A 112,206-nucleotide genomic window follows, 5' to 3' on the forward strand; every position below is an offset into this window, starting at 1 on the left:
CAGTCCGGCAGACAGACGGTGGGTGCTAAGGTCCATCGTCGAGAGGGAAACAGCCCAGACCGCCAGCTAAGGTCCCCAAATCACGGCTAAGTGGGAAAGGATGTGGGAAGGCCATGACAACCAGGAGGTTGGCTTAGAAGCAGCCATCCTTTAAAGAAAGCGTAATAGCTCACTGGTCTAGTTAAGCCGGCCTGCGCCGAAAATGTATCGGGGCTCAAGCCGTGTACCGAAGCTGCGGATGTGATCTTTGATCACGTGGTAGCGGAGCGTTCCGTAAGCCTGCGAAGGGTGTCCGTGAGGCCGCCTGGAGGTATCGGAAGTGAGAATGCTGACATGAGTAGCGACAAACAGTGTGAGAAACACTGTCGCCGAAAGTCCAAGGGTTCCTGCGCAAGGTTAATCCACGCAGGGTGAGCCGGCCCCTAAGGCGAGGCCGAAAGGCGTAGTCGATGGGAACCACGTTAATAATCGTGGGCCTGGCGGAGGTGACGGATGGGAAAGCGTGTATGTCCTTATCGGATTGGACATGCTGTGGACCCGTTCCAGGAAATAGCCCCGCCGTATAGACCGTACCCCAAACCGACACAGGTGGACTGGTAGAGTATACCCAGGCGCTTGAGAGAATGGTGTTGAAGGAACTCGGCAAATTGCCCTCGTAACTTCGGAAGAAGAGGGCCCCGTTGTGGCGCAAGCCATGGCGGGGGGCACAGACCAGGGGGTAGCGACTGTTTACTAAAAACACAGGGCTCTGCGAAGCCACACAAGGCGACGTATAGGGTCTGACGCCTGCCCGGTGCCGGAAGGTTAAGAGGAGAGGTGCAAGCCTTGAATTGAAGCCCCGGTAAACGGCGGCCGTAACTATAACGGTCCTAAGGTAGCGAAATTCCTTGTCGGGTAAGTTCCGACCTGCACGAATGGCGTAACGACTTCCCCGCTGTCTCCAACACCAACTCAGCGAAATTGAACTCTCCGTGAAGATGCGGAGTTCCCGCGGTCAGACGGAAAGACCCCGTGCACCTTTACTACAGCTTTGCAGTGGTGCTAGGGACTTCATGTGTAGGATAGGTGGGAGGCTTGGAAGCCTGGGCGCCAGCCCGGGTGGAGCCAACCTTGAAATACCACCCTTGAAGTCTCTGGCATCTAACCGTGGCCCGTGATCCGGGTCCGGGACCCTGCATGGCGGGTAGTTTGACTGGGGCGGTCGCCTCCCAAAGTGTAACGGAGGCGCGCGATGGTGGGCTCAGAGCGGTCGGAAATCGCTCGTCGAGTGCAATGGCATAAGCCCGCCTGACTGCAAGACTGACAAGTCGAGCAGAGACGAAAGTCGGCCATAGTGATCCGGTGGCTCCACGTGGACGGGCCATCGCTCAACGGATAAAAGGTACGCCGGGGATAACAGGCTGATGACTCCCAAGAGTCCATATCGACGGAGTCGTTTGGCACCTCGATGTCGGCTCATCACATCCTGGGGCTGGAGCAGGTCCCAAGGGTTCGGCTGTTCGCCGATTAAAGTGGTACGTGAGCTGGGTTTAGAACGTCGTGAGACAGTTCGGTCCCTATCTGCCGTGGGTGTCGGAGTTTTGCGAGGATCTGTCCCTAGTACGAGAGGACCGGGATGGACATACCTCTGGTGCACCGGTTGTCACGCCAGTGGCATGGCCGGGTAGCTAAGTATGGACGGGATAACCGCTGAAAGCATCTAAGCGGGAAACCCACCTCTAAACCAGAGCTCCCTTGAGAGCCGTGACAGACCATCACGTCGATAGGAGGCATGTGGACGGGCAGCAATGTCTGAAGCTAAGCCTTACTAATCGCTCGATCGGCTTGATCTCGACCCCACAAACCGCGCCATGCGCAGCAGCAAGCCTGCTTGTTGGGCCCTGCTTGACGCAACACCGCCAGTTCGATACATTCTCACCCTCACTTGCACTGAACAGCGCTACGCTTCGGATTAGCGTCGGTCTTGAGCCTTGGTGACCTGGTGGTCATGGCGAGGTGTCAAACACCCGATCCCATCCCGAACTCGGCCGTGAAAAGCCTCCGCGCCAATGGTACTGCGTCTTAAGACGTGGGAGAGTAGGTCGCCGCCAGGTCACTCAGGCTCAAGAGACGCCAAACCGAAGCAAACACGCTGGCATCGTCACGAACATCAGAAACGCCCCGGCTCTCACCAGCCGGGGCGTTTTGCCGTTTGGGCCGTCTTCTTCAGATCTCCCGCTTGGTCATCTGGTCGGCGATGTACTCCGCCTGCCTGATCGCCAGCGCGACGATGGTGAGGGTCGGGTTCTCCGATGCTCCGGTGGTGAACTGGCTGCCGTCTGAAACGAACAGGTTCTTGATGTCGTGCGCCTGTCCCCATTTGTTGACGACGCCGTCGCGGGCGTTGGCACTCATGCGGTTGGTGCCGAGATTGTGGGTGGACGGGTAGGGCGGCGTGTTGATGGTCCGGACCGCTCCCACCGCGTCATAAACCGCCGAGCCGCGCCCATAAGCATGGGTGCGCATGGCGATGTCGTTGGGGTGGTCGTCGAAATGCACGTTGGGAATGGGCAGGCCGAACTTGTCCTTCTCGGTCGCGTGCAGGCTGACGCGGTTGGTCTCGCGCGGCATGTCCTCCCCCACCAGCCACATGCCGGCGATATGATCGTAGGCATCCAACACCGAGCTGAAATCGCGGCCCCAGGCACCCGGATCAAGAAAGGCGGCCATGAAGGGCACGCCGAGCGACAGGGTTTCCATTTCGTAGCCGCCGACGAATCCGCGCCGCGGGTCGAAGCGCGATTCGTCCTTGATGATACCGGCCATTGTGGTGCCGCGATACATGTGCACCGGCCGGTCGAACACCGCATAGACCGAACCGGTCATGTGGCGCATGTAGTTGCGCCCGACCTGACCGGAGGAGTTCGCCAGCCCGTCCGGGAACATCGTCGAGGCCGAATTCAGCAGCAGGCGCGGACTTTCGATCGAGTTGCCGGCCACCGCGACGATGCGGGCCTTCTGCCGCTGGATGGCGCCGGTGCCATCGGCATAGAGCACGGCATTGACCCGGCCCCTGGCGTCATGCTCGACCTTCAAGACCTGGGCGTTCGGCCGGACCTCCAGGTTGCCGGTGGCCTCGCCCTTGGGGATCTCGGTGTAAAGGGTGGACCATTTCGCACCCGATTTGCAGCCCTGGAAGCAGAAGCCGATCTGCTGGCAGGGTCCGCGGCCATCGCGCGGCTTGCTGTTGATCGACATGTTGCCGGTGTGGAAGTCGGTGTAGCCCAGCTTTTTGGCGCCAGCCGCCAGAACCTTGTAATTGTTGTTGCCGGGCAGCCGCGGGATGCCGTTGGTGCCGGTCGTGCCCATCTTGAACTCGGCCTTGGCGTAGTAGGGCTCCATCTCCGCCAGCGTCACCGGCCAATCGAGCAGGTTGGCCCCCTCCACCTCGCCATAGGTCGTGCGTGCCTTGAACTCATGCTCCTGGAAGCGGAGCGAGGCGCCGGCCCAATGGACGGTGGAGCCGCCGACCGCCTTGACGATCCAGGCCGGCAGGTTGGGAAAGTCCTTCGCCACCCGCCAGGCCCCCGACGTGGTGCGCTTGTCGAGCCAGGAGATCTGCGAAAAGCTTTTCCATTCGTCGTTCACGAAATCCTGGATTTCGTGGCGCCCGCCGGCTTCCAGGCAGACGACCTTGATCCCCTTCTGGGCCAACTCGTTCGACAGCGTGCCGCCGCCGGCACCCGATCCGATCACCACCACGACGCTGTCGTCATCCATCGCGAATTTCGCAGCCATGTCTCGATCCTCCCCGTTACGGGCTTTTGTGGGTATTCATTGAGGCAGGTCGGCAGGAGCGTCAGGCGTCCTTGATCCAATCGAGATCGTCGAACCCGCGGTGGATGTAACCGCCATATTCGGCCGACGCCCCTTCGTAGCCGAGCTTCGCCCACACCTCCGGCTGGTTGTAGAGGGCGACCACCATGTCGCCGCGGACCTTGCGGAAGAACGGGGTGGTTTCGATGGACTTCAGCACAGTGACGCGGTCCGCCTCCGCCGGGATGGCGGCGTAGGGGGCGTTGCGCAGCTTGCGCGCGGCGGTATCGAGTGCCACAGCGCCCTCATTGAGCTGGCCGGCCAACGTCGCGTCCTTGGCGGCTTCCTGGTCCATCGAGGCAAGCGCCTTCTCGTAATAGGCGTCGCCCAGCCGGTCGTGCGGATAGAGGTCGCGCACCATCACCAGAAGCGTTTTGGCAGCGTCCGGCTTGATGGCCGTCAGCGCGTCGGCCCAGGCCGGCGTTGCCGCGATCGACACGACACCGCTGGAGACCGCGCCCGCCGCCGCCACCGAAGCGGCCGAGGTTTTGAGGAAATTCCGCCGGTTGAACCGTGTCCGTTTGTCGAGAACGCGCATGATCGACGTCTCCTTCCCAAGTGGTTTGTTCTTGTCGTCAAAACTCAGCGATAGCGGCCGTGGCGTTGCAGGACCTCGGTCTTGTAGCCGTCCGGATCGGTGACGAAGAAAAAGCGGGCCAGCAGCGCGCCGCCGGGGGCGAACTCCTTCACCGGCGTTACCGGGAAGCCCAAGGCCGACAGCCGGGCGTGCTCCCGCTCCAGATCGTCCACCGCGACCGCCATGTGGCCGTAGCCGTCGCCATGGGTGTAGGGGGTGGTGCGGTCGTGGTTGACGGTCAGCTCCAGTTCGAAATCGTTCTCCGCATTGCGCAGGTAGATCAGCGTGAAGCCGTCGAAGGCCAGCCGCTCGGCCGGCTCAAGCCCGAAGGCCTTCGCGTAGAAGTCCAGAGACCGCTGTTCGTCAAGAACGCGCACCATCATGTGGATGATCTTGGCCATGATGCTTCCTGCGATGTCGTTGTGGGGCCGGGTCAGCGGGTGGCGCTGGTTTCCAGGAAATTGACGATGCTCTTGCGGACGCTGCCGTCGTCCTGCCGGTAGTTCATGTAGCTGCCGGGGAGGAACGCGTTCGAATTCTCCAGCCAGCGCTCCAGATGGCCGGCGTCCCAGGCGAAGCCGGCGCCGCGCAACGCGTCGGAGTATTCGAAGCCAGCCGCCGAGCCGGCTTTGCGGCCGATGACGCCAAACAGCGGCGGTCCGGCGCGCGGGCCATCGTCCTTCTTCACCGTATGGCAGGCTCCGCATTGCTGCCGGAACAGCGCCTCTCCTTCCGCCGCCGCGGATTTCCGCGTAAAGGGCGAGAACGGTATGGACAGCAGGAGCAACAGCATCACCCAGCGGTGCGGCGACAGTTTCGCGTGCATCGCATGCCTCATCTTTCAAAATCCCTCCCGATGCGTGGGGTGGCGCCTGCGCTTTTCTTTGCCGGATCAGCCGGGCAGGTGGCCGGGGCGGCGGCGTTGACTGGGAAAAGCAAGCGTCATGCCATCTGATGATCGGCTGTCGGAGGCCAGGTGCTGGGGCGTTTTCCAAGAAGTTCGGCGGTATCGAGTGTCCCGACTGTTTCGTTTTGAGACACATGCCCGCGACAGATCGTCTCATGATGGGACAGTGGGCACCGCAAACATTCTTTAAAATTGGTTTGGCGTCGCCGCTTGGCGGCTTGGCACGGCGGTTGCTTAACAGCGTCGACGATGCAGCCGCCCCGGTTCGGCGGCCGCAAACGGCCTGAAACCAGATGATTTCCGATATCGCGCTGCCGGCTTCCCGCGGGCAGGCCGGCACGCCTCTGATCGCCATCGGCGAACGGCACGATCCTTCAGGCCCGATCCTTAAGCCCGACCATCGGAACACCATCATCAAAATCATGGGGAGAGACGACATGCCGGATGGATTGACGCTGAACAAGATCACCAGCCAGAAAGGCATCGGCATCACCGAGGCGGCGCGCCGCGTCGCCGATCTCGGCTGGACGCCGTCCTACGTCAAGGAGGCGATGGCATTCCCGACCGACTACAAGATTTCCAAGGCGCCGCGCGACCCGATGAAGCAGGTCCTACGCTCCTACTTCCCGATGCAGGAGGAGAAGGACAACCGCGTCTACGGCGCGCTGGACGCGGCGCTGCGCGGCGACATGTTCCGCAACGTCGAACCGCGCTGGATCGAGTGGATGAAGCTGTTCCTGGCGATCATCCCCTTCCCCGAGATCTCGGCGGCGCGGTCGATGGCGACGCTGGGCCAGCTGGCGCCGGGCGACGATCTGCGCACCGGCTTCACCATGCAGATGATCGACGAGTTCCGGCACTCGACGATCCAGATGAACCTCAAGAAATGGTACATGGAGAACTACATCGACCCGGCCGGCTTCGACATCACCGAGAAGGCGTTCGGCAAATGCTACGCCACCACCATCGGCCGGCAGTTCGGTGAGGCCTTCCTGACCGGCGACGCCATCACCGCGTCGAACATCTATCTGCAGGTCGTGGCGGAGACCGCCTTCACCAACACGCTGTTCGTCGCCATGCCGTCGGAAGCGGCGCGCAACGGCGACTATGCCCTGCCAACGGTTTTCCTGTCGGTGCAGAGCGACGAATCCCGCCACATCGGCAACGGCCATTCCATGCTGATGTCGGTGCTGAAGGAGCCGGACAACCATCTGCTGCTGGAACGCGACATCCGCTATTCCTTCTGGCAGAACCACATGATCGTCGACGCCGCCATCGGCACGATCATCGAATACGGCACCAAGAATCGCGACAAGAACAAGGAATCCTACGCCGAGCTGTGGCACCGCTGGATCTTCGAGGATTACTACCGCACCTACATGCTGCCGCTGGAGAAGTACGGCATCAAGATCCACCATGACGACGTTCACGAAGCCTTCGACAGCATCGTCAAGAAGAACTACGTCCACAAGATCGCCCAGTTCTTCTCGGCCGGCTGGTGGGCCAATTTCTGGCGCATCGAGGCGATGACCGAGCGCGACTTCGAGTGGTTCGAGAGCAAGTATCCGGGCTGGTATGACGAGTTCGGCGTCTGGTGGGAGAATTACGCCAAGCTCAGCAAGCCCGGCAGCGTGCCGATCACCTTCGCCGACACCGGCTACGTCTATCCGCACCGCTGCTGGTCGAGCCTGGTGCCCTGCGTGATCCGCGAGGACTTCCAGGTCGACGAGGTGGATGGCGAGCTTTACACCTACGCCTCCGAGGTCGACCGCTGGACCCACAAGGAGGCTTTCGCCGCCGAATACCAGGGTCGCCCGACCCCGGCTATGGGCCGCTTCTCCGGCCGGCGCCAGTGGGAGGAGGTCTATGACGGCTGGGACCTCGCCGATGCCATCCAGGACATGGGCTTCGTCCGCCCCGACGGGAAGACGTTGGTCGCCCAGCCGCATCTGTCTTTCGAGGAGAAGGACATGTGGACGCTGGACCATGTGCGCGGCCACACCATCCGCAGCCCGCTGCTGGCGCTCCGCGAGATGACGCCGCAACAGCGGCAGGCGCATGTCGAGGAATACCGCAAGGGCTTCAAGATCCGCCGGGTCTGATTCCAGGGCTGTCGCATTTGGCAGGCGCATGCGGTTAAAGCCCCTCTCCCCTTGCGGGAGAGGGGATGGGGTGAGGGGTTGCAAACTCAGGATTTTCGACGGCCTACGGCCGCTCCACCCCCATCCCAACCCGCGGGTCGGCAAAACGCCGTTGGCGTTTGGCCGATCCCGCCCCGCAAGGGGAGAAGGGCATCCGAACCGCAACGTCATTACTCCGACATCAAATGCGATGACCCATGGGTCTGATCCCCTGCCTCACCAATCGGGACCGTTGCCTTTCCCATGAAAGGCGAACGCGCTCCCTTGCGGAGATCGACAGACCATGACCGCACAAGCGCTGCACAACAGTCCGGCCGTCCACACGGTGCGGCTGGAGCCGGTCGGCATCGAAATGGAGGTCGCGGAAGGGGAAACCATCCTCGACGCGGCCTTCCGCCAGGGCGTCTCGCTGATGCATGGCTGCAAGGAGGGGCAATGCTCCGCCTGCAAGTGCCTGCTGATCGACGGCGACGTGGAGATGCTGAAATACTCCACCTTCGCGCTCTCCGATCCGGAGCGCGACAGCAACCACATCCTTCTCTGCCGCTCGCTGGCCTACAGCGACGTGGCGGTGGAACTGCTGAACTATGACGAGGATCTGCTGTCCCGCTCCATCCCGGTGAAGGATTTCGCCGCCCGGCTGGCGGCGGTGGAGCCGCTGACCCACGACATCGTCGCAATTGCGCTGGAGATGGACCAGCCGATGAAGTTCTGGGCCGGCCAATATGCCGACATCACGCTGCCCGGTATCGGTCTCACCCGGTCCTTCTCGATGGGCAACCCGCCGGCCGATGGCAACCGGCTGGAGTTCATCATCAAGAAATATCCGGACGGCGCCTTTTCCCGCCAACTGGACGGCGGCCTGTCGGTCGGCGACCGGGTGACCGTCCGCGGTCCCTACGGCACCTGTTTCCGCCGCGAGGGGAGGGAAGGGCCGATGATCCTGGTCGGCGGCGGTTCGGGCATGGCGCCGCTGCTGTCGATCCTGCGCGATCAGGCCGCCAGCGGCGAGACACGGCCGGTGCGCTTCTTCTACGGCGCCCGCAGCCGCCGGGACCTGTTCCACCTCGACCTGTTCGAGGAATTCGCCCGCAGCCTGCCGGATTTCGCCTTCATCCCCGCCCTGTCCCATGCCGAAGAGGGCGACGGCTGGACCGGCGAGACCGGCTTCATCCACGAGGTGCTGCGCCGGCACCTGTCTGACATGGCGGAGGTGGAGGAGGCCGACGTCTTCTCCTGCGGGCCGCCGCCGATGATCGACGCGGTGCTGCCGGTCCTGCAGATGGCCGGCATCGATTCCGCACGCGTCTATTTCGACAAATTCACCCCCGCCACCCGCTGAGCCGGGATTTTGCAAATACGGGAGGAAAGACGATGACCATGCAGGAAACCGAAACCACAGCCACCTCTGCCGCCGCCGGAGCCAAGGTATTTCCGGGATCGGACAGCCGCCGCTACAATTACTTTGAGCCGAAGGGCCGCAAGGCGACCCATTACGAGGACGTGACGGTCGACGTCCAGCCCGATCCGGAGCGCTACCTGCTCCAGAACTGGATCATCTCCTTCGGCGACGGCACGCCCACATATTCCAAGGACTGGACCGCGCTGAAATGCACGGACTGGCACGGCTTCCGCGCGCCCGACCAGGAATGGGAACGCACCCATTACCAGCGCCAGTCCACCATCGTCGGCATGATCCAGAACGTGGTGGACAACGCGCGGCGCGCCGGTGCGCCCCAGCGTTTCGACAAGGCCTGGGTCGCCGTGCTCCAGAACCATGTCGGTGCCTTCAAGCATGCTGAATATGGGCTGGGCACCGCGCTGATGCGGGCGCAACGCTATGGCTACACCCAGATGGTCAACAACGCCATCCTGACCAACGCCTCCTACAAGCTGCGCTTCGCCCAGGATCTGACGCTCTATCTGGCGGAAGTGGGCAGCGACATCGGCGGGTTCGACCTCGACGCCGGCAAGGCGCACTGGCTGGAAGACCCGATCTGGCAGCCCTGCCGCGAGGCGGTGGAGCATATCCGCGCCGCGACCGATTTCCTGGAGCAGTACTTCGCCGTCAACCTCGTCTTCGAACCGCTGGTGGGCGAGCTGTTCCGCAGCGGCTTCGTCATGCAGGTGGCGGCGGCGCAGAACGACTTCTCCACCCCGTCGGTCATCTCGGCGGCGGAAGCCGATTATGAGCGGAACCTCGCCAATGCGGTGGAGCTGTTCGCCCTGCTGCTGCGCGACCCGGCGCATGGCGAGGACAACCGCACCATGCTGCAGAGCTGGTTCTCCCACCACGGCGGTCTGGCGGTGAAGGCGGCGCTGCAGTTGCAGCCGCTGTGGTCGCTGCCGCGGGTCAAGGCGGCGAGCTTCACGGACGCCTTCGAGCGGGTGCGCAATCGCGTCGCCGCCATCGGGCGCGAAATCGGCATCGACGCCGACTTGCCGGCCCTGCCGCCGGTCGAGGTCGGGCAGCCGGCTGCCGCGGCTGCCGTCACCGACGCTGCGGCCGAGTGATCCTTCCCGCATCTCCGCCACAAGAGGACGAAGACCATGAGCGTCACCACCGTGCAGCAGCTTTTCAAGCCGCTGAAGGACATCACCCAGGACGGCACCATCTCGCACCAGTGCGGCGTGACGATGAACGACAGCGTGGAGGCGCGCTGCATCGCCGAGGTGATGGAGAGCAAGCCCGGCATCACCGTCACCTACCTGCCGGCGATGATCCGCATCGACGGCGAGGGCAAGATCGAGTTCAAGATGAGCGAGATCGGCGAGGCTCTCGGCCGCGAGATGACCCCGCACATCTTCGAGATCTCCACCTCCACCCACTATGGCCGCATGGTCATGATCGACGAGGACACCGTCGTCCTCTTCGGCAACATGGATGACGCGCTCGCTTACGAGTGATGCGTGAGATCTCCCTCTCCCCCGCTCACGCGCAAACTTTGTTTGCGCTGACGCGACAGGCGGACCTTTGGTCCGCCGAAAGCGGGGAGAGGGTCGGGGTGAGGGGGATGCATCGCGTGGCTATTTCGAAAATCCTCGCCGCGCATCCCCCTCACCCTAACCCTCTCCCCGGGGGGGAGAGGGAATCCTTTTCAAATCCACAAAATCAAGAATGGGAGGGAACGAGACCATGCCGAAGATGATGCTGCACCGTGCCGAGGCGCGGGCCGCGCTTGCCCGTGGGGTCGGCAAGCTGGCGCTGGCGGTGCGCGGCACGCTGGGGCCGAAGGGGACGAATGCGATCATCGACCGCCCCATCGGCACGCCGATGATCTCCCGCGACGGCGTCAGCATCGCCGCCGAGATCGAGTTGCCCTGCCGCTTCGAGAATATGGGCGCCCAGGTGGTGCGCGAGGTGTCGAAGCAGACCAATGACGTGGCCGGCGACGGCACCACCACCGCCACCGTGCTGGCCGACGCGCTGATCCAGGATGGCGTTGCCGTACTGGCGGACGGCCATGGTTCGGTGGAGTTGGTGGAAGGGATGGAGCGTGCCTGCGGCTTCGTCGTCGATCGGCTGCGCGGCATGGCCCGGCCGCTGGCGGGCGGTGCGCAGCTGGAGCAGGTGGCGACGGTCGCGGCGACCGATCCGGCGCTCGGCCGGCTGGTGGCGGACGCCCTGCGCCGGGTGGGAACGGAGGGCGTGATCGACATCGAATACGGCCAGCCGGGCGCACCGACCGCGTTGCATGTGCTGGAGGGCATGGTGCTGGACCGCGGATTCCTGTCGCACCACATGGCGACCGAGCCGACCGGCCAGGCTGCGGTGCTGGAACGACCCCGCATCCTGATGACGGACCACAAGATCACCGATCCGGAGCCGCTCCTGCGCCTGATCGACCGCATCGCCGACAAGCGCCCGCTGCTGGTCGTCGCCGATAGTGTGGCGCCGGAGGTGGTGGCGGCGCTGATGGCGCTGCGCCGGGATGGCCGCGCCACGGTGGTGGCGATCAACCCGCCGGAATTCGGCCATTGGCGTCAGGCGATGATGGAGGACATCGCGATCCTGACCGGCGGGCGCGTGATCGCCCGTGACCTCGGCGGGCGCCTCGACAGCGTGACGGCGGACGATCTGGGGGGTGCCGACCGCATCGAGGTGTCCGCCGGCCGCACCACCCTGCTGCGCGGCCATGGCGATCCGGACGCGCTGGCCGCCCGCCGCGCGCTGGTGCAGCGCCAGTGGGAGGAGGCGCCGCCCAACATCGAGCGGGACAAGCTGTCCCAGCGATTGGCGAAGCTGACGCACGGCACCGCCCTGATCGAGGTCGGCGGCGCCACGCCGGTGGAACAGAAGCGCACGGCCCAGCTTCTGGAGGATTCGCTTGCCGCCGCCCGTGCCGCGCTGGCCGACGGGGTGCTGCCCGGGGGCGGCACCGCGCTGGCCCGCATCGCCCCGCTGCTCGACCGGCTGGCCGCGGATGTCGGGGAGGGCGAGCGCGCCGGGATAAGGCTGGTGCAGCGGGCGATGCTGCAGCCCCTGGTCTGCATCGCGGAGAATGGCGGACTGGACGGGGCCGGCATCGCCGCGCGCCTCGCAGAGCTTCCCGACGGCACCGGGTTCGATGCGCGCACCGGCCGGTTCGGCGACCTGTTCGCCGCCGGCATCATCGACCCGGCCAAGGTCACCACGCTGGCCCTGGTGAACGCGGTGTCGGTCGCCAAGCTGGTCCTGACCACCCACACCCTGGTCGCCGACATCCCCGACGACGTCGATCCCACCGCAGGCCCTGCCCGCGGCGGCGGGATGGAGCGCTACGGGCGCGCCTGAACCGGGTCCGGCGGCAGGAAACCTCCACCTTCGGGGAAAGGGGCTGGGAAAAAAGCCATAGAGTATTCCGCTACTACCGCTCCCGCTTCGGTTCGGCTTATGGTTTCTTATACCAACAATACAGAATGCGGAGGATCGGGGCGGTCCTCCGCATCCGGACCGAAGGACAATCGGCGCACGGACAATAAACAGCAAAGGACGCCGGGAAGCAGGGAGGGGACAGTGTTGGCCAATGAAGAGGTCGCCATCGGCCGTTCGGCCGTTGCGTCATCCGGTCCGGCGTTCCATGCGCTGGCCCATGGCGAATTGACTGGCGAACGGGCGACGATGAAGGCGTGGGAGGACTTCGTTTCCGGATCGCGGCAGGAAAATCTGCCGGTCCGCGACGTGGTCATCCGGTCCTGGGCGCGGTGCCAGAGCTTTCTGGTCGATGCGCGGGCGGACGCGGCGCCGGTGGTCGGCGCCGACCATGTCGAGGCTCTGAGACGGGAGAATCGCGAACTCCTGCAGGCCGCAGCCACCACCCTGGCGGAGGCGGCGGATCTTCTCGCCGGGACACGGACGGTGATGCTGATCACCGATGCCAACGGCGTGGTGCTGGAGGCGGCGGGCGACCGGGCGACGCTGAACGCGGCACGCGACATCAGCCTGGGCTGCGGCGGCCATTGGAGCGAGAGCTGCGCCGGGACCAACGGCATCGGCACGGCACTGGCGTCCAAGACGCCGGTGCTGGTCCAGGCGGCCGAGCATTACTGCGCCGGCATCAAGGGGTGGAGTTGCGCCGGCGCGCCGATCCACGATCCGCTGGACGGGTCGGTCGTCGGGCTGCTCGACATTTCCGGACTGAAGCAGGGGTTCAGCGCCCAGGCACTGGCGCTGGCGGTGGTCGCCGCCCGGCAGGTGGAATGGAACCTCGCCCGCCAGACCGAGGCGGAGCATGTCCGCCTGCTGGAAGCCTGCCTGGAGGACAGCCAGAAATATGCCGGCGAGGGGCTGATCGCACTGGATGCGCGTGGCCGCCTGCTCTACGCCAGCCGCAAGGCGGCGCATCTGCTGAAGGCCAGCCTCGGGTCGGACCTGCCTCAGCTCAGCCGCGGTACGAGGCTGCCCATCGTCGGGATCGCCGATATGGCGTCGGGCAAGCCGGCGGAGAGCCATCAATCGGGTGGCCATCTGCCCGTGCCGGCCGACTGGGTCCGGCCACTGATGCTGGACGGCGAGCGGCGCGGCACTTTGCTGGTCATCCCCCGCGCAGCCTCCTGCCGCCTGCCCGCCGGCCGCCGCACGGCGTCCGACGAGACCGACCATGCACGGTCGCGCTTCGGCGACATCGTCGGGGCCAGCGACAGCCTGCGCGCGGTGATCGGCCAGGGGGAGCGGCTGGCGCCGCTGCCGGTTCCCATCCTGATCGAGGGGGAGACCGGCGTCGGCAAGGAGCTGTTCGCGCGGGCCATCCACGGCCACAGTGCCGTGGCCGGCGGACCGTTCATTCCCTTCAATTGCGGTGCCGTGTCGCGCGAGATGCTGGGCAGCGAGCTGTTCGGCTATGTGCGCGGTGCCTTCACCGGGGCGGCGGCGGAGGGGCGGACCGGCCGTTTCGAACTGGCCGACGGCGGCACGCTGTGCCTGGACGAGGTCGGCGAACTGCCGCTCGACCTGCAGCCCTATCTGCTGCGGGTGCTGGAGGAAGGGGTGTTGTACCGCATCGGCGACAGCACGCCGCGCCGGGTGTCGGTCCGGCTGCTCGCCATGACCAACCGCAACCTGCGCCATGAGGTGGCCGCCGGCCGGTTCCGCCGGGACCTGTATCACCGCCTCGCCGTCACCGCCCTGCGGGTGCCGCCCTTGCGGGAACGGCAGGGAGACGTGCCGCGCCTGATCGCCCATTTCAACGACCTGCTGGCCGATCGGCACGGGCGGGATCCGGTCCGTTTCACGGCGGCGGCGCTGGAGCGGCTGCACCGCTATGACTGGCCGGGTAATGTGCGGGAACTGAGGAATCTGGTGGAACGCGCGGTCCTGCTGTCCACCGGCGGAATGGTCGACGTGAGCGATCTCCCCGAAGAACTCCGGGACGGCTGCGGCGGCGTGGCCGCGGAGGGTTGGCCCCTGCCGGGTCCGCCGATGCCGATGCCTGTGTCTCCCGACCCGTCGGCCATGTCCCTGACGGTGACGGAGCAGCGGACCATCGAGGACGTGATCGCCGCCACCGGCGGAAACCTGTCGGACGCCGCCGCGGTGCTGGGCATCTCCCGCAGCACCCTGTACCGCAAGCTGAGCCAGCACGGCATCCGGCGCGATGGCATCGGCAAAGGGATGGGCGCCGCCCGTGCCTGATCCCGTTTGCCGCAGGACAGCATAACCGCTCCAGGGAGGGCCGGTGCATGTGCCAGATCTTCGTCAACACCGACCCCATCCTGTACGAGGCGCGGTCCCGCTCGGTCCGCATCCATGGCATGGTGACCAGCATCCGGCTGGAGAACCTGTTCTGGAATGTCCTCGCCGACATCGCGGCGGAGCAGGGGACCACCACGAACCGCCTGATCGTCACCCTGTATGACGAGGTCGTGGAGGTCCACGGCGCGGTCCAGAATCTCGCCTCCTTCCTGCGTGTCAGCTGCGTGCGCTATCTGACCATGGCTCCCGGCACTGTTTCCGAGGCCGGCGGGCAGGCGAGGGGCGTGGTTCCCGTATCGGAGGGCGGTGCGTCCGTTCTTGCCTTCCAGCGGGATCGCCGGCTGTCGGACGATGCGTGACGGTGCGGTCGGGAAGACACGTCAGCTGCTTGGCGCAAGCGCCCGATGGCCGGCTTGGATGCTGTCGATGATCGCCTGCCCACGCTCCAGCAGGTAGCTGCGCAGCTGCGCGTGCACCGGCAGCAGCGGCAGGCTGCGGCGGTGGGCGATGTACCAGGATCGCATCAGCGGCAGCCCCTCCACCTTCAACTCCCGCAGCATGCCCAGCGCCAGTTCCAGGTCCACGGTGTGGCGCGACAGCAGGGCGACGCCGATGCCGGCCATGACAGCCTGCTTGATCGTCTCGTTGCTGCTGGAGGTCATGACGATGCGCGGCGAGAAGCCCTGTCCGTGAAAATAGGCGTCGGTCAGCGCCCGCGTGCCGGCCCCTTCCTCCCGCGCGATGAAGCCGCTGTCGGCCAGATCGGACAGGCGCAGGGATGGGGCGTCGGCCAGCGGATGGGTCGGCGCGCAGATGATGATGCTGGGATGGCGGGCGAAGGGCTCCGCCAGCAGTTCATCCTCGTCCAGCGGGCGGCCCATGATGGCGAGGTCGACTTCGCCCTTGGCGACCATCGCATTCACCTCCCGCCGGTTGCCGTCCTGGAGATGGATCGACACTCCCGGCCGCTCCGCCTGGAAACGGGAGACCATGTGCGGGGCGATGTATTTGGCGGTGCTGACCAGCCCGATGGTGACGTTGCCGCCGGTCACCCCCTTCAGCGCCTGCATCCGCCGGTCGGCGTTCTCCAGCGCCTGGAGGATCAGTGTCGCATGGTCCAGCAGGTCGCGCCCGGCCTCCGTCAGCACGACGCCGCGGCCGACCCGCTCGAACAGCGGAAAGCCGCAATGCCCCTCCACCTGCTTGATCTGGAACGAGACCGCTCCCGGCGTCAGGCCGAACTGCTCCGCCACCCGGGCGAAGGACAGGCTGCGGGCGGCGGCGGTGAAGATCTGCAGCTGGCGCAGCGTGGCGTGCTGGATGGTCATCGGCCGGCCCATTCACGAGGAATCCCTAGCCATACTGTGCTGTATATTTGAATTTTCCTCAATAGTACGTGGGGCTAACGTTTTCAGCGGAACGAACCGAACGCCACCGGCGAGGTGAAGACGATGAACTACGTATCGACGACGCTCCCTAAGGATCAGAAGGCCGCCGAGGGGGTGGTCAGCGACCCGAAGGCCCGCTACCGGCCGGGCGTGCTGAAATACCGGCAGATGGGCTATTGGGAGCCCGACTACGAACCGAAGGACACCGACGTGCTCGCCGTCTTCCGCATCACGCCGCAGGATGGCGTCGACCCGGAGGAAGCGGCGGCGGCGGTCGCCGGCGAAAGTTCCACCGCCACCTGGACCGTGGTGTGGACCGACCGCCTGACCGACTGCGAGCGCTATCGCGCCAAGGCCTTCCGCGTCGATCCGGTGCCCGGCACGCCCGGCCAGTATTTCGCCTACATCGCCTATGAACTCGACCTGTTCGAGGAAGGGTCGATCGCGAACCTCACCGCGTCGATCATCGGCAACGTCTTCGGCTTCAAGCCTTTGAAGGGGCTGCGGCTGGAGGACATGCGGATCCCCGTCGCCTATCTGAAGACCTTCCAGGGGCCGGCAACCGGCATCGTGGTGGAGCGCGAGCGGCTGAACAATTTCGGCCGGCCGCTGCTGGGCGCCACGATGAAGCCGAAGCTGGGCCTGTCGGGCCGCAACTACGGCCGCGTGGTGTACGAGGCGCTGAAGGGCGGGCTCGACTTCACCAAGGATGACGAGAACATCAACTCGCAGCCCTTCATGCATTGGCGCGACCGCTTCCTCTACTGCATGGAGGGGGTGAACCGCGCCGTCGCCGAGACCGGGGAGGTCAAGGGCACCTACCTGAACGTCACCGGCGCCACCATGGAGGACATGTACGAGCGCGCCGAGTTCGCCAAGGAATTGGGCAGCGTCATCATCATGATCGACCTGGTGATCGGCTACACCGCCATCCAGTCGATGGCGAAATGGGCGCGGCGCAACGACATGATCCTTCACCTGCACCGCGCCGGCCATTCCACCTACACCCGGCAGAAGAGCCACGGCGTGTCCTTCCGCGTGATCGCCAAGTGGATGCGCATGGCCGGCGTCGACCACATCCATGCCGGCACCGTGGTCGGCAAGCTGGAAGGCGATCCCAACGTGATCCGCGGCATCTACGACACCTGTCGCGAGACCCATGTCCCGCAGAACCTGCAGCACGGCATCTTCTTCGACCAGCCCTGGGCCGGTCTGAAGCGGGTGATGCCGGTGGCGTCCGGCGGCATCCATGCCGGGCAGATGCACCAGCTGCTCACATATCTGGGCGAGGACGTGATCCTGCAGTTCGGCGGCGGCACCATCGGCCACCCGGACGGCATCCAGGCCGGCGCCACCGCCAACCGCGTCGCGCTGGAAGTGATGGTCAAGGCCCGCAACGAGGGCCGCGACATCTGGAACGAGGGGCCGGAAATCCTGCGCGACGCCGCCCGCTGGTGCGCCCCGCTGCGCGCCGCGCTCGACACCTGGAAGGACGTCACCTTCGACTACGCCTCCACCGACAGCGTCGATTACGTCCCCACCCCCACCGCGGCGATGTGAGAAAGAGAGTTTTCCATGCGATTGACACAGGGCCAATTCTCCTTCCTGCCGGACCTGACGGACGAGGAGATCACCAAACAGGTGCAATACGCTCTCGACCAGGGCTGGGCGGTGGCGGTGGAGTTCACCGACGATCCGCACCCGCGCAACAGCTATTGGACGATGTGGGGCAACCCCATGTTCGACCTGCGCGACGCCAAGGGCGTGATGATGGAGATCGACGCCTGCCGCACCGCCCATCCCGACCAGTACGTCAAGGTCCTCGCCTTCGACAGCTCCCACGGGTTCGAGACGGTGCGCATGTCCTACCTGATCAACCGCCCGGCGGTGGAGCCCGGCTTCGAGCTGCTGCGCTCCGAAGGGCCGGGGCGGCGCATCGGCTACACCGTGCGCAGCTATGCCACCGGCCGTCCGCCGGGCGAGCGCTATGGCGGGGAGAGCCGTCATGGAACGTGAACGGGGGGAGCGTGAGATCGGGCCGGGCCATCTCCTCGCCCCCTCCATTCTGTCCGCCGATTTCGCGCGGCTGGGCGAGGAGGTGGAGCGGGTGGTGGAGGCCGGATGCGAGGTCGTCCACGTCGACGTGATGGACAACCATTACGTTCCGAACCTGACCATCGGCCCGCTGGTCTGCGCCGCCATCCGTCCGCGCACCCGCGCCGTCATCGACGTCCATCTGATGGTGCGGCCGGTCGATGCGCTGGTGCCGCTGTTCGCCAGGGCCGGCGCCGACATCATCAGCTTCCATCCTGAGGCGTCGGATCATCCCGATCGCACCCTTGCGCTGATCCGCGAGCAGGGCTGCCGCGCCGGTCTGGCGCTGAACCCGGCCACGCCTCTGGCCCATCTCGACCATGTGATGGACCGGCTGGACCTGATCCTCGTCATGTCGGTCAATCCCGGCTTCGGCGGCCAGTCCTTCATCCCCTCCGCCTTCGAGAAGATCGCCGAGGTCCGCCGCCGCATCGACCGCCACCGCGAGCGCACCGGCCGCGACATCCGGCTGGAGGTGGATGGCGGCATCAAGCCCGACAACATCCGCGCCGTCGCCGATGCCGGGGCAGACATCTTCGTCGCCGGCTCGGCCATCTTCGGCGCTGCGGACGCCGACGGCGGCTACCGCGGCGTGGTCGGGCGGATGCGCGCTGCCCTGATGAGGGAACCGGAATGGAGGGCGGCATGAGCGGGGTGGCCGACCTTCTCGAACCCGAAACCTATGACCGCCCGGCCGATGCGCCGTCCGTCGATCTCGATGCGCTCTACCGCGAATCCGGCATCGGCGAGATGCTGGCGGGGATGGACCGCGAACTGGTCGGGCTGATGCCGGTGAAGACCCGCATCCGCGAGATCGCCGCCCTGCTGCTGGTGGAACGGGCACGGCGCAGCATCGGCCTCCGGGCGGAGCCGCCGTCGCTGCACATGTGCTTCACCGGCAATCCCGGCACCGGCAAGACCACCGTGGCGCGGCGCATGGCCGGGCTTCTCCACGGGCTGGGCTACATCCGGCGCGACCATGTGGTCAGCGTCACCCGCGACGATCTGGTCGGCCAGTATATCGGCCACACCGCGCCGAAGACGAAGGAGGTCCTGAAGCGCGCCATGGGCGGCGTGCTGTTCATCGACGAGGCTTATTACCTCTACCGGCCGGAGAACGAGCGCGATTACGGGCAGGAAGCCATCGAGATCCTGCTGCAGGTGATGGAGGACAATCGCGACGATCTGGTCGTAATCCTCGCCGGCTATCGCGACCGCATGGAGGTCTTCTTCCGCTCCAATCCCGGCATGGCGTCGCGCATCGCCCATCATGTCGATTTTCCCGACTACGAGGCCGGCGAACTGCTGGAGATCGCGCGGCTGATGACGGAGGGCATGCAGTACCGCATGGCTCCGGAAGCCGAGCGGGCGATGGGCGACTACATCCTCCGCCGCATGGCCCAGCCGCGCTTCGCCAATGCCCGCTCGATCCGCAATGCGCTGGACCGTGCCCGCCTGCGTCAGGCCAACCGCCTGTTCGAGGCACGCGGCAGCGCCATCGCCGCCGCCGACCTGCTGACCATCGCCGAGGAGGACATCCGCCAAAGCCGCGTCTTCGCACAATAGGCCGGCAACAAGCCGGCCGGACAAAACACGAGAGAGGGGGAACCGATGCCGCACCGTCACACGACCTTCAGCAAATTCATCATCGAGGACCAGCGCCGCCGCGGCGGGGCCGACACCGACCTGACCGCGCTGCTCAACGACGTGCAGACCGCGTGCAAGTTCATCGCCAGCGCCGCCGCCCGCGGGTCGCTGACGCCGTCCGCCGGCCAGCCCGCCACCGCCCATTTTGCCGCACCGGCTCCCGAACCCAGCGTCAATGTCCATGGCGAGACGCAGAAGCCGCTGGACCTGATCGCCAACGAGATCATGCTGCGCACCTGCGAATATGGCGGCAAGCTCTGCGGCATGGCGTCGGAGGAGATGGAGGAGCCCTACCGCATCCCCCGCGAATACCCGCGCGGCCGCTATCTGCTGGCCTTCGATCCGCTGGACGGCTCGTCGAATGTGGACGTCAACCTGACGGTCGGCACCATCTTCTCCATCCTCAAGGCGCCCGACGGGGTGGACGAGCCGGAGGTGGAGCATTTCCTGCAGCCCGGCACCCAGCAGGTGGCGGCGGGCTTCGCGCTCTACGGCCCGGCCGACATGATCATCGCCACCTTCGGCGAGGGCGTGCACGGATTCACGCTCGACCGCGAGATCGGCGCCTACACCCTGACCCATCCCGACATGCGCATCCCCGACCATGTCTGCGAATTCGCCATCAACAGTTCCAACGCCCGCTTCTGGGAGCCGCCGGTGCGCCAGTATGTCGAGGAATGCATCAAGGGCAGCTCCGGCCCACGCGAGGCGGATTTCAACATGCGCTGGATCGCCTCGCTGGTGGCGGAGGTCTACCGCATCCTGATCCGCGGCGGCGTCTTCCTCTATCCGCGCGACGCCCGCCCCACCCACAAGCCGGGCCGGTTGCGCCTTCTCTACGAGGCGAACCCCATCGCCATGCTGGTGGAGCAGGCGGGCGGGGCGGCCAGCACCGGGCGGCAGCGCATCCTCGACATCAAGCCGATGGCCCTGCATCAGCGCGTGCCGGTGATCCTGGGATCGAAGGCGGAGGTTGAACGGCTGGTCGCCTATCACGCCGCCTACGACCGGGGGGAGGAACTGGCCTTCCACGCCCCGCTGTTCGGCAGCCGGTCGCTGTTCCTGCCGTCCGAAACCGCGGCACTCGGCTGAAGGAGGAGGATGCCATGTCGGCCCGTCATCCGATCATCGTCGTCACCGGCTCCTCCGGCGCCGGGACCACCACCGTCACCCGCACCTTCCAGCAGATCTTCCGGCGCGAGGCCATCGCCGCCGCCATCGTCGAGGGCGACAGCTTCCACCGCTACGACCGCCGGGAGATGCGCGCCAAGGTCGCCGAGGCGCAGGAGGAACCCCATTCGACCTTCAGCCATTTCGGTCCCGACGCCAACCTGTTCGACGAGTTGGACGACCTGTTCCGCAGCTATGGCGAGACCGGCGGCGGCCGGACACGCAAATACCTGCATGACGAGAAGGAGGCCGAACCCTACGGCCAAGACCCCGGCACCTTCACGCCGTGGGAACAGATCGAGCCCGGAACCGACCTGCTGTTCTACGAAGGCCTGCACGGCTGCGTGCGCACCGACCGCGTCGATCTCGCGCGCCATGCCGACCTGAAGATCGGCGTGGTTCCCATCGTGAACCTCGAATGGATCCAGAAGATCCACCGCGACCGCAACTTGCGCGGCTATTCGGAGGAGGCCATCGTCGACACCATTCTGCGGCGCATGCCCGATTACGTGAAATACATCTGCCCGCAGTTCAGCAGCACCGACGTGAATTTCCAGCGCGTGCCGACGGTGGACACCAGCAACCCCTTCATCGCCCGCGACATTCCGACCTCGGACGAGAGCATGCTGGTCATCCGCTTCACCCGGCCGAAGGGGATCGACTTCCCCTATCTGCTGTCGATGCTGAAGGACAGCTTCATGACCCGGCCCAACACCATCGTCTGTCCGGGAGACAAGATGGCGCTGGCGATGCAGCTGATCTTCACGCCGATGATCTGGCAGCTGGTCGACCGCAAGAAGAAGGCGTTCTGAGGGGGGCTTGAAAAGGACGGCGCAGACGGAATGTGCGGCCGTTTTGCAGCTTGGAAGCCCTTCTCCCCTTCGCGGGGCGGGATCGGCCAAACGCCAACGGCGTTTTGCCGACCCGCGGGTTGGGATGAGGGGGCGGCCGAAGGCCGGATGCGAACCACAAACTTCCACCCCCTCACCCCAACCCCTCTCCCACGAGGGGAGAGGGGCTTTGATGCGGCCTGAAAGTCCAACACCAGGGGAGGACACCAACCATGAACGCGTCGATGACCGCGGCCGTCGAGGTCCGCGAACAGGAGCGGCTTGTCTTGCCGCCTGCCGATCTCTCCAGCCGCGCTCCGGGGCGCCGCCTGCTGGCGAATGCGCTCCGCATTCTCGCCATCGATGCGGTGGAGGCGGCGAATTCCGGCCATCCCGGCATGCCGATGGGAATGGCCGACATCGCCGAGGCGCTGTGGCGGCGCCATCTGCGCCACAATCCCGCCGACCCGCGCTGGCCCGACCGTGACCGCTTCGTGCTGTCGAACGGGCACGGCTCGATGCTGCTTTACGCGCTGCTGCACCTGACCGGCTACGACCTGCCGATGGAGGAGCTGCGGCGCTTCCGGCAACTCGGCTCGCGCACGCCGGGGCATCCCGAATATGGAGTGACGCCGGGGGTGGAGACGACCACCGGGCCGCTGGGGCAGGGCCTCGCCAACGCCGTCGGAATGGCGCTGGCCGAACGTCTACTTGGGGCGGAGTTCAACCGGCCGGGGCACCGGATCGTCGACCATCGGACCTTCTGCTTCGTCGGCGACGGCTGCCTGATGGAAGGGATCAGCCATGAAGTCTGCTCGCTGGCCGGCACGCTGGGGCTGGAAAAGCTGGTGGTCTTCTATGACGACAACGGCATTTCCATCGACGGCCCCGTCACCGGCTGGTTCGCCGACGACACGGCGGGGCGGTTCGAGGCCTATGGCTGGCGGGTGATCCGCGAGGTCGACGGTCACGATGCCTACGCGCTGGACACCGCCATCGACGAGGCACTGGCTCCCTGCGGCAAGCCGACGCTGGTCTGCTGCCGGACGGTGATCGGCCATGGCACTCCCAACCGGGCCGGATCGGCCGAGGCACATGGCGCGCCGCTGGGATCGGCCGAAGTCGCCGCGACCAGGGCCGCGCTCGGGTGGACCTCCCCGCCCTTCGAGCTGCCGGAGGAGGTGCGCGCCGGCTGGGACGCCCGGCGGCGCGGTGCGGCGGCACAGGCCGACTGGCAGGCCCGCTACGATGCCTATGCCGATGCCCACCCGCAACTCGCAACCGAGTTCCTGCGGCGCATGCGCGGCGATCTGCCGGAGACTTTCGCCGAGGCCGCCGACGCCTGGATCGCCGCCGTCGCGGAGCGGGCGGAGCCGATGGCGTCGCGCAAGGCGTCCCAGCAAGCCATCCAGGCGCTGGCCGACTTGTTGCCGGAACTTCTGGGCGGATCGGCGGATCTCACCGGCTCCAATCTGACCGATTGGCGGGGGAGCGGCGGGCGCCACCTGCATTACGGGGTGCGGGAGTTCGCCATGGCCGCGGTGATGAACGGCATCGCGCTGCATGGCGGCTTCCTGCCTTTCGGCGGCACCTTCCTGGCTTTCTCCGACTACTCCCGCAACGGCCTGCGCCTGTCGGCGCTGATGGGGCTGCGCGTTGTCCATGTCTTCACCCATGACGGCATCGGCCTGGGCGAGGACGGCCCCACCCATCAGCCGGTCGAGCATGCCGCCAGCCTGCGCCTGATGCCGAACCTCGACGTCTGGCGCCCCTGCGACGCCCTGGAAACCGCCGTCGCGTGGCGTGCGGCGGTGGAGCGGGCGGACGGGCCGAGCGCCCTGCTGCTGTCCCGCCAGACCTTGCCGGCCCAAGGATCGGGGCCGGTCCAAGGAACGGGTCAGACCGGTGCGGAGCGCGCCCGTGATGCCGCCCGCGGCGGCTATGTGCTGGCCGACGACGAGCGCCCTGACGTGGTGCTGATCGCCACCGGGTCCGAGGTCGCCATCGCCATGGAGGCACGGCGGCTGCTCGCCGGCCGGGGCATCGCCGCCCGCGTCGTCTCGATGCCCTGCTGCGAGGTCTTCGACCGCCAGGACCCGGCATGGCGCCGTGCCGTGCTGCCGGCCGGCGTTCCCCGGCTGGCGGTGGAAGCCGGGGCGACCGGGCTTTGGCGCGCCCATGTCGGGCTGGACGGCGACGTGGTCGGCCTGGACCGCTACGGCGAATCCGCCCCTGCAGCCGACCTCTACCGCCATTTCGGCATCACTGCGGAGGCGGTGGCGGAACGCGCCCGACGCCTCTGCTCCCCCCAGATTTGAACCGGAGACCTCCCGCGATGGCCCTGATCTCCCTCCGACAGCTCCTCGACCATGCGGCCGACCATGGCTATGGCGTGCCGGCCTTCAACATCAACAACATGGAACAGATCCAGGCGATCATGCAGGCGGCGGACGACTGCGCCAGCCCGGTGATTCTCCAGGCTTCGGCCGGGGCGCGCAAATATGCCGGCGAGCCGTTTCTGCGCCACATGGTGCAGGCGGCGGTGGAGATGTGGCCGCACATTCCCGTCTGCCTGCATCAGGATCATGGCGCCAGCCCGGCCGTCTGCCAGCAGGCGATCCGCTCCGGCTTCACCAGCGTGATGATGGACGGTTCGCTGCTGGACGACATGAAGACGCCGGCCGGCTACGACTACAACATCCGCGTCACCCGGCAGGTGGTCGAGCAGGCGCACGCCGTCGGCGTCTCGGTGGAGGGCGAACTGGGCTGCCTCGGCTCGCTGGAGACCGGGCGGGCGGGGGAGGAGGACGGCTCCGGCGCCGCCGGCACGCTGTCGCGCGACCAGCTGCTGACCGATCCGGAGCAGGCGGCGGATTTCGTGGCGCGGACGGGTGTGGATGCGCTCGCCATCGCCATCGGCACCAGCCATGGCGCCTACAAGTTCAGTCGCCGACCGGATGGCGAGGTGCTGGCCATCGACCGCATCCGCGCCATCCATGACCGCATCCCCGATACCCATCTGGTGATGCACGGATCGTCCAGCGTGCCGCAGGAGTGGCTGGAGATCATCCGCGCCCATGGCGGCAGCATCCGCGAGACCTATGGCGTCCCGGTGGAGGAAATCCGCGAGGGCATCCGCAACGGCGTTCGCAAGGTCAACATCGACACCGACATCCGCCTCGCCATGAGCGGCAGCCTGCGCCGCGCGATGATGACGCGGGCGGAGGAGTTCGACCCGCGCAAGTTCCTGGCCGAGGCGACCAGGGCCGCCCGGGCGCTCTGCCGCGAGCGGTTCGAGGCCTTCGGGGCGGCCGGGCAGGCGGACCGGATCGCCCCGCTTCCGCTGGAGCGCATGGCCGCCCGCGCCGCGGCACTGGAGTTCGCGGCGATGGAGCGGCGGTCGCCCGCGGTGATGGCGTCGGGCTGACGGGGGAGACGGTGAACAGGCCGGCACCGGTCGTCTTCGACCTGGATGGGACGCTGATCGACAGCGCGCCGCATCTCGGCCACGCCCTCAACCGCCTGCTCGGTGAATGGGGCCGGCGGCCGGTCGGCGACGCCATGCTGCGCTCCCTGATCGGCGACGGCCCCCGGCTGCTGGTGGAGCGTGGATTTGCCGCCGCCGGCCGGTCCCTTCCGGCGGAGGAGGTGGAGTCCGCCCTGGCCCGCTTCCTCGACCTCTATGCGGCCCTCCCCGCCGACCCCGCCAGCATCTATCCCGGCGTGCCGCGGACGCTGGCGCGGCTGGCGGCCCGCGGCCATCCCATCGGCCTGTGCACCAACAAGCCCCAGGCGATCGCCCGTGACCTGCTGGGCGAGCTGGGGCTCCTGCCGTTCTTCGGCTCCATCATCGGCGGCGACAGCCTGCCCCAGCGCAAACCGGCGCCGGAACCTCTGCTGGCCGTGCTGGATGGGCTGAACGGCCCGCCCGCCGGTGCGGTCATGGTGGGCGACGGCCCCAACGACGTGGCCGCCGCCCGTGCCGCGGGCGTCGCCTGCATCCTCGTGTCCTATGGCTATGCGCGCGGCAACCCGGCCGACCTTGCGGCCGACCGGCTGATCCACCATTTCACCGACCTTCCGGACGCGTTGGAGGCCGTTCGCCGGGATCCCCCTCACCCCATCCGACATTCCCATCCAGCGGAAACCGATAATGATTTAGGATGCTGACTTTCAGCAAAGGATGCGTTACCGTGGCATCTGGTATACGAGACACCAGGAACTCGGATCGCGACACCCAGAAGCGCGGACCATCCAGCAGAGGCCAGAAACGCCGTGACCGCATTCCCTCCGATCATCAGCGCAAAGCCGCCGGGCGGCGTTCCTGCCCGCAGCATCCATCCCGGCTCCGGCCGCCGCAAGACGCGCGACCAGCAGAAGGGCCGCCAAGTCGATCCCGTCAGCCTCGAGGAGGTTCGGGCGCTTCTCGGCGACCGCTCCCGTCAGGCGGACCTGCTGATCGAGCATCTCCACCTGTTTCAGGACCATTACGGCTGCCTGCATGCCCGCCACCTCGCCGCTCTGGCGAAGGAGATGAAGCTGGCGCTGGTCGAGGTGTTCGAGGTCGCGTCCTTCTACGCCCATTTCGACATCGTGATGGACGGCGAACCGGCGCCGCCGAAGCTCACCATCCGCGTCTGCGATTCGCTGAGCTGCGCGCTCGCCGGGGCGGAACAGCTGCATGAGGCTCTGAAGGCGGGCGTCGACGAGCGCGAGGTCCGCATCCTGCGCGCTCCCTGCATGGGCGGCTGCAACAACGCGCCCGTCGTGGCGATCGGCCATGCCCCGCACGAGAACGCGACCGTCGAGAGCGTGCTCGACGCCGTGGCCCACGGCCATGTCCATCCGGACATCCCCGACTATCTCGGCTTCGACGAGTATATCCGCGGCGGCGGCTACAAGATGCTGGCCGAATGCCTGGATGGTGCGCGCGACGTCGATCAGGTGCTGAAGATGCTGGAGGATTCCAGCATCCGCGGCCTGGGCGGCGCCGGCTTCCCCACCGGCCTGAAATGGCGCTATGTCCGGGCGGAGCCGGGGCCGCGCATGATGGCGATCAACGGCGACGAGGGCGAACCCGGCACCTTCAAGGACCGCTTCCATCTGGAGCGCGACCCGCACCGCTTCCTGGAGGGGATGCTGATCGGCGCCTGGACGGCCGAGGCGACGGACGTCTACATCTATCTGCGCGACGAATACCCGCAATGCCGGGAAATCCTGCTGCGCGAGATCCCGAAGGTCGAGGCCGCCGGCTTGGCCCGCCACACCCGCATCCACCTGCGGCGCGGCGCCGGCGCCTACATTTGCGGCGAAGAGTCGGCGATGCTGGAAAGCATCGAGGGCAAGCGCGGCCTGCCCCGGCACAAGCCGCCCTTCCCGTCGGTGGTCGGCCTGTTCGGCCGCCCGACCCTGATCAACAACATCGAGACGGTGTTCTGGGTCCGCGAGATCCTGGAGAAGGGCGGTTCCTGGTTCGCCAGCCACGGCATGAACGGGCGCAAGGGGCTGCGCACCTTCTCGGTCTCCGGCCGGGTGAAGGAGCCGGGGGTCAAGCTGGCCCCGGCCGGCATCACCCTGCAGGAACTGGTCGACCAGTATTGCGGCGGCATGGCCGACGGCCACACGCTGAAGGGCTATCTGCCGGGCGGGCCGTCGGGCGGCATCCTGCCGGCGTCGATGGCCGACATCCCGCTCGATTTCGGCACGCTGGAGCCGCACGGCTCCTTCATCGGCTCGGCCGCCGTCGTCGTGCTGTCCGACAAGGACAACATGCGGGACGTGGCGCTCAACCTGCTGAAGTTCTTCGAGGACGAGAGCTGCGGCCAATGCACGCCCTGCCGGGTCGGCACCGAGAAGGCCGTGCGCCTGATCAGCGAGCCTGAATGGGACGAGGAACTGCTGACCGCGCTCGCCACCGTGATGGGCGATGCGTCGATCTGCGGCCTGGGCCAGGCGGCGATGAACCCGATCAAGCTCGTGATGAAGCATTTCCGCGAAGACTTCGTGTCGCGCCAGGGCAATGCCCAAGGCGCAGCCGGATCGCAGGGGTAAGGAGACCGACATGTCCCACGGCATCACTTTCACCCTGGACGGCACCGAGGTCGAGGCGCGCAACGGCGAGACGATCTGGCAGGTCGCCACGCGGCTCGGCACCGAGATCCCGCATCTCTGCCACCGGCCGGAGCCGGGCTACCGGCCCGACGGCAACTGCCGCGCCTGTATGGTGGAGATCGAGGGGGAGCGCGTGCTCGCCGCCTCCTGCATCCGCAAGCCCAAGCCGGGCATGACCGTGCGCACCGCGTCGGAGCGGGCCAAGGCATCGCGCAAGCTGGTCTTCGAACTGCTGCTGGCCGACCAGCCGGAGCGGGAGACCGCGCACGACCCCAACTCCACTTTCTGGAAATGGACCGACAAGGTCGAGATCGCCGGCAGCCGCTTCCCCACCGTGGACCGGCCGAACAAGACCGACGACATGTCGCACCCGGCGATGGCGGTCCAGCTCGACGCCTGCATCCATTGCAACCTGTGCGTCCGCGCCTGCCGCGAGGTCCAGGTCAACGACGTCATCGGCATGGCGGCGCGCGGGCATCTGGAAAAGATCGTCTTCGATTTCGACGACCCGATGGGCCAGTCCACCTGCGTCGCCTGCGGCGAGTGCGTGCAGGCCTGCCCGACCGGTGCGCTGATGCCGGCGGCCCTGGTGGACGAGAAGGGCGTCTACACCAACGCGCCCGACCGCGAAGTGGACTCCGTCTGCCCCTATTGCGGCGTCGGCTGCCAGCTGACCTACAAGATCAAGGACAACAAGATCGTCGCCGTCGACGGCAAGGACGGCCCGTCGAACCAGAACCGGCTCTGCGTGAAGGGCCGTTTCGGCTTCGATTACGCCCATCACGGCGACCGCCTGACCGTGCCGCTGATCCGCCGGCAAGGCGTTTCCAAGCACGACGTCGACATCGATCCGATGAACCCCTTCACCCATTTCCGCGAAGCGACCTGGGACGAGGCGCTTGCGGTTGCGGCGGGCGGTCTGAAGAAGATCCGCGACGAGCGCGGCGGCAACGCGCTGGCCGGCTTCGGGTCGGCCAAGGGCTCCAACGAAGAGGCGTATCTGTTCCAGAAGCTGGTCCGCACCGGCTTCGGCACCAACAACGTCGATCACTGCACCCGGCTCTGCCACGCCTCCTCGGTGGCGGCGCTGATCGAGGGCGTCGGGTCGGGGGCGGTGTCGGCGCCCTTCATGGCGGCGGAGGATGCCGAGGTCATCGTCATCATCGGCGCCAACCCGACGGAGAACCATCCCGTCGCCGCGACCTTCTTCAAGAACGCGGCGGAGCGCGGGGCGAAGCTGATCGTCATGGACCCGCGCGGGCTCGCCATGGCGCGCCACGCCACGCACATGCTGCAGTTCACGCCGGGCCGCGACGTGTCGATGCTGAACGCCATCCTCCACACCATCATCGCGGAGGGGCTGTACGACCGGCAATATGTCCAGGCCAACACCGAGGATTTCGAGGCGCTGGCCGAGACGGTCAAGGATTACCCGCCGGAGGAGATGGAGAAGGTCTGCGGCATCCCCGCCGCCACCCTGCGCACGGTGGCGCGTCTGTTCGCCCGGTCCAAGGCGTCGATCATCTTCTGGGGCATGGGCGTGTCGCAGCACATCCACGGCACCGACAACAGCCGCTGCCTGATCGCGCTGTCGCTGGTCACCGGCCAGATCGGCCGTCCCGGCACCGGCCTGCACCCGCTGCGCGGCCAGAACAACGTCCAGGGCGCGTCCGACGCCGGCCTGATCCCGATGTTCTACCCCGACTACAAGTCGGTCGAGGATCCGGAGGTCCAGTCTTTCTACGAGAATTACTGGGGCACCAAGCTGGACGGCAAGCGCGGCCTGACGGTGGTCGAGATCATGGACGCCATCCATGACAACCGGATCAAGGGCCTCTACATCGAGGGCGAGAACCCGGCGATGTCCGATCCCGACGTGACCCACGCCCGCGAGGCGCTGGCCATGCTCGACCATCTGGTGGTGCAGGACATCTTCCTGACCGAGACGGCGAAATACGCCGACGTGGTGTTGCCTGCCTCTGCCTGGCCGGAAAAGGACGGCACCGTCATCAACACCAACCGGCAGGTCCAGATGGGCCGCGCCGCGGTGCCGATGCCGGGCGAGGCGCGCCAGGATTTGTGGATCATCCAGGACATGGCGCGCGGGCTCGGCCTGAACTGGAACTACACCCATGTGTCGGAGGTGTTCGCGGAGATGGTCGGCGCCATGCCGTCGCTCGCCAACATCACCTGGGAACGGGTGGAGCGCGAAGGCTCCGTCACCTATCCGGTCGACGGCCCGGACGAGCCCGGCCACGACATCGTCTTCGGCAACGGCTTCCCGACGAAGACGGGCCGCGGTCGCTTCGTGCCGGCGCGGCCGATCAACCCGGCGGAGACGCCGGATATCGACTATCCGCTGGTGCTCACCACCGGCCGCCAGCTCGAGCACTGGCACACCGGGTCGATGACCCGCCGCTCGAACGTGCTGGACGCGGTGGAGCCGGAGGCGGTCGCCTATGTCTCTCCGCACGACCTGACCCGTGCGGGCATGCGCACCGGCGACTACATGCTGGTGTCGAGCCGCCGCGGCACCATCCGGCTGAAGGCCCGCATCGACGACCGCATGCCGGTCGGGCTGGTCTTCATCCCCTTCGCCTACGCGGAAGCGGCGGCGAATGTGCTGACCAACCCGCAGCTCGATCCCTTCGGCAAGATCCCGGAGTTCAAATACTGCGCGATCAAGATCGAGAAGGCGGAGATGGCCGAGGCTGCGGAGTAGCGCCGGGCAAAACCCCGCGCAAACCGGCAATGGCGGCGGCGACCCGCGCCGCCGCCTGCGGGTCGATGCCCGCGGTGCGCTCTCCGCCGCAGAGCGCGCCGCGGAAGCCGAGGTAATCGGGCAACAGGGTCGAGAGGACCGGGATGTCTGCAACGCGCAGCGACCCGGCCAGCCCGGTCAGCAGGCCGTGCGCCCGTGTGCAGCACACGAAGCTGGACAGCTGCGCATCGTGCCAGTGATGGCGCAGCCCGTGGCGCTTGCCGGCGGTATCCAGCATCGCCCCGCGGAAGCCGGCGGATGCCAGCCGGTCGATGGGCAGGCAGCCGGGATCCGGCGGCCAGAGATCGGCGAAGAGCACGGCGACCAGTTGCACCCCCTCCGCCGCGAGCGGAGCCAGCGCGTCGATGCAGCGGTCGGGCGCTCCATCCGGCGCAAAGCCGATCTTGACGAAATCCACGCCGGTGCCGGCGACCCGGCGTGCTGCCGGTTCCACCGCCTCGGGCCGCATCGGATGGTCGCCGATGGTGGCGCTCAGGCGCGGGCGTTCGGGCAATGCTGCCAGTTCGCGCACCGTCGCGGCGATGTCGTCCACTGCCCATGCACCCAGCGCCCCGGCGGCGGGGTCCTTCAGGTCCAGGATGTCGGGGCCTGCCGGCAGGATCAGGGGGATTTCCTCTGTGTTGGCGACGCTGGCCAGCCACCCGGTCATGAGCCTTCCTCCGCGCGGTGGGCTGCGATGCGGTCCATCAGCCAGCCCCAGGCCTCCAACTCATGCGGGCCGGCGGTCTTGCCGATGGCGATGGACAGGTACTCGACTTCCCGTTCGATCTTGTCGGCGGGCAGCATGTGCAGCCGGCTGACCAGGATAGCCGCCTCGATCACCGCCGCCTGCGCCCGGTTGAGGCCGCGGAAAGGGGCATGGGTCTCGGCGTGGATGCTGCGGCAGTGGAAGCGAGGGCGAACCGGGTCGTCCTCCACCTCGGCCACCACGATCTCCTCATGCGACAGGCAATCGGCAAGGCGCGGGGCGTCGATCCGCTCCGCAGCAACGGTCGGCCAGTCGCGCCGCCGCCCGCTGATGCAGCCGGCGAAGACCCGCACGTCGTCGGTGTGGTTGACGACGGCGCAACGACGGGCCAACAGGTTGTCCAGCGTCCGCGACGGCCGGAACGGGGCCAGGATGAAGCGCTCACCGTCGCCATCGGCCTCCACCGTCACCCCCATCGGCGCCACATGGGGCCGTCCGTCCGCGCCGGTGGTGGTGATGATGGTCTCGCGGATCAGGGGCATGGATCAGCTGCTTCGCTTGGTCGGGCCGGCGGCGTGGAAGCCGGTGGGGTCGTCCTTCGGCTCGTCCGTCGCCACGCCCCAGCGCAATTCGCTGTCCTGGGCATAGCGCTTGCCGAGTTGCCACGCGATCTGCGCCCGCGCCAGTTCCACCCCCAGATAAAAGGCATGGCCGGTGTCGGTTCCCAGATCGAGCTTTGGAAACAGGTCGAACGGATCGGTGGCGCGGTGATGGCCGTCGCGGTTGTAGAGATGGATGCCCTCCGCGCTGACCTCCACCCGGTAATTGGGGTCGCGGATCTGCGCCGCGGTCTCGGCGATCTGTTCGACGCCGCGGACGAAGGGCCGGCGGTCGCGCAGGCAGAGCAGGCCGGTGCCGAAACCGCGCGGCATGCTGTGCGCCGTGCGGGCGGCGAAGAACTGGCGCCGTGCGGCGTCGAACTCGCGGATGGCGCGGCGGCAATGCGGGCTGACCTGCACCGCCAGGACGTTGCCGATCCGCAGCTCCGACACCACCCCCATCAGCACCGCGGTGATGCCGGAGGTGTCGGCGTCGGTCAGCTCGGTCACGTTGCCGATGCCCATCAGGATTTCGGCGTCCGGCCAGCGCTCCCGCACGGTGCGGTACCGCAGCAGGGAGTCGGTGAAGCCATGGTGGATCGGCTCCAGGATCGGATCGACCAGGAAGCGCCGTCCGCGGCGGGTCATGGCGTCGACTGCGCGGCCCAGGCTATCGAGATCCGGCGGGGTGGTCGGGATCAGCACCGGCACCGCATCGCCCTCGTCGACAAGGTGGACCGTCTCCTCCGTCAGGCTGAGCAGATAGTCGGCACCGGCCCTGGTGGCGCGGCGCAGTTCGTCGGCGTTCAGGGAATCGACGCTGACGGCGAAGCCGGCGTTGCGCAGCGCGCCGATCGCCTCCTCCAGATGCGGGAAGGGGGTGTCGGGCAGGCAGCCGAGGTCGATGACGTCGGCGCCGTCGGCGCGAAGCTCCGCCGCCTTGGCGAGGATGGCGGCGGTGTCGCGCGACGGCGCGTCCACGATCTCGGCGAAGATGCGGGTGTCGTACCGGCTGAGGTCGAGCGGGCGGGCCTGCCGCTGGAAGTATTGGGGCAGATCCTCCAACTCGTCGGGGCCACGCTCGACTTTCGTGCCGAAGCGGCCGGCCAAGGCGTCGAGATCGCCGCGAAACCGGCCCGGCAGCAGGATCAGGTCGGCACCGCGCGCGGAGTCCAGCCGTCGCAGCACGATCTCGGTGGTGGCGAGTGCCGCGACCTTGACGCCGAGATTGACGATGGTCGTCTCGAAGGGCAGGGGGGCGAGCGAGTCCAGAACCTGACGCAAGCGATTCTCAGCCAGGGAGCCGGTCAGGAATAGGATGTGCCGGGCCATGCCGCCTCCCGTTCCCTCTCCACCCACAGCCGGGTGCCTGCCGCCGGTCCGCCGTGCAGTTCCGCGAGGAACAGCGGCAGGTCGTCCCGGCCGACGCAGCGGACCTCCGCCGCCAGCCGCTCCATGCGGCCGGGCAGGACCGGGTCGATCACGCCGGCCCGTGCCAGCGCCCGCGCATTCGCCGTCCCAGGCGGCACCGGTGCCGATTTCACCAGTACCATCCGCTCCGCTTCCAGCCGCTCGGCGAGCCATGCCGCCAGCGTGTCGGAGGTGACGTCCCAACTCTCCTCCACATCGGCCTCGTCTGCCAGCATCGTCGGCAGCCATACCGCCGTTCCCTGCGCGTCCGCCAAATCGGCCATGGTCCGCGCCGGCTGCAGCCGCGGTTCGAGGTCTAGCAGCGCCAGCCCATATTGCTCCATGCCCAGGATCGCCATCCGGTGCGCCGCGGATGCGCCATAGCCCAGCACCGGCTGCGCATCGCGGACCGCATCGGCGAAGGGACCGCCGCCGGGAACGATGACGATGCGCCGCGTCCGCTCCGCCGCCAGCGCGGCGAGCCAGGGGCGCAGGGCAGGGCCGCTCCACAGGCTGCCGCCCAGCTTGACGACCCAAGTGGCAGGCCAAGTCCCGCTCATCGAGGCTGCTCCCGCGCGCCGGTCAGCACCACGCCGACGCCGGCCGCCTGCGGGACGATCTCCAGCTTCTCCACCTGGACCCGGGCGAAGACCGCCTCCGGCGGCGACAGGCAAAGGGCAAGCAGCTTTTCGGCGAGAACCTCCAGCAGCTGGATGTGCGGGCTGCGGGTGAAGGCTTCGACGCCCTGGATCAGGTACTCGTAAGAGAGGACGGCGTCGAGATCGTCGACGAAGGGGCGGTTCGGCACCTCGACCGTGACGGTCAGGCTGACGCGCACGCGCTGGGTGCGGGTCTTCTCATGGTCCCAGACGCCGATGCGGAACTCCCCGACATAGTCGCTCAGCACGAGGTCGTAGCGGCGCATGACGGCGCTGGCGGGCGGCGGCCGCAGGACGTTCATGATGGTGAGGTAGCCGCTCTGTGAATCATCCGGCATCTTCTGGGTCCTCCCCGCCGCCTGTCCTTCTCGGAGCCGCCCAACTCACCGTTTGGCCGGTGCATGTTCCGCCAGCCGGTGTTCGACCAGCCAGGCGACGCCGCGCGACCAGGCGGCGGCATTGTCGCCGCGGATGTCGCCGCGCGCCGTCGTCACCGCGCGGCCGGTGCCGACATCCTCCACCACCACGGCGATCCACAGGATCAGGCTGCTGATCTTGCGGACCACGCCGAACACGACCAGATCGGCGCCGGCGGCACGCGCGATGTCGGTCTCGCAGCCGTTGCAGGTCCGGATCTGCGTCCCCGGCGGCACCAGCCCTGCCGTGGCGGCGTCGTCGATCACCTCATAACCCTTGGCGTCCAGCGCCCGGCGCAGTTCCGCGCTGACCCGTTTCAGACGCTCCGCATGCTCGGCCGACTGGGGTTCGCCGCTGCTGTCCTCAAGCTCCAGATCGAGCACCAGCGTCCGCGCCGAGGCGGTTCCGGCGCCCGTGAAACCCAGTGCCAGGCCGAGGACGAGCCCTGTGATCATAGCGGCTCCGATCCTCCTCCCCGCATGATCCATCGGGCTTCCCCTTTTGCGCAGCGGTTCCGATTGCACCGGATCGTTGGTATTGCCATCATTCTCGGCATGCATCGATTTTCTTCCATCTCGGCTGTGGCTGTGGCCGCGGCACTGATCGCAGGCCTGCCCGCCCTTGCGGCAGCCCAACCGGCTTCTTCCGATCCGAAGAATCCCGACTGGCCCTGCCCGCAGGTTCTGGTGCCGGCCCTGTCGCCGGCTTCGGTGTGGGACGGCCCGTCCATCGACGGGCTGGGGGACGAGTGGCAGCGCGATGCGGCCATCGCCACCCTGGTCAGGCGTGCGGCCGACGGCAGCATCGATCCCGCCAGCCTCGAACCGGAAGCCAGCGCGCTGGCCGGTCCGGTGCAGAAGGGGGCGGAGCAGGAGCATGACCGCAAGCTCGCGCTGGTCTTCGCCGGCACCTTCCAGACGCTTGACCGCCAGCGCACCGCCGCCATCGCGTCCATAGAGCGCTATGCCCAGCATCAGCGGGCCATGCGCGAGCGCATCGCCGCCGCCCTGCGCGACCTCGACGCCGCGTCGGCGGATGCGGCCCGCGCGCAGGAGATCAAGGCTGCCATCGCCTGGGACCGCCGCATCCTCGACGACCGCCGCCGGGCGCAGAACGCGGTTTGCGAGCAGCCGGCCCGCATCGAACAGCGGCTCGGCCAGATCGCGCGCATGCTGTCGGCGCTTCTGTCCTGAGGCCGGCACTCAGTTCGCCATCTTGGGTTCGGGCCGTTTCTCCAGCCCCGGTTCAGGCTCGACCGTGACGAGCTCGCGGCCTGCGGCCGTCCAGCCATCGGTGCCGGCCGGGTACCATTTGACCGCCTGATACCCGAGCGCCACCGCCCGTTTGGCGGCATTCCAGCTCATCCAGCAATCCGGCTGGCAGAACACCACCAGCGGACGCTTGCGGTCGCCCGCGGTCAGCGCCTCCAGGCTGGTGCGGAAATAGGCCTCCTGATCGGCGGAAGGGGCGCCGTAGCCGACATTCGGCAGCCAGTGGGCTCCCGGCAGGCTGCGATGCGGCGGCGGGACCCAACGGCTTCCCGCCGCCAGCCCTTCGGGCTTCGGGGGCGTCGGCAGGACATCGACCAGGACGGCGCCGGCCTTGGCCAGTCGCTCGACCTCCTCCGGCCCCACCGTCTCGGCACCGCGCAGGGAGGGCGGCGTCGGAGACCGGTAGTCGGCCATGCGATAGCCGTCCGGTTCGGACACTTCCGCCTTGGCGGACGTCGCCCGGATCGACCCGTCGCCATTGGCGAGCGGGACATGGTACTCGGCAAGGATGCGGTCGATGTCGCCCTGGCGGCGGACGATGAAGTCGTTCAGCCAGTGGCGCCAGTCCGGCTCGTCCGGGCGGATGCCCATTGAGATCATGTATTGGAAGGGTGAAGCGCCCGGTTCGTCCTTCAGCGGCACGACCGTCAGCGGCACGGATTGCCGGGCGGCGAAGAAGCCGGCGATGGGACCCCAGACGATGGCGGCGTCGGTGCGGGCCGCCGCGACATCCTCCACCGCCTGCTGGGCCGGGTGGTGGGCGCGCGTGTCGGTGTCGAGCTGGTAGGGCTCCAGGTTGGTCAGCCCGTGGCGCAGCATCACCGCGGACGGCGGCGTGCGGGCGACGACGCCGATGCGCGCGCCCTGCAGCGACGGATCGGCCAGCGTCTTGGCCGTAATCCCGGAATCCTTGCGGTAGACCAGCGCGTAGGTGGACCGGTAATAGGGGTTGGTGTTCTGCATCAGCTCTTCGCCGACTGCCGTCCCCATCACCAGATCACATTGCCGGGTGCGCAACGTATTGCGGACGAAGCCGATGGTCTGCGGCCACCAGGTGAAGACCAGCGGCACCTTCAGCTCGTCGGCGATCAGTTTGGCGATGCGGTTCTCGAACCCCTCCTGCCGGTCGTTGGAGAAGGGCAGCAGGTTGCCATCGGCGCAGACGCGCAGCACCTCCGTCGGAATGCCTTCGGCAGCAAAGGCCGAGCGGACGGGGAGGGCCGCCGCACAGAGCACGGCGGCCAGCATCAAGGAAAGGGCGGGCCGGCGGATCATGCGGGACTCACGATGCCGACTTGATCCGTTCGGGCCGGCCGCGGCCGACCTTGTCGTCGGAGCGGGCCTTCAGATACCGGTAGATGTCGGCGAGATTCGACATCACGTTCGGATCGGTGCCGAAGGTGGGCATCACCCGGTCGCCGGTGGCCCCCATGTTGGTGCGGCCGTTGGTGACCACGTCGGTGAACTGCCAGTAGTCCATTCGCTTCAGCGAGTCGGTCAAGGCCGGGGCGAAGGACGATCCAAGCCCGTCCGGCCCGTGGCACACATGGCAGGACGAGGCATAGCGCCGATAGCCGTTGTAGGTGCCCTGGTCCACCTTGCCGTCCCGCACGGCGTAGAGCGGTACCCCTTCGTCGTTCACCAGTTCCTCGGGCTCGGCGATCTTCGCTTCCTGCGGTGCGCTTCCGCTCGATGGTGTCTGAGCCGTTTGGTTTTGCGTCGGCTGGTTTTGCGTCGGCTTTTGTGCGGCATCCTGCTGGCCGAACGCGCTGCCGAGGGTCACCGTCGCGGTGAACCCAACAGCGGCGCACAGCCCGATCAGGTATTTGGGCATCTCACTGTCTCTCCCCACTGCCTTTGTTCGTGTCTTGCCATCAGCTTGGAAAAAAGGGCTTGGCGCCGGCCCCTTTCCGGGACGGCGCCAAGCTTTGCCGCTTATTGGTTGTCCGGGAGGGCGAAGACGGTCAGCGTGCCGCCAAGCTGGGTGTATTCCCCCAGCGACTTGTGCGCGCCGACGGCGCCAAGGCCTTCCTGTTCGCCGGTCAGCCCGGCGGCCAGCCCGATGCCGGCCCAGCCGCCGACACCCGACAGCACGGCGATGTACTGCTTGCCCTTGTGCGTGTAGGTGTTGACGTTGCCGATGATGCCGGACGACGTCTTGAAGTTGTAGAGCTCCTTGCCGTCACGCAGGTCGAAGGCCTTCAGATAGCCTTCCAGCGTGCCGTAGAAGCCGATGCCGCCCTTGGTCGTCAGGGCGCCGCTCCACACCGCGAAGCGTTCCGGCTTCGACCAGACGACTTTGCCGGCTGCCGGATCCCAGGCGATGAAGTTGCCCATGCCGCCGTGGGAGTTCGGAGCCGGATACATGCTGAGCGTCGCGCCGACATAGGGCTGGCCGGCCGAATACTCCACCTTGAACGGCTCGTAATCCATGCAGATGTGGTTCGTCGGCACATAGAGCAGGCCGCTGTCCGGCGAGTAGGAGGCCGGCTGCTGGTCCTTCGATCCCAGCGCCGCCGGGCAGACGCCGGTGGTGTTGGTGTCCTCGCCCTGGGCGAAGGTGCTGTACTTGTCGACGACCTTGGGCCGGCCGGTCGTCATGTCGATCTCGGTCGCCCAGTTGACGGTCGGATCGAACTTCTTCGCCACGAGAAGCTCGCCGGTGTTGCGGTCGAGCGTGTAGCCGAAGCCGTTGCGGTCCATGTTGACCAGGACCTTGCGCTGCTGGCCGCCGATGTTGATGTCGGCCAGGATGTTCTCGTTCACGCCGTCAAAGTCCCACTCGTCGAACGGCGTCTTCTGGAACACCCACTTCGCCTGTCCGGTGTCGGCATCGCGGGCGAAGATGGTCATCGACCATTTGTTGTCGCTCTTGGCCCGGTCCTTGTTGACGGCCCGCTGCGCCGGATTCCAGGTGCCGGGGTTGCCGGTGCCGTAATAGATCAGGTTCAGGTCGGGATCGTAGGTGTACCAGCCCCAGGTGGTGCCGCCGCCGATCTTCCACTGGTCGGCCGGCCATGTCTTGATGCCGAGGTCGGGCTCGCCGATCGGCTTGCCCATCATCAGCGTCTTCTGCGGGTCGATCATCACGTCCTTGTCGGGACCGGTCGAATAGGCCCGCCACACCATCTTGCCCGAGTTGATGTCGTAGGCCGTCAGATGGCCGCGGACGCCGAACTCGCCGCCGCTGATGCCGACATAGACCTTGTCCTTGACGACCAGAGGTGAGGCGGTCAGCGTCTCGCCCTTGCTGGCGTCGCCGTTCTTGGCCGACCACAGCATCTTGCCGGTCTGCGCATCAAGCGCCACCAGCGTGTTGTCGGCCTGACCCAGGAAGACCTTGTTGCCGGCCACCGCGACGCCGCGGGTGACGGTGTCGCAGCACATCACGGGGATGACGGCGGAGTCCTGCTTGGGCTCGTACTTCCACTTGATGCGGCCGTTGTCGTTCAGGTCCAGCGCATAGACGATGTTGGGGAAGGGCGTCGATATGTACATCGTGTCGCCGACCACCACGGGGCCGCCCTCGTGGCCGCGCAGCACGCCGGTGGAGAACTGCCAGACCGGCCTGAGGTTCTTCACGTTCTCACGGGTGATCTGGTCGAGCGTGCTGTAGCGCTGGCCGGCATAATTGCCGAGCTGCATCGCCCAGTTGGCCGGATCCTTCTGATTCTTCAGGGTGTCTTCGTTGGCATAGGCGACCGTGGCGGTGGCCGCCTGGATCGCGGCGGTGACGAGCAGACAGCGCACGAAGGGGTTCATCTGTTTCCTCCCGTTTTTTTAGGGGTGGTCCGTGGTCCCAGGGACTGTGCGGCGACAGGCGGCGGTGTCGGTGGAGCGGTCTTTTGAGAGGGCGGTCTCCCTCCATCGTTGGCGCGTGATGTCGATCAGGCGGGGTCAGGGGTGCATCCGCACCCAGAGTTCCGAATCACAATGTTTCCGGCATCCAGGCGTGCCGGTATCAAGTGCCGGAGCACGGCCCTTGGCGGGGTTCTAAACTGCCCCGCATTATGTTGGTGATGCTGACAGTCAGTCTGATCAAATAAAGATAGTCTGTGAAGATTATTTTCCGCCGCCGTTCGAAAGTTTTTGAACGAAGCGAAATAGTGGGTAGATGGAGCCCAAAGCGGTAATTCGAACGTTGTACATGGTCGAGTTGGCGCTTGCGCGATCAGGCCTGTTCCGCCGGTCCGCCCCGTCTCGCCCAGAATCCGCGGCCGGGATCGTAGGCCAGCACCGCAGCGCCGAGGAACAGCGCGAGGCAGCCGGCCACCCACAGCAGGGCCGTGACGTCGACTCGGAGATACAGGCTGAAGCGGATCAACTCCACCGCCTGGGTGAAGGGGTTGTAGGCGGCGATCAGGTACAGGGCCGGGCTGCCTTCCCGGATGCGCCAGAGCGGGTAGAGGGCGGAGGACGCGAAGAACATCGGGAAGATGACGAAGTTCATCACCCCGGCGAAATTCTCCAGCTGCTTGACGAAGGACGACAGGAGCAGGCCCAACGCCCCCAGCATCAGGCCGCTCAGCACCAGCGCCGGCAGGACGGCGAGATAGCCCAGCGGCGGCGGCTCCACCCCCCAAAGCCAAGCGATGCCGAGGAAGACATAGACCTGCGCGATCGACACCGCGACACCGGCCAGCAGCTTGGCGACCAGCAGGTACCAGCGCGGCAGCGGGCTGACCAGCAGCGTCCGCATGCTGCCCATCTCGCGGTCGTAGACCATCGACAGGGAGTTCTGCATGCCGTTGAACAGCTGGATCATCGCAACCAAGCCGGGCACGACATATTCGTCGTAGAGGATGTAGGTCTCGTAGGGCGGGATGATCGACACGCCCAGCACGGCGCGGAAGCCGACTGCGAAGATCGCCAGCCAGACCAGCGGCCGGACCAGCGCCGCGAAGAAGCGCTCGCGCTGGTGCAGGAAACGCAGTCCCTCGCGCACGATGATGCTGCGCAGACAGTACCAGTAGGTGGCGGCGCTCATGGCCGGCGCTCCCCCGCCGTCAGGGCGGCGAAGGCGGCGGGCAGGGCGGACGTGCCGGTTCCGGCGCAGACCGCGCGGACGCTGCCGGAGGCGCGCAGGCGGCCCTGGTGCAGCACGACGACGGAGTCCTCTTCCGCCGCCTCGTCCATCAGATGAGTGGCCCACAGCACGGCGAGGTCCTGTTCGCGGCAGAGCGAGCGGACATGGGCAAGGATGTGGCGGCGCGAGTCCACGTCGAGCCCGACGGTCGGTTCGTCGAGAAGCAGCAGGTTCGGGCGGTGCAGCAGGGCGCGGGCGATCTCCACCCGGCGGCGCTGCCCGCCGGACAGGGCGCGGACCTTGTCGTCGGCGCGGTCGGACAGGCCGATGCGGGCCAATTCCTCCCGCGCGCGGGCTTCGCAGTCCGATGGCCGCATGCCGTGCAGGCCGCCGTGATAGCGCAGGTTCTGCAGGACCGTGAGGTCGAGGTCGAGCGTCGGCTGCTGGAACACGACGCCGATGCGCTCCAGCGCGCGGGTCGGCTGGCGCCGCAGGTCGAAGCCGAAGATGCGGATGTCGCCGCTGCGGCTGGAGTAGAGCCGGGTGATCAGCGAGAACAGCGTGGTCTTACCCGCGCCGTTCAGACCCAGCAGCATCGTGAAGCCGGCCGGCGGCACGGTGAAGGAGACATGATCCAGCGCGACGCGCTTGCCGAAGCTGTGGCTGAGATCCTCCACGGCCAGAGCGGCCACGGACGGGGCGGCGGATTCGTGAATTGCGGAAATCGACGGAGACTCCGGAAGCACCACGGCCTCGAACATCCTGTCTTCCCCAACTGTCTTCCCCAACTGTCTTCCCCAACTGTCTTTCCACGGGCCGCACCCCCGTCTTCACCCGGATGGGCGCCGGATGGGCGGCACGCGCCGTTGTTCGGAAGGGTGATTGCAAAGATGGCTTTGCCGCATGATTGTTGGGATTGCGGATGAATGTTCAAGGCGCTTTCGCGCCGGGACGTGAGCTTGACCCCGACCATACTCCCGAAGAGTGATGTCCTGGTGGTGGCGCTGTCGGCGCGGGCACTGACGGCCAGCGGACGCCGCAGCGGGCTGGGCGTCACGGCGCTCGACCTGTTCGCCGACGCGGACACCGCAGCCATGGCCGACCGCTGCCTTACCCTGCCGTCGAGGCGGCTGCGCCTTCCCGGCCCGGCGCTGCGGCGCGCCCTGGCGGCGCCCGATCTGCGCGGGGTGCCGCTGGTCTATGGCGCCGGGTTCGAGGACAGGCCGGAGCTGCTGGCGGCGCTGGAGCGCGACCGGCCGGTCCTCGGCAACGCCGCGGGCACGGTGGAAAGGCTGAAGGACCCGTTTGCCTTCGGCGCCCTGCTCGGCCGCCTCGGCATTCCGCATCCGGAGATCGCCACGTCGCTGCCGGATGACCGCGGGGGATGGCTGATGAAGGGCGCCGGTGCCAGCGGCGGCGGCCACATCCGGCCGGCGGGGCGGCGCGTGCCGGCCGGACATTACCTCCAGCGCCGCGTGGCGGGGCGTCCGGTGTCCCTGCTGTTCCTGGCCGATGGCCGGCGCGTGCTGCCGGTCGGGTTCAGCCGGCAATGGGCGGCTCCCGCGCCCCGCCAGCCCTTTCGCTATGGCGGTGCGGTCGGCCCGCTGCTGGTGCCGCCGATGCGCGAAGGAGTTGCCGCGTCCATGATCGCCGCCGTCTCGCGCATCGCTGCGGAGGTCGGGTTGGTCGGGCTCAACAGCGCCGATTTCCTGGCCGGACCGGAGGGCTGGTGCCTGCTGGAGATCAACCCGCGGCCGGGGGCGACGCTGGACCTGTTCGACCGTCCGCCAATGCCGGGCCTGCTGGGCCTGCACATGGCCGCCTGTGCCGGGGACCTGCCGCAGGCTCTGCCGCCGCTTGCCGGCTGCCGCGCCGCCATGGTCGTCTATGCGCGGACGCCTGTTCTGCTGGACAGCCGCATGCGCTGGCCGGATTGGACCGCCGACCGTCCTTGCACACCGGCCCATATCCCGGCGGGTGCGCCGCTCTGCACCGTCCTGGCGGACGCTGCCGATCCGGTGGAGGCTCGTCGCCTTGCCGGCCAGCGCGCGCGGGAACTGTTCGGGCGGCATGCCCTGGCGGAGGCGGCATGAGCGGCGTGGTCGCCCTGTTCACCGATGGTGCCGACTGGCATGCCGCGCGGCTCGAACAGGCAATGACGCGCCGCGGCGTCGAATGCCGCCGCGTGCCCCTGAGCGCCTGCGGTTTCGCCGTCGGGCGGACGGCGACGGGGCTGCTGCTGCCCGGATTCGGCGATGCGCTGCCGGCGGGGGCCTTCGTGCGGGTGGTCGGGCAGGGCAGCTTCGAACAGGTGACGCTGCGGCTGGGGGTGCTTCACGCGCTCGACCGGCTGGGGGTGCCCGTCTACAACACTGCCCGCGCCATCGAGCGTTGCGTGGACAAGAGCACCACCAGCTTCCTGCTGGCCCAGGCCGGACTGCCGACGCCGCCCGCCGTCGCCGTGCAGGATGCCGCGACGGCCCGCGCGGTGGTGGAGGCTTGGCCGGATTGCGTGCTGAAGCCGCTGTTCGGCGCCCAGGGCCGCGGCCTGCGCCGCCTGCCGCAGCCGGACGACGTGCCGGAGTCCGAGGCCGTGGCTGGCGTTTATTACCTGCAGCCCTTCGTTCCGCCGCGCCGCGACGGCGAGTGGCGCGACTGCCGGGTCTTCGTTGTGGGAGGGCGCGCGGTGGCGGCGATGATCCGCCATGGCCGCAGCTGGATCACGAATGTCCATCAGGGTGGGCGCTGTGAAGCCCTGGCGCCGGAGGGTTCGGTGGGCGAACTGGCGGTGCGCGCTGCGGCGGCGGTGGGGGCCGACTATGCCGGGGTCGATCTGATTTCCGCCCCTCATGATGACGGGCGGTGGCTGGTGCTGGAGGTGAACTCGATGCCCGCATGGCAGGGGATTCAGACGGTCAGCGACGCCGACATCGCCGACGCGCTGGCGGCGGATTTCCTCGCCCGCGTCGAGGCAGCCGCACCGCGAGGGCCCCGATGACCGCCCGCATGCTGCGGCTGTTTCCCGGCCCGCCGGAGGAGATAGCGCTTGACGGCGCCTATCTCGCCCACCGCCTGCACGAGCGGGGGAGTGTCGGGGCACCCTTCGTCTATGCCAGCTTCGTCGCCAGCCTGGACGGGCGCATCGCCCTGCGCGACCCTATGACCGACGAAAGCCGCCTGCCCGCCGGGCTGGTCAGCGGCAACGATTTCCGGCTGTTCCTGGAACTCCAGGCGCAGGCGGACTGCATGGTCACCCATGGCGGGTATCTGCGCGATCTGGCGGCCGCCCGGCTGGACAATGTGCTGCAGGTGGGGACGCAGGATGCGACGCGGGATCTCGCGCGGTGGCGCGCCGACAACGGCCTGGCGCCACAGCCGGCCCTGGTCATCGCCAGCGCCAGCCTGGATTTCCCGATGCCGGACTCACCGGCCCGCCACGGTCAACGCGTACTCATCGCCACCGGGGCGGCGGCGCCGGCCGAGCGCATCGCGCAGTGGCGCGCCGCCGGCTTTGAGGTGCTGGCCGTCGGATCGGGTGCGTCGGTGGAAGGAGGGCCGCTGGCCGATGCACTCGGCCGGCAGGGGCTGCGCAGCATTTATCTGCTGACGGGTCCGCGGATGCTCGACACCATGCTGCGAGACCGCAGGCTGTCGCGCCTGTATCTGACCACCGCCCATCGATTGCTCGGCGGCGAGAGCTTCCACAGCATGCTGGCCGGGCCGGAACTGGGCGATGCCGGCCGGCTGCGGCTCTGCGCGCTGCATTACGACGCCAGCGCGCCGGACGGCACCGGGCAGTTCTTCGCCCATTTCGAGCCGCGGCCGGCCTGAGTGGCCGAAGTGAACGTTTCTTTTCGAGTGGGAACGTCCCGTGCCGGTTACAGGCCGGCGCAGGCGTAGGCGTTGATTTCCGTGCCGACCCGGATTTCGGCGGTCTTCGGTTTGCGCCAAGTTTTCATGTCCGTTTCCTCCGCTGCAATGGGCGAACCGGCATGATTGCCTTGATGCCCATTAGGAAATGGTACCGTTGATGGCCCGGCGCGACCATCACCCGAACGGGTAGTGATCAGAGAATTATGGCTAGTTCTTTGTGCGATGCAGGGTGAGATGAGCAGGAAAACTTGTTTAGAACTGGAATAAATCAAGTCGTTAAGCGCTGAGTTGGTGTAACATTGCATCAACCTAATGATTTATTCAAATGCGTTCAACGATCCGATGTTTGTGCCCAACCTCGTATCGCCGTGGATGGGCAACAGCGGAATGGCTGCGATGGCGGAAGGTTTTCGGTCCTCTGTCCGCTGCTCGGCTCAACGGCCGAAGCCTGCGGAGGTTGCCTTTTCCCCCTCGCCCCAACCCCTCTCCACGAGGGGAGAGGGGCTTTCGCAATGAACGGTCCCTGGTGAAAATCAGGCGGCGAACGGATGCTTCGCGACGTCCTTCTGGTTCATCAGATCCTTGGCGGTGGGATAGCCGGATACCGCGCGTTCGATGGCTTCCTTGGTGGCGCGGTAGTTGTAATCCTGGATCTTGGCGTTGTCCTTCGCCTCCCAATGGATGAAGACGCCGACGCAGATGAAGATGTTGTCGATCTCGTCCTGCGGAATGGTGCCCTCGGCCACGCAGTCGGCGACCGCCTTGGCCACACCGTGCTGGGCCGGGCCGAACATCTGGACCGCCTGTTCCGCGCCCTTGATCGTGACCTTGTTGAACAGGATGGTAGAGGGCTTGCACTGAAGATTTGGGGCGATGACCGCCAGCAGGCTGGTGAAACCGTCCTTGTTGTTGGTCAGCGCGTTGCAGAAGGCGGTCTCCGCGGCACTGCCGCGCGGCCCCATGATCAGGTCGATGTGGGCCACCTCGTTCCCGTCGCCGACCAGCGACTCACCCACCAGCACGCGATTGATTTTCGGGGATGACCCCTGCCACATGCCCATCGCCGTTTTCTCCCATGTTTTTGAAAATCATTGGAGGACCGCCGCAGTCATGCGGTCACGCCGGTCAGCTCGATCCAGTCGGGTCGCCGGTAACGCGGCGTCTGGATTGTCTGAGAGTTCCGGCGTCGGTCACGGTGGGCATTATGCCAGTTTGTTTGTTTGTACAACAAACTCACAAAAGGGTTCCGGAGTACCTTGAAATCGCAGCCGCCGTCTTCGTGCCGCACCAGTATCGGCTGGGAAGGCATGACCGTTTGGTGGTTGTTACCCCATCTTTGCGGCGGCTGCGATCGGTCCGCGGGATGGCGTCACTGCTGTCCTTGCTTGCCGGTCGATCCGGCCGTTCCGCCCGACCCGCCCTGGGTCACCGGGTCACCACCGATGGTGCCCTGCCGCTGCTGCTGCAGCGAGGTGTCCGGCAGCTGACCTGTCGGCGCCGCGCTGCCGCCTCCGGTGGTCGAGCCGGTGGTAGAACCGCTGGTAGAACCACCGGCAGCTCCGCCGGCAGTGCCGCTTGACGTGCCGGAACTGCCCTGAGGCACCGGAGTGCCGCCGATGGCGCCCTGGCGCTGACCGGGCAGGGAGTCCGACGGCAGTTGTCCGCTGGTCGCCGCCGGGGCGTTCTGGGTAGTGGTGCCGGTGGTGGATTGGGCCGAGGCCGACGGGGCCATGGCCGCCACGCCGAGGATGCCGGCACCGACCACGGCTGCACAGGCCAGGGCACGGACCGGGCCATTGGAGAGCTTCATTGTCATGATTACACCTCCCTAGGGCCGGGCCGTCGCCGACAGCCGCCGCCGCACCCGGCCTTCCCCTCAACCGGGCGCTGCGGTCGCGGGTTCCGCGATGTCGTCACCTGCCCATCACGGCTTGACCACGACCCCCCAGGGTGCGCCGCCGACGGCAATGCTCTTGATGACCTTGTTGCGCTCCAGATCGATCACCGACAGGTCGTTGCTGATGCCGTTGGTGGTGTAGAGCCGCTTTTCGTCGGGAGAGAAGGCGAGGTTCCAGACACGCTGGCCGACCAGGAAGTACCGCTTCACCTCGAAGCTCTCGGTGTCGATCTCGGCGATCCGGTTGGCGGGGCCGAGCGCCACGAAGGCACGCTTGCCGTCGCGGGTCATCTGGATGCCGACCGCCTGTATCGCCTCGCGCCGGACGCCGGTGACCTCGAAGCGGATCTTCTTCACCACCTTGCGGGTGGCTGCGTCGATGACGCTGACCGTGCCGCCGATTTCGCTGGACACCCAGACATGCTTGCCGTCGTCGCTGAAGCGTGCGACGCGCGGCCGGCTGTCGACCAGCACGTTGCCGACGACGGCGCGTTTCTCGGTGTCGATGAAATGCGCCATGTTGGTGGTTTCGGACGTGTTGACCAGGATCTTGCCGTCGGGGCTGATGCCCATTCCCTCCGGCTCCACCCCGACCTGGATGTTGCCGACCGCCTTGCGGCTGGGGATGTCGATGATGGTCACCATGTTGTCGTCCTCGTTGGCGACATACAGCCGGTTGCCGTCGGGGGAGAGGACGAACAGCTCCGGATCGGGGCCGGAGGGCAGGGAATGGACCACCTTGCCGCTGGCGATGTCCACCACATCGACGCGGTTGTCGTCGCCGGCGCAGACATAGAGCTGCGTCCCGTCGCCGCTGAGCGTGATCCCGCGCGGCCGGCGGCCGACCTTGATCTTGTTGGTGATCTGCAGGCTGTCGCCGTCGACCACGGCGATCTGGTTGTCCTTCTCGTTGGACACGAAAATGGTTTCGGCCAAGACCGGTTCCGCAATCAGGGCCGGTGCGGCGAGGAACAGCATGGTGCACAGTAAGGAACGCATGGGGTGGTCCGCCTCTTCAACGGTTGAAACGGCATTTGCTTTCCGGCGCGTCGTCGCCGAGCGTATCGAGGGGCGTCACGGGGTGCAGGAACCCTTCCTGGGGCGACACCGAGACCAGCATGCGCGGGCCGGCGATCAGGATGGGCTGGCGCATCTGGCCGTCCCATTTGCGGAAGGACAGGGCTTCGCCCTTGAAGCCGGCCAATTCGAAATCGGGGCTGTGCAGATAGGCAACGAGGTCGTCGAAGCCGGTGGCGCCGGTGCGGGTCGCCGCCTCGCCCACGCTGCGCACCGCCAGCCAGGCGGCGTAGTCGCGCGGAAGCATCCAGCGGTCGGCGAGCTTCTCGAACCGGCTTTGCAGCTGGGTGCCGCCCCACTGCTCGTTCACCCGCGACCAGGCGGTGGCGATCAGGCCCTGGGTGCCGGCCACCGGGCGGGGATGCCAGGTGCGGCCGTCAAGGTAATCGCCGAAATTCCCCGCCTCGTCGGCGACGACCAGCACGTCGTAGTCCGGTCCCTGGGTGGCGAGCGGGATGTCGGACTGGATGGTGGTGACGCCGGTGTCGGTTCGGCGGTTGCCGGTGTCGAAGGTCCAGCTCTTCTCGGCGACGATCCGGCCGCCGAAGCGCTTGGCGGCGCGGCGCACTGCGTCGGCATAGAGCGCGTCACCGGGGTCGCGGCCGATCAGCAGGCTCCAGCCCGACCATTTCTTCCAGGCGAGATACTGCGCCAGCGCGTCGGCCAGCATGCGCCGGCTGGCGGCGGTGTGCAGGATGTTGGCCCGGCACTGCTCGTTGCGCAGCGCATCGTCGGGGGCGCGGGCGTTGAACAGCAGCATCGACCGGGCTTCCGGCCGGTCGGCGACGGTGAGCAGCGCATCGCCCGGCAGATCGGCGACGACGAAGCGCACGCCTTCGTCCGCCAGCGCCTTCAGCCCGGCGGCGATGTCGCCGTCGGGGGGCAGGACCTGCTCCACCAGCCGGAAGCTCTGGTTCAGGAACATGCCGGTGGAGTTGTTGTCGGCCAGGGCCAGACGGGCGCCCTGGAGACCCTCGTCGGTCGCCACCGGTTCGAGGAAGCTGGCCGGCGTGCGCGGGTCCTCGTGCCGGGTGAGGTAGCCGATCAAAACGGCCTGCCCGCCGGCATCCTGGGCCAATGCCGCCGCTGCCGGCGCGGCGATCAGGAGCCCGGCAAGCGGCAGGGCGGCGATCAGCCGCCTTCGTTTCACGGCAGTCGATAAGTCGGTGCGTCGCCTAGACAGCGGCCAGAATCTCACCTCTCCCTCCTTCCGCAAGATCGCCGATGAAGCGATGGGCGCGGGTGGTGCCCGCGCGCTCGAACCAGCTTCCGGTGCCCTCCAGCGCACGGCGCAGCAGGTGCAGGAACAGCCAGTCCCGCGTGCCGCCGTCGGCGAAGCCATCGGGCGCCGCACTCGCCGGCCGTCCCAGCAGCAGGGTGCCGCGCCGCATGCCGAAGCCCGGATGCGGACCGCAGCCTCCCCCGATGGCGAGGGTGCCTGCGACCATGAAGGCGGCGGCATAGGCGCCGGCCCGGCCGTCGACGACGACGATCCCGCGCCTCATCCGCTCGCCCGTCCGGTCCCCGGCATCGCCGCCGACGCTGATCAGCCCGCCGCGCATCCCCAGGGGCAGTCCGGGCAGGACGCCGCCCAGGCTGTCGCCGGCCGTGCCCTCGATGCGTAGCAGGCCGCCGGACATGCCCGCGCCCGCATGGTTGCCGGCGTCGCCCGCGACCAGGATGCGGCCCATCGTCATGCCGGCGCCGACCCGATGCAGGATGGCGGCGCCCGGCCGGATCAGCAGCCCCTCCGCCGCATCGCCGGCCGACAGATCGAACAGGTCGCCGAGCCGGGCCGACCCGCCACCGCAAGGCAGCGGCAGTCCGACAACCTCCTCCGCCGTCAGGCCGGCAAGCCGTTCCGGCAGCAGCGCGGACATGTCGACTGTATTGCCGGCGTCTCCGCGGTAGGTCAGGGACAGGCCGCTCATGCCATCACCTCGTGCAGATGGAAGTGATGCGGGCCCAGCTTGCCGCCGTAATTCCCTGCGGTGATCGCCAGCACGCCGGCCGCCGTCCCGCCGGCAACGGCTGCGGCGATGCCGGCCCGCATGCCGGCACGGATGGCGGTCTCGTCGGTGCCGTCCAGCACCAGTTCCAGCACCGCCTCGACATCGGGGGAAAGCAGCGTCTCGGGTTCGACCGCCCGCAGGGTCGGGCAGAAGCGCGTGTTGGTGGAGGCGATCAGCGCCTTGTATTTCGACCCTACCTTGGAGCCCGAGCGCACCACCCCGCCGGGGAAGGGCAGGATGATGCCGGGCAGCGGCCGGATCGCCGCCACTGCCGCTTCCGCCGCTGCAAGGCATTGGCGGTGGCTGGCGGCCAGGATCAGGAAATTGCCGCCGCCGATTCCCTTCGCGACGGCGACGCTGTCCTCGCAGACGAACTCCCCATCCATCACCGGCAGGCGCCAGAAGCGGCGGTCGCCGAACTTCTTGGAGATCTGATGCCCGTCGCCGAAATAGCGCAGGCCGCCGCCGAGCGGAATGCGCTTTGCGCCCTCGAACAGCCCGGCATAGCAGGCCGAGCCCGGCGAGGTCATGACGCATTGCCCGACCCGGTTGACGACATGCTTGGCGAGGTCGCCGGTCGACATGCCGAAGATCATCACCGCGGCGCCCGGCCGGCTGTCCGGCGTCTCCTCCGGCGTCAGCAACCGTTCCACCGCCGCCTCGCAGCCGCAGCCGATGACCGAGGTGGCGAAACCGGTCAGGCTGGAGGTTGCCGCATCCACCCAGGCGGGCGTGTCGGCGGTGACGACCAGCCGCGTGAAGGTCATCGGAAAGGCTTCGGCGAAGGTGTCCTCGATGCGCACGCCGTTGATCTGCATCTCCGCCATCACGGCACCTCCCGCCGCCGGCAGGGGTGGAGGAGGGGGCCGGCGCCGTGGCGGATCTCCTCGTCGCGGATGCGGAAATGCTTGATCGGCAGACCGAGGCGCTCGTCGAAATGGCGGGCGATGCGGCGCTCGATCAGATCGTCGAAGCCGGGACGGACGACATGGGTGCAGCCCTGCGCCATCGCCACCAGCGTCCCGTCGCGCACCACCAGCCGGCCGCTCTTGAAGACGAGGTCGGGCCGTTCGAACATGGCGCGGCGGTCGGGCCGGTCGGTGTAGACGGTGACGTCGGCCGAGGCCCCCGGCGCCAGATGGCCGCGGTCGGCAAGCCCCAGGATGCGGGAGGGGGCCGCACGGGTCATGACGGCGATCTCCGCCAGCGTGTATTCGCGGGTGATCGAACCCAGCGTGGTGTGGGCCGGCGCGTCGGGGTGGATTTCCGCCAGCTTCGCCAGCCGGTAATCGCGGTCCATCAGCAGCCGGATCAGCTCCGGATAAAAGGTGAATGGCGCGCCGTTGGGGTGGTCGGTGGTCAGGAACACCCGCCAAGGATCGTCCAGCAGCAGGAACAGCTCCAGCCCGATCGCCCATTGCAGCGCGTTGACATAGGAATTGTCGCGGTAGCGGAAGGGGACCACGCCGCAGCCGGCGTCGCATTCGATGTCCATCGCCAGCCATTTGCGCGGATGGGCCAGCGGCGCGGTGTGGCGCTGCGCCATGGTGTCGGCCGACGCGGTCACCGTCTGCCCGAACATCACCTGCCCGATGTCCACCGACAGGGTTGGGGTCCGGTTCACCGCTTCCGCCAGCGCCGCGGCGCCGGAGGAGAATTTGCGGTCGCCCTCAGTGTCGTAGCTGTGGAATTGTATGTGCGTCATGTGCATCGGCAGGCCCAACGCCGCCTGGATGGTGTCCAGCGTCGTCGCGACATTGCCGGGAACGCCCAGGTTGCAGCCATGGACATGCAGCGGATGGGGCAGTCCCAGTTCGTACACCGCGCGGGCCAGCACGGTCAGGACGCTGCGCGGGGTGACGCCGTAATAGGGTCCGGGCTCGTCCAGATCGAGGGTGCGGGCGTTGAACTTGAAGGCGTTGATTCCGCCGGGGTTGACCACCTTGACCGCAAGGCTCTGGGTCGCCGTCAGCATCCAGGCGACATAGTCGTTGATCGCGGCCTGCCCGGCATTGGTGGCGATCAGGTCGAGCAGGAAATCGTCGCTGCCCAGCACCAGATAGCCGCCGGTGTCGATATAGGGGATGTCGCCCATCTCCATATGCGCATGCCGCGCGTTGGAGCCCAGCATCGCCGGCTCGAAGGCGGCGGTGAACCCCATCTCGATATAGCGGGCGCCGGTCGTATGGGTGGATGGGGTGGCGAGCCCGCTTCCCCCGCCGCAGCCGCAGGGACTGCCGGCGAAGCGGTGGTGTTCGTGCTCCTCCCCCATCAGCAGGCGGGCGAGGTTGACCTTGCCGCCGGCGATGTGGCTGTGGATGTCGATGGCGCCGGCCATCACCACCTTGCCGGTCAGGTCGTAGGTGGCGTCGGGCGTGGCGCCCGGTCCCGGATCGGCGGTGATGCGGTCGTCGCGCAGCCAGAGGTCCGCGACCTCGCCATGCCGGCCGTTGGCCGGGTCGAACAGCCGTCCGCCGGCAAGCTTCGTCAGCATCCGGCAGCCTCCTGAGTTTCGGCGGATTGCTCCAGCGCCACCAGCATCCGGCCGATCACGTCGGCGACGCTGGGCAGGCCCCGGTCGATCAGCGCGCCCGCATGCAGCGCCACCACGCTGTCGGCGCGAAACACGTCGCCGGCATGGTCGATGCCCGGCGTTCCCACCGGGATGAACAGCGCCGGTTCGGGCGTGATGGCCGTCTCCGGCGGCGCCAGCATGATGACGCTGCCGCTGGTGCCGAACTCCGGCACTTCGGGCCGAAAGGCGGAAATCCACAGCGTCACGTCGGCATCGCGCAGGCGCGTCCGCCAGTCGAACCTGTCGGGGTCGTGTGACGGCGCGCCCGCCTCGAAGCCGGTGCGCAAAGGAAAGCCGGTGCGCCATGTGCAGGCTTGGTTGGCGCCGACCAGGTTGTCGGCGCCGGACAGCGGCAGGCCGGCGCAGCGCGTCGTGCCGTCCACCGTGCGGATCAGCCGGACCAGCGCTTCGACGATCAGGTCCGGCTGAGGTGCCTCGAACAGCCCCGCCGCCCACACCACCACGGCATAGCGCGCGGCCCGCAGCCGTGCCGCCAGTTCCGCCATCCGGGCATCGTTCGACGCCGTCCGGCCTGCCAGTGCCGTCCTCAGTCTCGTAACCAGGGTGGCGAGGTCGGGCGGCTGGTCGGTCTCCATCCCCTGCGTTTCGATCTGGCCGGCAAGGCACTGCACGGTCTCGGGCAGCGGCTCCCCGCCCAGGAAGACGACGCTCCTGCCGCCGCCGGGGACGAAGGCCGGTGACGGCGCAACCCAGCGTTCCCACAGGCGCGGGAAGGCGGCGGCCGGGTCCGGCCCGACGACGAGGACGAGATCGCAGCGGTTGCGCAGCTCCGCCAGGGTGGTGACCGACCAGCCGAAGCGCCGGAGAACCGCAAGATTGCGGAACAGGGCGTCGGAGCGCTCATGGTCGACCGTCGCCCCGATGCGCGCGGCGAGCGTCAATGCGGCGAGCACGCCCTCGACATCGGCGGCCAGCCCGGCGATCAGCGGCGCACGGGCGGCGCCCAGCAGCCGCGCCGCCTCGGCGACGGCCTGATCCACGGGGACGGGGGTGCCGGCCATGCGGGCATCCGTCGCCACCGCCATCGGCCTTCGGAACAGCCGGTCGGCCTGCGTACAGCCGCAGGGCCGGGGGGCGATGCCGGAATCGTCCTGGTCGATCCCGATGTCGCCGCATCCCAGGCCGCAGAACGGACAGAGGATGTCGGGGTGGAAGGTCATGGCCCCCCAATCGCCTGAGCGGAGATTGAACCGCGGAGAATGAACCCGGATGCGCAGTCGGCCGCATAGGCCGCAGGAACTATTGCCGGCGGTCTATGCGGTGGATTTCAGATGAGCAGTCGTCTTCGCCGGCAACCGTCCAAGCATCGGCCCCGATACGGAACGCCTGATGCTTGGACATGATCGGCCACGGACATGCCGTTCGGTCCGTTCATGACCAGTTTCCTCCCCGGAAATCCGCACCCCATTCGGGTTACTGCGCGCAGATACTCGTTCGCGCTACGGACAATTTTGTTCGTAACGCTAACATTGTGCCGGGACCCGCGCAAAGGGAATGCAGATGAGCCACCAGCGCAATCGGATAGGGGAGGTGCGGGTCCATGCGCCCGCGCGCCTGCATGCCGGCTTCGTCGACCTCAATGGCGGGCTGGGGCGCCGCTTCGGCAGCCTGGGCATCGCCATCGACCGGCCGGCGATCACCCTGCGCATCCGTCCGGCCGACCGGCTGACCGTCGACGGCCCGTCCGCCGACCGTGTCCGCCGCAGCATAGAACGGCTGGGCCGCGAGGCCGGGCTTTCCGACATGGTCGCCGTAACGGTGGAGGAGGCGATCCCGGCCCATGTCGGGCTCGGTTCCGGCACCCAGACGGACCTTGCCGTCGCGGCGGCGCTCGTTTGCCTGGAGGGGCGCCGCACCGCCGCCCGCGATCTGGCCCGCGCGCTGGAGCGGGGGGCGCGGTCGGGCATAGGACTGGCGGCCTTCGAGCAGGGCGGGGTGCTGCTGGACGGCGGCCGGGGCGGGCTGGATGCGGCGCCCCCGCTGATCGCGCGGGCCGAGTTTCCCGACGACTGGCGCATCCTGCTGCTGCTCCACCGCGGCGGGCACGGGCTGCACGGCGCGCCGGAGGCGGAAGCCTTCCGGCGCCTGCCGCCCTTTCCGCCGGATGCCGCGGCCCATCTGTGCCGGCTGATGCTGATGGTCGCACTCCCTGCCTTGGCGGAGCGCGACGTGGAGGCTTTCGGCCGGGCCGTGGGCGAGCTTCAGCGCACGGTCGGCGACCATTTCGCCCCGGCCCAGGGCGGACGCTTCACCAGCCCGCTGGTCGCGGAGGTCCTGGCATGGCTGGAGGCGCAGGGGATCGCCGGCGTCGGCCAAAGCTCCTGGGGGCCGACCTGCTTCGCCATCGTCGGCGATGCCGCGTCGGCGGAGCGGCTGGCCGGCGGGATGCGCGAGCGCTGGGCCGGGTCGCCGCTGGAGGTCATGGTCTGTCGCGGGCGGAACGTCGGCGCGACGGTGGAGAACGTGAACGCCGGGACGGGCTTCATGCCTGCGGTCCGGCGGGCGGCTGGTGAATAGGCGGCCGGTGAACAACTGACAGGGAGGCAGGCATGAGCGCCCCTTACGTGCTGCACATGATCACGCCGCTGGCGAATGTCAGCCCGTTCGACGTCAACATGGCGGTGGACGCCGGCATCGACACGGTGGTCCCCTATACGGGGATCGAGACTGGGCAGGTCGAGGCCCTGACGCAGGACGCCATGTTCTCCCGCGACCCGAAGAATGCGGCGCGGACCGGCCTGTTCATCGGCGGGCGCGATGCGGCGATGGCGCTGGACATGCTGGACATGGCCCGCAAGGCGATGTTCCCGCCCTTCCAGATCTCGGTCTTCGCCGACCCCTCCGGCGCCTTCACCACCGCCGCCGCCATGGTCGCGGTGGTGGAGCGTGCCCTGCGCCGGGCCGGGCTGGACGGCCTCACCGGGCTGGATGTCCAGGTTTATGGCGCGACGGGCGTGGTCGGCGGCATCGCCGGCCTGATCGCCGCGCAGGCCGGCGGCAATGTCACCCTGGTCAGCCACCGCGGCGTTTCGGCGGTGCAGGGCAAGGCGGAGGAGTTCGGGCGCCGCTATGGCGTGACGCTGTCCTGCGCCGACACGGCGAGCGCCGGCAAGGCGGAGCTTCTGGAGCGGGCGGAGGTCGTGCTCGCCTGCGGCAAGGCGGGCATCACCGTGCTGTCCGCCGAGGATCTGCGGGCGGCCAAGCGGCTGCGCGTGGCCGCCGACATCAACGCCGTGCCGCCGGCCGGTGTGGAGGGTGTCGGCGTACAGGACGACGGGGTTGCCTTGGCGACCGCATCCGGGGCGGTCGGCATCGGCGCGCTCGCCATCGGCAACGTCAAGTTCAAGGTCCAGCACCATCTGCTGGAGCGGATGCAGACCGGCGGCACCGCCGTCGCCTTCGATTTTCAGGACGCCATGGCCGCGGCGCGGACCATCGCCGGAAAGGCATCATAATGCAGGATCGCCCCAGCCTGTCGGCCCTCGCCGCTCCGCTCGCCGCCGCACTGGTCGCCGATGCGGCACAATTGCGGATCGGCATCGACCGGGTCGCCGGTGCGACGGTCGTCGATGGCGGGATCGCCCGGCCCGGCGGGCTGGAGGCCGGACGCCGCATCGCCGAGCTGTGCATGGGCGGCCTTGGCCGGGTGACGCTGCAGGCCGACACCCAGTCAGACCGCTGGCCCTTCCAGGTGGCGGTGCACAGCACCGACCCGGTGCTCGCCTGCCTGGGCAGCCAGTATGCCGGGTGGAGCCTCTCGCATAAGGAAGAGGCCGGGTCCTTTTTCGCGCTGGGCTCCGGTCCCGGACGCGCCATGGCCCGAAAGGAGACGCTGTTCGACGAACTGGGCTACGGCGACAGCGGCGACCATGCGGTTCTGGTTCTGGAAAGCGGCACCGTCCCGCCGGTCCCGCTGGTGGAACGGATCGCCGCCGATTGCGGGGTGGCGCCGGAGCGGCTGACGCTTGTTCTGACGCCGACGGCGAGCCTCGCCGGTACCGTCCAGATCGTCGCCCGCGTGCTGGAGGTCGCCCTTCACAAGGTGCATGCGCTGGGCTTTCCGCTGCACGATGTCGTCGACGGCATCGGCGTAGCGCCGCTGCCGCCGCCGGGCAAGGGCTTCGTCGAGGCGATGGGTCGGACCAACGACGCCATTCTGTTCGGCGGCACTGTCCAGCTTTTCGTCACCGGCCCCGACGATGCCGCCGCCGATCTGGCGCAGCGGCTGCCGAGCACGGAATCGCGCGACTATGGGCGGCCCTTCGCCGAGGTGTTCGCGGCGGTGAACAAGGACTTCTACGCCATCGACCCTCTGCTGTTCGCTCCGGCCCGCGCGGTGGTGACGGCGCTGGACTCCGGCCGCAGCTTCCATGGCGGGCGTCTTGCGTCCGGCATGCTCGACCAATCCTTCGGGGGGTGACGGGGATGGGTCCCCGCGTCGCGGAGCTGTTCATGGCCGTCTGCCGGGCGGAGGTGATGGCGCTGAAGCCCGGGAACGTCCATGTGCACGCCGCCGGCCATGGCATGACGGTGGCGGACTTCCTCCTGTCGGCGGAGGTCGCGGCGCCGGAGATCGCACGGCTGGGCGCGTCGGTGGGGGAGCGGATCCTGCGGGCGGTGCGGGCGACGCGGGCGGCGGTGAACTGCAACACAAATCTCGGCATCCTGCTTCTGGCCGCCCCGCTGGCCCGCGCCGCGGAGATGCCGCCGTCCCGTCCGCTCCGCGACAGGGTTTGCGCCGTGCTGGAGGAGCTGAGCGTGGAGGACGCCGACGCCGCCTATGAGGCGATCCGCCTTGCCGCACCCGGCGGGCTGGGCCGCGCGGCGGAGCATGACGTCGCCGGTCCCGCGACAGTGGATCTGCGCACCGCCATGGCCGCGGCACGGTCGCGCGACCGCATCGCCGCCCAATATGCCGATGGCTTCCGCGACGTCTTCGAGATCGGCGTCGTCCGTGCGCGGGCGCTGGATGGCAAGGATGCCGGCAAGGATCCCGTGCCGATCGCCGAAGCGGTCTATCTGGAATTCCTGACCGCCTTCCCCGACAGCCACGTCCTGCGCAAGCAGGGGGAGACGGTGGCGGCGGCACTGATGACGGAAGCACAGGAAGTGCGCCGGCAGCTGGTGGCGGAAAAATCGGATGCCGTCCGGCATGACCATCTGTTTGCCTTCGATGCCAGGCTGAAATGGCAGGGCATCAACCCCGGCACCTCCGCCGACCTCACCGTCGCCAGCCTCTTCGCCCATTGGCTGGAGCAAAGGGAACAGGAAGCAAAGGATGACAGGAATGACGTTCACCCTCGGCCTTGATGTCGGCGGCGCGCACCTGAAGGCCGCATGGCTCTCCGATGGCGAGCTGATCGACGTGGTGCAGGTTCCCTGTCCGCTGTGGCAGGGGCTCGACCGGCTGGAGGGGGCGCTGGCGGAGGTCGCGGAACTCCATCGGCCGCTGTCGGATGTGGCGGTCACCATGACCGGGGAACTGGTCGATCTTTTCGCCGACCGTGCCGATGGGGTTGGGCGGATCCTTGATGTGCTGGCCGCCGGACTGCCTGGAGTGCCGCTGGAGGTGTTCGCCGGCCCGGCCGGCTTCCTGCCCGCTGCCGATGCCCGCCATCGGGTGACGGAGGTCGCCTCGGCCAACTGGCATGCCACGGCGGCGCTGGCCGCCCTGGCGCTGCCGGAGGGTATCCTCGTCGATATCGGCAGCACCACCACAGACATCGTACCCTTCGCCGCCGGCTGCGTCCTTAATGCGGGCTACACCGACGCGGCACGGATGGAGACGGGCGAACTGCTCTACACCGGTGTCGTCCGCACCCCCATCATGGCGGTCGCCCCGCAGGCTCCCGTCAACGGCGTCTGGCGCGGCGTGATGGCGGAGTATTTCGCCACCATGGCCGATGCCCACCGGCTTGCCGGCACCCTGCCGGAGGGGGCCGACCTCCATCCGACCGCCGATGGCCGCGACAAGGGACTGGAGGCCAGCGCCCGGCGCCTTGCCCGCATGGTCGGGGCCGATTCCGGCGATCCGGCGAACGGCGGCGACGCGACATGGCGCCGGCTCGCCAACCATTTCATCGACCATCAGGTCCGCAGGATCGAGGACGGGCTGGCCCAGGTCGCCTCGCGCGGCGCGGTGCCGGACGAAGCGCCCCTGGTCGGGGCCGGGGTCGGCCGTTTCCTGGTGGAGCGTGTAGCCGCGCGTACCGGTCGCCCCTACCGCTTCCTGATGGAGGCGGCCACCCTGCCGGAATGCTGGCGGTCCATCGCCGCGGACTGCGCACCTGCGGTCGCCGTGGCCCTGTTGAACGCGCTCGGCCGGGCGCCGGACGGAACCCGGCGGGGGAGGGTGGCATGGGCATCCGCCTGATCCTTGCCGCCATACTGTCCGTCGCCACCGCGGCACCCGCATGGTCGGAACCGCTCGCGGTGACGGAGGTCGCGCCCGGCATCTTCGTCCATCAGGGTGCCATCGCCGAACCCGCGCCGGACAACCGGGGCGACACCGCCAACATCGGCTTCGTCGTGGGCGGCAACGGCGTGGCGGTGATCGATACCGGCGGCACGCCGGAACTGGGCCGCCGCCTGCGCGAGACCATCGCAGCCCGCACCGACAAGCCGCCGGTCGTGGTCATCAACACCCACATGCATCCCGACCATGTGTTCGGCAACGCCGCCTTCGAGGGGATTCCTGTCGTCGGACACGCCAACCTGCGGGACGCGCTGGCCGCCCGCATGGAGGTCTACCAGCGCCGGCTGGCCGACGAACTGGGCGCCGAGGCCGCGGCCGGGATCGCGCCGGTGCGGGTGGACCGGCCGGTGGGGGAGGAGGTGCGGATCGACCTCGGCGACCGTGTCATCGTCCTGACCGCCCATCCGACGGCGCACACCAACAACGACCTGACCGTCTTCGACCGGCAGACCGGGACGCTGTTCACCGGCGACCTGCTGTTTCTCGACCATCTGCCGGCGGTGGACGGCAGTGCGGTGGGCTGGCTGCGGGTGCTCGACGCGCTGGAGCGCATTCCGGCGGTGCGCGCCGTTCCCGGACACGGCCCTGCCGCCGTCGATTGGCCCGGCGTGCTGGATCCCGAGCGGCGCTACCTGACCACGCTGGTGCAGGGGGTGCGGCGGGTGCTGAAGGCCGGCGGCAGCATCCAGGAGGCCGTCGCGCATGTGGCGGAGGATGAACGGGACCGCTGGCTGTTGTTCGATGTGTACAATCCGCGCAACGTGACGGCGACCTTCGCCGAGCTGGAATGGGAATAGGAGCGCAATACGGGAGGGAGGAAGCGATGACCGGATATCCGATGCGGAAGCCGCAGGAGATGGCGCTGCCGATGGCGCTGGCGGCGGGGTTCCTGATGATGCTGTCCATGCCGGCGCTCGCCGCCACCGACGCGGCGGAGGATGCCGCGCGCTGGGACCTGCTGCGCGACATGTACTTCAAGGACCGTCCGGTCGAGGAGGCCGGCGACCGGATGCGGATCGACGCCCCGGCGCGCGCCCACGACGCGGCGCTGGTGCCGGTGCGGGTGGAGGTCGATCCCTCTCTTCGCCTGAAGTCGCTGTCGCTGCTGGTCGACAAGAACCCGGTGCCGCTGGCGGCCACTTTCCGCTATGGCCCGGCCAGCGCCGGCGGCAGCATCGAGACCCGCGTGCGCGTCAACGAATACACCAACCTCCACGCCGTGGGCGAAACGCAGGACGGGCGGCTGCTGATGACGCGCGTCTTCGTCAAGGCGGCCGGCGGCTGTTCGGCCCCGGCCCTGAAGGACCCGCAGGAGGCCATGGCCCGGCTCGGCCGCATCAAGGTCAAGCTGCCGGAGACGGCCGGTCCCGGCAGCGCGGCCAACGCGCAACTGCTGATCAGTCATCCCAACGCCAGCGGCCTGCAGTTCGATCAGGTCAGCCGCACCTACATCCCCGCCCATTACATCCAGTCCATCGCCATCCGCATCGGCGGACAGACGGTTCTGGAGGCGGACACCGACATCTCCATCAGCGAGGATCCGAACCTGCGCTTCAGCTTCATCCCCGTCGAGGGCGGCAGTCTGGAGGTGACCGCCCAAGACACCAAGGGCGTCACCTTCACCCAGACGGTGCCGCTGGTGGCCGGGGGCGGATGACGGCGAACCGCAAAGCGGCGCGCCTCAGAAGCACTGGCGGTCGGCGGCGACCTGGGCCTGGCGGAAGCGGTCCATCAGGTCCTTGGCCCAGCCGGAACTGCGGAAGATCCCCGCTCGCTCGCCCGGCATGTCGGTCATCACCTTCACCGTTTCGATGGCTGTGTAGTCGTCATAGGTGATGCGGTCGGCGATGGCGTCGATGCTGCAAGCGCATTTTTCCATGATGATGTGCGACTGGCCGTTTGCCGCCATGCAGGCGATCACGTAATCGGCCCGCGCCGCCGTGGGGTAGTCGTTGGCCGGACCGGCGGCGGCGGGAAGCGCCGTCCCGAGGAAAATTGCCGCGAGACCAAGCGCGATGCGAACTGGCATGCCCGGAATTCTCCCCCTCTTGCCCACGGATCGCAGCCGGTGAGCCGCGACCATCCATCCGCGATGATTTCACTATATAACAATCATCGACACGGATTGAACTCGTCCACTCCGAAGGAGGGGGGGCCTCCTTCGGAGTGGATGGGTTGGGAAGGCGGGGGCGCCGTACGGAAAGAGACGCGTCTGTCGGGTCAGACCTGACGCGGTTCGCACTTCCAGCGACGGACTGTATATTTCGGGTGCTGTTCGGCCCATTCGGCGGCCCGGAACATGCCGGTGCGTGAACAGGTCATCACGTTGGCGAATGGCTCCTGGAACGACGGGCGTTCGACGGTGCAGCGGTCGGGGCTGGACACGAGGCAGACCACGAAGAGCAACTCGATCATGACATCTCCAGAGTCAGGAATGTTGCGGGCGACCCCGTTTGACCTCCGCCGTTCGGGTTCATTTCATGGTTATGTTGCAGTGCACAACAGACAGGGCGTTCGAGTCAAGAAATCTGATGTATGACATTCCCCATGTGAATGAACATTGGGACCGCACCCAATGTCTCGATTCAACGATCATTCGTGTTCCGTGTGCGCCGCAGCTCCGTCCTGAGCAGGACCGCAGGACCCGATGACGGGGGCGGAGAACGGGAACCGAACCACCGGCCGCTCGGTTGGCTTTCCCGTCTCTTCAGTCTTTGTTGGAGCCGAAGGTCATGGAGTTGTCGGGGAAGGTCGCGCTGGTCACCGGTGCCGGGTCGGGGATCGGCAAGGCGTCCGCAGTGCTGTTCGCCAGGGCGGGGGCCAGCGTCGGGGTGCTGAGCCGCACCGAGGACGAGATCCGCAAGACCGCCGAGGAGATCGTTGCTGCCGGCGGCAAGGCGCTGGCGCTGACCGCCGATGTCGGCGACGACGCGGCGATGCGGCAGGCGGTGGGCCGGCTGGCGGCGGAGTATGGGCGGATCGACATCGTCTTCGCCAATGCCGGCATCAACGGCGTCTGGGCGGCGATCGACGAGCTGACGCCGGAGGAATGGGACCGGACCATCAACACCAACCTGCGCGGCACCTACCTGACGCTGCACCATGCGGTTCCGCATCTGAAGAAGGCGGGCGGCGGGTCGGTGATCGTCACGGCCTCGATCAACGGCACGCGGGTGTTCAGCAACACCGGCGCCACCGCCTACTCCTGCACCAAGGCGGCCCAGGTGGCGATGGTGAAGATGCTGGCGCTGGAACTGGCGAAGGACCGTATCCGCGTCAACGCCATCTGTCCCGGCATCATTGATACGGAGATCCCCGACAACACCCAATCCCGCAATCTCGAATCCCTGCGGGTTCCGATCGAGTATCCCGAGGGCAAGGTGCCCCTGACCGACGGGAAATCCGGCGACAGTTTCGACGTGGCGGAACTCGCCCTGTTCCTGGCGTCCGACCGGGCCAGGCACATCAGCGGCACGCCGGTCTGGATCGACGGGGCGGAATCCTTGATGGTCGGCTGAGGTTGCGGCATTCGTTGGTCATCAAACAACCAGTCAGGAAAAGGCGGGACCCCCATGAGCGTGACTGAAACCGTGCGGAACAATGAACAGCTCAACCGGTACGAGCTGACCGTCGACGGCGCCACCGCGGTGGCGGAGTACGAGCTGCGGGACGGCAAGATCGTCTTCACCCATACCCACGTGCCGGAAAGCATGTCCGGCAAGGGCGTGGGCTCGGCACTGGCCAAGGGCGCCCTGGAGGATGTCCGCGCACAGGGAAAGAAGGCGCTGCCGCTCTGCTCCTTCATCGATGGCTACATCAAGCGCCATCCCGACTACGCCGACCTCGTGGAGTAGGGGGAGGCCGGGCGGTCAGCCCGCCCGCCGTTCCTCCTCGCCGTCGAGGAAGATCAGATCGCCGTCCAGCAGGAACAGGCAGATGCAGTCCTCCTCGCTGGCCCCGCGGGCATGATGGTCGGTGTCGGCGACATACTGGGCGACATCGCCCAGTTCATAGTGGCCGTATTCGTCGCTGAAGGCGCCGCGCAGCACAAGGAGGAGTTCGTCGGCCGTGTGCCGGTGCGCCGGAACCGGCGCGTTGTGCGCCATCCGCAGCAGGCAGATGTTCGTGCCGGACAGCGTCCGTTGCCACGCCGACAGCCAGACGCCGGGCGACAGTTCCGTCCAGGACCCGCAATCCACCGGGCTGTCGATCGCCTCCGGCAGCCAGCTGCGCAGCGGTTCCGGCACCAGCCGGCCAGCTGGTGGCCCGGCAACGTCGGACACGCGCGGCGGCGCCATATCCGCCGATGCCGGCGGAGCGGCCAGCAGCCCGTCCATCCGGTCGAGCAGCCCGTCCAGATCGGTGGCAGCCTCGCCGGGCAGTTCCTCGAACCAGCTGCCGCACAGAGCCTCGAAGGCCGCGACGCGCCGGCGGCAGTCGGGACAATAGGCGAGGTGCGTCGCCACCAGCAGCGACTTGCCCACCCGCTCCTGTCCGCTGGCATAGCCGATCAGAAGCTGGTCGTCCGGATGATGGTGGGGGAACGTCACGCCCGGCCCCTCATGCTGTGTCCTTCATGCTGTGTCCTTCATGCTGCGCTTCAGGTGGCCGAGTGCCAGGCGCAGCCTTGTCTTCACCGTCCCAAGAGGAACGTCGGTCTCCTCGGCGATCTCCTCATGGGTTTGTTCAAGGAAATACGAACGCCGCAGCACCTCGGATTGGTTGGGCGCCAGTGTTTCGATCGCGCCGTGCAGCTGCCGGCTGCCCTGCGCCAGCTGTGCGGCCTCCTCCGGCGTTGCCTGGGACGCGGGCGTCATCACCGGATCGTCCATGTCGGGGGCCGGGCGCGTCTCCTTGCGCAGGCGGTCGATGCGGCGGTTGCGGGCGATGGTGAAGATCCAGGTGCCGACCGATGCCTGGGCCGGATCATAGCTGTCGGCCTTCAGCCACACGGTCAGCATGACGTCCTGGACCAGCTCCTCCGCCGCACCGCGGTCGGCACCGAGCTTCTGGCAATATTGCAGGATGCGGGGGGCGAACTGGCGGAACAGGGCGGCGAAGGCCGCGCGGTCGCGCTGCTGCGCGACCGACCGGACCAGCTCCCCGAACCTGTCGTCGGCCGGGCTCTGCGGCACCGCGTCCTGCGGCGACGGCCTCTCGGAAAACGGCATGCAACCACCAGACAGCATTCCACCGGCCGGCAGCTTACCCCGAACTCCTTGATGGCTTCCATTGCGTAAGATTGCCGGTAGGGCGAACAGTCGGCGAACGGGTGCGTGATTTTATTGCGGAAGCGGCGGCTTCAGGGGGCCGAGCGGGTCCAGAGGACCGACCGTCGGCGTGGTCTGGGGCAGGGGGCGGAAGGCGGCCTGCGCCTCGGCCGGCAGGGGCGGACGGACGCGGGTGCGCCACAGGCCATACAGCGTGGCACAGAGCGCGCTGCCGGTGATGAAGGCGAACAGCCCCTCCGGCCCGCCGGCGGACATCATCGCCGATGCCAGCGGCGGTCCGATGATGGCGCCGATGGAGTTGGCGAGGATCAGGCCGCCGCTGGCCGACACCAGATCCTCCCGCCGCACATGGTCGTTGGTGTGGGCAAGGCAGATCGGATAGAGCGTGAAGGACAGGCCGCCGAACAGCGGTGCAACCAGCATCAGGGCCAGCGGCTGGTCCAGCCCGGCGGCGGCGATCATGCCGAAGCTGGTCAGCGACAGAGCGGCCGACAGGCCGATGATCACGGTGCGCCGGTCGAACCGGTCCGACAGCCGGCCGAGCGGCCATTGCAGGGCCATGCCGCCCAGGATCAGCGCCGACATGAACAGCGCCGTTCCCGACACCCCGAAGCTGGACGCCGCGCCGAACACCGGGGCCAGTCCATAGATCGATCCGGTGATCGCCCCGCTGATGAAGACGCCGGCCACCCCCAGCGGCGAACTTTCATAAAGCCGCCGGACGCCGAAGGACGAGACGTTCGGCAGTTGCGGCGGCGTGGTCCGCGTCAGGGCCACCGGCACCAGCGCCAGCGACAGCAGGATCGACACGATCATGAAGATTCGGACCCCGGCCTCGTCGTCCAGCCGCAACAGCTGCTGCCCGATGCCCGAAGCGCCGTACAGCGTCACCATGTAGGCCGACAGCATCTGCCCGCGGCTTTCGTTCGTCGCGGTGCCGTTCAGCCAGCTTTCGATGCACATGTAGAGGCCGGCCATGCAGAAGCCCTGCGCCAGCCGCAGCAGGGCCCAGAGCGGCACGTCGACGAACAGCGCATGCGCCAGCGCCGCCACCGAGACGATGGAGGCGAAGGCGGAGAAGGACCGGATATGGCCGACGCGGGTGATGACGCGGTGGGCATAGAGCGATCCCAGCGTCAGCCCGGCATAGAAGGCCGCCGTGATCAGCCCGACCGCGGTCGGGCCGGACTCCGTCGCCGACAGCCGCAGCCCGATCAGGGTGGACAGGGCGCCGTTCCCCAGCATCAGGAAAGCCACGCCGAGCAGAAGCGAGGCGACCGAGCGCGCAACCGATGGCATGCCGTATCTCCCCGTCCGCCGTCAGCGCTTGGTGGCCGGTAAACCGGTCAGGAGGCGATGATGCATGACGGGACTCCACTCTGCTGTTCCGGGAAGGGGCTCGTGCCTTTTCAGCCGTGCCTTGGCCTGATGTCCAACAGCCAAGTCCCGGATTTGGTCCGCCCCCGTGATGCGCGGCTTACCATTGGGGCAACCGGACCGTTGACAGGACATACCGTCCGGTAACATACCTTCCTGCAGGTAGATTTCGCATCAAGTTGATGTTCGGGGAGACGCCATCATGTCCGACACCGCCCCGCCGGTCCTTCTCACCCGAGAGGGGGCCGTGTCCTGGATCCGGCTGAACCGCCCTGCCGTGCTGAACGCGCTGGACGAGCCTACCGCCGCCGCCCTGCTGGACGCCTGCCGTTCCGTGGCGGATGAAGGGGCGGATAAAGGCGGGCAGGGAGCAACGCGCGTGCTGGTCATCGCCGGCAACGGCCGCGGCTTCATGGCCGGCGGCGATGTCGGCCGCTTCAACGACGATCCCGCCGCCGCCCCCGCGGTGGCCGGCGCCATCATCGCCCACCTGCACGAGGCGGTGCGCATCCTCGACCAACTGGACGTGCCGGTGCTGGCCTCGGTGCACGGACCCGTGGCGGGCGCGGGCATGAGCCTCGCCACCGCAGCCGACCTCTGCATCGCCGCCGACGACGCCAAGTTCACCATGGCCTATGCCCGCATCGGCGCCACGCCGGACGGGTCGGGCAGCTTCCATCTGCCGCGTCTGGTCGGGCTGCGCCGTGCCATGGAGCTGGCGATGCTGTCCGACGTGATCGACGCCGCGGAGGCCCTGCGCATCGGGCTGGTCAACCGGGTGGTGCCGGCCGCCGATCTGGCGGCGGAGACGGCAAAGCTGGCCGAACGGCTCGCCGCCGGGCCGACCCTGTCCTATGCCGGCATCCGCCACCTGATGCGGCAGTCCTTTACCCAAACGCTGGATGGGCAACTGGACGCCGAGCGCGACCGCTTCCTCGCCACCGCCGCCACCGTCGATTTCCGCGAGGGCATCGCCGCCTTCACCGCCAAGCGCCGGCCGGACTTCACCGGCCGCTGACCTTCCCCTCCGCCCGAGAAGTGGACTCAACCATGCAGAACGACATCGTCATCGTCGGCGCCGCCCGCACCGCCATCGGCGGTTTCGGCGGCACGCTGAAGGATGTGCCGCTGACCCAACTCGCCACCGTCGCCGTCAAGGCGGCGCTGGAGCGCTCCGGCGCAGCGGCGGACGCCATCGGCCATGTGGTGATGGGCAACGTCATCCCGACCGATACCAACGACGCCTATCTCAGCCGCGTCGCCGCCATCGACGCCGGCATTCCGATCGAGGTGCCGGCCTTCAACGTCAACCGGCTCTGCGGCTCGGGCCTGCAGGCCATCGTGTCGGCGGCGCAGGCGATCGCGCTCGGCGACTGCGAGGTCGCCATCGGCGGCGGTGCGGAATCGATGAGCCGCGGCCCCTATTTCGTTCCCAGCGCCCGCTGGGGCACCCGTCTCGGCGACGGGGCGCTGGTCGACTACATGAACGGCATCCTGCACGACCCCTGGCAGAAGATTCACATGGGCGTCACCGCCGAGAACGTCGCCGCCCGCTACGGCATCGACCGCGAGGCGCAGGACGCCTTGGCGGCGGAAAGCCAGCGCCGCGCCGCCCGCGCCATCGCCGAGGGCCGCTTCAAGGACCAGATCGTCCCGGTCGAAATCCCGTCGCGCAAGGGCACCATCGTCTTCGACACCGACGAGCATGTCCGCGGCGACGTGACCGCGGAGGGCTTGGCGAAGATGAAGCCGGTCTTCAAGAAGGACGGGTCGGTCACCGCCGGCAACGCCTCCGGTCTCAATGACGGCGCCGCCGCCGTGGTGCTGGCCGACGCCCGCCGCGCCCAGGCCCTGGGGCTGAAGCCGCTGGCCCGTCTGGTCGGCTACGCCCATGCCGGCGTCGAGCCCGACTACATGGGCATCGGCCCGGTCCCGGCGACCCGCAAGGTGCTGGAGCGCACCGGCCTGTCGGTCGCCGACATGGACGTGATCGAATCGAATGAGGCCTTCGCCGCCCAGGCCTGCGCCGTGATCCGCGAACTGGATTTCGACCCGGCCAAGGTGAACCCGAACGGCTCCGGCATCTCGCTCGGCCATCCTGTGGGGGCGACCGGCGCCATCATCACGGTCAAGGCCATTCACGAACTGCACCGCATCGGTGGCCGCTATGCCCTGGTGACCATGTGCATCGGCGGCGGTCAGGGCATCGCCGCGGTGTTCGAGCGGGTGTAAAGGGGCGCTTGGGCGTCTGGTTTGCACATTTGCATATGGGCCTGGTTCGCTGAAGTAGCCCCTCTCCCCTTGCGGGAGAGGGGTTGGGGTGAGGGGGCGCAAACCAAACTTCCACCGGCCTTTGGCCGTCTACACCCCTCATCCCAACCCTTCTCCCGCAAGGGGAGAAGGGCTTAAGAGACGGACCGTCGTCGCCTTCCGCGCCAAGTGCGGCAACCTCTCTGCACCTCAGGCCGCCGCCACGATCAGGACGGCGGCGGCCAGCGCTACGGCATCCTCCAGCAGGGCGGCAGGGCGGTCGCGGCCGAAGGCGGCGGCCATGCGCATCCGGGCCGCATAGCCGAGCAGCGTTCCGGCAACCGCCCCGACGCCCCCCGCCACCAGCCCGCCGATCCAGAATCCCGCATCGGCCCCGATGGCGGCACCCGCTATGGCCCCGCCGGCGATGCGGCTGGCGAAGGGAAAGGGCAGCTTGCGGCTGGGGGTGGTGGGCAGCTTGTCGACGATCAGCTCTACCAGCGCCATCGCGGTAAAGACCCAGGGCGACACCGGGTGCCCCAGGAAGAACAGCCAGCTGCCGGACACGTTCAGCCAGCCGGCATAGGCGGCCCAGCTGACCGCAGCCGGGGCGAGCAAGGTGCGCGAACCGGCGACGGCGCCGATCAGAAAGGCGAGGATCAGGGTAAGCATCGGCAGGGCGGTCCATCAGGTTGTCATTATGGATCGAGCATTATGACTTAAGGCGTCGGCGCACCGCCTGGACCAGCCGCCGCATGGCACCGGCGCGGGTGCCGGGTCCGCCATGGAGCAGACGCAGAGCCGCCAGCATCAGCGCCTCGTCGCCGTCGCGCGGCGGGTCGAAATGCGGGCGCTGCCGCCCGGTGCGGACGCAGACGGCCTTCACCTGCGTCATCTCCAGCAGCCCTTCCGCCCCGCGGGTGACGCCCCAGCCGCTGGCATGGCGTCCGCCGAAGGGCAGGCGCGGGTCGGCGGTGGGCACGATCAGGTCGTTGATCGTCACCGTTCCGGCATCAATCCGGCGGGCCAGAGCCCGCGCCTCCGCCCCCGGTCCGAAGACCGAGGCCCCCAGCGCGTAGGGGCTGAGCGCCGCGCCAGCCAGCGCCTCCTCCATGTCGCGCACGGGGACCAGCGACAGGACGGGGGCGAACAGCTCCTCGCGCAGCAGCGCCATCTCCGGCCGCGCATCGGCCAGCACCAGGGGTGCCATCTCCGGCCCATCCTTTTCCGGCAGCCCGGTAAGCACGCGGGCACCTTGCGCCACCGCGTCCCGCGCGAGAACGGCGAGCCGGCACATGGTCGGTGCCGGAACCGGGGCCGGCGGGATAGAGGCGGCATGGCGCCCCACCGCCTTCTCAAGCCCCGCCGCCAGTTCGCGCGGCACGAAGACCCGCCGCGGCGCGATGCAGGTGGCGGAGCCGTTGAGCCGCAGGCCGAAGACCAGGGCGCGGGCGACTTCCTCCACATCGGCGCCCGGCAGCACGAAGACGGCGTCGTTGCCCGACAGCTCCATGGTCGAAAACACCAGATGGCGGGCGAGCCGTTCCGCCACCGCCCGGCCGGTGCCGGCCGATCCCGTCAGGACCAGCTTGTCGACCCCGGCCTCGATGGCATCGCCCACCGCATCGGCGGACTCATCGAGCACCCGGAACAGGCCATCGGGCAGGCCGCATTCATCCAGCCAGCGAGCCAGCAGGTCCATCGGTGCGCGGCATCCCGGCGCCGGCTTGACCAGCACGGCATTGCCGGCGGCGAGCGCCTGCACCGCCTGCACCCCCGGCAGCAGCAGCGGGTAGTTGGACGGCCCGACGATCAGCACCGTGCCGAAGGGCTCCCGCCGCACCTCCGCCTCCACGCCGAACAGCCAGACCGGCCGGCCGCGCCGCCCCAGCCGCCGCGGCGCCAGCAGCCGGGCGGCCTCGCGCTCCAGAAAGCGGCAGGCTTCGGCCAGCGGCAGGATTTCGGCGCTCACACTCTCCGCCGCCCTCCGGCCGGGACGCGTCGCCAATGCCTGCACGAGGTCCTCGGCATTCGCCGCGATCCTGCGGCGAAGTCCGTGAATGACCGCAAGTCGCGATGAAATATCGGCGGCGGACCATCGCTCCCGGACTTCCGGTGATGGCCTAATCACCTCATAGGCCCAAGGGGTTACGACTGTAGAGGTGGGGATGTTGTTGTGATCCATTTCCGACTTAGCTTCGTAACCGTCACGATAGAAGTCGGCAACGCAGGAGCGTTTGGCAAGCGGATGGAACGACAAGTCGTGATCATCGGTGCAGGACCGGGCGGATTGGCATCCGCGATGCTCCTGGCGCTCACCGGTGCCAAAGTGACGGTGCTGGAACGGCAGGACCGCGTCGGCGGCCGGTCGGCCGGCTTCTCCATGGATGGATACCGGTTCGACAGCGGTCCAACCTTCTTCCTCTATCCCCGCATTCTGGAGGAGATCTTCGAGGCCTGCGGAAGCCGGCTGTCGGACGAGGTCGATTTGATCCGCCTGGATCCGCTCTACCGGCTGGTCTTCGAAGGTGGCGGGGAACTGCGTGTCCACGCCCAGATGAAGGCGCTGATGGCGGAGATCGCCAAGCTCAGCCCGCGCGATGCCGACGGGTTGCCGCGCTTCCTGGCCGACAACCGGACGAAGATGGAGCGCTTCCGCCCGGTGCTGGAATCGGACTTCTCCAGCCCGTGGGCGCTTGCGACGCTGCCGATGCTGAAGGCGCTCGGCAAGCTGGCGCCGCACCGCTCCGTCGACCGCGACCTCTCCCGCTACTTCCAGGACCCGCGCATCCGCCTCGCCTTCTCGTTCCAGAGCAAGTATCTGGGCATGTCGCCCTTCCGCTGCCCCAGCCTGTTCACCATCCTGTCCTTCCTGGAGCACGAGCACGGCATCTTCCACCCCCGCGGCGGGACGGATGCGGTGATGGCGGCGATGCGCCGCGTGGCCGAAAGCCTGGGCGTCACCGTCCGCCTGAACGAAACGGTGCGCCACATCAAGTTCCAGGGCCGGCGCGCGGTCGGGGTGCGGACGGAGGCCGGCGACTATCCGGCCGATGCGCTGGTGATCAACGCCGACTTCGCGCGGGCGATGACCACGCTGGTGCCTGACGATCTGCGCCGGCGCTGGACCGACGCCCGGCTCGCCACCAAGAAATTCTCCTGCTCCACCTTCATGCTGTACCTCGGCATCGAGGGCAAGGTGGACGGGCTGGACCACCACACGGTCTATCTGGCGAAGGATTACGCCCGCAACCTCGCGGAGATCGAGGAATGCCGGGAGTTGCCGCGCGAGCCGTCGATCTACGTGCAGAACGCCTGCGTCACCGACCCGGATCTGGCGCCGCCCGGCGGCAGCACGCTCTACATCCTGGTGCCGGTCGGCCACCAGCGCGGCCATATCGACTGGAAGGCCGAGGCGCCGCGCTACCGCCGCGCCGTGCTCGACCGGCTGGCCGGCTTCGGGCTGGGCGACATCGAGCGCCGCATCCGCGTCGAACGGGTGGTGACCCCGGCCGACTGGGAAAGCCAGTTCGCGGTGCATCGCGGCGCCACCTTCAATCTGGCGCACAGCCTCGACCAGATGCTCCACCGCCGTCCGCGCAATCGGTTCGAGGATCTGGACGGCGTCTATCTGGTGGGCGGCGGCACCCATCCCGGCAGCGGCTTGCCGGTCATCTTCGAAGGCGCACGCATCACGTCGCGGCTGCTGGCCCAGGAACTGGGCCTGCCGACACCGTGGCGCACAAAGACCATGGGTTTGTCCGGCATGCTGCGGCAGGCCGTTGCAGGGGGGATGGCATGACGGATCGGATCGCGGTGATCGGCGGGGGGCTCGGCGGGCTGGCTTCGGCGGTGGTGCTGGCGGCGCGCGGGCACAAGGTGACCCTGCTGGAAAAGAACGCCTGGGTCGGCGGCAAGGCCGCCGTGCTGGAGGAGGGCGGCTTCCGATTCGACATGGGGCCGACCATCCTGACGGTGCCGCGCGTCCTGCGCCGCATCCTGGAGGAGGCCGGCTGCGACCTCGACCGCGAACTGGAGATGGTCCGGCTGGAACCGCAATGGCGCTGCTTCTTCGACGACGGCACGGTGCTGGACCTGTCGGAGGAGATCGGCAAGATGGCGGCCGAACTCGACCGTCTGGCGCCCGGACGCGGGGCGGGGGAGGGCTATCGCCGCTTCCAGGCCCTGTCGGAACGGCTGCACGGCATCTCCGAACGCTTCTTCTTCTGGAAATCGGTGGAGGATCTCGGCGACACGCTGAACTTCCGCAACAGCCTGAACGCCGGCACGCTGTCGGACGTCCTGGCCCTGCGCATGGGCAGCACGGTTGCCGGCACCATCCGCGGCCATGTGCCGGACGCGCGGGCGGCGCAGATGCTCGACCACTTCACCCAATATGTCGGATCGTCGCCCTACGGCTCCCCGGCGGTGCTGTGCGCCATCGCCCATATGCAGACCAACGACGGCGTCTGGTATCCGATGGGCGGCACCCGCGCGGTTCCGGTGGCGCTGGAACGGGTGGCGCGCCGGCTGGGCGTGGAGATCCGCACCGGCACCGGCGTCCGCCGCCTGCAGGTGGAGGGTGGCCGCGCCGTAGCGGTGGAGACCGACGCGGGCGAGCGCATTCCAGTGTCGGCCGTGGTGTCCAACATGGATTCCGTCCGCACCTATCACGAGTTGGTCGGAGGAGCGCCGGCCAAGCGCTTCGCCAAGCGCCGGAGCTACGAGCCCGCCTGCTCGGGCGTGGTGTTCTACCTGGGGCTCGATCGCGGCTACGACCATCTGCTGCATCATGACTTCGTCTTTTCCCGCGACCCGGCGGAGGAATTCGACTGGATCTACCGGCGCGGCGAGCCGGCTCCCGACCCGACCTGCTACATCGCCGCCCCCGCCCGCACCGAGCCGGGCGTCGCCCCGCCGGGGGGGGAGGCGCTGTATGTGCTGGTCCATACCCCCTATCTGCGCCCGCATCATGACTGGAAGCGGATGCTGCCCGAGTACCGCCGCGTGGTGTTCGACAAGCTGAAGCGCACCGCCGGCATGCCCGACCTGGAGGACCGCATCCGTGTGGAGCATGTGCTGACCCCGCAGGACATCCACGACCGCTACAATGTGCTGAACGGCGCCATCTATGGCTTGGCGAGCCACGGCCGCTTCATGGGCGCCTTCAAGCCGGGCAACCGCTCCCGCGATGTCGAGGGCCTGTATCTGGCCGGCGGCGCCGCCCATCCGGGGCCGGGCATGCCGATGGTGCTGATGTCCGGCTGGATCGCTGCCGACAGCCTCGACCGCGACCTGCGCGGCGGGATGCAGGACGGCGCCGAAGCCGGCCCCGCCCGCGCCGTCGCCTGAGAAAGGCTGCCGGTCATGACGGACGATCCGGTCGCGTTACGGTCGCCGGCGCTCTGCCGCTTCTTCGGCGGCATCATGGCGCGGCGGATGCGGCGTGATTTCCACGCGGTGCGGCTGGCCCGGCCGGGCTGGCCCGTTCTGCCGCCCGACCGGCCGGTCATCGTCTATCTGAACCATCCCTCATGGTGGGATCCCGCGCTGCTGATCGTGATGGGGACCACCCGCTACCGCGACCGGGCGGGCTATGGGCCGATCGATGCGGCGATGCTGCGCCGCTACCGCTTCATGGCCCGCATCGGCCTGTTCGGCATCGAACCCGGCCGGGCGGGCGCCGTCGCCTTCCTGCGCAGCGGCGAACGCATCCTCGCCGATCCGCGCTCCATGCTGTGGATCACGGCGGAAGGCGCCTTCACCGACCCGCGCCGCCGCCCGGTCAGCCTGCGGCCGGGTATCGCCCATCTGGTCCGCCGCGTGCCCTCGGCCCTGGTGGTGCCGCTGGCGGTCGAATATCCGTTCTGGGACGAAAGCACGCCGGAGACGCTTGCCCGCTTCGGCGAGCCGATGGAGGCCGCGTCCTTCGGCGAGCAGCCGGTGGCGGATATCGCCCATGCGCTGGAACGGCGGCTGGAGGCGGTGATGGATGCATTGGCGCTCGACGCCCAGAGCCGCGACCCCGCCCGGTTCCTGATGCTGATCGACGGCACAGCCGGCATCGGCGGCGTCTATGACCTGTGGCGGAGAGCGCGGGCCTGGGCCGGCGGGCGGGCCTTCTCCCCGGCCCATGGCGACGGACCGCCAAAGGGGCATGCAACGGGGCAGGAGGTGCGCCGGCCATGAGCCTCATCGAATGGATCGCCGCCGTCAGCCTGTTCCTTGCCCTGCTGCCGCTGGGGCAGGGGATGGTGAACCTGCTGCTTTACCGCCGACCCAAGGCCGTGCCGCCGCCGGGAAGCGCCGTCAGCATCCTGATTCCCGCCCGCAACGAGGAGGCAACCATCGCCGCCGCGGTCGAAGCCGCACTCGCCAGCCGCGGCGTCGAGGTGGAAGTCGTCGTGCTGGACGACCACTCCACCGACCGCACCGCGGAGATCGTCCGCTCCATCGCCGCGCGCGACCCGCGCCTCCGGCTTGAAAGCGCGCCGCCGCTGCCGTCGGGCTGGTCGGGCAAGCAGCATGCCTGTCAGGCGCTCGCCACGCTGGCGCTGCATCCGGTGCTGCTGTTCCAGGATGCCGACGTGCGGCTGTCGCCGGATGCCGCCCGCCTGACCTGCGGCGCCCTGCTGTCCGGCCGGCATGGACTGGTCAGCGGCTTTCCGCGGCAGGAAACCGGGACGCTGGCCGAGGCGCTGGTGATCCCGCTGATCCATGTGCTGCTGCTGGGCTATCTGCCGATGCTGGGGATGCGGCGGTCGGGCGATCCGCGTTTCGCCGCCGCCTGCGGCCAGCTGATCGCCGTGCGGCGGGAGGCCTATTGGAAGGCCGGCGGCCATGCGGCGATATCGGCGTCGCTGCATGACGGGGTGACGCTGCCGCGCGCCTTCCGCCGGGCGGGGCAGGGGACCGACCTGTTCGACGCCACCGGGCTTGCCCGCTGCCGCATGTATCGCGGCTGGCGGGAGGTGTGGTCCGGCTTCACCAAGAACGCGACGGAGGGGATGGCGACCCCGGCCGCCCTGCCGGTTTGGACGCTTCTGCTGTTCGGCGGCCATGTCCTGCCCTGGATCCTGCTGGGTTGGGCGGCACTGGACCCGCTGCCGGACGAGGCCGTCGTCATGGCCGGATTGGCGGCTGCGGCGGGATTGCTGTTCCGGCTGCTGTTGCTCGTCCGCTTCCGCCAGAGCGTCGTCGGCGCGCTTCTGCACCCCATCGGCATCCTGATCATGCTGGCGATCCAGTGGTCGGCACTGCTGCGCGCCCGCCATGGCCGACCGTCGGAGTGGCGCGGACGGGCCTATCCGACCGGACCGGGGGCGTCATGACCCCCTGGCTGCGCCGCCGCGCCCACCGCATCTTCCACCCGCTGGCCGGAGCTGATGCCGCGACGCTGGCGACGGTGCTGGCCAAGGGCGGCGGGGTGGGGCCGCTGCATCTGCACCGGGTGGTGACCGCAGCCGGCGCCGCGGCCATCCGTGCACCGCTGGACCTGCTGGAGCAGCGGCGCGTGCGGCGGCTGGTTGGCCAGCACAGGGAGCAGGGCAGGGAGCAGGGCAGGGAGGCGCCGCCGCCGTTGTTCATCCTCGGCCACTGGCGCAGCGGCACCACCCATCTGCTGAACCTGCTGGCGCAGGACGAGCGCTTCGCCGCCCCCGACCCGCTGGCGGTCGGCCTGCCCTGGGGTTTCCTGGGCCTGAGTTCCTTCTGGCGCTCGCGCCTTGAAGCGTGGCTGCCGCCCGACCGGATCATCGACCCGATGCCGATCGACCCGACCGCCCCGCAGGAGGACGAACTGGCCCTGGCGCTGATGCAGCCGCTGTCCTACTACCACGGCATCTTCTTTCCCAGGCACCTGTACCGTGGCTTCCGCCAGGGCGTGCTGTTCGAAGGCTGCCGTCCGGAGGCCGTCGCCCTGTGGCGCCGCCGGATGGATCATTACCTGACCAAGCTTCAGCTCTATTCCGGCAGCCGGCGCCTGCTGATCAAGAATCCGGCCCACACCGCAAGGGTAGGGGAATTGCTGGCCCTGCGCCCCGATGCGGTTTTCCTCCACATCCACCGCGACCCCTACGAGGTCTTCAGCTCCACCCGCCGCATGCTGCTGACCCTGCTGCGGGAGTTCTCGCTGCAATCCTACGATCCGCGGGCGGTCGACGGGCTGGTGCTGGACCTCTATCCCGCGATCATGGCGCGGTTCGACCGCGACCGGGCGCTATTGCCGCCCGGCCGGCTGGTGGAAATCCGCTATGACCGCTTCATCGCCGATCCGCTGGAAACGCTGCGTCACGTCTATGACGGACTAAACCTCGGACCCTTCGAGCCGGTGCAGCCGCGGATGGAATCCTATCTGGCCGGCGTGCGCAATTACCGGCGGGCCCGGCACGATCTGGAGGATCAGGCCCGCCGCGCGGTGCGCCGGCAGTGGGCCTTCGCCTTCGATCGCTGGGACTATTGACGGCTCAGGATTCGCCGCGCTCCTCGCGCTTGGCCTGCTGCCACAGCGCTTCCATCTCGTCCAGCGTGGCGTCCTGCGGCTTGCGGCCCTCGGCCGACAGCAGCGCCTCGATCCGGTGGAAGCGGCGTTCGAACTTGGCATTGGTGCCGCGCAGCGCCGTTTCCGGCTCCACCTTCAGGCGGCGGGCGAGGTTGACCAGCGCGAAAAGCAGGTCGCCCAATTCGTCGGCCACTCGCTCCTGAGCCGATCCGGCGTCCATCTCCGCCCGCAATTCCCGCACTTCCTCCTCGATCTTGTCGAGGATGTCGCGGGCGTCGGTCCAGTCGAAGCCGACACGCGCCGCGCGGTTCTGCAGCTTCAGCGCGCGGGTCAGGGCGGGCAGGCCGGCGATCACGCCCTCCAGCGCCGATGGCGCCCGGCCTTCCTCCGCCGCCTTGGCCGCCCGTTCGGCCGCCTTGTGGTCCTCCCAGCGCGAAGTCTGCTGGTCGGAGGATTTCACCTCCTCCGGTCCGAAGACATGGGGATGGCGGCGGATCATCTTGTCGGTGATGACGCCGGCGACCTCGTCGAAGTCGAACAGGCCTTCCTCGCGCGCCATCTGGCTGTAATAGACGACCTGGAACAGCAGATCGCCCAACTCCTCGCGCAGGGCGACCTTGTCGTCCTTCTCGATGGCGTCGGCCACCTCATAGGCTTCTTCGATGGTGTGCGGCGCGATGGAGCGGTAGGTCTGCTCCAGATCCCACGGGCATCCGCCGTCGGGATTCCGCAGCCGCGCCATCACGTCGAGCAGCCGGTCGATGTTGCGGGTCATGTCTTGCGGTCTCCGGATACGGGGAGGGAAAGTCCGCGACGATAGCGGACAGGGACGGCCGGGGGAAGTTGCGCGGATCGGACACTGACATTCTCACTTTGCGGGCATTCCCACTTTGCGGGCAGAGAAAAAACGCATAAGGGGTCTTATGGAAATACCTGTAGGAGGATTGCTCATGTCAGGAACGTCAGATACCTAACCACTCTGCGCGTTTGATCCCTGTTGCTGACAGGCTTACCCTGAGGCTGTCAACAACGTGTCAGGTGCGTCATGCACCTTCAGCGTATCGTGATGCCTTCGGGCTTGGTCAGTTGGACAGCTTTCGACGACCACGGTGTGGTGGTTCCGGAAATCCGCGACTTTGTGCTGTTCCTGGAGGCACGCCGCTATGCGCCCAGCACCGTCCGACACTACGCCCGTCATGTCGTGCAGTTGGGAAATCATCTCGGAGCCTTGGGTAAGAGCTTCGCGCAGTTGACGGCTCCAGAATTCGACCGTTTCCTCATGACAGCGGTTCGATATGGTAGCAGCCAGGCTTCCGCCCACGCTCGAATTGTGCCATTGCATCAGGAACGCCATGCCGGCTCCGCCAGCTTGCACAACCAAGTCTTGTTTTCCATCAAGGGCTTCTATCAGTTCCTGGACCAGCGGCAGAGTTCAGCGGTCTTCGCTGAGGCCGAACGCCACCGGGCCTACGATGCCTTGGACAGCTACCGGCCGTTCCTCCACCACATTTCCGGCCGCAAGGCGCAGCGCCGGTCGGAGCGCCGGGCCGACCGGACCGTCAAGGCTGCCGCCGCCAAACGGGCGGCCGATGCCCGGCTGCGGCCCGAACAGGTCTTGCGGATCATCGAGGCGGCCACCTTGGCCCGCGATGCCTTCTTGGTGGTTCTCCTGTACACGACCGGCATGCGGATCGGCGAGGCGCGCGGGCTCCACCACGAAGACATCCGGCTCGACGAGAACGTCATCTGGGTGACGCCACGGACCCTGGAAAACGGTGCCCGGGTCAAGAACGGCAAGCCCCGCCCCATCCCGGTTCCCGGCTTCATCCTGCGCCTGTACGAGGACTACCTGGCCAGCGACGAGTACCTGCCGGCGTTCGAGACCGGCACCGACTACGTGTTCTGCAACGTGCAGGGTGGACGGATCGGCCGCGGCCTCACGGAGGCCAACGCTTACGACATCCAGGACCGTCTGATCGGCAAGTCGGGTATCGCGTTCACTTGGCACATGTTCCGGCACTCGCACGCGAGCGAAGCCATTGCCCAGGGCTATAGCCTGCTCGACGTCGCCGATCGCCTCGGGCACGCCAGTCCGCAAACGACGAACGACATCTACAAGCACCTGTTCAACGTCGAGTATCGCAAGCTTTATCTGCGCAGCCATGAGGAGTTGGCAGACAAGCTGGATCCCCTTCGGCGCCGAGCGCTGACCGAAGGAGCAGTAAAATGGCTCTGACCGCCGTCCACGTCAATCCGCCGGCAGACGCCTACCTCGGCGGTTTGCGGGCTGTGATCGCTTCCATCTCCCCTGCTCTCCTCGACCGGGATCGCTGGGGGTTCCAGACGCTAAAAGAGGCTTATGGCATTGACGAGACATCACACCTTTATAGTAGAAGCGACTCGAGGGCAAAGGGGATTTCCATCCGGCCGAGCGCAGATCAAATCTTATCCGACGTTTTTCTGCGTGGAATTGGTTATGATTTCACCATCGTTCCTGAACCATTTCGGACTGAACTGAAGGCTTTCTTTGCTTGGCGACTAGCCCGGCCCCAGCATCGTTCCCGTGAGCCACACTGCCGTACGGTTCGGCTCATTGCCTTCTGCCATCAGCTTTCTGCCAATCCCACGGCCTTGCCCCGGCTGATTGACTACGGACATCCTATAGAGTTTGGAGCGGGAAATGGAAGCTCTCCGCTTCGGAATAGTATGGAACTTTGGTTGAACGAAGTTGGGTTGAGCACGACAATTGACACTCCGGAAATCATTACACGTGATGAAAGCGGTTCTCGCGTTATCATTCGACATAACTACCGCTGCCAAAACAGCATGCCCGCCAACGAGCTGACCTTTATCTTGGTGCTGCTGCGGGAGCGGATGAAGCTTCTGGAGCGGCGTGATCTTATTCTTATGCGGGATCTCTACCCCGAAGAGGAGATTGCCGAGGCCCCGCGAAGAGAATCCTACATTCATTTTTACGGATTCCGGTTGGATTGGCTACGCCATGCCGCTCGCCATTTCATTCTCAGCAAGATCAATCACCAGGAACTTCGCCCAACATCATTGCCGGGGTTCATTTCACGCCTTCAATTGCTTGAAACCTGCTTACGTGAAGAGCATGCCGATCCTCAAATCGAGCACGTTACCGAGTCCTTTATTAGGGAGCGCTTCCTGAATTGGGGGAATACCCGCAAGTGCGTCGGCAAGAACTGGTACGCCGACGTCTGCAATCTCGTTCGCTACGCCTCCTGTTACTTGGCCGACCGCGGTTGGCCAAACCTCATGCTGGACAAGCGCGATCTCCGCCGTGTCGAAGGCATGTGGCCTGGAGGACGTGGCTATCAGTTGAAGGTGACGGAGCGCACCATACCCGATGATATTATCGAGCAGATGTTCCAGAAGCTCGACAGTCTCGACCCTGTCCTGAAGCGCCTTCTCATTCTTGGCCGCTACACCGGCATGCGGAGTGCAGATCTTCACGCCCTCGACTTCGACTGCCTGAAGGACGATCCTGACGATCCACGCTTTATGATTCTGACGTTCTACCAATCCAAGGTGCAACGCTGGAACACCAAGCCTCTTCTGAGGGAAGACGCCGCCCACGCGCTTGTAATCATGACCATTCGCGAGCAGCAGACCGAGGTGCGCCAGCAGTGGGAGCATGAGACAAAGTATTTGTTTCCGACACGAACCGGCGACGGCGAAACGACCCTGACCGGCGACTATACACGCGATGCCATCAAGAAATGGATGCTTACGGAAGGCATCCGCACCAAGGATGGAGTTTTTTGGGAGTTCGGTTGGCATGGCTTGCGGCACTTTCATGGCACCGAACTGGCGCTGCAAGGCCATGACATTGCGCTGATCCAGATGGAACTGGGCCATGGCTCCGCCGACATGACGATGGTTTACATCAACCGCCGCCTGCACCTGAAAAAGAAGGCCTTGTTGGAGAAGGGCGGCGGCCGATTCATCGACATCAAGGGCCAAGTGGACAACAAGATGGCGGCCCTTGCCGTGCGCCGGGATGCCACGCTGGCCGTGGATGTGCCTGGCGGCCTGTGCTCCCTACCTGGCCAACTGGGCGAATGGTGCGAGCACAACCGCGCCTGCATGACTTGCATCCATTTCCGCGCAGACGTCGATCAACTGGCTTTCTTCGACCAGGAGTACGCGGCCATTACCGACACCATCGCCCGTTTGAAGCAGGAGGTTGCCAAATACCGCGAGCAGGGACGGACTCGCATGGCGGAGATTGGCGAAAAGCGGCTGGCGCACAACCAAGCTCTGTTCATAAACCTCACCACCATCATCGCGACCATCAAGGCAGAAGGCAGCTACCGTGGCGACACCCACAAATACCAGCGGCCTACGGGCAGCAACGGAGGAGAAGCGCATCCGCAAGCGCCGGGCCGTTGAGGCCGCCATCCAGGACATGCGGCACGCCGGCGAGGCGATCACCTTCAAGATCATCGCCGAGAAAGCCGGCGTCAGCCGCGAATACCTTTACCAGAACTTCAAGGCAGACATCGAGCAGCTGCGGACAGCGACGCATAGCCGGCGCATCGAGATGGAGGGCGAACCGGTGCCAATGCGCACCGCCCGCCGCTCGGCCACCATCGAGGCGGCGTTGCGCAACAAGATCACGCGCTTGGAAGAGGAGGCCACGGAATTCCGCAAGCAGAAGACTGCGCTGGAGCGCCGCTACGAAAGAGCCCTGGGCGAGGCCGAGGAATGGCGCCAACGGCATCAGCGCGCCTTGGCAGAACTGCTGGAATTGCGCGGACGGCTGATCCGGAACGACGGCTGATGAGCGCCGAGCCTGGGGCCGCCGTAGCGCACCCCAGGACAGTTTCAAGTTCGGCGGCGGCCATCGGCTCCCCAGCCTGTACCGCAATACGAGGCTAAACCAACTCCTGAAACCCGCTCAAGTACGGCGTTCAAATACCCTCTTTATTGCTAACCATCCTGCTAAGTGGACATGTCAACTGCGTGTTAGACCCTGAATTTCAGCCACATCAGTGCACTTCCTACAGGTAAATGGAAACTAAGACGTGGCCGGAGCAGGGCTCCGGGTAATCCCTGATCCAAAAATCGCGGGGTGCCTGCGCAGGGATCCTGCACTTTCGGCGTATAAACCCATGACAGCAACCGGGAGCGGGCGGAAGACGGCGTGGAGCCTACCGAGGAGACGGTTACGGACGAGGCGCTGATGGCGAGCGCCGCGGCCGGCGACCGGAAAGCGTTTGGAACACTCACGCGCCGACATCTGCGCCGCAGCATCGCCTTGGCCCAACGGGTGGTCGGGAACGCCGCCGACGCCGAAGAGGTTGCGCAGGACGCCTTCCTGCAGATCTGGGCCAACGCCGACCGCTGGCGCGGGGACGGAACCCGCTTCACGACCTGGCTGTACAGGATCGTGGTGAACCGCGCCATCGACTACAAACGGCGGCGCAGCTTCACCCCGCTCGACGATGCCGGCGAGATCGCCGACCCGGCCTGGAGCGCCGAAACGGTGATCGACGGCATCAGGATCGGTGCGGCGGTGGACGCCGCGATCGCGGCGCTGCCCGAACGCCAACGGGCGGCGCTCAGTCTCTGCTATCATGAGGAGATGACGTGCGCTGAGGCTTCGGAAATCTTGCAGGTGTCTGTTTCGGCTATGGAAAGTCTGCTGGTCCGGGCGCGCCGCGTGGTGCGGGCCCGGCTTCAACCCCTGATCCGTCAGAAGGACGGTGCACGGTCATGACACTCAAAGAGTTCAAACGCTACGCCGCGGCCTATGGTGCCGATCTGGACCGGTGGCCGCGCTCCGCCCGGGTGGATGCGCTGACCCTTCTGGACGACAGTGCCGAGGCCCGCGACCTGCTGGCCGATGCCGCCGTCACCGATACGCTGCTGGATGCCGCATCGACTCCGCTCGTCTCGTCCAGGCGGGAGGCGCAGGTCTATGCCCGCATCGCCGACTGTCTGTCCCAGCGGGTCGTTCCCGAATTCGTGCCGTGGTTCCTGTCGCGACCGCCCTTCCGCCCTGCCCCGCTCGCCGGATTCCTGGCCGGCATGGCGGTGATCGGGTTCCTCAGCTACAGCCAGGGTCTGGTCACCTTCGAAAAGACGAGCACGCCCAACCTGTCGGGCGTGATGATCGTCAGCTATCTGGGAGACGTGCGATGACGCCGTCCATCCGGCGCCGTTGGCCCTGGTTCCTTCTGGTCGGGTCTCTTGCGCTGAACATGCTGGCGGGCGGCTTCGTCGTCGCCCATAGCTTCCGGCCGCCCCCGCCGCCCGGACCGGAGCACATGCTGGAACGGCTGGTCGACGAGGTGTCGGACCGGTTGTCGCCAGCCGACGCCACGATCCTGCGCAAGGCGCTTGACGATGCGCGGCCGCTGTTCGTCCGCATCCGCGTCGGCCGTGAGGAGTTCGCGCCGCGCCTGCGCACCGAATTGATGGCCGACCCCTTCGATCCGAAGCGGCTGACGGCCCTGTTCGAGAACATCCACGCCAACGATGCCGCGCTTCGGCGGGAGTTCGAGGCACGCGTCGCCGACACCCTGTCCCGCTTGTCCCCGGAAGGCCGCCTGCGTCTCGCTGAAAGCCGCCTTCCCTGATCCTTTCGGTTTCGACCGGCGGCAGACACTTCCGGGGTAAGGCCGGGACGGCATGTCCGTCCCGGCCCTTTTTCGTTCATCGCTGTGCGATCGCGGCATCCCGTCGCACAAAAAGAAAAGGGCGGCCCCGCGCTATCGCCGCCGGGCCGCCCGTCAGTTTGGTTCGGGAGGAAACGCAACCAAGTTGCAAGCAGAGGTATAGGGCCGATATGGTTAACGGCGGGTGAAGGGATGCGGAAAATCAGCCCCTACCACCTTTTTGCGAAAAACCAGTCCGAATAGCTCCGCTCCAGCTTCCTCCATCGGGCTCTCTGCCGAAAGGGCGGGGTGGCGCCGCACTGCCCCGACGCGGTATGACAGACGCCCTTTCATGTCGTCACCAGTCCGCAGGATCCCTGCCTCATGCTGTCCATCAGCCAGCGCATCGCCGACGAACTGTCGGTCCGCGAGTCCCAGGTCGCTTCCGCCATCGCCATGCTCGACGAGGGATCGACCGTTCCCTTCATCGCGCGCTACCGCAAGGAGGCGACCGGCGGCCTGGACGACACCCAGCTCCGCACCCTTGAGGAGCGGCTGGGCTACCTGCGGGAGCTGGAGGACCGCCGTGCCAGCATCCTGTCGACCATCCAGGAGCAGGGCAAGCTGACGCCCGAACTGGAACGCCAGATCAAGCAGGCGGACACCAAGACCCGGCTGGAGGACCTCTACCTCCCCTACAAGCAGAAGCGCCGTACCAAGGCCCAGATCGCCCGCGAAGCCGGGTTGGAGCCGCTGGCCGACGCGCTGCTGGCCGACCCGAAGAAGCAGCCGGAGGCAGAGGCCGCTGCCTTCGTGGATGCCGAAAAGGGCGTCGCCGACGTCAAGGCGGCGCTGGACGGCGCCCGCCACATCCTGGTGGAACGCTTCGGCGAGGATGCCGAACTGGTCGGGCGCCTGCGCACCGCCATGGCGGACAAGGGTGTCGTCACCTCCAAGGTGATCGAGGAGAAGAAGGCCGAGGGCGCCAAATTCTCCGACTATTTCGACTTCTCGGAGAACTGGTCCAAGCTGCCGTCGCACCGGGCGCTGGCCCTGTTCCGCGGCCGGGCGCAGGGCGTGCTCGACATCCGCCTGGACCTGCCGGTCGACGAGGGGCAGCCCCACCCGGCGGAGGGCGCCATCGCGGTCCACACCGGCATCCGCGACCAGGGCCGCCCGGCCGACAAGTGGCTGTCCGACGTGGTGCGCTGGACCTGGAAGCTGAAGATCGGTCCGCATATCGAAACCGACCTGATGGGCACCCTGCGCGAACGGGCGGAGGACGAGGCGATCCGTGTCTTCGCCCGCAACCTGCACGATTTGCTGCTGGCTGCTCCGGCCGGCCAGCGCGCCACCATCGGGCTCGACCCCGGCATCCGCACCGGCGTGAAGGTCGCCGTCGTCGATTCCACCGGCAAGCTGGTGGAGACGACGACCATCTATCCGCACCCGCCGCGCAACGACTGGGACGGCTCCATCGCCGTGCTGGCGGCGCTGGCGGCGCGGCACAAGGTGGAACTGATCTCCATCGGCAACGGCACCGCCTCGCGCGAGACCGACAAACTCGCCGCCGACCTGATGAAACGCCATCCCGAGCTGTCCCTGACCAAGCTGGTGGTCAGCGAAGCCGGGGCGTCGGTCTATTCTGCGTCGGAGACCGCGGCGCACGAGTTCCCCGGCCTGGACGTCAGCCTGCGCGGCGCCGTATCCATCGCGCGGCGCCTGCAGGACCCGCTGGCCGAACTGGTGAAGATCGAGCCGAAGTCCATCGGCGTCGGCCAGTACCAGCATGACGTTGCCGGCGGCAAGCTGGCGCGTTCGCTGGACGCGGTGGTCGAGGATTGCGTGAACGCGGTCGGCGTCGACCTCAACACCGCCTCCATCCCGCTGCTGACCCGCGTGTCGGGCCTGAACGAGACCATTGCCCGCAACATCGTGGAGCATCGCGACCGCAACGGCGCCTTCCGCTCGCGCAAGCAACTGCTCGACGTGGCGCGGCTGGGGCCGAAGACCTTCGAGCAGGCCGCCGGCTTCCTGCGCATCCGCGACGGCGAGAATCCGCTCGACGGCTCCGCCGTCCATCCGGAAGCCTATCCGGTGGTCCAGCGCATCGTGAAGACCACCGGTCGCGACCTCGGCAGCGTCATCGGCGACGCCCGCTTCCTGCGCGGCCTGAATGCGGAAGAGTTCACCGACGAACGCTTCGGCCTGCCCACCATCGAGGATATCATCAAGGAACTGGAGAAGCCCGGCCGCGACCCGCGTCCGGAGTTCAAGACCGCCACCTTCAAGGAGGGCGTGGAGGAACTGAAGCATCTCCAGCCCGGCATGATGCTGGAGGGCGTCGTCACCAACGTCACCGCATTCGGCGCCTTCGTCGACATCGGCGTCCACCAGGATGGGCTGGTGCATATCTCGCAGCTGGCCAACAGCTTCGTGAAGGATCCTCACACGGTGGTGAAGGCCGGCGACGTGGTGAAGGTGAAGGTGCTGGAGGTCGACATTCCCCGCAAGCGCATCGCGCTGACGATGCGCATGGGCGAGGAAGCGCCGCGTCCGGCCCGGCGGGAGGAGCGCCGCGAAGACCGGGGGCTGGCGGGTCCACAGCAGGATCGCCGTCCGACGGCGCCGGCTCCGAAGCCCGCCCCGAAGCCGGCGAAGGCGCCGGAGCCGGTCAACAGCGCCTTCGCCGAGGCCTTCGCTCGGGCGCAGTCGGGGAAGAAGAAGTAAAGATGGTGCGAACTTAAACCCCCACCTAACCTCCCCCGCTGGGCGGGGGAGGGACTGCCGCTGCCTTCCCGATCAAGCACTTATCCCCTCCCCCGCCCAGCGGGGGAGGGTTAGGGTGGGGGCATCCGCCGCAACCACTCCCCCAAAAAAAGTCCCCTCGTCCGCGGGGGGGACGAGGGGAGAAAGGCCGATGGTCTTGCCGTTACGGGGATGTCATTCGGCCGCCATCAGCACCGGAGCCTCATTGCGCACGGCGTTGACCGCGACATAGCGGTCCAGCGCGTCGAGGCATTCGTTGAGGGTTCCGGAACCGACCGCGCGGCAGTCCTCGAAGGCGTGCGGCTCGGGGCGGAACCAATGGGTGATGTAGCATTCCTCGCGCCCGTCCAGGCTGAGGGTGAGGGCGAAGCGGCCCTCACGCCCGAGATGGGCTTGAGCGGCGCGCAGACGCGCCTGGACCTCTTCTATCGTCATGAGATGATATCCTTCCCTTGATGCCGCCTGACATCAGGCGGCGTGGGCGAACGTCCTGTCTTTCGATTGCCCGTCTTCCGATTCCGAGTCTTCCAACCGTCGAGCCCAGTCGATGTCACGCGCCAGAGAATCGACGAGGACGCGTGCCGCCCCTGCGCTCTCCGCCGGGGTGTCGGACCGCAGCAGTCCCGACAGCCGCATCGCCAGGGTTTCGGCCTCCGCCTCCACCCAGCGGGCATAGTGGCGGCGGCGCTGGGCGCGGTTCCAGTACCAGCGGGGCAGCTGGGCGTTCGCGCGTTCGAACTCGCCTTCCCAGGCGCTCATGCGGAACAACCCGCTGGGCGACCGGTCGCCGATGTCATGAGTCGTCTGGGTCATGGCGTTCCGTCAGGCGGCTTCCCGCCCGTCCTCTTCCTCACGCTTCAGAATCTCGGCCTTCTTCTGGGCGAACAGGCCGGTGATGCGGTGCTGGGCGGCGCGGTCGACGGTGCCGATCTCCCGCAGCCGGGTGCCGACGCCCGACCGCCAGACCTCTTCCAGATCATCCAGATCCAGGCAGGCGCCCAGCCGGCGCTTAACCTCCGCCTCGAAGGCTTCGACGGCGGCGGGCTGCAGGTCAGGGTTGGACTTGGCGGCATAGAATGCCTCCGACTCCTCCCGGTACTTGCTGTCGTCGAACTGGCCCATATAAACGTCGGCGGCCAGACCCAGCTGCAGCAGGCATTTGCCAACCGCGTCGGTCATCGACATCTTGAAGCACTCGTCGTCCGGCATCTCCATCCCGTTGCGGCGGCGGACCATCTCGGTCCCGCCCCATTGCGGGCCGGTGAAGCACTTCTCCCTGGTCTCCGGGTCGATGTACCAGACGCGGGCGCAGATGAAGATCATCCGTTCCGCGATGGTCCAGTCCACCTGCTCATAGCCCCAGCCCTTGCCGATCGGACCGAACACCTCCGTCATCATCTGGAAGCGCCAGGTCGGGTCGATCTGCGTGCCCCGGAAACCGCCGGAGCGGGTGAAGGGCTTGGTCGCCTTCGGGTCGGTGCGCTTCAGCCTGTTCCACAGGAACATGGTGTCGATGCGCTGCGGCTCCGCCGCCCGGCTGCCGCCGGCGGACCCCTTGGAGCCTTGCGAGCCGCGGCTGCCGCCGGACTTCGGTTCTACCGGAGTGGTCTCCGTCACGTTGGACTCGGTAGCACCGGATTCTGCCACGTTGGATTCGGCGGCTTCAGTGTCGGCAATGACGTGGTCGGTCTTGCTCATGCGTCCCATGATTTGGGTCCTTCTTGTCCAAACGTTTCGGCTCTCCCCTCACCCCAGCCGGCGGTCAGCACTGCTTCCAGGCTGAGTTCCACCGCGTTCGGGTCAGCGGAGGGTCCCCAGGATTGCGCGTCGGCCAGGGCACGGCGCGGCGGTGCGCCGTAGCGCAGGCTGAGCCGTCCCTCGCGGTCGCGCGCGAGATAGAGGCCACCGGAACGGCCGTCCGGCTGGTCGATAGCGACGAAGGCGAGGCGGGCATCGTCGGGCATCAGCGCCTTCAGGGCGGCCTCATCCTCCTTCACCTCCAGCGCCGCCGCCCGGTTGGCGACCAGCCGGTCGGCCAAAGCCCGGAAGCGGTTGTGCCGGCCCATGTCGAAGACGCGTCCGTCCTCATAGGACGGGCCATCCACCGGCAGCGGGTCCGACGGCTCGACGTCGTTGACGACGTGCCACCAGAAGGCCTCCAGCGTTTCCACCAGCCGTTCGATATCGTCCGGCCGCCGGTCCACCGTCACCAGGCTGTGTCCGGTCGGGCGCAGGATCGACAGCAGCGCACGGTCCAGCCCGACCACTTCCAGCTGATGCTGGATCTGCCAGTGGTAGCGGCGGGCGAGGTCGGCATCGCTCTGGAAGCCGCTGTTGAACTTCGCCTCCACAATGGTGTCGAGGGCGCCGCCGGCCTCGCTGCCGGTCAGGAAGTCGGGGTGCGCCACCATCCAGTCATGATCGGCATGGCGGTAGGTGTCGGGTGCCGCCACGCAGGGTATCCCGGTCGCATGGGCGACGAAGCGCGGGTGCAGATGCTCGGTCGCGATGCCGATCTGCACGGCGGCGACGAGGTCGAGGTTGTCGGGCTCGACCCGGCCGGTCTTCTCGCGCCACAGCGACAGCCAGTCGCCGGCCATCACGCGCGTGGCGTCCGACGAGCCGATCCGCCCCGCCCGCAATTCCCGCTGTGCCTGAGTGATCGCCATGCTGCCCCGACATCTCCGGTTCCGGCCCCTGACGGGCCGCCATTCCGGCTTCGAAGCGTGACCGCTGATGCGATATCGCAGCAGCATTTCCAGACCGCCTCACCGGACCCTGAATATGGGATGCGAACACGCAGCTTTCAAGAACAAAACGTGAACCTTTGGCTTGGCCGTAGACCAGCACAAAGTCCTGAAAACACGCTATATTTGGTGTCTTCTGAAGGGAGTCGTCACAAGACAAAACGGACGGAGTAGAGGCGTCCGTTTTTGCGAGTCGCGGAGGACTGGAACGCGCGCCGCGACTCGTGCCGCGGCGGCTTTTTACATGCGAAGCGCTCGCACCACGTGGACGGCGACTCCGGCCACATGGGCGCGGTCGATGGCGGTCGGGCGGCAGTCGGGGTCGGTCGAAACCGGCATCAGGTGCGGCGGGAAGAAGCGGTATCCGCAGATGGTGCCCTCCCCCACCGTCACCACCACGTCGCCGGTCTGCGGCGTCAGGACGTCCAGCGGCTCCAGCACCACGCAATCGCGCGGCAGCACGCCGGCGGCGTCCAGGCTCTTGGACAGGATGCGAAGCGCGAAGGCGCGGCGGGAGGTCCGGCCGTCCATGGCGACCGACGACGCGCCATCCTTCAGCGCGCCGGCCAGGAACGCCTCCCCTGCCCGTCTGCCGAGGTCGAGGAAGATGTGGGCCTGCTCCAGGGTCAGCACCGGCACGCGGGAGACCGGCGCATAGGCATGGTCGTCGAGGAAGCGCGGCTCCGACCCGGCGACGCGGGCCAACCGGGCCAGCGTATCGGCGCTCGGCACGCTGCCCATGACGGGATCGCGCAGGAAGCGGGTCAGGTTGGTGGCGGTGACGCCGGCCAGCCGTGCCCATCCGCCGGCACTCCAGCCCTTCGCCTCCATGACGCTGGTCATCCAGCGCAGGATGGCGCGCCGCGTGTCGTCCATCGCTTTCCCCCTGACCTGCCCTTATCGCCCCCCGGCGTGCCTACCCCTGTCCTACACGGTACCGACGGGGTGAGGGAAGGCGCGATGGGCTAGGCGTGGCTGCGAATTCGCAGTGCCGCCTTGGACTCTGCCGTGGAGGCCCCATCTGTGCGGCATCGAAACCGCCAAAGGAAATGCGACCATGATCGTCACCAGCACCGATTCCGTGGAAGGCCGTCCGGTCGCCCAGTATCTGGGCATCGTCGCCGGCGAGGCGATCATGGGCGTGAACGTGTTCCGCGACCTGTTCTCGTCCGTGCGCGACATCATCGGCGGCCGGGCCGGCGGCTATCAGGCGGCGCTGCGCGAGGCGCGGGAGGCGGCCTTCGCCGACATGCAGGATGCGGCACGGTCGCTCGGTGCCGACGCCATCGTCGGGGTGGACGTCGATTACGAGGTGCTGGGCAAGGAGAACGGAATGCTGATGGTATCGGTCAACGGCACCGCCGTCCGGCTGCGCTGACGGCGCACCTAACCGTAAGCGCCAGCGAAGCCGTCTGGACAGTCACAACCGTATGGGTAGACTGCCCGTCCAGCAAACAATTGGGAGGGGGATGCTCATGCCTCGGGTTGTCCGCGGGTCCACCTGGTCCGCTCGTCTCGGCGGGCTCGCCATGGCCGCATGCCTGTTCAGCGCCCTGCCGGCGCTGGCGCTGGATGGCATCGTCGAAAAAAAGGTTTTCGAGATGCCGTCCTACACCACCGTCGGCGGCGGGACGATCAAGAACGTCCGTATCGGCTGGGAAAGCTACGGCAAGCTGAACGAGGCGAAGGACAACGTCATCCTCATCACCCATTTCTTCAGCGGCAACAGCCACGCCGCCGGGAAATACAAGGCGGAGGATGCGGCACCTGGCTATTGGGACAGCATCATCGGTCCGGGCAAGCCGCTGGACACCGACAAATACTTCATCATCAGCTCCGACACGCTGGTGAACCTGTCGCCCAAGGACCCCACCGTCGTCACCACCGGACCGGCCAGCATCAACCCGGACACCGGCAAGCCCTATGGCATGAGCTTTCCCATCGTCACCATCAAGGACTTCGTCAATGTCCAGAAGGCGCTGATCGACAGCCTGGGCATCAAGTCCCTGCAGGCGGTGATGGGCGGCTCGATGGGCTCGCTCCAGGCCTTCGAATGGGCGGCCGACCATCCGGACATGGTCAAGCGCGTCGTCGCCGCCATCGGCGGGCCGGAGGCCGATCCCTTCCTGATCGGCTGGCTGAACCTGTGGGCGGCGCCGATCAAGCTCGACCCCAACTGGAACAACGGCGATTATTACGGCAAGACGGAGCCGAAGGCCGGCCTGACCGAGGCGCTGAAGCTGGTCACCCTGCACGCCCGCCACTGGAAATGGGCCGACGCCGCCTTCGGCCGCAAATGGGCGGAAGAGGGCAAGGACCCGAAGGCCGCAATGGGCAACCAGTATGCCATCGAAGCCTGGCTGGACAAGGCGGCGTCCGGCCGCGCCGCGGTCAGCGATGCCAACCACTTCCTCTATCTGGTGAAGGCCAACCAGACCTTCGTCACCGGCAACGGCGCCTCGCTGGAGGATGGGTTGGCGAAGATCAAGGCGCCTGTCCTGCTGATCCCGTCCGCCGACGACCTCGTCTTCCCGCCCGACCGCAACATGCGCCCGCTGAAGGACCGTCTGGAAAAGCAGGGCAACGCGGTGGAGTACACCGAGTCGATCACCTCGACGCTGGGTCATCTCGACGGTGTCGCGAACATCGCCAAGGCCGGGGAGACGATCACGCAGTTTCTGGCGAAGTGAGGGGCTGCCTGGGTAATTGCAGGCTTCGATTGCCCCCACCTAGCCTCCCCCGCTGGGCGGGGGAGGGACTGCCGCGGCTCTCCCGAAGAGGCGCCAATTCCCTCCCCCGCCCAGCGGGGGAGGGTTAGGGTGGGGGTCTAACTTCGCACAAAGCCCCTACTCCCCGCTCACCGGCGCCCCGCGGAAGTTCAGCAGGCTTGGCGCCTTGTCGATGATCTCTTCCAAAATCAGCGACGCCGTCTCCAGTTCCCGCTCCAACTCCGGGCCGAGCTTGCCCACGTAGTTGGGACGCCGCAGCTTTTCCGCAGCGTCGTGCAGGCTGCGCAGTTCCGCGACGAAAATCTCGCGGGCGCCCATCGGCAGGATCGGATTGGCCGACAGCACGAAGAAGAACCGCATGCTGGCGCGCACCAGCAGGGCCAGCATGACGGTGTCGAGCTTCTCGAACTGGTCGCGCAGGTCGTCGGACCGCGCATCGACCAGATTGCGCATGCGCTGCTCGATCAGGATGACCAGCGCCTGGAACTCCCCCACCTTGTCGCGGAAGTCGCGGTAGGCGCCGAAGCTGTGCTTGCTCGCCTCATGCTCCGCCAGCTGGGCGAGCTTGGAGGCTTCGCGGCACTGGCGCTCCAGGGCGCCCAGCAGTTCCTTGACCTCGGCTCGGGTGTATTGGCGCTTGCTCATGGTGATCGGCGGGGGCTCGGCAGGATTCGGACGGACCGGGCCAAGCTATAGCACAACCCGCGGGCGACAACCTATGCCGCTCGCGGGTTTCCGCCGCTCAATGATCGGCCTTCACCGGTCCGCCCGGACGGCGCACCAGCGGCATGAACAGCAGCGCGCCGAAGAACACCGCCGACATCAGCAGCATGGCGTCGTTGAAGGTCAGGATCAGCGCCTCGCGCTGGACCAGCCCGACCAGCCGGGCCATCGCCGCGGCGGTCGGATCGGCGACCAGCCCGTCGAAGCGTTGGCTGAGGTTGTCGACCATCTGCTGCACCTCCGGCCGGGCGAGGTTCACGTTGTCGCCCAGGCGGTTCAGGTGCAGGGCATTGCGGTCGGTCAGCACCGTGTTGATCGCCGCCAGCCCGATGGCGCCGCCCAGGTTGCGCATCAGGTTGTACAGGCCGGACGCGTTCTTCAGCTTGTCCGGCGGCAGGGTGCCGAGCGCCACGCTGTTGATCGGAATGAAGCACAGCATCAGCGACATGCCGCGCACCGCCTGGGGCACGAACAGCTCCCAGAATCCGGTCTCGGCGGTGAAGTGGCTGTTCATCCAGACGCCGCTGCCGAACAGGATCAGCCCCAGCGCCAGCATGGCGCGCAGGTCCATCCGCTTCGACAGGGCGCCGGCGATGGGGGCGGACATGAACTGGAAGGCGCCGGTCACGAACATGATCTCGCCGATCTGCAGGCTGTTGAAGCCGCGCACGCGCGCCAGGAACAGAGGCTGCAGATAGACCGACCCGTAGAGCCCGATGCCGAGGATGAAGCTGTAGAGTGACCCGATGGCGAAATTCCGGTCGGCGAAGGCCCGCAGTTCCACGATGGGATTGCGGTAGGACAGCACCCGCCAGAAGAATCCGATGCCGCCGATCGCCGCCACCACGGCAAGCGCCAGGATGGCCTCGTCGTCGAACCAGTCGTTGCGCGGCCCCTCCTCCACCACATATTCCAGGCTGCCCAGGAAGGTCGCCATCAGCAGCAGGCCGATGAAGTCGAAGCCCTTGCGCAGCTCCGGATTCGGCCGGTCGACGTCGACCAGCAACCAGACCAGCGAGGTCACGACGATGCCAGGGATCACGTTGGCCAGGAACAGCCAGTGCCAGGACATGTGCTGGGTCAGATAGCCGCCCAGCGTCGGGCCGATGGTGGGCGCCATGGTGGCGACGAGGCCCATCATCACCGACACCCCGGCCCGCTTCTCCGGCGGGAAGATCATGAAGCTGGTGGCGAAGACCGTGGGGATCATCGCCCCGCCGATGAAGCCCTGGAGCGCACGCCAGACGATCATCGATTCGATGCTGCCGGCGAAGGCGCAGGCGACGCTGGTCAGGGTGAAGCCGGCGGCCGCAACGGTGAACAGCACGCGCGTGGACATGATGCGCGACAGGATGCCCGACAGCGGGATCATCACGACCTCCGCGATCAGGTAGGAGGTCTGGACCCACGAGATCTCGTCGGCGCTGGCCGCCAACCCCGCCTGGATTTCCGACAGCGAGCTGGAGACGATCTGGATGTCCAGGATCGCCATGAACATGCCGACGACCATCGCGAAGAAGCCGACGATGTCGCGCGTGGAGAGCGGGCGCATGCCCTGGGCCGGAGTAGCCATGGAACCGCTGCCTTCGATGGCGGCCGACGGAATCCCGCCCGGGGATGGCTCCGGCCAAAACAGTGCTGGGATTGGTGACGGGGACGCCGCCCCAGAAGGGGGGAGGTGGGCGGCGTCCCCGCCGGACCGTGGCCGCCGTTACTTGGCGGCCACCGCCTGCTTGTCGGCGAGCGCGCCGAACACACCGCCGGCGGTCACATGCGGCAGGGCGTCGGCACCGCGGGTGTCGACCTCCGCGACCACCGACAGGCCGGGGCGCAGCAGGCCGGCCAGCGCGTTGTCGCGCGGCAGGGCGATGCGCACGGGCACGCGCTGGACGATCTTGGTGAAGTTGCCGGTCGCGTTTTCCGGCGGCAGGAGCGAGAACTTCGAGCCCGAGGCCGGGGCGAAGCTCTCCACCGTGCCCTCCAGGTGACGGTCGGGGAAGGCATCGACCGAGATGCTGACATGCTGGCCGGGGCGCATGCGCGACAGCTGGGTCTCCTTGAAATTGGCAACCACATAGACGTCGGGCAGCGGGACCAGCGACAGCAGCTGCACGCCCGGCCGGGCATACTGGCCGACCTGGACGCCGCGGTTGCCGATCACGCCGTCGACCGGCGCCCGCACCACGGTGTTTTCCAGGTCGATGCGCGCGGTCTTCAGCGTCGCCTCGGCCTGTGCCAGATGGGCCTCCGTCTCCGTCCGCGTGGCGCGCAGGACGTTGACCTGCTCGTTCTCCGAGGCCAATGCCGCCCGCGACTTGGCGACCTGGGCCACCGCCTTGCGCAGGTCGGCGTCGGCCGTCTCCAGCTTCTGCCGGCTGGTCCAGCTGTCGTTGGCGAGCGAGCGGCTGCGCTCGAACTCCTGCTGGGCGCGGCGCTGCTCGGCCTCGGCGCTCGCCAGCGTGGCGGCGGCCTGGTCGATCACCGTGCGCTGCAGCTCCAGCTTGCTGTCAAGCGTGCCGAGCGCAGCCCGCTGGGCGGACACCGCGGCTTCGGCTTCCGCGACCTTGGCGCGGAAGTCCTGGTCGTCCAGCACCGCCAGCACGTCGCCGGCCCGGACCAGCTGGTTCTCTGCGGCCTTCACGTCCCGGACATAGGCGGAGACCTTCGGGCTGACGACGGTGATGTCGCTCTGCACATAGGCGTTGTCGGTCGATTCCATGAACCGGCCTTCCCGCCACCAATTTTCTCCGGCGACGGCACCGCCGGCCAGCACGGCAAGCGCAACGCCCGACAGCACGATCTTCCGCACGCCATTCGCCATTGTCTCTATCCCCAATCCACCGCGGTCCAAGCCCCTTTTCCGGGTTGCGCTCTTGCCGGCGCCGCGGAAAAGAAACTGAACCGTTCAGTTTAGTCTTGCCGGAAGATGGCGAAGGGCCTATCTGTTGTCAAGACAGAACTGAACGGTTCAGTTTTCGAAAACAGCGTGTCTGGGGGCTTGTCGGGCGATGCGGAACGCGGTAGGGGCCAGGAACATGGACTCAGGCGAGGCGCGTATGACCACCTTGGTTGCCCCCACTCCCGAAGCAGGTTCCAAGCCGGCCCAGATCATGGAGGCCGCGGGCGCCCTGTTCCTGGAGCATGGCTACAGCGCCGTCAGCATGGATGCGGTCGCCAAGAAGGCGAACGTGTCCAAGGCCACGCTGTACGCGCATTTCGGCAGCAAGGAAGAGCTGTTCCGGGCGATGGTCGCCTGCGAATGCGCCAATTCGGTCATGAGCAGCGTTTGGGACGATGCGATGCGCCTGCCGGCGGCGGACGGGCTTCGCCTGATCGGACGGACATTCGTCCGCTTCATCGCCTCGCCGAAGGCGCTGGGGGTCTACCGGATGGTGTTGGGAGAGGTGCTGCGCCAACCCCAGCTTGCCCAGGCCTTCTACGAGAGCGGCCCGGCCGAGACCTTCCAGCGTGCCGGCCAGTTCATGGCCCATGTGGCGGCCAATGGCGAGTTGGCGATCGCCGACTGCGACCTCGCCACCCATCAGTTCTTCGGCCTGCTGAAGGCCAACATGCACATGAAGCTGCTGCTGTGCCTCAGCGAGCGGCCGAGCGACGAGGAACTGGAACGCTTCGTCGATGCGGCGGTCGACCTGTTCGTGAAGGGCTATGCGCCGGACAAGCGGTGATTTCCCGCCGCTGTCGTTCTCGATAACAATCGATGGGCAATAGCGAGAACTCCCGATCCAGAGTTCGCCTCGCGCGCCTTGTCAGTGGCATAGACTTCGGTTAGCGTGCCGAAGGCATACTGACGTAATCAGGCGTGGCGGATCGGCGGATGAATTTCGACACGACCTTCGTCGCGCAGGTGATCACCGTCATCGGCTTTGCCGTGGGCCTGTCCATCGTCGTGGCATCCGGCCGCTATCCGCGCCACATCCGCAATTCACTGCGTGCCTATGCCTACGGCAAGTTCCTGCTGGGCTCGGCTTTTCTCATCGCCGGGCTGCGCGGCGGCGAGACCCCGGAGTTGTTCATCCCTCTCGCCAACGGAATCGGGCTCGTCGGGCTGACATTGAACTACACCTGCGTCCGCCATCTGCAGAACCGTCCGGTCTGGCCGTTCGGGCCGGCAGCCGTGGGGGGTGCCGTCGCGCTCTGCTGCCTGCTGCTGCTGTTGACGGGCGGCGACCTGTCCCAGGTCCGCACCCTTGTCAGTTTCGCGGCTTCCGCCGTGCTGCTGGTCATCGCCTTCGAAGTGCTGGTCCGCTACGAGCACCGCGGCGTTCCGCATTATGTCACCGGCCTGCTGTCGGCCGCGCTCGCCGTCGTCTACCTGATCCGCATGGGGGCCGGTCTCAGCCAGGAGGCGCCGCTCGACCAACTCGTCGACGACACTGTGGAGCGCGCGACCTTCCTGCTGTCCCTGTTGGGCACGGTGATCGGCGCCATCAACTACATCCTGATGGCCAGCGACGAGTTCAACCGCGAACTGACCAAGCTGGCCCACACCGATGGGTTGACCGGCGCTCTCAACCGCCGCCGCCTGTTCGAACTGGGCGAGGTCGAGTTCCGCCGCGCCCGCCGGTATGGGCGGGACTTGACGGTGCTGATCCTGGACATCGACCGCTTCAAGGCGATCAACGACCGGGCCGGCCATCCTTTCGGCGACCGGGTGATCCAGGCGGTGGCCGATACCTGCGCCGGCCAGATCCGGCATGAGGATTCGATCGGCCGCATGGGCGGGGAGGAGTTCGCCGTCCTGCTGCCCGAAACCGGGGCGGAGGCCGGACGGATGCTGGCCGAGCGGCTGCGCAGCGCCATCGAACGCCAGCTGGCGCCGCTCGGGGCCGAGGGCGGGGTGACGGTGACCTGCAGCATCGGCGGCGTCAGCATGACGCGGGAACACAGCCAGTTCTCCGACCTGATCGCCCAGTCCGACAGCGCGCTCTACGATGCCAAGCACGGCGGCCGCAACCAGGTGCGCTTCTTCCCGGCCGCAGCGTTGCGCACGGCGGCGGTCATTGCCTGAGCCGGCACCCTGCCATCTTCCCCTGCCCCTGCCCCTGCCCCTGCCCTTGCCACGGGGCCGGCTCCGGTTAGAAAAATCGGCCGGCGCACCGGCCGGCTTTACCCGCGAAGCGGCTTGCCGCATTATCCGGCCCGGTTACCTCCGGCCGGCCGCCGGAGCTGATCCGGCACTGTCCCCTTTTCCCGGCAACATCGGCGTACGGTCGTGGTTCTTTCCCATCTCGGCTCCGGCGGTCTGGAGCCGCAGCGGTCGCAGCTGACGCTCGGCACCAAGTTCAGGCTCATCAACTGGGGGCTGGTCCTGCTGATCTGCACGATCACCGGGGTCGGCGTCGGGCTGCTCTATTCCGCCGCCGGCGGCCATTGGAAGCCCTGGGCCCAGCCGCAGCTGGTCCGCGCCATCCCCGGCTTCGTCCTGATGCTGGGCATCGCGCTGGTGGACATCCGGCACCTGATGAAGTCGGCCTACATCATCTTCTTCATCGTGCTGTGCCTGCTGGTCGCGGTTGAACTGATGGGCCGCATCGGCATGGGCGCGCAACGCTGGATCGACCTCGGCTTCTTCCAGCTTCAGCCGTCGGAGTTGATGAAGCCGGCGCTGACGCTGGCGCTCGCCCGCTATTTCCACGGGGTGACGCTGGACCAGATCGGCCGTCCGCTGCTGTTGATCCCGCCCTTGCTGCTGGTCTTCACGCCGGTCGCCCTCGTGCTGATGCAGCCGAACCTGGGCACCTCGCTGCTGCTGATCCTCGGCAGCGGTGCGGTGTTCTTCGCCGCCGGCGTGCGGGTGTGGAAGTTCCTGGTGGTGATCGGCGGCGGCCTCGGCGCCATCCCCATCGCCTGGGAGTTCCTGCACGATTACCAGAAGCAGCGCGTCTACACCTTCCTCGATCCGGAAACCGATCCGCTCGGCTCCGGCTACAACATCCTGCAGTCGAAGATCGCGCTGGGGTCCGGCGGAATGTTCGGCAAGGGCTTCATGTCCGGCTCGCAGAGCCAGCTGATGTTCCTTCCGGAAAAGCACACCGACTTCATCTTTGTCGTGCTGGCCGAGGAATTCGGGATGGTCGGGGCGCTGACCCTGCTGGCGCTCTATCTGCTGCTGTTCATCTATGGCTGGATCATCGCGCTGAACAGCCGCAGCCAGTTCGGCCGGCTGGTGGCGGTCGGCATGACTGCGCAGTTCTTCCTCTACGTCTTCGTCAATGTGGCGATGGTGATGGGGCTGATCCCGGTGGTCGGCATCCCCCTGCCCCTGGTGTCCTATGGCGGGTCGGCGATGATGACGCTGATGGTGGGCGTCGGCCTGCTGTTGAGCATGTCGGTTCACCGCGACGTGCGCATCCCGAAGAGCGGCGTCACCGACGACTGAGGACCGATGATTATCGGCGGAGGTAAGTCCGCCGAAGGCGGCCACCCCCCGCCCGCACCGTTGCCGCACCGCCCCACCCTCGCGATATGGGGGTGTGGGCCGACCGAAATTGCGCGCCGGTCCGTTTGCAGCGGGAGGATCAGCCATGCGCAACGACGCCACGGGACGGGGCAGGCGGAAAGCAACCATCATCGCCACCTTCATTGCCGGCGGGCTCTCGGCCCTGCTGGCCGGTGCCGGCGGACCGGCGCTGGCCGATGGCCTGTTCAGCCACCTCGGCGGCAGTTTCAGCGAGAAGTCGGGGAAGTTCGAGGCCTCGCGCTGGCAGCGCTCCGACGGCTGGAAGGCCGGCGGGCACATGAACTGCAGCTGGAACCGCGCCAACGTCACGTTGGAGAAGGGGCATCTCGCCCTGTCGGTCAGCGACAACATCAGCGGCCGGGATCGCTATTCCTGCGGCGAATATTCCACCCACCGCTTCTACGGCTACGGCAACTACGCGGTGTCGCTGAAGGCGGTGAAGGCCGATGGGGTGATGACCTCGGTCTCCCACTATACCGGCCCGCCCTTCGGCGATCCCTGGGACGAGATCACCTTCGGCATCGCCGGCAAGGACACCACCAAGCTGGAGATCAGCTGGGTCGCCAACGGCGTCGGGCACCGCAACACGGTGGTCGATCTCGGGTTCGACGCCGCCAATGGCTTCCACAGCTACGGCTTCGACTGGAAGCCCGACGGCATCGTCTGGACGGTCGACGGCAAGCCGGTGCACCAGGTCGCGGCCAAGGAGGGAGAGCTGCTGCCGCGCATGCCGGGCCGGCTGATGCTGCGCTTCTGGAGCGCGTCGGGCGATACCGAATGGCTGCGCCGCTTCACCTATCCCGGCCATCCGCTGACCGCCGAGGTCGCCGCCGTCAGCTATCGCGAAGACCCGTCAAACCTCAGCAACTGAGGGGGCCGGTTCAGTCCAGCGCCTCGGCCCCCAGGTAGGATTCGACCACGCGGGGGTCGGCCACGACCTCCGCCGGGGCGCCGTCGGCGATCTTCTCGCCATGGTCCAGCACGACGACGCGGTCGGACAGCGCCATCACCGCGCGCATCACATGCTCGATCATCAGGATGGTCAGGCCTTCACGGCGGTTCAGGTCGCGCAGGACCCCGACCATGCGGTCGACCTCCGTCGGACGCAGGCCGGCCAGCACCTCGTCCAGCAGAAGCAGGGTCGGACGGGTGGCCAGCGCGCGGGCGACCTCCAGCCGCTTGCGGTCGGGCAGCGTCAGGCTGCGTGCCGGCCGGTTGGCCTGATCGGCCAGCTCCAGCCGCTCCAGCACGGCGCGGGCCTGATGCCGCGCGGTCTCCACCGACCTCTCGCGGGCCAGGGCGCCGACGACGACATTCTCCTCCACCGTCAGCTGGCCGAAGGGCTTGACGATCTGGAAGGTGCGGCCGATCCCGGCGGCGCAGACCTGGTTGGGCTTCATCCCGGTCAGGGAACGGCCCTTCAGCGTGACGCGCCCCTCGTCGGGCGGAAAGACGCCGGCGATCAGGTTGAAGGTGGTGGTCTTGCCGGCACCGTTCGGGCCGATCAGGGCGAGGATGCGCCCCTCCGGCACGGTGAAGCTGACGTCGGAGACGGCCTTCAGCCCGCGGAAGCGCTTTGACAGGCCTTCGACCTCGAGCAGTGCGGTCATCTCAGGCGCCCTCCCCCGGCTGGCGATAATCTCCCGGCTGGCGAACAAGGCGCAGTCGGCGGGCCAGCCAGGGCCAGACGCCCTCCGGCCGGAACACCACGATCACCACCAGCGCCACGCCGTAGAACAGTTGCTTCAGCCCTGGCAGGTCCAGCCCGCCGGCCTCGATCAGGAAGGTCAGCAGTTCGCCCAGCGGCGTCAGGATGAAGGCGCCCAGGATCGGACCGACCAGCGTGCCGATTCCGCCGACGATGGCCGGCAGGATGATCTCGATGGAGCGGCCCATGGAGAAGACCTGCTCCGGGAACAGGTTGTTGAAGTAGAAGGCCTGGAAAACACCGCCCAGCGCGGTCATGGCGGCGGACACCGCCACCGCGGTCATGCGGGCGCGGAACAGGTCGACGCCCGACGCCTCCGCCGCGTCCGGCTCCTCGCGCACCGCCAGCCACTGGTAGCCCAGCCGGCTGTGCAGCAGCACGCGCGACAGGACCAGCGCGCCCAGCACCAGCCCCAGCGCCACGTAGTAGAACAGCAGGGGCGAGCCGCGCAGGTTCAGCGGGTCGCTCGCCCCCGCCTCCACCGGCAGGAAGAATCCGCCGGAGCCGCCGACCCAGGTGATGTGGTCGAAGCCGATGCGCGCCACCTCGGCAAAGGCGATCGTCAGCAGGGCGAAATGCACGCCCTTCACCCCGAAGCGGAAGCCCAGGAAGCCGATGATGCAGCCGGCCGCCACCGCCACCAGTATCGCCAGGATCATGCCGGCCCACGGCCCGATGCCGAAATGCACGAACAGCGCGGCGCTGACATAGGCGCCCAGTCCGACATACAGCGCGTGCCCCAGCGACAGCAGGCCCGAAAAGCCCATCATCACGTTCCAGGCCTGCCCGACATAGGCGAACCACAGCACCGTGGTCAGCACCGACACCAGATAGCGGTCGGCGACGAGCGGCGCCACGGCCAGCCCCAGCGCCGCCAGCACCAGCAGGACCATCCCGCGCCCGGTAACCCCGGAAAACATCACGCCCCTGGGCCCGCTCATGACCGTTTCCCCAACAGCCCTTGCGGGCGCAGCAGCAGAACCACGATCAGCACCCCGTAGCTGAACAGGGATTTCAGGGACGGCGTCAGCAGGAAGCCGGCCAGCGCCTCCGACATGCCGATCAGCACGCCGCCCAGCAGCGCGCCGGGCAGGCTGCCCAGCCCGCCGACGATGACGATGATGAAGCTGAGCAGCGTGTATTCGGGGGCCAGCTGCGGCCGGGCATCGACCAGCAGCGTCATCAGCGCGCCGGCCACCCCGACCACCGCGGCGCCGATGCCGAAGGTGAGCGCATAGAGCCCGTCGATGTTCAGCCCGACGACGCGGGCGCCCAGCGGATTGTCGGCGCAGGCGCGGATCGCCTTGCCGGTGCGGCTGAAGCGGAAGAAGGCGAACAGCGCCGCCGCCACCACGATCGCCGCCGCCCCGGCGCGCAGCCGCACGGCATCCAGCAGCATCGGCCCGATCTCCACCGTGTCGAAGCTGTAGGGCACCTGCACGTTGCGGGCGTCCGGGCCGAACAGCATCAGCATGGCGTTGACCAGGATGGTGGCGATGCCCAGCAGCAGGATGAACTGCATGTGCTCCGGCCGCTCGACGAACTTGTTCACCAGTCCGCGCTGCAGAAGCCAGCCGCAGGCGAACAGAAGCGCCGCCATGACCGGCGCCGACAGCAGCGGGTCGAGTCCCCACCAGCCGCCCAGCAGCACGGCGCCGTACATGCCCGCCACCATCATCTCGCCATGGGCGAAGTTGACGACGCGCACCACGCCGAAGATGACCGATAGCCCCAGCGCCGCCAGCCCATAGACCAGGCCGGTCAGCAACCCGGAGGCCGCGATGTTCAGATAATAGTCGATCGGCATGGGTGGCGGATTGTCCGAACGGTTGGGTTCTGCGGGTTAGCAGTCCAAGGGGGATGCAGGCAAGCCAGAATGACGCTGCCGCCGTGCGATTCGACCGTTCCGATAGGTGGCCCTATGGCCGGGCCGCCATACGTGCACCGCCGCGCAACACCGCGATCCGCTCCGCCACGTCGTCCAGCCGGCGGTCGAGCGCGGTGGTCAGGCAGGATTGCGCCGACGCTGCGACATCCGGGTCGCCTTCCGTTCCGCTGCGGATCCAGCAAAGCGCGGCGATCCTCTCGTGGAAGCGCCGTTCCTCCTGGATTAGGTCGTAGGCCGCGGCGGCGCGGGCGGCCGGATCGGCGATGCCGGCCAGGAACCGCTCCTGTGCCCCGCGGGCACGGCCATCCAGCAAGGCAAGCGCCGGCACATCGCAGATCATCCGCCTGAGCGGCGCCGTGACCGTTGGGCAGCGAGGGTCGGCCACCGGCTGGGGTGGCGGCTCTGGGGGCGGAGCAGGTACCGGCTGCGGCCTCAGCGGTTGCTGCGCAGCTTGCGGTACCGCCTTGACCGCGACGGGAAGCGTCCTTGCCGGCGGAGCGGCCGTTGGCTTCGGCAGGCTTCCCGCCAGAGTGTCCCGCACCACCCGCACCGGGGTCCCCACCTCCGCCGCGGCGAAGACGGTTTCGATGTCGGCGGGAAGCATGCGGAAACAGCCGCCGCTGGCCTGCCGCCCCACCGAATCCGGATCGTTGGTGCCATGGATGGCAATGGCCGTCCAGCCGAGGTCGAGCGCGAATTTGCCCAGCGGGTTGTTCGGTCCGGGCGGCACCGCCCGCGGCAGGGACGGCTTCTCGCGCCGCTGGTTGGCGGTCGGCCTCCAGGTCGGGTCGCGGCGCTTGCGCTGGATGGTGCTGTCGCCGATGGGAATCGGCACGCCGGGGCGGCCGATGGCCACCGGGAAGCTGCTGGTCGTGCCGTCCGACGCGGTCAGGTACAGCCGGCGGTCGGCAAGGCTGATGGCGATCGACGGCCCATCGGCCGCAACCCCCGGCCTCTCGGCCGCCATCTGCGCCGCCGCCGAGGCTATCGGCGCCGCCATGGCGATGCAAAGGGCGGCGAGACCCCACAAAAGGCACCGTGCCGGGATGGGCCCGACGGCTGTTGTCGGACGCGGGGTGGCGCCTTGGCCGCCGCCTCCCCGAATGGTCGTAGTTCCACGCATGCGGAAAGTTGATCGCGTGTTTCCTAAAACAGGGTAAACAGCAGGGGACGACGGCTTCCGGGGGATGGGGGCCGCCCCGACAGCAAGGACGTGCATCATGGACCAGATCGAGCAGACGTTGGCCGTCGCGACGGAACATCACCGCGCCGGCCGCACCGCGGAGGCGGAGCGCCTGTACCGCGACGTGCTGGACGCGTCGCCCGGCCATCCGGACGCCCTGCATCTGCTGGGGGTCATCGCCCTGCAATCCGGCCGGGCGGAGGAGGCGGTGGACCGCATCGCGCAGGCGGTGGCCGGCGACGACGGCTCTCCCCTGTTCCATGCCAATCTGGGCCACGCCCTGCACGCTTGCGGGCGCCAGCGCGAGGCGGCGCTGAGTTTCGCGCGCGCGCTCAGCCTGCTGACCAACGAGGGCGACGGCTGGGGCAATGTCGGGGCGCTCGCCAACCTGATCCGCCGTTACGACGACGACATCCGTGCCGCCGCGGCGGAGGAGGTCGATGCCCGCTATTCCATGGGCGACGTGATGCGGCGCCAGTCGCTGCTGTTCCTGCTGACCGGTGACGTCGCCCATTACCGCGTACTGGTCAACGCGGTGCTGGACGATCCCCTTCGCTTCTCCGTGCCGTCGCTGCATTACGCCTACTGGGGCATCGCCATGCGGCTGTTCCAGGGCGACGTCCGCAAGGGTGACGTCGGCGCCTTCACCAACGGCGAGTTCCGCCGCTTCTACCGCCTGCTGGTGGAGGAGACGGCGCGCCGCTATGGGCTGGAACCCAAGCTGCGCAGGGCGGCCCCACGCGCCGTTGTGAAGCGCGTGGCGCTGATCACCAACCAGATGCTGGGCGAGGGGCACCAGCCCACCGCCGACGCCTTCGACTATGCCCGCCGCCTGCAGGACGAGCAGGGCTGCGAGGTGCTGATCCTGAACCCCAACGCCATGGCGGTGTCGGGCGAGAACGGCTTCGTCCCCGAATACAGCTACAACGTCACCGAGGAGTATGACGGGGAGCAGACCATCGCCGCCCATGGTGCGGCGGTGCGCATGCTGTCCTTCCCCCAGCCCCGATTCGACGAGGAGAAGCTGACGGCCATCGTCGACGCGGTGGAGAAATTCGATCCCGACGTGATCATCGCCTTCGGTGCTTCCAACACCGTCGCCGACCTGTTCGCGCGCAGCCGCCCGGTGGTGCTCCTGCCCACCTCCAGCGGCCTGCCGCCGTCGCTCGCCACGATCCTGCTGGGCTACGCGCCGGAGGACAGCGCCGCCGGCTGGCCGGCCGAGGCACAGGGCCGCTTCCGCCCCTTCTCCTTCGGCTGGACCCTTCCGGACAGCGGGGCCACCCGCAGTCGTGCCGATTTCGGCCTGTCCGACGGCGTGCCGCTCTATGTCGTCGTCGGCAACCGGCTGGACCAGGAGGTCGGCGGTGATTTCCTGGAGACGCTCGACCGCCTGCTCGATCGGGTGCCCGACGCGCAGGTCGCCTTTGCCGGTGCGGTGCAGGATCTGCCCGCCCGCATCGCGGGCGCCCGCAACGCCGCACGGATGAAGGCGCTGGGGCATGTGGACGGCATCCGCGGGCTGTACGGGGTGGCGACCGCCTATCTGAATCCGCCGCGCCAGGGTGGTGGCGGCAGCGCGGCGTTCGCTCTGGCCGAAGGTCTGCCGGTGGTGACCTACGCCAGGGGCGACGTGGCGGGCGTCGCCGGCCCGGCCATGGCGGACGAGACGGCCTACCTCGAACTCGCGGTGGCGCTGGGCCAGGACGCCGCTGCAAGGTCGAAGGCAGCGGAAGCGGCACGCGCCCGCTTCGCCGAGACGGGCGACCGCACCCGTTCGGTGGAAAAGCTGCTGGACTATGCGCGCGAGGCGCAGGGGCTGTTCTGACGAACTGGCTGCGGGCCGTGGGGAGGGGGCCGTCGCACCCCCTCCTCCGTTACAGCCCCAGATAGGCTTGCTTCACCGCAGGATCTGCCAGCAGCGCCTCGCCGCTTCCCGACAGCACCACCCGGCCGTTCTCCAGCACATAGGCCTGACCGGCGATCCGCAGCGAAGCGGCGACATTCTGCTCGACCAGGATGATCGTCATCCCGTCGGCCGCCAAGGCGCGGATGATACGGAACAGCTCCTGCACCAGTGCCGGCGACAGGCCGAGCGACGGTTCGTCGAACATGATCAGGTCGGGCTTGCCCATCAGGCAGCGGCCGATCGCCAGCATCTGCTGCTCGCCGCCGGACAGGGTGCCGGCGGCTTGGTCCAGCCGCTCACGCAGGCGGGGGAACAGGTCGAGTACGCGGTCGTAGGTCTGCCGGGCGGTGGCGCGCGCCCGCGGGATGACGGCGCCCATCTCCAGATTCTCCCGCACGCTGAGGCTGGGGAAGATCTGCCGGCCCTCGGCGACCTGCCCGATGCCGAGGTCGCAGACGACATGGCTGGGCAGGCCGGCGATCTCGCGATCCTTGAAGCGGATGCTTCCACGCGCCGGCTTCAGGATTCCGGCGATGGCGCGGATCAGCGAGGTCTTGCCCGCCCCGTTGGCGCCGACGATGGCGGTGGTCGCCCCCGCCGCCACCTGCAGCGTGACGCCGTCGAGCGCCTGGGCGTCACCATAGTACAGGTCGAGGTCCGAAACGGTCAGCATGGCAACGGATCCGGTCGCAGCGGGGCCAAGGGCGGGTGGCGCCCTCTATAGCGCGATCATTTCAGGAAGAACACCGCGCTCATCACCAGCCCGACGGCGATGATGCCCGTGCGCAGCACCGGCTTCGGGATCTTCCGCCCGACCCGCGCGCCGACATAGCCGCCGGCGACCGCGGCGACCGTCATCAGCAAAGCCTTCGGCCACTCCACCGCCCCGCCGGCCGCATAGGCCACCACGGCGATGGCGGTCAGGACGGCGGAGAACAGGTTCTTCAGCCCGTTCATGGCGTTCAGATCGGTCATCCCGAACAGGCTGAGCTGCGCCAGCAGCAGGATGCCGAGTCCGCCGTTGAAATAGCCGCCATAGACCGACACCGCGAACAGCGTGCCCAGCATCGCCCCGTTGCCGTGCAGGCCGAGGCTGCGCAGCCGTTGCGCCAGCACGTTGCCGAAGGCGAACAGCCCGGTCGCCAGCAGCAGCAGCCACGGAACGATGTCGCGGAACACCGAATCAGGGGTCACCAGCAGCAGGCCCGCCCCGGCCAGCCCGCCGACGAGGCTGACCACGGACAGCAGCGGCAGGCTGAGAGTGCCGACCGGCGTCAGATCCTGCCGGTAGCCGTAGACTCCGCTGGCATAGCCGGGCAGCAGGGCGACCGTGCCGGTCGCGTTGGCGGCGACCGGCGGCACCCCGGCGTAGATCAGGGCCGGCAGGGTCAGGAAACTGCCCCCGCCGGCAACGGCATTCATCGCTCCAGCCAGGAAGGCCGCAGCCAATAAAATCAATTCTATCATGATATTAGGCGCGGTTCCTCAACTCCCGGCGGATGATCTTGCCGGTGGTGGTCATGGGCAGGCTTTCGAGAAACTCGATGGCCCGGGGATATTCGTGCGCGGCCAGCCGCGTCTTCACATGCTCCTGGATCGAGGCGACGAGCGCGTCGTCCGGCGTCACCCCCTCCTGCAGCACGACGAAGGCCTTGACGATCTCCGTGCGCAGCGGGTCGGGAACGCCGACCACCGCCGCCATGCGCACGGCGGGGTGGCCGATCAGGCAATCCTCGATCTCACCGGGACCGATCCGGTAGCCGGCCGAGGTGATGACGTCGTCGTCGCGCCCGACGAAGCGGATGTATCCGTCCTCGTCCAACTCCCCCTGGTCGCCGGTGACGAGCCAATCTCCGATGAATTTGGCGGCGGTGGCGTCCGGGTTGTTCCAGTAGCCGAGGAACATCACCGGGTCCGGCCGGCGCACGGCGATCAGGCCGATCCGTCCCGGCGGCAGGCGGTTGCCCTCGCCGTCGATCACCGCCACGTCATGGCCGGGCACCGGGCGCCCCATGATGCCCGGCTTCGGCGCCATCAGCGTGGCGGCCGAGGAGACGATCATGTTGCATTCGGTCTGGCCGTAGAACTCGTTGATGGTGACGCCGAAGGTCTCGCGCCCCCAGTCGAGCAGCCCGGCACCCAAGGTCTCGCCACCGCTGGCGACGGAGCGCATGGCGATGGCGTGACGTGCCCGCGGGGCCTTCACCGACCGCATCATCTTCAGCGCCGTCGGCGGCAGGAAGGCGTTGCGCACCTGGAACTCGGCCAGCAGGGCGAAGGCAGCCTCCGCATCGAACTTCTCGAAGCGGTGGGACACCACCGTCACCCCATGGTGCCAGGCAGGCAGCAGCACATCGAGCAGCCCGCCGATCCATGCCCAGTCCGCCGGCGTCCAGATGCGGTCGCCCGGCTGCGGGAACAGGTCGTGCGATATCTCCACGCCCGGCAGATGGCCCAGCAGCACCCGGTGCGCATGCAGCGCCCCCTTCGGCTGGCCGGTGGTGCCGGAGGTGTAGATGATCAGGGCCGGGTCGTCGGGACCGGTGTCCGCCGGGGTGAAGTCGTCCGACGCCGCGTCGCACAGCGCGTGCCAGTCGAGGCAGCCAGGTCCCGAACCGTCGATGCGGAAGACCGCGCGCAGTTCCGGCAGGCGATCGCGGATCTGGGCGATCTTGGCCGCCCCGGCTGCATCGGTCACCACCGCGCGGGCGCCGCAATTGGCCAACCGGTATTCCAGCGCCTCCACCCCGAACAGCGAGAACAGCGGCACCGCGATGCCGCCCATCTTGTAGACGGCGACATGGCTGACCGCGGTTTCGGGCGCCTGGGGCAGCAGGATGCCGACGCGGTCGCCGCGTCCGATCCCCTGGGCGGCAAGCGCGTTGGCGAACCTATTGGACAGGGCGCGGATGTCGGCGAAGCGGTATTCCTCCACCCCGCCGTCGCGCCGCTTGTGGATCAGGGCGATGCGGTCCGGCTCGGACTGGGCCCAGCGGTCGCAGACGTCGACACCGATGTTGTAGCGATCAGGGACGCGCCAGGCGAAGGCGCGGGACACCCCTTCATAGCTGTCCGCGTTGGGCAGCATGTTCGTTCCCTCCCAAGGGCTTGTCATTGGTTCCTTTGCGGAACCGTTGACCTGATCATAGGGGCAAGCGAGGCACCGCGTCACGCACCGGGAATAAGTCGCGGGTCTGCCATGTTGATGGCGTCAGGAACGAACAGTTTCGTGCCGATCCAAACAGGACCCAACAGGACGAGAGCCACCATGAAAGCCAGCCCCTTCCTCGCCGCCGCGCTGTCCGCCAGCCTGCTCGCGGCTCCGCTTGCCGGCTGCGCCCAGCCCGGCTACGGCGACTCCTACGGCGGCGTCAGCGCCAACAAGCAGACGGCCGGCACCGTGCTGGGCGGCGTGGTCGGCGGTCTGGCCGGCTCACGCTTCGGCGGCGGCAGCGGCAAGCTGGTGGCGGTCGGCGTCGGCACGCTGCTGGGTGCTGCGCTGGGCAATGCGGCGGGCGCCTCGCTCGACCGTGCCGATCAGAATTATGCCCAGCAGGCGGCGGTCAACGCCTACAGCGCCCCCACCGGCAGCACCGTGCGCTGGAACAATCCGGATACCGGCAACTACGGCAGCTACACGCCGGTGCGCGAGGGCACCGGGCCGCAGGGCCAGCTCTGCCGCGAATACCAGACCACCATCGTGGTCCAGGGCCGCACCCAGCAGGGCTTCGGCACGGCCTGCCAGCAGGGCGACGGAACCTGGCGCGTGGTCAGCTGACGGCGTAAGGGGGAAGGCTCAGGCCGGCGCCGTCCGTCGCCGGGCGGCACTGCCGGCCATGGGAGAGAGCGACGGCGCTCGTCCGGTCAGGGCATGGGCGATGCGCACCGCTCCTTCCCCGTCCAGCGGCAGCGCGGCGGCGGCATCCTGCATCCGCTGCCGCCGCGGGGCGTCGGTCCATAGAGCGAGCGCTCGTTCGGAAATGGTCTTTCCCGCGCTGGCCGGATCGCGGCCGCGGGCGTCCACCGCCTCGCTCCAGCCGAGCTCCGCGGCGTCGCCGCTCGCCATCGCCTGATTGTCGGCGGTAACCACCAGCAGGGTCGGCGCCGCCAATGCGGCCAGTTCCCCCATGGTGCCGCCGCCGGCCGAAACGGCCAGCCCGCTGTCGGCCATCAGCGCGCCCATGCGCGGGCAATCGATTTCCACCGCAACATCGGGGCCGAGACCGCCGGCAAGTGCCGCCAGTTCCGCCGCGCGCGGGTTGCTGCCGCCGACGACCGCGACGATCCGGCAGCCGTCCGGCCGTGCCGTGGCGAGCGCCTTCACCACCGGGCCGGTCAGCCCCAGCGGGTCCGAACCACCGAAGGTCACCAGCAGGACGGGCCGTTCGGCGATGCTCCGCATCGGTTCGCGGGCAGCCAGACGCACCTCCCGCCGCAGTGGGGCGTAGCCGGGTCCGAGCAGCAGAAGGGCACCCGGCGCCATCGCCTCATAGGGCAGCGCCGCCGCCTGCGGTGCGGCGTTGACGACAAGGTCGGCATGCAACGGGGTGCCGTCGCCGAGGTCGTCCCAGGCCAGCACCCGCGCGCCCGCCGCCTGCAGCCCGGCGCGATAGGCCTCGCCGAAGCGGTAGCCGTCCAGCATCACGGCGCTGCCATGCTCCCGCCGCAGCAGAGAGCGGGTGGCGGCCAGATCCGCCGCCTCCCCCACCGGGCCGGCGATGGAGACATGGCGGAAGCCGTCCGCCGACAGGCGGCGGTCGATGGCCGGGGTGGATTCCACGGCGGCGAACAATGTCTCGTGCCCCTGGTCGCGCAGAACCTCCGCAACGGCGAGGCAGCGCATGACATGGCCGGTGCCGATGGTGGGGGAAGCGTCGGCTCGGATGAGGATGACGGCCATGGCACTGGTCCGGAAGAGGCGGCGCGGCGGGTCCGCCACGGCACGCGGGATCGAGTCGGTCAGCATCTTGGCGCGGCACCTTGCGACTGTCCAGCGACAGACCACCGCGCGTGCAGGGGCAAATAGCGGCCGTCAGGTTTCCCGGCCGGCGATCACGCTGGCAGCGGTGGCAAGGCTTTCCGGCGTGCCGATGTCGAGGAAGCGTGCCTTGGCGACATGGGCGTTCAGCGTGCCGGGAGGCAGCTTTTCCAGCACGTCGCGTTCCAGCGAGACCGCCCCCGCCGCGATGAAGCGGTCGAGGAAGGCGGCGGAGAACAGGTAGACCCCGGCATTGATGGTGCCGGCCCCCGCCGCCTTCGCCGGGAATCTGCGGATACGGCTGTCCGGTCCGATCTCCACCCGCACGAAGCGGGAGGCATCCTCGACCGTCACGCACAGGACCGACGCCTCCGCCCCCGACAGGCGGTGCGAGGCGACGAAGGCGCGCAGATCGGCATCCAGGAACGTATCGCCGTTCACCACCAGGATGGTGCTGCTGCGCAGTTCCTTGCGCACATAACCCAGCGCACCCGCTGTGCCGAGCGGCCGCGGCTCGATCTGGCAGACCACGTCGATGGTTCCGGCCGAATCGCCGCGGGCGAGCCAAGCGGTCACCCGGTCGGCCAGATGGCCCAGGCACAGCACCACGCGGCGTGATCCGTATGTAGACAAATAGTCGAGCAGATGGCCGAGGAAGGCGCGGCCAGCGATCGGGGCCAGGACCTTCGGCGTGTCGCCCAGAACGCTCCGGATACGCGTGCCCAGCCCGCCGGCGAGCACCGCGACGTCTATGTTGGCAAGAGCGTCCTCAGACCGCACCGACCGTCCTTTCTCTCAATTCCCGCTGATGCCGGCCGGCCGACGATGCAGCTTACGACGGCGCGGGCGCCGGGTCATCCACCCCGCGCGGGACCCGGCGGGCATAGTCGATAATGGGCGCGAACGGGAATCGCAATGCGGAATCGCGCTGACGCTTCCGCTCGGATGGTCAGGTCGCGGTGCCAGCGGCGTCAGCCAGACGGCGAAGGCGCTGTGCCACCGTCGATAGGGCGGCATCATGGCCGGCCGACGCCATGGCCAGCGCCATGGATGGAAACCACGGCCGGACCGCCGTTCCAAGGGACGACCAGTCGCCGGCCGCCATGCCGATCCGCCAGACGGGAACGCCCAGCGCGGCGGCGAGTTCCCCGACGGAGGTGGGCGCGGTGACGACGAGGTCGAGGCCGGCCATCAGCGCCGCCACCCCGTCCAGGTCGTTGCGCTGGTCGAGGTCGGGCCAGTGGTGCAGGGTCGTGCCGAAGTGGCGCAGGGCGTCGGCCCGCTCCGCCGCATGCTCGTCGTACTGAAGGCTGACGAAGGTGATGCCGGGCACGGTGAGGAGCGGTCCCCACTGGGCGACGCGGCTGTAGGCGCCTGCACGGTCCGCCGTCATGCGGCTGCTGCGCCAGCAGATGCCCACCCGCAGGCCGGGCCCCAGGGCCGCCAGCCGCGCACGCCAGATTGCGGCCGATGTGTCGTCCGGCGTCAGGAAGGGGGAGGTCGCCGGGAAATGTCGCAGGCCGGGCCGCAGCCGGGCGGCGATCGTGCCCATCGGCGCATGGACATCGGCGTCCCGCAGGCCGATCCGATGATCCGGCGTCGGCGCCCGCACCTCGGCCTCCGGCAGCGCGCGGGCGAACAGGCCGGTCAGGCGCCGGTCGCACTCGACGATCACCCGCTTGGCCTGGCGGAGCAGATCGGGCAGCGCGGTTCCGAACAGGATCTCGTCGCCCAGCCCCTGCTCGCCCCACACCAGGATGCTGCGGCCCGTCAAATCCTCGCCCCGCCATTCGGGAATGCAGAAGCGGCGGGGTGCCGCGTCGCCAGCGGCAAAACGGTGGGCATAATCCTCCCATCCGCCGGCGATGTCGCCTTCGGCCAGCCGCAGCAGGGCGCGGTTCATGCGCGCCTCCCCCCGGTCGGGCGCGAGCCTCAGGGTCCGCTCGGCGCAAGCGCGGGCGAGCCTGCGCTCCCCCCGCATCAGCGCCGTATGGCCGTGGTTGAGCAGAATGTCCGGCAGAGCGGGGGCGAGAGCCACGGCGCGACGGTAGGCGTGCATTGCCTCGCTCCACCCTCCGAGCCCGGCCAGGGCCATGCCCAGGTTCGACCAGCCCTTGGCCGAAACCGGAAGGATGCGCAGTGCCCTGCGGCTGTGACGGGCCGCTTCTTCGAAGCGTCCCAGTCCCTTCAGTGCGGCGGCGGCCGTGGTGAGCACCCCGGCGAGGGCCGGCGACAGCGCCGCCGCATGGGCAGAGGCGACCTCGGCCTCATTATAGCGTCTGCCGGCGAGCAGGGCGGCGGCGAGGTTCCCCCAGTTCTCGGCGGTCTGAGGACGCAGCCGGACGGCGCGGCGGTGCAGGGCCGCCGCCTCCACCGGTAGGCCACCAGCCTGCAGGGCGACGCCGAGATTGCCCATCGCTTCGGTGAAAGCCGG

At 67.8% G+C, this 112,206-nt stretch carries 104 protein-coding genes and 2 rRNA genes (2 of these 106 cut by a window edge); 55 read left to right on the forward strand and 51 right to left on the reverse strand.

Features of this window, described 5'->3' with window-relative positions; genetic code table 11:
* Together ACWPKK_RS15390 and rrf are read left to right on the forward strand one after the other, a co-directional pair.
* Positions 1–1,832, forward strand: a 23S ribosomal RNA gene (locus ACWPKK_RS15390) (it extends 914 nt beyond the left edge of the window).
* A 145-nt stretch (positions 1,833–1,977) separates the two neighbouring features.
* A 5S ribosomal RNA gene (gene rrf, locus ACWPKK_RS15395) occupies positions 1,978–2,093 on the forward strand.
* Between the two features lie 112 nt (positions 2,094–2,205).
* On the opposite strand, the gene ACWPKK_RS15400 is transcribed toward rrf, so the two are convergent.
* From ACWPKK_RS15400 to ACWPKK_RS15415, 4 genes are all read right to left on the reverse strand, one after another.
* A complete protein-coding gene (locus ACWPKK_RS15400) occupies positions 2,206–3,777 on the reverse strand; it encodes a GMC family oxidoreductase (RefSeq protein WP_452005648.1) in 1,572 nt (523 codons plus the stop codon).
* Between the two features lie 61 nt (positions 3,778–3,838).
* On the reverse strand, positions 3,839–4,393 hold the full coding sequence (locus ACWPKK_RS15405; RefSeq protein WP_324865099.1) for a twin-arginine translocation signal domain-containing protein: 555 nt from the start codon (positions 4,391–4,393) through the stop codon (positions 3,839–3,841).
* A gap of 44 nt (positions 4,394–4,437) precedes the next feature.
* Entirely contained in the window at positions 4,438–4,833 is a 396-nt protein-coding gene (locus tag ACWPKK_RS15410; RefSeq protein ID WP_452005651.1) for a VOC family protein, read from the reverse strand.
* A 32-nt stretch (positions 4,834–4,865) separates the two neighbouring features.
* Positions 4,866–5,258: a c-type cytochrome gene (locus ACWPKK_RS15415; protein WP_324865103.1), complete on the reverse strand. Its 393-nt coding sequence runs from the start codon at positions 5,256–5,258 to the stop codon at positions 4,866–4,868.
* 518 nt (positions 5,259–5,776) lie between these two features.
* Here ACWPKK_RS15415 and ACWPKK_RS15420 point away from each other — a divergent pair.
* The 7 genes from ACWPKK_RS15420 to ACWPKK_RS15450 all read left to right on the forward strand — a co-directional run bounded on the left by ACWPKK_RS15420 (position 5,777) and on the right by ACWPKK_RS15450 (position 15,010).
* Entirely contained in the window at positions 5,777–7,441 is a 1,665-nt protein-coding gene (locus tag ACWPKK_RS15420; RefSeq protein ID WP_452006655.1) for an aromatic/alkene/methane monooxygenase hydroxylase/oxygenase subunit alpha, read from the forward strand.
* Positions 7,442–7,763: 322 nt separating this feature from the next.
* Positions 7,764–8,822 carry a 2Fe-2S iron-sulfur cluster-binding protein gene (locus tag ACWPKK_RS15425; protein WP_452005655.1) on the forward strand — a complete coding sequence of 353 codons (1,059 nt, stop codon included), beginning with the start codon at positions 7,764–7,766 and terminating at the stop codon, positions 8,820–8,822.
* A 32-nt stretch (positions 8,823–8,854) separates the two neighbouring features.
* Positions 8,855–9,994, forward strand: coding sequence for an aromatic/alkene monooxygenase hydroxylase subunit beta (locus tag ACWPKK_RS15430; RefSeq protein WP_452005658.1), 1,140 nt, complete (start codon positions 8,855–8,857; stop codon positions 9,992–9,994).
* A 36-nt stretch (positions 9,995–10,030) separates the two neighbouring features.
* Positions 10,031–10,387, forward strand: coding sequence for an MmoB/DmpM family protein (locus tag ACWPKK_RS15435; protein WP_085086548.1), 357 nt, complete (start codon positions 10,031–10,033; stop codon positions 10,385–10,387).
* Positions 10,388–10,616: 229 nt separating this feature from the next.
* Complete coding sequence (gene groEL / locus ACWPKK_RS15440; RefSeq protein ID WP_452005661.1) at positions 10,617–12,254, forward strand: chaperonin GroEL; 1,638 nt, start codon at positions 10,617–10,619, stop codon at positions 12,252–12,254.
* Between the two features lie 222 nt (positions 12,255–12,476).
* On the forward strand, positions 12,477–14,591 hold the full coding sequence (locus tag ACWPKK_RS15445) for a sigma-54-dependent Fis family transcriptional regulator (protein ID WP_452005663.1): 2,115 nt from the start codon (positions 12,477–12,479) through the stop codon (positions 14,589–14,591).
* A gap of 47 nt (positions 14,592–14,638) precedes the next feature.
* The gene (locus ACWPKK_RS15450; protein ID WP_452005666.1) at positions 14,639–15,010 is read left to right on the forward strand and encodes a ribbon-helix-helix domain-containing protein; all 372 of its coding nucleotides are present in this window, start codon (positions 14,639–14,641) and stop codon (positions 15,008–15,010) included.
* A 21-nt stretch (positions 15,011–15,031) separates the two neighbouring features.
* Here ACWPKK_RS15450 and ACWPKK_RS15455 read toward each other — a convergent pair whose 3' ends face one another.
* Positions 15,032–15,979 carry a LysR family transcriptional regulator gene (locus ACWPKK_RS15455; RefSeq protein WP_452005669.1) on the reverse strand — a complete coding sequence of 316 codons (948 nt, stop codon included), beginning with the start codon at positions 15,977–15,979 and terminating at the stop codon, positions 15,032–15,034.
* Positions 15,980–16,102: 123 nt separating this feature from the next.
* Here ACWPKK_RS15455 and ACWPKK_RS15460 point away from each other — a divergent pair, with 123 nt between their 5' ends.
* The 11 genes from ACWPKK_RS15460 to fdhF all read left to right on the forward strand — a co-directional run bounded on the left by ACWPKK_RS15460 (position 16,103) and on the right by fdhF (position 30,613).
* The gene (locus ACWPKK_RS15460; RefSeq protein WP_452005672.1) at positions 16,103–17,599 is read left to right on the forward strand and encodes a form I ribulose bisphosphate carboxylase large subunit; all 1,497 of its coding nucleotides are present in this window, start codon (positions 16,103–16,105) and stop codon (positions 17,597–17,599) included.
* A gap of 15 nt (positions 17,600–17,614) precedes the next feature.
* The gene (locus tag ACWPKK_RS15465) at positions 17,615–18,055 is read left to right on the forward strand and encodes a ribulose bisphosphate carboxylase small subunit (protein ID WP_452005675.1); all 441 of its coding nucleotides are present in this window, start codon (positions 17,615–17,617) and stop codon (positions 18,053–18,055) included.
* The gene (gene rpe, locus ACWPKK_RS15470) at positions 18,045–18,782 is read left to right on the forward strand and encodes a ribulose-phosphate 3-epimerase (protein WP_452005678.1); all 738 of its coding nucleotides are present in this window, start codon (positions 18,045–18,047) and stop codon (positions 18,780–18,782) included. The genes ACWPKK_RS15465 and rpe overlap by 11 nt, the downstream gene beginning before the upstream one ends.
* A complete protein-coding gene (gene cbbX / locus ACWPKK_RS15475) occupies positions 18,779–19,699 on the forward strand; it encodes a CbbX protein (RefSeq protein WP_452005681.1) in 921 nt (306 codons plus the stop codon). Before rpe ends, cbbX begins: the two co-directional genes overlap by 4 nt.
* Positions 19,700–19,744: 45 nt before the next feature.
* Positions 19,745–20,872, forward strand: coding sequence for a class 1 fructose-bisphosphatase (locus ACWPKK_RS15480; protein WP_452005684.1), 1,128 nt, complete (start codon positions 19,745–19,747; stop codon positions 20,870–20,872).
* Between the two features lie 14 nt (positions 20,873–20,886).
* Entirely contained in the window at positions 20,887–21,762 is an 876-nt protein-coding gene (locus ACWPKK_RS15485; RefSeq protein WP_452005687.1) for a phosphoribulokinase, read from the forward strand.
* Positions 21,763–22,025: 263 nt separating this feature from the next.
* Complete coding sequence (gene tkt / locus ACWPKK_RS15490; RefSeq protein ID WP_452006658.1) at positions 22,026–24,098, forward strand: transketolase; 2,073 nt, start codon at positions 22,026–22,028, stop codon at positions 24,096–24,098.
* 17 nt (positions 24,099–24,115) lie between these two features.
* Positions 24,116–25,207 carry a class II fructose-bisphosphate aldolase gene (gene fba, locus ACWPKK_RS15495; protein ID WP_452005689.1) on the forward strand — a complete coding sequence of 364 codons (1,092 nt, stop codon included), beginning with the start codon at positions 24,116–24,118 and terminating at the stop codon, positions 25,205–25,207.
* Between the two features lie 11 nt (positions 25,208–25,218).
* A complete protein-coding gene (gene gph / locus ACWPKK_RS15500) occupies positions 25,219–25,950 on the forward strand; it encodes a phosphoglycolate phosphatase (RefSeq protein ID WP_452005692.1) in 732 nt (243 codons plus the stop codon).
* Between the two features lie 126 nt (positions 25,951–26,076).
* Complete coding sequence (locus ACWPKK_RS15505) at positions 26,077–27,831, forward strand: NAD(P)H-dependent oxidoreductase subunit E (protein WP_452006661.1); 1,755 nt, start codon at positions 26,077–26,079, stop codon at positions 27,829–27,831.
* A 10-nt stretch (positions 27,832–27,841) separates the two neighbouring features.
* On the forward strand, positions 27,842–30,613 hold the full coding sequence (gene fdhF / locus ACWPKK_RS15510; RefSeq protein ID WP_452005695.1) for a formate dehydrogenase subunit alpha: 2,772 nt from the start codon (positions 27,842–27,844) through the stop codon (positions 30,611–30,613).
* Here fdhF and ACWPKK_RS15515 read toward each other — a convergent pair.
* From ACWPKK_RS15515 to ACWPKK_RS15540, 6 genes are read right to left on the reverse strand one after another with little or no spacing between them, the layout of a single operon-like run.
* A complete protein-coding gene (locus tag ACWPKK_RS15515) occupies positions 30,573–31,322 on the reverse strand; it encodes a (5-formylfuran-3-yl)methyl phosphate synthase (protein WP_452005698.1) in 750 nt (249 codons plus the stop codon). The two genes, fdhF and ACWPKK_RS15515, sit on opposite strands and share 41 nt — an antisense overlap.
* Positions 31,319–31,903 (reverse strand): DUF447 domain-containing protein, encoded by a 585-nt coding sequence (locus ACWPKK_RS15520; RefSeq protein ID WP_452005701.1) that lies wholly within the window; start codon positions 31,901–31,903, stop codon positions 31,319–31,321. The genes ACWPKK_RS15515 and ACWPKK_RS15520 overlap by 4 nt, the downstream gene beginning before the upstream one ends.
* 3 nt (positions 31,904–31,906) lie before the next feature.
* Positions 31,907–33,292, reverse strand: coding sequence for a DUF6513 domain-containing protein (locus tag ACWPKK_RS15525; RefSeq protein WP_452005704.1), 1,386 nt, complete (start codon positions 33,290–33,292; stop codon positions 31,907–31,909).
* Positions 33,268–33,930 (reverse strand): amino acid kinase family protein, encoded by a 663-nt coding sequence (locus tag ACWPKK_RS15530; protein ID WP_452005706.1) that lies wholly within the window; start codon positions 33,928–33,930, stop codon positions 33,268–33,270. The genes ACWPKK_RS15525 and ACWPKK_RS15530 overlap by 25 nt, the downstream gene beginning before the upstream one ends.
* Entirely contained in the window at positions 33,927–34,367 is a 441-nt protein-coding gene (locus tag ACWPKK_RS15535; protein ID WP_452005708.1) for a dihydroneopterin aldolase, read from the reverse strand. The genes ACWPKK_RS15530 and ACWPKK_RS15535 overlap by 4 nt, the downstream gene beginning before the upstream one ends.
* A gap of 45 nt (positions 34,368–34,412) precedes the next feature.
* Positions 34,413–34,901: a DUF3280 domain-containing protein gene (locus ACWPKK_RS15540; protein WP_452005711.1), complete on the reverse strand. Its 489-nt coding sequence runs from the start codon at positions 34,899–34,901 to the stop codon at positions 34,413–34,415.
* A 132-nt stretch (positions 34,902–35,033) separates the two neighbouring features.
* Between ACWPKK_RS15540 and ACWPKK_RS15545 the strand changes: the two genes are divergently transcribed.
* A complete protein-coding gene (locus tag ACWPKK_RS15545) occupies positions 35,034–35,639 on the forward strand; it encodes a hypothetical protein (RefSeq protein ID WP_452005714.1) in 606 nt (201 codons plus the stop codon).
* Between the two features lie 9 nt (positions 35,640–35,648).
* Here the strand turns inward: ACWPKK_RS15545 and ACWPKK_RS15550 are convergent, their stop codons facing one another.
* From ACWPKK_RS15550 to ACWPKK_RS15570, 5 genes are all read right to left on the reverse strand, one after another.
* A complete protein-coding gene (locus ACWPKK_RS15550; RefSeq protein ID WP_452005717.1) occupies positions 35,649–36,992 on the reverse strand; it encodes a quinoprotein dehydrogenase-associated putative ABC transporter substrate-binding protein in 1,344 nt (447 codons plus the stop codon).
* Positions 36,993–36,999: 7 nt separating this feature from the next.
* Positions 37,000–37,551, reverse strand: coding sequence for a c-type cytochrome (locus ACWPKK_RS15555; protein ID WP_452005719.1), 552 nt, complete (start codon positions 37,549–37,551; stop codon positions 37,000–37,002).
* A 101-nt stretch (positions 37,552–37,652) separates the two neighbouring features.
* Positions 37,653–39,479 (reverse strand): methanol/ethanol family PQQ-dependent dehydrogenase, encoded by a 1,827-nt coding sequence (locus ACWPKK_RS15560; RefSeq protein WP_452005721.1) that lies wholly within the window; start codon positions 39,477–39,479, stop codon positions 37,653–37,655.
* A 409-nt stretch (positions 39,480–39,888) separates the two neighbouring features.
* Positions 39,889–40,704, reverse strand: a complete 816-nt coding sequence (locus ACWPKK_RS15565) for an ABC transporter permease (RefSeq protein ID WP_324865164.1) — start codon at positions 40,702–40,704, stop codon at positions 39,889–39,891.
* Positions 40,701–41,504: an ABC transporter ATP-binding protein gene (locus ACWPKK_RS15570; protein ID WP_452005725.1), complete on the reverse strand. Its 804-nt coding sequence runs from the start codon at positions 41,502–41,504 to the stop codon at positions 40,701–40,703. Before ACWPKK_RS15570 ends, ACWPKK_RS15565 begins: the two co-directional genes overlap by 4 nt.
* Before the next feature lie 192 nt (positions 41,505–41,696).
* Between ACWPKK_RS15570 and ACWPKK_RS15575 the strand changes: the two genes are divergently transcribed.
* The 3 genes from ACWPKK_RS15575 to ACWPKK_RS15585 are packed head-to-tail and all read left to right on the forward strand — an operon-like array spanning position 41,697 to position 44,574.
* Positions 41,697–42,836 carry an ATP-grasp domain-containing protein gene (locus tag ACWPKK_RS15575; RefSeq protein ID WP_452006664.1) on the forward strand — a complete coding sequence of 380 codons (1,140 nt, stop codon included), beginning with the start codon at positions 41,697–41,699 and terminating at the stop codon, positions 42,834–42,836.
* Positions 42,833–43,741, forward strand: coding sequence for a RimK family alpha-L-glutamate ligase (locus tag ACWPKK_RS15580; RefSeq protein WP_452005728.1), 909 nt, complete (start codon positions 42,833–42,835; stop codon positions 43,739–43,741). Before ACWPKK_RS15575 ends, ACWPKK_RS15580 begins: the two co-directional genes overlap by 4 nt.
* The gene (locus ACWPKK_RS15585; RefSeq protein WP_452005731.1) at positions 43,738–44,574 is read left to right on the forward strand and encodes a RibD family protein; all 837 of its coding nucleotides are present in this window, start codon (positions 43,738–43,740) and stop codon (positions 44,572–44,574) included. Before ACWPKK_RS15580 ends, ACWPKK_RS15585 begins: the two co-directional genes overlap by 4 nt.
* Positions 44,575–44,621: 47 nt before the next feature.
* Here ACWPKK_RS15585 and pqqA read toward each other — a convergent pair whose 3' ends face one another.
* The 9 genes from pqqA to ACWPKK_RS15630 form a co-directional block, all read right to left on the reverse strand.
* Positions 44,622–44,921 carry a pyrroloquinoline quinone precursor peptide PqqA gene (gene pqqA / locus ACWPKK_RS15590; RefSeq protein WP_452005733.1) on the reverse strand — a complete coding sequence of 100 codons (300 nt, stop codon included), beginning with the start codon at positions 44,919–44,921 and terminating at the stop codon, positions 44,622–44,624.
* A gap of 228 nt (positions 44,922–45,149) precedes the next feature.
* A complete protein-coding gene (fae, locus tag ACWPKK_RS15595; protein WP_324865171.1) occupies positions 45,150–45,677 on the reverse strand; it encodes a formaldehyde-activating enzyme in 528 nt (175 codons plus the stop codon).
* 308 nt (positions 45,678–45,985) lie between these two features.
* The gene (locus ACWPKK_RS15600; protein ID WP_452005736.1) at positions 45,986–46,432 is read right to left on the reverse strand and encodes a hypothetical protein; all 447 of its coding nucleotides are present in this window, start codon (positions 46,430–46,432) and stop codon (positions 45,986–45,988) included.
* 108 nt (positions 46,433–46,540) lie between these two features.
* Complete coding sequence (locus tag ACWPKK_RS15605; RefSeq protein WP_324865176.1) at positions 46,541–47,512, reverse strand: PQQ-dependent catabolism-associated beta-propeller protein; 972 nt, start codon at positions 47,510–47,512, stop codon at positions 46,541–46,543.
* A gap of 16 nt (positions 47,513–47,528) precedes the next feature.
* Positions 47,529–48,740, reverse strand: a complete 1,212-nt coding sequence (locus tag ACWPKK_RS15610) for an ABC transporter substrate-binding protein (RefSeq protein WP_452005739.1) — start codon at positions 48,738–48,740, stop codon at positions 47,529–47,531.
* Positions 48,741–48,765: 25 nt separating this feature from the next.
* Complete coding sequence (locus ACWPKK_RS15615; protein ID WP_452005742.1) at positions 48,766–49,521, reverse strand: formylmethanofuran dehydrogenase subunit C; 756 nt, start codon at positions 49,519–49,521, stop codon at positions 48,766–48,768.
* A complete protein-coding gene (gene fhcD / locus ACWPKK_RS15620; protein ID WP_452005745.1) occupies positions 49,518–50,429 on the reverse strand; it encodes a formylmethanofuran--tetrahydromethanopterin N-formyltransferase in 912 nt (303 codons plus the stop codon). The genes ACWPKK_RS15615 and fhcD overlap by 4 nt, the downstream gene beginning before the upstream one ends.
* Complete coding sequence (locus ACWPKK_RS15625) at positions 50,429–52,096, reverse strand: formylmethanofuran dehydrogenase subunit A (protein ID WP_452005748.1); 1,668 nt, start codon at positions 52,094–52,096, stop codon at positions 50,429–50,431. The genes fhcD and ACWPKK_RS15625 overlap by 1 nt, the downstream gene beginning before the upstream one ends.
* Positions 52,090–53,358 (reverse strand): formylmethanofuran dehydrogenase, encoded by a 1,269-nt coding sequence (locus ACWPKK_RS15630; RefSeq protein ID WP_452005751.1) that lies wholly within the window; start codon positions 53,356–53,358, stop codon positions 52,090–52,092. The genes ACWPKK_RS15625 and ACWPKK_RS15630 overlap by 7 nt, the downstream gene beginning before the upstream one ends.
* Positions 53,359–53,698: 340 nt before the next feature.
* Between ACWPKK_RS15630 and ACWPKK_RS15635 the strand changes: the two genes are divergently transcribed.
* Genes ACWPKK_RS15635 through ACWPKK_RS15665 form a run of 7 tightly spaced genes read left to right on the forward strand, consistent with a single transcriptional unit; the run spans position 53,699 to position 60,330 of the window.
* A complete protein-coding gene (locus ACWPKK_RS15635; RefSeq protein WP_452005754.1) occupies positions 53,699–54,715 on the forward strand; it encodes a beta-ribofuranosylaminobenzene 5'-phosphate synthase family protein in 1,017 nt (338 codons plus the stop codon).
* A gap of 32 nt (positions 54,716–54,747) precedes the next feature.
* On the forward strand, positions 54,748–55,653 hold the full coding sequence (locus ACWPKK_RS15640; protein ID WP_452005757.1) for an NAD(P)-dependent methylenetetrahydromethanopterin dehydrogenase: 906 nt from the start codon (positions 54,748–54,750) through the stop codon (positions 55,651–55,653).
* Positions 55,653–56,618, forward strand: coding sequence for a methenyltetrahydromethanopterin cyclohydrolase (gene mch, locus ACWPKK_RS15645; protein ID WP_452005760.1), 966 nt, complete (start codon positions 55,653–55,655; stop codon positions 56,616–56,618). Before ACWPKK_RS15640 ends, mch begins: the two co-directional genes overlap by 1 nt.
* 5 nt (positions 56,619–56,623) lie before the next feature.
* Positions 56,624–57,508, forward strand: a complete 885-nt coding sequence (locus ACWPKK_RS15650; RefSeq protein ID WP_452005763.1) for a triphosphoribosyl-dephospho-CoA synthase — start codon at positions 56,624–56,626, stop codon at positions 57,506–57,508.
* Positions 57,486–58,571, forward strand: a complete 1,086-nt coding sequence (locus ACWPKK_RS15655; RefSeq protein ID WP_452005765.1) for a hydantoinase/oxoprolinase family protein — start codon at positions 57,486–57,488, stop codon at positions 58,569–58,571. The genes ACWPKK_RS15650 and ACWPKK_RS15655 overlap by 23 nt, the downstream gene beginning before the upstream one ends.
* Complete coding sequence (locus ACWPKK_RS15660; protein ID WP_452005768.1) at positions 58,556–59,470, forward strand: quinoprotein relay system zinc metallohydrolase 2; 915 nt, start codon at positions 58,556–58,558, stop codon at positions 59,468–59,470. The genes ACWPKK_RS15655 and ACWPKK_RS15660 overlap by 16 nt, the downstream gene beginning before the upstream one ends.
* Positions 59,471–59,496: 26 nt before the next feature.
* The gene (locus ACWPKK_RS15665; protein ID WP_452005770.1) at positions 59,497–60,330 is read left to right on the forward strand and encodes a quinoprotein dehydrogenase-associated SoxYZ-like carrier; all 834 of its coding nucleotides are present in this window, start codon (positions 59,497–59,499) and stop codon (positions 60,328–60,330) included.
* A gap of 24 nt (positions 60,331–60,354) precedes the next feature.
* Here the strand turns inward: ACWPKK_RS15665 and ACWPKK_RS15670 are convergent, their stop codons facing one another.
* On the reverse strand, positions 60,355–60,702 hold the full coding sequence (locus ACWPKK_RS15670; RefSeq protein WP_452005773.1) for a hypothetical protein: 348 nt from the start codon (positions 60,700–60,702) through the stop codon (positions 60,355–60,357).
* Positions 60,703–60,893: 191 nt separating this feature from the next.
* Positions 60,894–61,088 (reverse strand): hypothetical protein, encoded by a 195-nt coding sequence (locus tag ACWPKK_RS15675; protein ID WP_324865204.1) that lies wholly within the window; start codon positions 61,086–61,088, stop codon positions 60,894–60,896.
* 317 nt (positions 61,089–61,405) lie between these two features.
* On the opposite strand from ACWPKK_RS15675, the gene ACWPKK_RS15680 reads away from it, so the two are divergent.
* The gene (locus tag ACWPKK_RS15680; protein WP_452005777.1) at positions 61,406–62,191 is read left to right on the forward strand and encodes an SDR family oxidoreductase; all 786 of its coding nucleotides are present in this window, start codon (positions 61,406–61,408) and stop codon (positions 62,189–62,191) included.
* A gap of 54 nt (positions 62,192–62,245) precedes the next feature.
* Complete coding sequence (locus ACWPKK_RS15685) at positions 62,246–62,527, forward strand: GNAT family N-acetyltransferase (RefSeq protein ID WP_452005780.1); 282 nt, start codon at positions 62,246–62,248, stop codon at positions 62,525–62,527.
* A 15-nt stretch (positions 62,528–62,542) separates the two neighbouring features.
* Here the strand turns inward: ACWPKK_RS15685 and ACWPKK_RS15690 are convergent, their stop codons facing one another.
* The 3 genes from ACWPKK_RS15690 to ACWPKK_RS15700 all read right to left on the reverse strand — a co-directional run bounded on the left by ACWPKK_RS15690 (position 62,543) and on the right by ACWPKK_RS15700 (position 65,203).
* Positions 62,543–63,223, reverse strand: coding sequence for a ChrR family anti-sigma-E factor (locus tag ACWPKK_RS15690; RefSeq protein ID WP_452005782.1), 681 nt, complete (start codon positions 63,221–63,223; stop codon positions 62,543–62,545).
* Between the two features lie 24 nt (positions 63,224–63,247).
* Positions 63,248–63,844, reverse strand: a complete 597-nt coding sequence (locus ACWPKK_RS15695) for a sigma-70 family RNA polymerase sigma factor (RefSeq protein ID WP_452005785.1) — start codon at positions 63,842–63,844, stop codon at positions 63,248–63,250.
* 111 nt (positions 63,845–63,955) lie between these two features.
* Positions 63,956–65,203 (reverse strand): MFS transporter, encoded by a 1,248-nt coding sequence (locus tag ACWPKK_RS15700; protein ID WP_452005787.1) that lies wholly within the window; start codon positions 65,201–65,203, stop codon positions 63,956–63,958.
* 280 nt (positions 65,204–65,483) lie between these two features.
* Between ACWPKK_RS15700 and ACWPKK_RS15705 the strand changes: the two genes are divergently transcribed.
* Positions 65,484–66,299, forward strand: coding sequence for an enoyl-CoA hydratase/isomerase family protein (locus ACWPKK_RS15705; RefSeq protein WP_452005790.1), 816 nt, complete (start codon positions 65,484–65,486; stop codon positions 66,297–66,299).
* A 32-nt stretch (positions 66,300–66,331) separates the two neighbouring features.
* A complete protein-coding gene (locus tag ACWPKK_RS15710) occupies positions 66,332–67,513 on the forward strand; it encodes an acetyl-CoA C-acyltransferase family protein (protein WP_452005793.1) in 1,182 nt (393 codons plus the stop codon).
* A 228-nt stretch (positions 67,514–67,741) separates the two neighbouring features.
* Here the strand turns inward: ACWPKK_RS15710 and ACWPKK_RS15715 are convergent, their stop codons facing one another.
* Positions 67,742–68,203, reverse strand: a complete 462-nt coding sequence (locus ACWPKK_RS15715; RefSeq protein ID WP_452005796.1) for a DUF4126 domain-containing protein — start codon at positions 68,201–68,203, stop codon at positions 67,742–67,744.
* Between the two features lie 40 nt (positions 68,204–68,243).
* Positions 68,244–69,716 carry an aldehyde dehydrogenase family protein gene (locus tag ACWPKK_RS15720; protein ID WP_452005799.1) on the reverse strand — a complete coding sequence of 491 codons (1,473 nt, stop codon included), beginning with the start codon at positions 69,714–69,716 and terminating at the stop codon, positions 68,244–68,246.
* Between the two features lie 63 nt (positions 69,717–69,779).
* On the opposite strand from ACWPKK_RS15720, the gene crtI reads away from it, so the two are divergent.
* From crtI to ACWPKK_RS15745, 5 genes are read left to right on the forward strand one after another with little or no spacing between them, the layout of a single operon-like run.
* Positions 69,780–71,333 carry a phytoene desaturase family protein gene (gene crtI / locus ACWPKK_RS15725; protein ID WP_452005802.1) on the forward strand — a complete coding sequence of 518 codons (1,554 nt, stop codon included), beginning with the start codon at positions 69,780–69,782 and terminating at the stop codon, positions 71,331–71,333.
* The gene (locus ACWPKK_RS15730) at positions 71,330–72,883 is read left to right on the forward strand and encodes a phytoene desaturase family protein (RefSeq protein ID WP_452005804.1); all 1,554 of its coding nucleotides are present in this window, start codon (positions 71,330–71,332) and stop codon (positions 72,881–72,883) included. The genes crtI and ACWPKK_RS15730 overlap by 4 nt, the downstream gene beginning before the upstream one ends.
* 15 nt (positions 72,884–72,898) lie before the next feature.
* Positions 72,899–73,720 carry a lysophospholipid acyltransferase family protein gene (locus ACWPKK_RS15735; RefSeq protein ID WP_452005807.1) on the forward strand — a complete coding sequence of 274 codons (822 nt, stop codon included), beginning with the start codon at positions 72,899–72,901 and terminating at the stop codon, positions 73,718–73,720.
* Positions 73,717–74,862: a glycosyltransferase gene (locus tag ACWPKK_RS15740; protein ID WP_452005809.1), complete on the forward strand. Its 1,146-nt coding sequence runs from the start codon at positions 73,717–73,719 to the stop codon at positions 74,860–74,862. Before ACWPKK_RS15735 ends, ACWPKK_RS15740 begins: the two co-directional genes overlap by 4 nt.
* Positions 74,859–75,992: a sulfotransferase family protein gene (locus ACWPKK_RS15745; protein WP_452005812.1), complete on the forward strand. Its 1,134-nt coding sequence runs from the start codon at positions 74,859–74,861 to the stop codon at positions 75,990–75,992. Before ACWPKK_RS15740 ends, ACWPKK_RS15745 begins: the two co-directional genes overlap by 4 nt.
* Positions 75,993–75,996: 4 nt before the next feature.
* Here ACWPKK_RS15745 and mazG read toward each other — a convergent pair whose 3' ends face one another.
* Complete coding sequence (gene mazG, locus ACWPKK_RS15750; RefSeq protein ID WP_452005815.1) at positions 75,997–76,806, reverse strand: nucleoside triphosphate pyrophosphohydrolase; 810 nt, start codon at positions 76,804–76,806, stop codon at positions 75,997–75,999.
* Positions 76,807–77,076: 270 nt separating this feature from the next.
* Here mazG and ACWPKK_RS15755 point away from each other — a divergent pair, with 270 nt between their 5' ends.
* The 7 genes from ACWPKK_RS15755 (at position 77,077) to ACWPKK_RS15785 (ending at position 85,387) form a co-directional block, all read left to right on the forward strand.
* A complete protein-coding gene (locus ACWPKK_RS15755) occupies positions 77,077–78,267 on the forward strand; it encodes a tyrosine-type recombinase/integrase (protein WP_452005818.1) in 1,191 nt (396 codons plus the stop codon).
* The gene (locus tag ACWPKK_RS15760; RefSeq protein WP_452005820.1) at positions 78,258–80,447 is read left to right on the forward strand and encodes a tyrosine-type recombinase/integrase; all 2,190 of its coding nucleotides are present in this window, start codon (positions 78,258–78,260) and stop codon (positions 80,445–80,447) included. The genes ACWPKK_RS15755 and ACWPKK_RS15760 overlap by 10 nt, the downstream gene beginning before the upstream one ends.
* A 16-nt stretch (positions 80,448–80,463) precedes the next feature.
* A complete protein-coding gene (locus ACWPKK_RS15765; RefSeq protein ID WP_452005822.1) occupies positions 80,464–80,838 on the forward strand; it encodes a hypothetical protein in 375 nt (124 codons plus the stop codon).
* 363 nt (positions 80,839–81,201) lie between these two features.
* Positions 81,202–81,777, forward strand: a complete 576-nt coding sequence (locus ACWPKK_RS15770) for a sigma-70 family RNA polymerase sigma factor (protein WP_452005825.1) — start codon at positions 81,202–81,204, stop codon at positions 81,775–81,777.
* Positions 81,774–82,202, forward strand: a complete 429-nt coding sequence (locus tag ACWPKK_RS15775; protein WP_452005828.1) for a hypothetical protein — start codon at positions 81,774–81,776, stop codon at positions 82,200–82,202. Before ACWPKK_RS15770 ends, ACWPKK_RS15775 begins: the two co-directional genes overlap by 4 nt.
* Entirely contained in the window at positions 82,199–82,639 is a 441-nt protein-coding gene (locus ACWPKK_RS15780; protein ID WP_452005830.1) for a periplasmic heavy metal sensor, read from the forward strand. Before ACWPKK_RS15775 ends, ACWPKK_RS15780 begins: the two co-directional genes overlap by 4 nt.
* A gap of 402 nt (positions 82,640–83,041) precedes the next feature.
* Positions 83,042–85,387, forward strand: a complete 2,346-nt coding sequence (locus ACWPKK_RS15785; protein WP_452005833.1) for a Tex family protein — start codon at positions 83,042–83,044, stop codon at positions 85,385–85,387.
* Between the two features lie 213 nt (positions 85,388–85,600).
* On the opposite strand, the gene ACWPKK_RS15790 is transcribed toward ACWPKK_RS15785, so the two are convergent.
* The 5 genes from ACWPKK_RS15790 to ACWPKK_RS15810 form a co-directional block, all read right to left on the reverse strand.
* Complete coding sequence (locus tag ACWPKK_RS15790) at positions 85,601–85,861, reverse strand: hypothetical protein (protein WP_452005836.1); 261 nt, start codon at positions 85,859–85,861, stop codon at positions 85,601–85,603.
* 33 nt (positions 85,862–85,894) lie between these two features.
* Positions 85,895–86,239, reverse strand: coding sequence for a hypothetical protein (locus ACWPKK_RS15795; protein ID WP_452005839.1), 345 nt, complete (start codon positions 86,237–86,239; stop codon positions 85,895–85,897).
* 9 nt (positions 86,240–86,248) lie between these two features.
* Positions 86,249–87,133, reverse strand: a complete 885-nt coding sequence (locus tag ACWPKK_RS15800; RefSeq protein ID WP_324870961.1) for a hypothetical protein — start codon at positions 87,131–87,133, stop codon at positions 86,249–86,251.
* The gene (locus ACWPKK_RS15805) at positions 87,121–88,095 is read right to left on the reverse strand and encodes a YqaJ viral recombinase family protein (protein WP_452005841.1); all 975 of its coding nucleotides are present in this window, start codon (positions 88,093–88,095) and stop codon (positions 87,121–87,123) included. Before ACWPKK_RS15805 ends, ACWPKK_RS15800 begins: the two co-directional genes overlap by 13 nt.
* A gap of 318 nt (positions 88,096–88,413) precedes the next feature.
* Positions 88,414–89,049, reverse strand: a complete 636-nt coding sequence (locus ACWPKK_RS15810) for an XRE family transcriptional regulator (protein ID WP_452005844.1) — start codon at positions 89,047–89,049, stop codon at positions 88,414–88,416.
* 181 nt (positions 89,050–89,230) lie between these two features.
* Between ACWPKK_RS15810 and ACWPKK_RS15815 the strand changes: the two genes are divergently transcribed.
* Together ACWPKK_RS15815 and ACWPKK_RS15820 are read left to right on the forward strand one after the other, a co-directional pair.
* Positions 89,231–89,551 (forward strand): heavy metal-binding domain-containing protein, encoded by a 321-nt coding sequence (locus ACWPKK_RS15815; protein ID WP_452005846.1) that lies wholly within the window; start codon positions 89,231–89,233, stop codon positions 89,549–89,551.
* Between the two features lie 97 nt (positions 89,552–89,648).
* Complete coding sequence (locus ACWPKK_RS15820) at positions 89,649–90,863, forward strand: E22 family MetX-like putative esterase (protein WP_452005848.1); 1,215 nt, start codon at positions 89,649–89,651, stop codon at positions 90,861–90,863.
* 156 nt (positions 90,864–91,019) lie between these two features.
* On the opposite strand, the gene ACWPKK_RS15825 is transcribed toward ACWPKK_RS15820, so the two are convergent.
* From ACWPKK_RS15825 to ACWPKK_RS15835, 3 genes are all read right to left on the reverse strand, one after another.
* Entirely contained in the window at positions 91,020–91,547 is a 528-nt protein-coding gene (locus ACWPKK_RS15825) for a hypothetical protein (protein WP_452005850.1), read from the reverse strand.
* 97 nt (positions 91,548–91,644) lie between these two features.
* A complete protein-coding gene (locus ACWPKK_RS15830) occupies positions 91,645–93,198 on the reverse strand; it encodes a DHA2 family efflux MFS transporter permease subunit (RefSeq protein WP_452005853.1) in 1,554 nt (517 codons plus the stop codon).
* A 138-nt stretch (positions 93,199–93,336) separates the two neighbouring features.
* Positions 93,337–94,446, reverse strand: coding sequence for an HlyD family secretion protein (locus tag ACWPKK_RS15835; RefSeq protein ID WP_452005855.1), 1,110 nt, complete (start codon positions 94,444–94,446; stop codon positions 93,337–93,339).
* Between the two features lie 235 nt (positions 94,447–94,681).
* Here ACWPKK_RS15835 and ACWPKK_RS15840 point away from each other — a divergent pair, with 235 nt between their 5' ends.
* From ACWPKK_RS15840 to ACWPKK_RS15855, 4 genes are all read left to right on the forward strand, one after another.
* Complete coding sequence (locus ACWPKK_RS15840; RefSeq protein WP_324870968.1) at positions 94,682–95,311, forward strand: TetR/AcrR family transcriptional regulator; 630 nt, start codon at positions 94,682–94,684, stop codon at positions 95,309–95,311.
* Between the two features lie 149 nt (positions 95,312–95,460).
* Positions 95,461–96,654, forward strand: a complete 1,194-nt coding sequence (locus tag ACWPKK_RS15845; protein ID WP_452005859.1) for a GGDEF domain-containing protein — start codon at positions 95,461–95,463, stop codon at positions 96,652–96,654.
* A gap of 204 nt (positions 96,655–96,858) precedes the next feature.
* A complete protein-coding gene (rodA, locus tag ACWPKK_RS15850; RefSeq protein WP_452005862.1) occupies positions 96,859–98,025 on the forward strand; it encodes a rod shape-determining protein RodA in 1,167 nt (388 codons plus the stop codon).
* 145 nt (positions 98,026–98,170) lie between these two features.
* The gene (locus tag ACWPKK_RS15855) at positions 98,171–98,977 is read left to right on the forward strand and encodes a family 16 glycosylhydrolase (RefSeq protein WP_452005864.1); all 807 of its coding nucleotides are present in this window, start codon (positions 98,171–98,173) and stop codon (positions 98,975–98,977) included.
* Between the two features lie 10 nt (positions 98,978–98,987).
* On the opposite strand, the gene ACWPKK_RS15860 is transcribed toward ACWPKK_RS15855, so the two are convergent.
* From ACWPKK_RS15860 to ACWPKK_RS15875, 4 genes are all read right to left on the reverse strand, one after another.
* Complete coding sequence (locus ACWPKK_RS15860; protein WP_452005867.1) at positions 98,988–99,716, reverse strand: ABC transporter ATP-binding protein; 729 nt, start codon at positions 99,714–99,716, stop codon at positions 98,988–98,990.
* A 1-nt stretch (position 99,717) separates the two neighbouring features.
* Positions 99,718–100,755 carry a branched-chain amino acid ABC transporter permease gene (locus tag ACWPKK_RS15865; protein WP_452005870.1) on the reverse strand — a complete coding sequence of 346 codons (1,038 nt, stop codon included), beginning with the start codon at positions 100,753–100,755 and terminating at the stop codon, positions 99,718–99,720.
* Entirely contained in the window at positions 100,752–101,621 is an 870-nt protein-coding gene (locus tag ACWPKK_RS15870) for a branched-chain amino acid ABC transporter permease (RefSeq protein ID WP_014188329.1), read from the reverse strand. The genes ACWPKK_RS15865 and ACWPKK_RS15870 overlap by 4 nt, the downstream gene beginning before the upstream one ends.
* 112 nt (positions 101,622–101,733) lie before the next feature.
* Entirely contained in the window at positions 101,734–102,702 is a 969-nt protein-coding gene (locus ACWPKK_RS15875) for a L,D-transpeptidase (protein ID WP_452005874.1), read from the reverse strand.
* Positions 102,703–102,922: 220 nt separating this feature from the next.
* Between ACWPKK_RS15875 and ACWPKK_RS15880 the strand changes: the two genes are divergently transcribed.
* The gene (locus tag ACWPKK_RS15880) at positions 102,923–104,713 is read left to right on the forward strand and encodes a tetratricopeptide repeat protein (protein ID WP_452005877.1); all 1,791 of its coding nucleotides are present in this window, start codon (positions 102,923–102,925) and stop codon (positions 104,711–104,713) included.
* Between the two features lie 49 nt (positions 104,714–104,762).
* Here ACWPKK_RS15880 and ACWPKK_RS15885 read toward each other — a convergent pair whose 3' ends face one another.
* Genes ACWPKK_RS15885 through ACWPKK_RS15895 form a run of 3 tightly spaced genes read right to left on the reverse strand, consistent with a single transcriptional unit; the run spans position 104,763 to position 107,882 of the window.
* A complete protein-coding gene (locus tag ACWPKK_RS15885; RefSeq protein WP_014188326.1) occupies positions 104,763–105,467 on the reverse strand; it encodes an ABC transporter ATP-binding protein in 705 nt (234 codons plus the stop codon).
* Positions 105,468–105,523: 56 nt separating this feature from the next.
* Complete coding sequence (locus ACWPKK_RS15890; RefSeq protein WP_452005880.1) at positions 105,524–106,261, reverse strand: sulfite exporter TauE/SafE family protein; 738 nt, start codon at positions 106,259–106,261, stop codon at positions 105,524–105,526.
* A 4-nt stretch (positions 106,262–106,265) separates the two neighbouring features.
* Positions 106,266–107,882 carry an acyl-CoA synthetase gene (locus tag ACWPKK_RS15895; protein ID WP_452005882.1) on the reverse strand — a complete coding sequence of 539 codons (1,617 nt, stop codon included), beginning with the start codon at positions 107,880–107,882 and terminating at the stop codon, positions 106,266–106,268.
* 180 nt (positions 107,883–108,062) lie between these two features.
* On the opposite strand from ACWPKK_RS15895, the gene ACWPKK_RS15900 reads away from it, so the two are divergent.
* Positions 108,063–108,572, forward strand: a complete 510-nt coding sequence (locus tag ACWPKK_RS15900; RefSeq protein WP_324870978.1) for an RT0821/Lpp0805 family surface protein — start codon at positions 108,063–108,065, stop codon at positions 108,570–108,572.
* Between the two features lie 18 nt (positions 108,573–108,590).
* Here the strand turns inward: ACWPKK_RS15900 and pseG are convergent, their stop codons facing one another.
* From pseG to ACWPKK_RS15915, 3 genes are all read right to left on the reverse strand, one after another.
* Positions 108,591–109,760 carry a UDP-2,4-diacetamido-2,4,6-trideoxy-beta-L-altropyranose hydrolase gene (gene pseG, locus ACWPKK_RS15905; RefSeq protein ID WP_452005886.1) on the reverse strand — a complete coding sequence of 390 codons (1,170 nt, stop codon included), beginning with the start codon at positions 109,758–109,760 and terminating at the stop codon, positions 108,591–108,593.
* A 66-nt stretch (positions 109,761–109,826) separates the two neighbouring features.
* The gene (locus ACWPKK_RS15910) at positions 109,827–110,552 is read right to left on the reverse strand and encodes a nucleotidyltransferase family protein (protein ID WP_149228094.1); all 726 of its coding nucleotides are present in this window, start codon (positions 110,550–110,552) and stop codon (positions 109,827–109,829) included.
* A 169-nt stretch (positions 110,553–110,721) separates the two neighbouring features.
* Positions 110,722–112,206: the 3' portion of a tetratricopeptide repeat protein gene (locus ACWPKK_RS15915; RefSeq protein ID WP_452005889.1), read on the reverse strand. The gene runs 2,532 nt beyond the window's last position; 1,485 of the gene's 4,017 nt are visible here — the last part of the coding sequence; its start codon lies beyond the right edge, outside the window; its stop codon occupies positions 110,722–110,724.

This window comes from Azospirillum largimobile, from assembly GCF_977007025.2.

Excerpts from the sequence above, each read along its gene's own strand:
- ACWPKK_RS15400 (WP_452005648.1), bottom strand. The coding sequence starts at position 3,777 with ATGGCTGCGAAATTCGCGATGGATGACGACAGCGTCGTGGTGGTGATC.
- ACWPKK_RS15405 (WP_324865099.1), bottom strand. The coding sequence starts at position 4,393 with ATGCGCGTTCTCGACAAACGGACACGGTTCAACCGGCGGAATTTCCTC.
- ACWPKK_RS15410 (WP_452005651.1), bottom strand. The coding sequence starts at position 4,833 with ATGGCCAAGATCATCCACATGATGGTGCGCGTTCTTGACGAACAGCGG.
- ACWPKK_RS15415 (WP_324865103.1), bottom strand. The coding sequence starts at position 5,258 with ATGCACGCGAAACTGTCGCCGCACCGCTGGGTGATGCTGTTGCTCCTG.
- ACWPKK_RS15420 (WP_452006655.1), top strand. The coding sequence starts at position 5,777 with ATGCCGGATGGATTGACGCTGAACAAGATCACCAGCCAGAAAGGCATC.
- ACWPKK_RS15425 (WP_452005655.1), top strand. The coding sequence starts at position 7,764 with ATGACCGCACAAGCGCTGCACAACAGTCCGGCCGTCCACACGGTGCGG.
- ACWPKK_RS15430 (WP_452005658.1), top strand. The coding sequence starts at position 8,855 with ATGACCATGCAGGAAACCGAAACCACAGCCACCTCTGCCGCCGCCGGA.
- ACWPKK_RS15435 (WP_085086548.1), top strand. The coding sequence starts at position 10,031 with ATGAGCGTCACCACCGTGCAGCAGCTTTTCAAGCCGCTGAAGGACATC.
- groEL (WP_452005661.1), top strand. The coding sequence starts at position 10,617 with ATGCCGAAGATGATGCTGCACCGTGCCGAGGCGCGGGCCGCGCTTGCC.
- ACWPKK_RS15450 (WP_452005666.1), top strand. The coding sequence starts at position 14,639 with ATGTGCCAGATCTTCGTCAACACCGACCCCATCCTGTACGAGGCGCGG.
- ACWPKK_RS15455 (WP_452005669.1), bottom strand. The coding sequence starts at position 15,979 with ATGACCATCCAGCACGCCACGCTGCGCCAGCTGCAGATCTTCACCGCC.
- ACWPKK_RS15460 (WP_452005672.1), top strand. The coding sequence starts at position 16,103 with ATGAACTACGTATCGACGACGCTCCCTAAGGATCAGAAGGCCGCCGAG.
- ACWPKK_RS15465 (WP_452005675.1), top strand. The coding sequence starts at position 17,615 with ATGCGATTGACACAGGGCCAATTCTCCTTCCTGCCGGACCTGACGGAC.
- rpe (WP_452005678.1), top strand. The coding sequence starts at position 18,045 with ATGGAACGTGAACGGGGGGAGCGTGAGATCGGGCCGGGCCATCTCCTC.
- cbbX (WP_452005681.1), top strand. The coding sequence starts at position 18,779 with ATGAGCGGGGTGGCCGACCTTCTCGAACCCGAAACCTATGACCGCCCG.
- ACWPKK_RS15480 (WP_452005684.1), top strand. The coding sequence starts at position 19,745 with ATGCCGCACCGTCACACGACCTTCAGCAAATTCATCATCGAGGACCAG.
- ACWPKK_RS15485 (WP_452005687.1), top strand. The coding sequence starts at position 20,887 with ATGTCGGCCCGTCATCCGATCATCGTCGTCACCGGCTCCTCCGGCGCC.
- tkt (WP_452006658.1), top strand. The coding sequence starts at position 22,026 with ATGACCGCGGCCGTCGAGGTCCGCGAACAGGAGCGGCTTGTCTTGCCG.
- fba (WP_452005689.1), top strand. The coding sequence starts at position 24,116 with ATGGCCCTGATCTCCCTCCGACAGCTCCTCGACCATGCGGCCGACCAT.
- fdhF (WP_452005695.1), top strand. The coding sequence starts at position 27,842 with ATGTCCCACGGCATCACTTTCACCCTGGACGGCACCGAGGTCGAGGCG.
- ACWPKK_RS15515 (WP_452005698.1), bottom strand. The coding sequence starts at position 31,322 with ATGACCGGGTGGCTGGCCAGCGTCGCCAACACAGAGGAAATCCCCCTG.
- ACWPKK_RS15520 (WP_452005701.1), bottom strand. The coding sequence starts at position 31,903 with ATGCCCCTGATCCGCGAGACCATCATCACCACCACCGGCGCGGACGGA.
- ACWPKK_RS15525 (WP_452005704.1), bottom strand. The coding sequence starts at position 33,292 with ATGGCCCGGCACATCCTATTCCTGACCGGCTCCCTGGCTGAGAATCGC.
- ACWPKK_RS15530 (WP_452005706.1), bottom strand. The coding sequence starts at position 33,930 with ATGAGCGGGACTTGGCCTGCCACTTGGGTCGTCAAGCTGGGCGGCAGC.
- ACWPKK_RS15535 (WP_452005708.1), bottom strand. The coding sequence starts at position 34,367 with ATGCCGGATGATTCACAGAGCGGCTACCTCACCATCATGAACGTCCTG.
- ACWPKK_RS15540 (WP_452005711.1), bottom strand. The coding sequence starts at position 34,901 with ATGATCACAGGGCTCGTCCTCGGCCTGGCACTGGGTTTCACGGGCGCC.
- ACWPKK_RS15550 (WP_452005717.1), bottom strand. The coding sequence starts at position 36,992 with ATGATCCGCCGGCCCGCCCTTTCCTTGATGCTGGCCGCCGTGCTCTGT.
- ACWPKK_RS15555 (WP_452005719.1), bottom strand. The coding sequence starts at position 37,551 with ATGCCCAAATACCTGATCGGGCTGTGCGCCGCTGTTGGGTTCACCGCG.
- ACWPKK_RS15560 (WP_452005721.1), bottom strand. The coding sequence starts at position 39,479 with ATGAACCCCTTCGTGCGCTGTCTGCTCGTCACCGCCGCGATCCAGGCG.
- ACWPKK_RS15565 (WP_324865164.1), bottom strand. The coding sequence starts at position 40,704 with ATGAGCGCCGCCACCTACTGGTACTGTCTGCGCAGCATCATCGTGCGC.
- ACWPKK_RS15570 (WP_452005725.1), bottom strand. The coding sequence starts at position 41,504 with ATGTTCGAGGCCGTGGTGCTTCCGGAGTCTCCGTCGATTTCCGCAATT.
- ACWPKK_RS15580 (WP_452005728.1), top strand. The coding sequence starts at position 42,833 with ATGAGCGGCGTGGTCGCCCTGTTCACCGATGGTGCCGACTGGCATGCC.
- ACWPKK_RS15585 (WP_452005731.1), top strand. The coding sequence starts at position 43,738 with ATGACCGCCCGCATGCTGCGGCTGTTTCCCGGCCCGCCGGAGGAGATA.
- pqqA (WP_452005733.1), bottom strand. The coding sequence starts at position 44,921 with ATGCAATGTTACACCAACTCAGCGCTTAACGACTTGATTTATTCCAGT.
- fae (WP_324865171.1), bottom strand. The coding sequence starts at position 45,677 with ATGGGCATGTGGCAGGGGTCATCCCCGAAAATCAATCGCGTGCTGGTG.
- ACWPKK_RS15600 (WP_452005736.1), bottom strand. The coding sequence starts at position 46,432 with ATGACAATGAAGCTCTCCAATGGCCCGGTCCGTGCCCTGGCCTGTGCA.
- ACWPKK_RS15605 (WP_324865176.1), bottom strand. The coding sequence starts at position 47,512 with ATGCGTTCCTTACTGTGCACCATGCTGTTCCTCGCCGCACCGGCCCTG.
- ACWPKK_RS15615 (WP_452005742.1), bottom strand. The coding sequence starts at position 49,521 with ATGAGCGGCCTGTCCCTGACCTACCGCGGAGACGCCGGCAATACAGTC.
- fhcD (WP_452005745.1), bottom strand. The coding sequence starts at position 50,429 with ATGGCGGAGATGCAGATCAACGGCGTGCGCATCGAGGACACCTTCGCC.
- ACWPKK_RS15625 (WP_452005748.1), bottom strand. The coding sequence starts at position 52,096 with ATGCTGACGAAGCTTGCCGGCGGACGGCTGTTCGACCCGGCCAACGGC.
- ACWPKK_RS15630 (WP_452005751.1), bottom strand. The coding sequence starts at position 53,358 with ATGACCTTCCACCCCGACATCCTCTGTCCGTTCTGCGGCCTGGGATGC.
- ACWPKK_RS15635 (WP_452005754.1), top strand. The coding sequence starts at position 53,699 with ATGAGCCACCAGCGCAATCGGATAGGGGAGGTGCGGGTCCATGCGCCC.
- ACWPKK_RS15640 (WP_452005757.1), top strand. The coding sequence starts at position 54,748 with ATGAGCGCCCCTTACGTGCTGCACATGATCACGCCGCTGGCGAATGTC.
- mch (WP_452005760.1), top strand. The coding sequence starts at position 55,653 with ATGCAGGATCGCCCCAGCCTGTCGGCCCTCGCCGCTCCGCTCGCCGCC.
- ACWPKK_RS15650 (WP_452005763.1), top strand. The coding sequence starts at position 56,624 with ATGGGTCCCCGCGTCGCGGAGCTGTTCATGGCCGTCTGCCGGGCGGAG.
- ACWPKK_RS15655 (WP_452005765.1), top strand. The coding sequence starts at position 57,486 with ATGACGTTCACCCTCGGCCTTGATGTCGGCGGCGCGCACCTGAAGGCC.
- ACWPKK_RS15660 (WP_452005768.1), top strand. The coding sequence starts at position 58,556 with ATGGGCATCCGCCTGATCCTTGCCGCCATACTGTCCGTCGCCACCGCG.
- ACWPKK_RS15665 (WP_452005770.1), top strand. The coding sequence starts at position 59,497 with ATGACCGGATATCCGATGCGGAAGCCGCAGGAGATGGCGCTGCCGATG.
- ACWPKK_RS15670 (WP_452005773.1), bottom strand. The coding sequence starts at position 60,702 with ATGCCAGTTCGCATCGCGCTTGGTCTCGCGGCAATTTTCCTCGGGACG.
- ACWPKK_RS15675 (WP_324865204.1), bottom strand. The coding sequence starts at position 61,088 with ATGATCGAGTTGCTCTTCGTGGTCTGCCTCGTGTCCAGCCCCGACCGC.
- ACWPKK_RS15680 (WP_452005777.1), top strand. The coding sequence starts at position 61,406 with ATGGAGTTGTCGGGGAAGGTCGCGCTGGTCACCGGTGCCGGGTCGGGG.
- ACWPKK_RS15685 (WP_452005780.1), top strand. The coding sequence starts at position 62,246 with ATGAGCGTGACTGAAACCGTGCGGAACAATGAACAGCTCAACCGGTAC.
- ACWPKK_RS15695 (WP_452005785.1), bottom strand. The coding sequence starts at position 63,844 with ATGCCGTTTTCCGAGAGGCCGTCGCCGCAGGACGCGGTGCCGCAGAGC.
- ACWPKK_RS15700 (WP_452005787.1), bottom strand. The coding sequence starts at position 65,203 with ATGCCATCGGTTGCGCGCTCGGTCGCCTCGCTTCTGCTCGGCGTGGCT.
- ACWPKK_RS15705 (WP_452005790.1), top strand. The coding sequence starts at position 65,484 with ATGTCCGACACCGCCCCGCCGGTCCTTCTCACCCGAGAGGGGGCCGTG.
- ACWPKK_RS15710 (WP_452005793.1), top strand. The coding sequence starts at position 66,332 with ATGCAGAACGACATCGTCATCGTCGGCGCCGCCCGCACCGCCATCGGC.
- ACWPKK_RS15715 (WP_452005796.1), bottom strand. The coding sequence starts at position 68,203 with ATGCTTACCCTGATCCTCGCCTTTCTGATCGGCGCCGTCGCCGGTTCG.
- ACWPKK_RS15720 (WP_452005799.1), bottom strand. The coding sequence starts at position 69,716 with ATGGATCACAACAACATCCCCACCTCTACAGTCGTAACCCCTTGGGCC.
- crtI (WP_452005802.1), top strand. The coding sequence starts at position 69,780 with ATGGAACGACAAGTCGTGATCATCGGTGCAGGACCGGGCGGATTGGCA.
- ACWPKK_RS15730 (WP_452005804.1), top strand. The coding sequence starts at position 71,330 with ATGACGGATCGGATCGCGGTGATCGGCGGGGGGCTCGGCGGGCTGGCT.
- ACWPKK_RS15735 (WP_452005807.1), top strand. The coding sequence starts at position 72,899 with ATGACGGACGATCCGGTCGCGTTACGGTCGCCGGCGCTCTGCCGCTTC.
- ACWPKK_RS15740 (WP_452005809.1), top strand. The coding sequence starts at position 73,717 with ATGAGCCTCATCGAATGGATCGCCGCCGTCAGCCTGTTCCTTGCCCTG.
- ACWPKK_RS15745 (WP_452005812.1), top strand. The coding sequence starts at position 74,859 with ATGACCCCCTGGCTGCGCCGCCGCGCCCACCGCATCTTCCACCCGCTG.
- mazG (WP_452005815.1), bottom strand. The coding sequence starts at position 76,806 with ATGACCCGCAACATCGACCGGCTGCTCGACGTGATGGCGCGGCTGCGG.
- ACWPKK_RS15755 (WP_452005818.1), top strand. The coding sequence starts at position 77,077 with ATGCACCTTCAGCGTATCGTGATGCCTTCGGGCTTGGTCAGTTGGACA.
- ACWPKK_RS15760 (WP_452005820.1), top strand. The coding sequence starts at position 78,258 with ATGGCTCTGACCGCCGTCCACGTCAATCCGCCGGCAGACGCCTACCTC.
- ACWPKK_RS15765 (WP_452005822.1), top strand. The coding sequence starts at position 80,464 with ATGCGGCACGCCGGCGAGGCGATCACCTTCAAGATCATCGCCGAGAAA.
- ACWPKK_RS15775 (WP_452005828.1), top strand. The coding sequence starts at position 81,774 with ATGACACTCAAAGAGTTCAAACGCTACGCCGCGGCCTATGGTGCCGAT.
- ACWPKK_RS15780 (WP_452005830.1), top strand. The coding sequence starts at position 82,199 with ATGACGCCGTCCATCCGGCGCCGTTGGCCCTGGTTCCTTCTGGTCGGG.
- ACWPKK_RS15785 (WP_452005833.1), top strand. The coding sequence starts at position 83,042 with ATGCTGTCCATCAGCCAGCGCATCGCCGACGAACTGTCGGTCCGCGAG.
- ACWPKK_RS15790 (WP_452005836.1), bottom strand. The coding sequence starts at position 85,861 with ATGACGATAGAAGAGGTCCAGGCGCGTCTGCGCGCCGCTCAAGCCCAT.
- ACWPKK_RS15795 (WP_452005839.1), bottom strand. The coding sequence starts at position 86,239 with ATGACCCAGACGACTCATGACATCGGCGACCGGTCGCCCAGCGGGTTG.
- ACWPKK_RS15800 (WP_324870961.1), bottom strand. The coding sequence starts at position 87,133 with ATGGGACGCATGAGCAAGACCGACCACGTCATTGCCGACACTGAAGCC.
- ACWPKK_RS15805 (WP_452005841.1), bottom strand. The coding sequence starts at position 88,095 with ATGGCGATCACTCAGGCACAGCGGGAATTGCGGGCGGGGCGGATCGGC.
- ACWPKK_RS15810 (WP_452005844.1), bottom strand. The coding sequence starts at position 89,049 with ATGGACGACACGCGGCGCGCCATCCTGCGCTGGATGACCAGCGTCATG.
- ACWPKK_RS15815 (WP_452005846.1), top strand. The coding sequence starts at position 89,231 with ATGATCGTCACCAGCACCGATTCCGTGGAAGGCCGTCCGGTCGCCCAG.
- ACWPKK_RS15820 (WP_452005848.1), top strand. The coding sequence starts at position 89,649 with ATGCCTCGGGTTGTCCGCGGGTCCACCTGGTCCGCTCGTCTCGGCGGG.
- ACWPKK_RS15825 (WP_452005850.1), bottom strand. The coding sequence starts at position 91,547 with ATGAGCAAGCGCCAATACACCCGAGCCGAGGTCAAGGAACTGCTGGGC.
- ACWPKK_RS15830 (WP_452005853.1), bottom strand. The coding sequence starts at position 93,198 with ATGGCTACTCCGGCCCAGGGCATGCGCCCGCTCTCCACGCGCGACATC.
- ACWPKK_RS15835 (WP_452005855.1), bottom strand. The coding sequence starts at position 94,446 with ATGGCGAATGGCGTGCGGAAGATCGTGCTGTCGGGCGTTGCGCTTGCC.
- ACWPKK_RS15840 (WP_324870968.1), top strand. The coding sequence starts at position 94,682 with ATGACCACCTTGGTTGCCCCCACTCCCGAAGCAGGTTCCAAGCCGGCC.
- ACWPKK_RS15845 (WP_452005859.1), top strand. The coding sequence starts at position 95,461 with ATGAATTTCGACACGACCTTCGTCGCGCAGGTGATCACCGTCATCGGC.
- ACWPKK_RS15855 (WP_452005864.1), top strand. The coding sequence starts at position 98,171 with ATGCGCAACGACGCCACGGGACGGGGCAGGCGGAAAGCAACCATCATC.
- ACWPKK_RS15860 (WP_452005867.1), bottom strand. The coding sequence starts at position 99,716 with ATGACCGCACTGCTCGAGGTCGAAGGCCTGTCAAAGCGCTTCCGCGGG.
- ACWPKK_RS15865 (WP_452005870.1), bottom strand. The coding sequence starts at position 100,755 with ATGAGCGGGCCCAGGGGCGTGATGTTTTCCGGGGTTACCGGGCGCGGG.
- ACWPKK_RS15870 (WP_014188329.1), bottom strand. The coding sequence starts at position 101,621 with ATGCCGATCGACTATTATCTGAACATCGCGGCCTCCGGGTTGCTGACC.
- ACWPKK_RS15875 (WP_452005874.1), bottom strand. The coding sequence starts at position 102,702 with ATGGCGGCGCCGATAGCCTCGGCGGCGGCGCAGATGGCGGCCGAGAGG.
- ACWPKK_RS15880 (WP_452005877.1), top strand. The coding sequence starts at position 102,923 with ATGGACCAGATCGAGCAGACGTTGGCCGTCGCGACGGAACATCACCGC.
- ACWPKK_RS15885 (WP_014188326.1), bottom strand. The coding sequence starts at position 105,467 with ATGCTGACCGTTTCGGACCTCGACCTGTACTATGGTGACGCCCAGGCG.
- ACWPKK_RS15890 (WP_452005880.1), bottom strand. The coding sequence starts at position 106,261 with ATGATAGAATTGATTTTATTGGCTGCGGCCTTCCTGGCTGGAGCGATG.
- ACWPKK_RS15895 (WP_452005882.1), bottom strand. The coding sequence starts at position 107,882 with ATGCTGCCCAACGCGGACAGCTATGAAGGGGTGTCCCGCGCCTTCGCC.
- ACWPKK_RS15900 (WP_324870978.1), top strand. The coding sequence starts at position 108,063 with ATGAAAGCCAGCCCCTTCCTCGCCGCCGCGCTGTCCGCCAGCCTGCTC.
- pseG (WP_452005886.1), bottom strand. The coding sequence starts at position 109,760 with ATGCTGACCGACTCGATCCCGCGTGCCGTGGCGGACCCGCCGCGCCGC.